74 protein-coding genes and 4 pseudogenes (1 of these 78 only partly in view) are annotated in these 115,343 nt (G+C 61.6%); 34 read left to right on the plus strand and 44 right to left on the minus strand.

What is annotated here, in order from left to right; genetic code table 11:
- Nucleotides 1-22: 22 nt before the first annotated feature.
- Together AC07VO_RS10265 and AC07VO_RS10270 are read right to left on the minus strand one after the other, a co-directional pair.
- The gene (locus AC07VO_RS10265; RefSeq protein ID WP_064618953.1) at nucleotides 23-865 is read right to left on the minus strand and encodes a PhzF family phenazine biosynthesis protein; all 843 of its coding nucleotides are present in this window, start codon (nucleotides 863-865) and stop codon (nucleotides 23-25) included.
- 23 nt (nucleotides 866-888) lie between these two features.
- Nucleotides 889-1,596 (minus strand): glutathione binding-like protein, encoded by a 708-nt coding sequence (locus AC07VO_RS10270; RefSeq protein WP_086945077.1) that lies wholly within the window; start codon nucleotides 1,594-1,596, stop codon nucleotides 889-891.
- Nucleotides 1,597-1,903: 307 nt separating this feature from the next.
- On the opposite strand from AC07VO_RS10270, the gene AC07VO_RS10275 reads away from it, so the two are divergent.
- Nucleotides 1,904-2,578 carry a histidine phosphatase family protein gene (locus AC07VO_RS10275; protein WP_086945078.1) on the plus strand — a complete coding sequence of 225 codons (675 nt, stop codon included), beginning with the start codon at nucleotides 1,904-1,906 and terminating at the stop codon, nucleotides 2,576-2,578.
- Nucleotides 2,579-2,641: 63 nt separating this feature from the next.
- Here AC07VO_RS10275 and mnmH read toward each other — a convergent pair whose 3' ends face one another.
- Entirely contained in the window at nucleotides 2,642-3,745 is a 1,104-nt protein-coding gene (gene mnmH / locus AC07VO_RS10280; RefSeq protein WP_064618962.1) for a tRNA 2-selenouridine(34) synthase MnmH, read from the minus strand.
- A complete protein-coding gene (gene selD / locus AC07VO_RS10285) occupies nucleotides 3,745-4,779 on the minus strand; it encodes a selenide, water dikinase SelD (RefSeq protein WP_018925384.1) in 1,035 nt (344 codons plus the stop codon). Before selD ends, mnmH begins: the two co-directional genes overlap by 1 nt.
- A gap of 308 nt (nucleotides 4,780-5,087) precedes the next feature.
- Between selD and AC07VO_RS10290 the strand changes: the two genes are divergently transcribed.
- Nucleotides 5,088-6,044, plus strand: coding sequence for a nucleoside-specific channel-forming protein Tsx (locus AC07VO_RS10290; RefSeq protein WP_086945079.1), 957 nt, complete (start codon nucleotides 5,088-5,090; stop codon nucleotides 6,042-6,044).
- A gap of 24 nt (nucleotides 6,045-6,068) precedes the next feature.
- A complete protein-coding gene (locus tag AC07VO_RS10295) occupies nucleotides 6,069-7,103 on the plus strand; it encodes a purine-nucleoside phosphorylase (protein ID WP_086945080.1) in 1,035 nt (344 codons plus the stop codon).
- Nucleotides 7,104-7,196: 93 nt separating this feature from the next.
- Here AC07VO_RS10295 and AC07VO_RS10300 read toward each other — a convergent pair.
- A pseudogene (locus AC07VO_RS10300) lies at nucleotides 7,197-7,931 on the minus strand (quinone oxidoreductase family protein); the annotation flags it as partial.
- A 2-nt stretch (nucleotides 7,932-7,933) separates the two neighbouring features.
- Between AC07VO_RS10300 and AC07VO_RS10305 the strand changes: the two are divergent.
- Nucleotides 7,934-8,146 (plus strand): annotated as a pseudogene (locus AC07VO_RS10305) (alcohol dehydrogenase catalytic domain-containing protein); the annotation flags it as partial.
- Between the two features lie 7 nt (nucleotides 8,147-8,153).
- On the opposite strand, the pseudogene AC07VO_RS10310 reads toward AC07VO_RS10305, so the two are convergent.
- Nucleotides 8,154-8,927, minus strand: a pseudogene (locus tag AC07VO_RS10310) (AraC family transcriptional regulator); the annotation flags it as partial.
- A gap of 145 nt (nucleotides 8,928-9,072) precedes the next feature.
- Here AC07VO_RS10310 and AC07VO_RS10315 point away from each other — a divergent pair.
- The gene (locus AC07VO_RS10315) at nucleotides 9,073-9,300 is read left to right on the plus strand and encodes a DUF6555 family protein (protein ID WP_086945082.1); all 228 of its coding nucleotides are present in this window, start codon (nucleotides 9,073-9,075) and stop codon (nucleotides 9,298-9,300) included.
- Nucleotides 9,301-9,372: 72 nt separating this feature from the next.
- Here the strand turns inward: AC07VO_RS10315 and AC07VO_RS10320 are convergent, their stop codons facing one another.
- The 7 genes from AC07VO_RS10320 to AC07VO_RS10350 all read right to left on the minus strand — a co-directional run bounded on the left by AC07VO_RS10320 (nucleotide 9,373) and on the right by AC07VO_RS10350 (nucleotide 15,619).
- Nucleotides 9,373-9,531, minus strand: a complete 159-nt coding sequence (locus AC07VO_RS10320) for a metallothionein (protein ID WP_086945083.1) — start codon at nucleotides 9,529-9,531, stop codon at nucleotides 9,373-9,375.
- 208 nt (nucleotides 9,532-9,739) lie between these two features.
- Nucleotides 9,740-11,422 carry a methyl-accepting chemotaxis protein CtpM gene (gene ctpM, locus AC07VO_RS10325; protein WP_064618971.1) on the minus strand — a complete coding sequence of 561 codons (1,683 nt, stop codon included), beginning with the start codon at nucleotides 11,420-11,422 and terminating at the stop codon, nucleotides 9,740-9,742.
- Between the two features lie 91 nt (nucleotides 11,423-11,513).
- On the minus strand, nucleotides 11,514-12,830 hold the full coding sequence (locus AC07VO_RS10330; protein WP_173861189.1) for a Na+/H+ antiporter family protein: 1,317 nt from the start codon (nucleotides 12,828-12,830) through the stop codon (nucleotides 11,514-11,516).
- Nucleotides 12,831-13,023: 193 nt separating this feature from the next.
- Entirely contained in the window at nucleotides 13,024-14,337 is a 1,314-nt protein-coding gene (locus AC07VO_RS10335; protein WP_019579967.1) for a sensor histidine kinase, read from the minus strand.
- Nucleotides 14,334-15,002, minus strand: coding sequence for a response regulator transcription factor (locus AC07VO_RS10340; RefSeq protein ID WP_018925374.1), 669 nt, complete (start codon nucleotides 15,000-15,002; stop codon nucleotides 14,334-14,336). Before AC07VO_RS10340 ends, AC07VO_RS10335 begins: the two co-directional genes overlap by 4 nt.
- 3 nt (nucleotides 15,003-15,005) lie before the next feature.
- Nucleotides 15,006-15,311 carry a PepSY domain-containing protein gene (locus AC07VO_RS10345; protein ID WP_018925373.1) on the minus strand — a complete coding sequence of 102 codons (306 nt, stop codon included), beginning with the start codon at nucleotides 15,309-15,311 and terminating at the stop codon, nucleotides 15,006-15,008.
- Nucleotides 15,311-15,619: a PepSY domain-containing protein gene (locus AC07VO_RS10350; RefSeq protein WP_018925372.1), complete on the minus strand. Its 309-nt coding sequence runs from the start codon at nucleotides 15,617-15,619 to the stop codon at nucleotides 15,311-15,313. Before AC07VO_RS10350 ends, AC07VO_RS10345 begins: the two co-directional genes overlap by 1 nt.
- 279 nt (nucleotides 15,620-15,898) lie before the next feature.
- On the opposite strand from AC07VO_RS10350, the gene AC07VO_RS10355 reads away from it, so the two are divergent.
- The 5 genes from AC07VO_RS10355 (at nucleotide 15,899) to codA (ending at nucleotide 21,203) form a co-directional block, all read left to right on the plus strand.
- Nucleotides 15,899-16,978: a patatin-like phospholipase domain-containing protein gene (locus AC07VO_RS10355; RefSeq protein ID WP_086945086.1), complete on the plus strand. Its 1,080-nt coding sequence runs from the start codon at nucleotides 15,899-15,901 to the stop codon at nucleotides 16,976-16,978.
- Nucleotides 16,979-17,063: 85 nt separating this feature from the next.
- Nucleotides 17,064-17,420: a 6-carboxytetrahydropterin synthase QueD gene (gene queD / locus AC07VO_RS10360; RefSeq protein WP_007933061.1), complete on the plus strand. Its 357-nt coding sequence runs from the start codon at nucleotides 17,064-17,066 to the stop codon at nucleotides 17,418-17,420.
- 112 nt (nucleotides 17,421-17,532) lie between these two features.
- Nucleotides 17,533-18,363: an alpha/beta fold hydrolase gene (locus tag AC07VO_RS10365; RefSeq protein WP_086945087.1), complete on the plus strand. Its 831-nt coding sequence runs from the start codon at nucleotides 17,533-17,535 to the stop codon at nucleotides 18,361-18,363.
- 310 nt (nucleotides 18,364-18,673) lie between these two features.
- Complete coding sequence (codB, locus tag AC07VO_RS10370; protein WP_018925369.1) at nucleotides 18,674-19,945, plus strand: cytosine permease; 1,272 nt, start codon at nucleotides 18,674-18,676, stop codon at nucleotides 19,943-19,945.
- Between the two features lie 13 nt (nucleotides 19,946-19,958).
- Complete coding sequence (codA, locus tag AC07VO_RS10375) at nucleotides 19,959-21,203, plus strand: cytosine deaminase (RefSeq protein ID WP_018925368.1); 1,245 nt, start codon at nucleotides 19,959-19,961, stop codon at nucleotides 21,201-21,203.
- A gap of 57 nt (nucleotides 21,204-21,260) precedes the next feature.
- Here codA and AC07VO_RS10380 read toward each other — a convergent pair whose 3' ends face one another.
- The gene (locus tag AC07VO_RS10380) at nucleotides 21,261-22,253 is read right to left on the minus strand and encodes a diaminopimelate epimerase (protein ID WP_086945088.1); all 993 of its coding nucleotides are present in this window, start codon (nucleotides 22,251-22,253) and stop codon (nucleotides 21,261-21,263) included.
- Nucleotides 22,254-22,421: 168 nt separating this feature from the next.
- Here AC07VO_RS10380 and AC07VO_RS10385 point away from each other — a divergent pair, with 168 nt between their 5' ends.
- Complete coding sequence (locus tag AC07VO_RS10385; protein WP_018925366.1) at nucleotides 22,422-23,573, plus strand: MFS transporter; 1,152 nt, start codon at nucleotides 22,422-22,424, stop codon at nucleotides 23,571-23,573.
- Nucleotides 23,574-23,698: 125 nt separating this feature from the next.
- Complete coding sequence (locus tag AC07VO_RS10390) at nucleotides 23,699-25,225, plus strand: trypsin-like serine peptidase (protein WP_086945089.1); 1,527 nt, start codon at nucleotides 23,699-23,701, stop codon at nucleotides 25,223-25,225.
- Between the two features lie 60 nt (nucleotides 25,226-25,285).
- Here AC07VO_RS10390 and AC07VO_RS10395 read toward each other — a convergent pair whose 3' ends face one another.
- The 3 genes from AC07VO_RS10395 to AC07VO_RS10405 form a co-directional block, all read right to left on the minus strand.
- Entirely contained in the window at nucleotides 25,286-27,709 is a 2,424-nt protein-coding gene (locus AC07VO_RS10395; protein ID WP_086945090.1) for a TonB-dependent siderophore receptor, read from the minus strand.
- Between the two features lie 97 nt (nucleotides 27,710-27,806).
- Nucleotides 27,807-28,781 carry a FecR family protein gene (locus tag AC07VO_RS10400; protein ID WP_086945091.1) on the minus strand — a complete coding sequence of 325 codons (975 nt, stop codon included), beginning with the start codon at nucleotides 28,779-28,781 and terminating at the stop codon, nucleotides 27,807-27,809.
- Nucleotides 28,778-29,278, minus strand: coding sequence for a sigma-70 family RNA polymerase sigma factor (locus tag AC07VO_RS10405; protein WP_064619006.1), 501 nt, complete (start codon nucleotides 29,276-29,278; stop codon nucleotides 28,778-28,780). The genes AC07VO_RS10400 and AC07VO_RS10405 overlap by 4 nt, the downstream gene beginning before the upstream one ends.
- Nucleotides 29,279-29,449: 171 nt before the next feature.
- Between AC07VO_RS10405 and AC07VO_RS10410 the strand changes: the two genes are divergently transcribed.
- Both AC07VO_RS10410 and AC07VO_RS10415 read left to right on the plus strand, forming a co-directional pair.
- Nucleotides 29,450-30,577: an HlyD family secretion protein gene (locus AC07VO_RS10410; protein WP_086945092.1), complete on the plus strand. Its 1,128-nt coding sequence runs from the start codon at nucleotides 29,450-29,452 to the stop codon at nucleotides 30,575-30,577.
- Nucleotides 30,574-32,166 (plus strand): DHA2 family efflux MFS transporter permease subunit, encoded by a 1,593-nt coding sequence (locus AC07VO_RS10415; protein WP_064619011.1) that lies wholly within the window; start codon nucleotides 30,574-30,576, stop codon nucleotides 32,164-32,166. Before AC07VO_RS10410 ends, AC07VO_RS10415 begins: the two co-directional genes overlap by 4 nt.
- Before the next feature lie 9 nt (nucleotides 32,167-32,175).
- Here AC07VO_RS10415 and AC07VO_RS10420 read toward each other — a convergent pair whose 3' ends face one another.
- The 3 genes from AC07VO_RS10420 to AC07VO_RS10430 all read right to left on the minus strand — a co-directional run bounded on the left by AC07VO_RS10420 (nucleotide 32,176) and on the right by AC07VO_RS10430 (nucleotide 35,233).
- Nucleotides 32,176-32,616 carry a carboxymuconolactone decarboxylase family protein gene (locus tag AC07VO_RS10420; protein WP_018925362.1) on the minus strand — a complete coding sequence of 147 codons (441 nt, stop codon included), beginning with the start codon at nucleotides 32,614-32,616 and terminating at the stop codon, nucleotides 32,176-32,178.
- 165 nt (nucleotides 32,617-32,781) lie between these two features.
- Nucleotides 32,782-34,230 carry a mechanosensitive ion channel family protein gene (locus tag AC07VO_RS10425; protein ID WP_064619013.1) on the minus strand — a complete coding sequence of 483 codons (1,449 nt, stop codon included), beginning with the start codon at nucleotides 34,228-34,230 and terminating at the stop codon, nucleotides 32,782-32,784.
- 136 nt (nucleotides 34,231-34,366) lie between these two features.
- On the minus strand, nucleotides 34,367-35,233 hold the full coding sequence (locus AC07VO_RS10430; RefSeq protein ID WP_086945093.1) for a pirin family protein: 867 nt from the start codon (nucleotides 35,231-35,233) through the stop codon (nucleotides 34,367-34,369).
- Nucleotides 35,234-35,476: 243 nt separating this feature from the next.
- On the opposite strand from AC07VO_RS10430, the gene dkgB reads away from it, so the two are divergent.
- On the plus strand, nucleotides 35,477-36,280 hold the full coding sequence (gene dkgB, locus AC07VO_RS10435) for a 2,5-didehydrogluconate reductase DkgB (RefSeq protein ID WP_086945094.1): 804 nt from the start codon (nucleotides 35,477-35,479) through the stop codon (nucleotides 36,278-36,280).
- Between the two features lie 3 nt (nucleotides 36,281-36,283).
- Here dkgB and AC07VO_RS10440 read toward each other — a convergent pair whose 3' ends face one another.
- The 6 genes from AC07VO_RS10440 to AC07VO_RS10465 form a co-directional block, all read right to left on the minus strand.
- Nucleotides 36,284-39,526, minus strand: coding sequence for an ATP-binding protein (locus AC07VO_RS10440; RefSeq protein ID WP_495007514.1), 3,243 nt, complete (start codon nucleotides 39,524-39,526; stop codon nucleotides 36,284-36,286).
- On the minus strand, nucleotides 39,527-40,147 hold the full coding sequence (locus AC07VO_RS10445) for a response regulator transcription factor (protein WP_064619022.1): 621 nt from the start codon (nucleotides 40,145-40,147) through the stop codon (nucleotides 39,527-39,529).
- A gap of 142 nt (nucleotides 40,148-40,289) precedes the next feature.
- On the minus strand, nucleotides 40,290-40,667 hold the full coding sequence (locus AC07VO_RS10450) for a chemotaxis protein CheY (protein ID WP_086945096.1): 378 nt from the start codon (nucleotides 40,665-40,667) through the stop codon (nucleotides 40,290-40,292).
- Between the two features lie 173 nt (nucleotides 40,668-40,840).
- A complete protein-coding gene (mgtA, locus tag AC07VO_RS10455) occupies nucleotides 40,841-43,558 on the minus strand; it encodes a magnesium-translocating P-type ATPase (protein ID WP_086945097.1) in 2,718 nt (905 codons plus the stop codon).
- Nucleotides 43,559-43,989: 431 nt separating this feature from the next.
- Nucleotides 43,990-45,327 carry a lysine N(6)-hydroxylase/L-ornithine N(5)-oxygenase family protein gene (locus AC07VO_RS10460; RefSeq protein ID WP_086945098.1) on the minus strand — a complete coding sequence of 446 codons (1,338 nt, stop codon included), beginning with the start codon at nucleotides 45,325-45,327 and terminating at the stop codon, nucleotides 43,990-43,992.
- Between the two features lie 131 nt (nucleotides 45,328-45,458).
- Nucleotides 45,459-45,941, minus strand: coding sequence for a sigma-70 family RNA polymerase sigma factor (locus tag AC07VO_RS10465; protein ID WP_018925353.1), 483 nt, complete (start codon nucleotides 45,939-45,941; stop codon nucleotides 45,459-45,461).
- A 333-nt stretch (nucleotides 45,942-46,274) separates the two neighbouring features.
- Here AC07VO_RS10465 and AC07VO_RS10470 point away from each other — a divergent pair, with 333 nt between their 5' ends.
- Genes AC07VO_RS10470 through AC07VO_RS10480 form a run of 3 tightly spaced genes read left to right on the plus strand, consistent with a single transcriptional unit; the run spans nucleotide 46,275 to nucleotide 50,823 of the window.
- Nucleotides 46,275-47,447: an efflux RND transporter periplasmic adaptor subunit gene (locus AC07VO_RS10470; RefSeq protein WP_086945099.1), complete on the plus strand. Its 1,173-nt coding sequence runs from the start codon at nucleotides 46,275-46,277 to the stop codon at nucleotides 47,445-47,447.
- Nucleotides 47,448-49,421, plus strand: coding sequence for a MacB family efflux pump subunit (locus tag AC07VO_RS10475; protein ID WP_086945100.1), 1,974 nt, complete (start codon nucleotides 47,448-47,450; stop codon nucleotides 49,419-49,421). It abuts the gene before it with no gap.
- A 7-nt stretch (nucleotides 49,422-49,428) separates the two neighbouring features.
- Nucleotides 49,429-50,823 (plus strand): efflux transporter outer membrane subunit, encoded by a 1,395-nt coding sequence (locus AC07VO_RS10480; RefSeq protein ID WP_064619037.1) that lies wholly within the window; start codon nucleotides 49,429-49,431, stop codon nucleotides 50,821-50,823.
- Nucleotides 50,824-50,889: 66 nt separating this feature from the next.
- On the opposite strand, the gene pvdP is transcribed toward AC07VO_RS10480, so the two are convergent.
- Nucleotides 50,890-52,518, minus strand: a complete 1,629-nt coding sequence (pvdP, locus tag AC07VO_RS10485) for a pyoverdine maturation tyrosinase PvdP (protein ID WP_086945102.1) — start codon at nucleotides 52,516-52,518, stop codon at nucleotides 50,890-50,892.
- Between the two features lie 326 nt (nucleotides 52,519-52,844).
- Here pvdP and pvdM point away from each other — a divergent pair, with 326 nt between their 5' ends.
- The 5 genes from pvdM (at nucleotide 52,845) to AC07VO_RS10510 (ending at nucleotide 62,605) form a co-directional block, all read left to right on the plus strand.
- Nucleotides 52,845-54,215: a pyoverdine-tailoring dipeptidase-like protein PvdM gene (pvdM, locus tag AC07VO_RS10490; protein ID WP_064619043.1), complete on the plus strand. Its 1,371-nt coding sequence runs from the start codon at nucleotides 52,845-52,847 to the stop codon at nucleotides 54,213-54,215.
- Nucleotides 54,212-55,492 (plus strand): pyoverdine-tailoring periplasmic protein PvdN, encoded by a 1,281-nt coding sequence (gene pvdN, locus AC07VO_RS10495; protein ID WP_064619045.1) that lies wholly within the window; start codon nucleotides 54,212-54,214, stop codon nucleotides 55,490-55,492. Before pvdM ends, pvdN begins: the two co-directional genes overlap by 4 nt.
- 230 nt (nucleotides 55,493-55,722) lie before the next feature.
- Complete coding sequence (gene pvdO, locus AC07VO_RS10500) at nucleotides 55,723-56,610, plus strand: dihydropyoverdine dehydrogenase (RefSeq protein ID WP_086945103.1); 888 nt, start codon at nucleotides 55,723-55,725, stop codon at nucleotides 56,608-56,610.
- A 131-nt stretch (nucleotides 56,611-56,741) separates the two neighbouring features.
- A complete protein-coding gene (locus tag AC07VO_RS10505; protein WP_086945104.1) occupies nucleotides 56,742-58,400 on the plus strand; it encodes a cyclic peptide export ABC transporter in 1,659 nt (552 codons plus the stop codon).
- Nucleotides 58,401-58,429: 29 nt separating this feature from the next.
- Complete coding sequence (locus tag AC07VO_RS10510) at nucleotides 58,430-62,605, plus strand: non-ribosomal peptide synthetase (protein WP_086945105.1); 4,176 nt, start codon at nucleotides 58,430-58,432, stop codon at nucleotides 62,603-62,605.
- Nucleotides 62,606-62,873: 268 nt separating this feature from the next.
- Here AC07VO_RS10510 and AC07VO_RS10515 read toward each other — a convergent pair whose 3' ends face one another.
- The 5 genes from AC07VO_RS10515 to AC07VO_RS10535 form a co-directional block, all read right to left on the minus strand.
- Nucleotides 62,874-65,354 (minus strand): TonB-dependent siderophore receptor, encoded by a 2,481-nt coding sequence (locus AC07VO_RS10515; RefSeq protein ID WP_086945106.1) that lies wholly within the window; start codon nucleotides 65,352-65,354, stop codon nucleotides 62,874-62,876.
- 343 nt (nucleotides 65,355-65,697) lie between these two features.
- Nucleotides 65,698-68,931, minus strand: a complete 3,234-nt coding sequence (locus AC07VO_RS10520; protein WP_457326787.1) for a non-ribosomal peptide synthetase — start codon at nucleotides 68,929-68,931, stop codon at nucleotides 65,698-65,700.
- Nucleotides 68,928-82,454, minus strand: a complete 13,527-nt coding sequence (locus AC07VO_RS10525) for a non-ribosomal peptide synthetase (RefSeq protein ID WP_086945108.1) — start codon at nucleotides 82,452-82,454, stop codon at nucleotides 68,928-68,930. Before AC07VO_RS10525 ends, AC07VO_RS10520 begins: the two co-directional genes overlap by 4 nt.
- On the minus strand, nucleotides 82,454-94,825 hold the full coding sequence (locus tag AC07VO_RS10530; RefSeq protein WP_086945109.1) for a non-ribosomal peptide synthetase: 12,372 nt from the start codon (nucleotides 94,823-94,825) through the stop codon (nucleotides 82,454-82,456). The genes AC07VO_RS10525 and AC07VO_RS10530 overlap by 1 nt, the downstream gene beginning before the upstream one ends.
- A gap of 319 nt (nucleotides 94,826-95,144) precedes the next feature.
- Nucleotides 95,145-95,882, minus strand: coding sequence for a thioesterase II family protein (locus AC07VO_RS10535; RefSeq protein WP_086945110.1), 738 nt, complete (start codon nucleotides 95,880-95,882; stop codon nucleotides 95,145-95,147).
- Nucleotides 95,883-96,040: 158 nt separating this feature from the next.
- On the opposite strand from AC07VO_RS10535, the gene AC07VO_RS10540 reads away from it, so the two are divergent.
- Nucleotides 96,041-97,174, plus strand: coding sequence for a cupin-like domain-containing protein (locus AC07VO_RS10540; RefSeq protein ID WP_018925338.1), 1,134 nt, complete (start codon nucleotides 96,041-96,043; stop codon nucleotides 97,172-97,174).
- Between the two features lie 20 nt (nucleotides 97,175-97,194).
- Here the strand turns inward: AC07VO_RS10540 and AC07VO_RS10545 are convergent, their stop codons facing one another.
- Complete coding sequence (locus AC07VO_RS10545; RefSeq protein WP_018925337.1) at nucleotides 97,195-98,367, minus strand: MFS transporter; 1,173 nt, start codon at nucleotides 98,365-98,367, stop codon at nucleotides 97,195-97,197.
- Between the two features lie 162 nt (nucleotides 98,368-98,529).
- Between AC07VO_RS10545 and AC07VO_RS10550 the strand changes: the two genes are divergently transcribed.
- On the plus strand, nucleotides 98,530-100,353 hold the full coding sequence (locus AC07VO_RS10550; RefSeq protein ID WP_086945111.1) for a glycoside hydrolase family 15 protein: 1,824 nt from the start codon (nucleotides 98,530-98,532) through the stop codon (nucleotides 100,351-100,353).
- 99 nt (nucleotides 100,354-100,452) lie between these two features.
- Here AC07VO_RS10550 and AC07VO_RS10555 read toward each other — a convergent pair whose 3' ends face one another.
- A complete protein-coding gene (locus AC07VO_RS10555) occupies nucleotides 100,453-100,827 on the minus strand; it encodes a DUF6124 family protein (RefSeq protein WP_086945112.1) in 375 nt (124 codons plus the stop codon).
- Between the two features lie 687 nt (nucleotides 100,828-101,514).
- Here AC07VO_RS10555 and AC07VO_RS10560 point away from each other — a divergent pair.
- Nucleotides 101,515-101,904 carry a hypothetical protein gene (locus AC07VO_RS10560; RefSeq protein ID WP_086945113.1) on the plus strand — a complete coding sequence of 130 codons (390 nt, stop codon included), beginning with the start codon at nucleotides 101,515-101,517 and terminating at the stop codon, nucleotides 101,902-101,904.
- 59 nt (nucleotides 101,905-101,963) lie between these two features.
- Nucleotides 101,964-102,854 (plus strand): alpha/beta fold hydrolase, encoded by an 891-nt coding sequence (locus tag AC07VO_RS10565; protein WP_086945114.1) that lies wholly within the window; start codon nucleotides 101,964-101,966, stop codon nucleotides 102,852-102,854.
- Here AC07VO_RS10565 and AC07VO_RS10570 read toward each other — a convergent pair.
- A complete protein-coding gene (locus tag AC07VO_RS10570; RefSeq protein ID WP_086945115.1) occupies nucleotides 102,823-103,815 on the minus strand; it encodes a GlxA family transcriptional regulator in 993 nt (330 codons plus the stop codon). The genes AC07VO_RS10565 and AC07VO_RS10570 overlap by 32 nt on opposite strands.
- Before the next feature lie 90 nt (nucleotides 103,816-103,905).
- Between AC07VO_RS10570 and inhA the strand changes: the two genes are divergently transcribed.
- A complete protein-coding gene (inhA, locus tag AC07VO_RS10575; protein WP_064619088.1) occupies nucleotides 103,906-104,592 on the plus strand; it encodes an isonitrile hydratase in 687 nt (228 codons plus the stop codon).
- A 37-nt stretch (nucleotides 104,593-104,629) separates the two neighbouring features.
- Here the strand turns inward: inhA and AC07VO_RS10580 are convergent, their stop codons facing one another.
- Nucleotides 104,630-104,959 carry an antibiotic biosynthesis monooxygenase gene (locus AC07VO_RS10580; RefSeq protein WP_086945116.1) on the minus strand — a complete coding sequence of 110 codons (330 nt, stop codon included), beginning with the start codon at nucleotides 104,957-104,959 and terminating at the stop codon, nucleotides 104,630-104,632.
- Between the two features lie 26 nt (nucleotides 104,960-104,985).
- Nucleotides 104,986-105,615 (minus strand): LysE family translocator, encoded by a 630-nt coding sequence (locus AC07VO_RS10585; protein ID WP_018925330.1) that lies wholly within the window; start codon nucleotides 105,613-105,615, stop codon nucleotides 104,986-104,988.
- A gap of 89 nt (nucleotides 105,616-105,704) precedes the next feature.
- Between AC07VO_RS10585 and AC07VO_RS10590 the strand changes: the two genes are divergently transcribed.
- Nucleotides 105,705-107,030 (plus strand): aminotransferase-like domain-containing protein, encoded by a 1,326-nt coding sequence (locus AC07VO_RS10590; protein ID WP_086945117.1) that lies wholly within the window; start codon nucleotides 105,705-105,707, stop codon nucleotides 107,028-107,030.
- Nucleotides 107,031-107,603: 573 nt separating this feature from the next.
- Here the strand turns inward: AC07VO_RS10590 and AC07VO_RS10595 are convergent.
- A complete protein-coding gene (locus tag AC07VO_RS10595) occupies nucleotides 107,604-108,092 on the minus strand; it encodes an SRPBCC family protein (protein WP_018925328.1) in 489 nt (162 codons plus the stop codon).
- A gap of 198 nt (nucleotides 108,093-108,290) precedes the next feature.
- Between AC07VO_RS10595 and AC07VO_RS10600 the strand changes: the two genes are divergently transcribed.
- The 3 genes from AC07VO_RS10600 to AC07VO_RS10610 all read left to right on the plus strand — a co-directional run bounded on the left by AC07VO_RS10600 (nucleotide 108,291) and on the right by AC07VO_RS10610 (nucleotide 110,278).
- A complete protein-coding gene (locus tag AC07VO_RS10600) occupies nucleotides 108,291-109,211 on the plus strand; it encodes an ADP-ribosylglycohydrolase family protein (RefSeq protein WP_086945118.1) in 921 nt (306 codons plus the stop codon).
- 59 nt (nucleotides 109,212-109,270) lie between these two features.
- Nucleotides 109,271-109,672, plus strand: coding sequence for a lysozyme inhibitor LprI family protein (locus AC07VO_RS10605; RefSeq protein ID WP_018925326.1), 402 nt, complete (start codon nucleotides 109,271-109,273; stop codon nucleotides 109,670-109,672).
- A gap of 249 nt (nucleotides 109,673-109,921) precedes the next feature.
- The gene (locus AC07VO_RS10610; protein WP_018925325.1) at nucleotides 109,922-110,278 is read left to right on the plus strand and encodes a hypothetical protein; all 357 of its coding nucleotides are present in this window, start codon (nucleotides 109,922-109,924) and stop codon (nucleotides 110,276-110,278) included.
- 48 nt (nucleotides 110,279-110,326) lie between these two features.
- Here the strand turns inward: AC07VO_RS10610 and AC07VO_RS10615 are convergent, their stop codons facing one another.
- The 5 genes and pseudogenes from AC07VO_RS10615 to AC07VO_RS10635 all read right to left on the minus strand — a co-directional run bounded on the left by AC07VO_RS10615 (nucleotide 110,327) and on the right by AC07VO_RS10635 (nucleotide 113,812).
- On the minus strand, nucleotides 110,327-110,581 hold the full coding sequence (locus AC07VO_RS10615; protein ID WP_018925324.1) for a DUF1652 domain-containing protein: 255 nt from the start codon (nucleotides 110,579-110,581) through the stop codon (nucleotides 110,327-110,329).
- Between the two features lie 383 nt (nucleotides 110,582-110,964).
- Nucleotides 110,965-111,177: pseudogene (locus tag AC07VO_RS10620) on the minus strand (sigma-54-dependent Fis family transcriptional regulator); the annotation flags it as partial.
- Between the two features lie 11 nt (nucleotides 111,178-111,188).
- Nucleotides 111,189-111,926 (minus strand): S-methyl-5'-thioinosine phosphorylase, encoded by a 738-nt coding sequence (locus AC07VO_RS10625; RefSeq protein WP_019579918.1) that lies wholly within the window; start codon nucleotides 111,924-111,926, stop codon nucleotides 111,189-111,191.
- Between the two features lie 12 nt (nucleotides 111,927-111,938).
- Complete coding sequence (nagZ, locus tag AC07VO_RS10630) at nucleotides 111,939-112,949, minus strand: beta-N-acetylhexosaminidase (protein WP_019579917.1); 1,011 nt, start codon at nucleotides 112,947-112,949, stop codon at nucleotides 111,939-111,941.
- 155 nt (nucleotides 112,950-113,104) lie between these two features.
- Entirely contained in the window at nucleotides 113,105-113,812 is a 708-nt protein-coding gene (locus tag AC07VO_RS10635; RefSeq protein WP_018925321.1) for a TetR/AcrR family transcriptional regulator, read from the minus strand.
- A 230-nt stretch (nucleotides 113,813-114,042) separates the two neighbouring features.
- Here AC07VO_RS10635 and lexA point away from each other — a divergent pair, with 230 nt between their 5' ends.
- Together lexA and sulA are read left to right on the plus strand one after the other, a co-directional pair.
- The gene (gene lexA / locus AC07VO_RS10640) at nucleotides 114,043-114,651 is read left to right on the plus strand and encodes a transcriptional repressor LexA (RefSeq protein WP_026286346.1); all 609 of its coding nucleotides are present in this window, start codon (nucleotides 114,043-114,045) and stop codon (nucleotides 114,649-114,651) included.
- Nucleotides 114,652-114,661: 10 nt separating this feature from the next.
- The gene (gene sulA, locus AC07VO_RS10645) at nucleotides 114,662-115,135 is read left to right on the plus strand and encodes an SOS-induced cell division inhibitor SulA (RefSeq protein ID WP_018925320.1); all 474 of its coding nucleotides are present in this window, start codon (nucleotides 114,662-114,664) and stop codon (nucleotides 115,133-115,135) included.
- Nucleotides 115,136-115,229: 94 nt separating this feature from the next.
- Here sulA and AC07VO_RS10650 read toward each other — a convergent pair whose 3' ends face one another.
- Nucleotides 115,230-115,343, minus strand: partial view of a hypothetical protein gene (locus AC07VO_RS10650; protein WP_007933173.1) — the end only. Its footprint extends 120 nt past the window's final position; only the last 114 of its 234 coding nucleotides appear in the window; its start codon lies off the right edge, out of view; its stop codon occupies nucleotides 115,230-115,232.

Here is a 115,343-nt window from a genome sequence, read left to right on the forward strand (position 1 = left end):
GAATACCGCCTGCTCTCACAGGTTAGATCGTCAGCGTTCCGGCAATGCACGTCACGACAGCACCACCAATCCAAATCTCATCTCCCACCTGCTCCACCCGAATCCGCCCGGCGCGGCCCATGGTCAGGCCCTGACTGACGACATAAGATGCCGGGGCCAGCCCTTCGCTGAGCAACCATTGAGCGATTCCGGCGTTCAGGCTGCCGGTGGCCGGGTCTTCCGGCATGCCGTCGCCGGAGATGAATGCACGCACTTCGAACTGCGCCTCAGCACCATCGCGCTCGGGGTGCCATGGCGCGATGACACCGACGGCGAGGCCGAGCATCTGTGCATGATCCGGCTGCAAGTCCAGAATCTGCTGGCGGTCCTCGACCATCACCGCCAGCCAACCGGCACCGTTGTCGACCCATTGCGTGCGCACAATCGCTCCCGGCGCCAATCCGAGGCCCAGCCGTACACGCTCGACCAGCCCGGCGTCCACCGGGCCGGACCTGAGCAACGGTGGCGCGAGAAACGCCAGCTCCGCCCCCTGCCGACGCACTCGCACCAACCCGGCACCGCATTCCTGAATGATCTCCTCGCCTTTGGGCACCCCACCGGCCTCGAGCCAGGCATGGCAGGTGCCCAGCGTCGGATGACCGGCGAACGGCAACTCTTGCAGGGTGGTGAAGATGCGTACCCGATAGTCGGCCCGGGGGTCTCGAGGTTCGAGCACGAAAGTGGTTTCGCTGAGGTTGGTCCAGTTCGCGAACGCCGCCATGCGTTCATCGCTGAGCTTGTCTGCGCCGAACACCACCGCCAGCGCGTTGCCCTTGAGCACGACGTGGCTGAAGACATCTACTTGCTTGAAATCGAATGAGCTCATTGCCTGCCTTGGTGATGAGGGATTCAAAGGGATTGCTTGGGGATTTCCAGCCCACGAATCACCGCCGGCCTTGCCAGGAAACGCTCCAGCACGCGAGTGACATTGGGGAAATTCTGTATGCCGACCAGATCACCGGCCTCGTAGAAGCCGATCAGGTTACGCACCCACGGAAAAGTCGCGATGTCGGCAATGGTGTAGCGCTCGCCCATGATCCAGTCGCGCCCTTGCAGACGGCCATCGAGGACCTTGAGCAAGCGCTTGCTTTCGTCGACGTAACGATCACGGGGACGCTTGTCTTCGTAGTCCTTGCCGGCGAATTTGTTGAAAAAGCCGAGCTGGCCGAACATCGGCCCGATACCGCCCATCTGAAACATCAGCCACTGAAGGGTCTCGTAACGCGCTGCCGACTCCTGGGCCAGCAGTTGCCCGCTCTTGTCGGCGAGGTAAATCAGAATCGCCCCGGACTCGAACAGCGCCAGCGGTTGGTCGCCCGGGCCGTGGGGGTCGAGGATCGCCGGAATCTTGTTGTTGGGGTTCAGCGACAGAAACTCAGGGGACAGCTGATCCTGGGTGTCGAAGCTCACACGATGCGGCTCGTAGGGCAGCCCGATCTCTTCGAGCATGATCGAAACCTTGACGCCATTGGGCGTTGGCAAGGAATAGAGCTGGATCCACTCCGGGTACTGGGCCGGCCATTTTCGAGTGATGGGGAATGCAGACAAATCGGTCATCGGGAGCTTCCACGGGAAAGTCGGAGTGAAGATCATAAGGGGGACGGGGCTAACATGTGTACTGTGCCCATCAATCCGAAACATCCTGTCGATAACCTTCCCCCCAATCCGTTCAAGGTTGCCGCTAAAGTGCCAGGCACCTGGCCCGGATCGAAGCTCGAATCGAACCAAAAGGGCTTCAGCGGACTCTGAGCATTGCCCTGTTAGAAATGGACCGGGTCAACGACATGGCAAACACCCTATGCTAGGCACTTGAGGTGTCAAGGTTTGTCGGCCTTAACCAAATGCGCTGAAGATTACCTATTCGATGATGAATCCTTTGAAACTCACCAACCGCTTCAAACATCGCGCTTATATCTTCCTGCCCGCTCTGTTGGCGGCCAGCGCGTTGTTTTTGTCACTGGAGTCCAGTGTAAGCCGCGCCCAACCGGTGGACGGTACACAGACGCTGGTGTTTTTGCGTCACGCGGAAAAACCGGCCGGCGGCCTGGGTCAGCTCAATTGTCAGGGACTGAACCGCGCCATCGACCTGGCCACCTTGCTGCCGGAAAAATTCGGCAAGGCCAACTACGTGTTTGCCGCCAACCCGACGCGCAATGTAGAGGAAGGCGAACTGGATAATTCCTACAGTTACATTCGCCCCCTGATGACCATCAGCCCCAGCGCGATCAAGCTCGGCTTGCCGGTGAACATCGAATTTTCGGCCAACGACACCAGCGACCTGGCCGATGAACTGCTTCGCGACAAGTATCACAACTCGATCATCTATACCGCCTGGTCTCATGGCTACCTGCCCGAGCTGATCAACAAGGTCGCCGGGGAAGCCGTCGGCTCAGAACAGCGCATCACCGATGACTGGGCATCCAGCGACTATGACTCGCTGTACGTGCTCACGCTGACCTGGCACAACGGCAAGGCCAGCCTGCAGAGCCACCTCTATAAGCAAGGGCTCAATAACGGCCCGGAGACTTGTCCGACGTAAGCGGTCGGGCACCTGCCAGGCCTCATCGCGAGCAGGCTCGCGAAGGGGCCAGTAAAAACAACATCACCCCCGCTGCTTACCCCGCTCCCGCAAATATTCGAGAACCGCCCCCCGATCCCCGACAAACTCGATCCGCGCCCCCTTCTTCTCCCGCTGAAACACATACATCGGGTCGTAATACTCACACAGCAACCCTTCGATCCAGCCCCGGTGCAAATCCACCGCGCCGCTATTGGCCTGTTCCGCCAGCGCATCCTCCATCAAGGTCAGCATCCGCCGATGACGTTCGCCGCCCAGGCGTTTCTGGACATTGTTCAGGCTCGCCAACATCCGCTCGGAAAACAGCGCGAAGCCTTCATCGCCATACACCTCGGTGAACTCGGCGCATAAATCCACCACGTAATCGCGCAGGATCCGCTCGACGCGCCCTTCCAGGCTGTCTTCCAGCCAGACCATCGGAAACTGCTGCATGCCCTGATACAGCGGCAACGGCAGCGCACAACTGCCGATCGCGCGGCTCTCGTCTTCGAGCACAAACTGCTCGATACCGCTGGCACGCTTTTTCAGCACGTCCACGGCCAGGCGGTTTTCAAAGTCGATGTTGGAGGGTTGGCCGGTGGCGCGTTTGCCGAAGCTGGAGCCGCGATGATGGGCATGACCTTCAAGGTCCAGCGCGTTGCTCAATTGCGTGAGCACCTCGGTCTTGCCGGTGCCGGTCATGCCGCCCAGCAAAACGAAATCGCACTGGGCAACGGCCTGGTCGAGCGTGTCGAGCAAGAAGGTGCGCATGGCCTTGTAGCCGCCACCGACCCGCGGATAGTCGATGCCCGCTTCGTCCTTGAGCCACTGCTGGGTGATCTGCGAACGCAGCCCACCGCGAAAACAATACAAATAACCATCCGGATGCGCCCGGGCAAAATCGGCCCAGGCCTGGATACGCTCGGCCTTGGTCGCGCCGGCCACCAATTGATGCCCCAGCGTGATGGCTGCTTGCTGACCGTGTTGCTTGTAGCAAGTGCCGACCCGTTGCCGCTCGTGGTCATTCATCAGCGGCAGGTTGACCACACCAGGGAATGAGCCCTTGAGGAATTCGATCGGCGCGCGCACATCCATCATCGGCCGGTCGTTGAGGAAGATGTCGCGGTAATCGGTGAAGTCTCTGGACATCAAACCACCTCAACCGCGTGGGTCTGTCGCTCAACCAGTTCGCCGATCGGCTGAAGGGCCAGCCCAAGTTCGGCCGCCACCGCCAGGAACGCTGCGTCGCCTTCGGGCTTGACCGCAATCAGCAAACCGCCGCTGGTCTGCGGGTCGCAGAGCACGCGTTTGTGCAACTCCTGGAGCCGACCGACCTTGCTGGCGTAGCTGTCGAAATTGCGCAGTGTGCCGCCGGGCACGCAGCCCTGATCGAGGTAATACTCGACGCCCGGCAGGCGCGGCACACGGTCATAGCCGATGCGGGCGGTCACGTTGCTGCCGTCGGCCATTTCCACCAGATGCCCGAGCAGGCCGAAACCGGTGACGTCAGTCATTGCGGTCACGCCATCGAGCTTGCCAAAACGGCTTCCGGGTTTGTTCAGGGTGCACATCCAGTCGCGGGCCAGGCCGATGTCGGCATTGCGCAACTTGCCCTTTTTCTCGGCGGTGGTGAGGATGCCGATGCCCAAGGGTTTGGTGAGATAGAGCAGGCATCCGGCGGTGGCAGTGTCGTTGCGCTTCATGTGGCGCTTTTCCACCAGTCCGGTCACGGCCAGGCCGAAGATCGGCTCAGGTGCGTCGATGGAATGGCCGCCGGCCAGGGGGATTCCCGCTTCATCGCAGACCGACCGCCCGCCGCGAATCACTTCCCGGGCAATCTCCGGCGCCAGCACATTGACCGGCCAGCCGAGGATCGCAATCGCCATCAACGGATCGCCGCCCATGGCGTAAATGTCGCTGATGGCGTTGGTGGCGGCGATACGGCCGAAATCGAACGGATCGTCGACGATCGGCATAAAGAAGTCAGTGGTCGACACCACGCCGCGCTCTTCATCGATGGCATACACCGCCGCGTCATCGCGCGAGGCGTTGCCAACCCAGAGTTTCGGGTCCAGGTTCTGCGCCCCGCTGCCGGCCAGAATCACCTCCAGCACCTGGGGCGAAATCTTGCAGCCGCAACCTGCGCCGTGGCTGTATTGGGTCAGACGTATCGGCTCGCTCATGGGATGCACCTTGTGAAGTCAATGGCGAGGATTCTACAGCAACCCCATTTGGCAGAAGCCGCGTAAGAACGATCTTTGTGCAGCGAAACTCACTTTGGTGCATTCAGCTCCCCCGCCTTTCCCCCGCCCCTCGAAATCCTTGACCAAAAGGACAGCAAAACCGCCAATTCCTCCGGCTTTTCAGCGCATTGCGAAAATTGGTATAGCTTATGCAAACGTTTGCGAGCCGCCGATACCGGCCTGTTCGCCACTTAAACCGCACAAGCCCGCACCACCGGGGCTTCGATCCGCACGAAAAGGGACTTTTAATGCATTGCACCCCCAGTCGCGTGACTTGCTCGCGCACGTTTGCTGTTTCCTTGCTGTTGGCCAGCGTTACAGGACTACTCAGCAGCTCCGCGCTGGCCCAACCGGCCACCACCGAAGAGTCCGCCCAGGGCGAAGCCCTCAGTCCTGAAGCCAACCCACCAAAAAAAGGCGCGTACCTGTCGGACTGGTTCAATCAGGACCTGACCGTCATCGGCAGCAAGGACATCAGTTTCGGCCCGCAACCGGCCGACGACATCTACTTGGAATACGAGTACTTCGGCCGCAAGGGGCCGTTCGAGTTGTACGGCTACATCGACATTCCGAAGATCTTCGACATCGGCAACAGCCATGACAAAGGCGTATGGGACCACGGCTCGCCAGTGTTCATGGAGCACGAACCGCGGATTTCCATCGACTACCTCTCCGGCCGCAGCCTGGCCGTCGGGCCGTTCAAGGAATGGTACGTGGCGTTCGACTGGATCTACGACCACGGCAGCAACCGCGCCAACCGCGCCAACACGCTGTACAGCGGCCTCGGCACCGACATCGACACCCATTCGCGGGTCAACCTGTCGGCCAACTTCTACGGTCGCTACCAGTGGGAAAACTACGGCGCCAGTAACGAGTATTCGTGGGACGGCTACCGTGCCCAGCTCAAATACATCGTGCCCATCAGCAGTTTCAGCAACGGCGCTTCGTTGACCTACATCGGTTTCACCAACTTCGACTTCGGCTCCGATCTGCACAAGGACAACCCGGCCCGCACCGCCAATGCCACCGTGGCCACCAACGTGTTGCTCTACGCCTTCACCCACTTGCGTTTCACCCTGGTCGGCCGTTACTTCCACAACGGCGGCAACTGGGAGGACGGCAGTGAGTTGAATTTCGGCGACGGCGACTTCCGCGCCCGTTCCAACGGCTGGGGTTACTACGCCGGTGTCGGCTATCAGTTTTAAGGCTCATTTGAATCAGGAGGTTTTATGAAAGCAATGACGCGTCTTTCCCTGTCTGTCGGTTTTGCGGCAAGCACCCTGCTCTCTTCCTCTGCCTGGGCGGTAGAAGCGCCGATCCAGCCGAAAGTGATGCTGATCACCATGTTCGCTCCCGAGGCGCAGAACTGGATCGATCGCCTGGAACTCAAGCAGGAAGTGCGAGTACCGGGCCTCTCCGCCGAGTACCCGAACATTCGCTGCAACATCGAACAGGTATGCCTGATGGTCACCGGCATGGGCCAGACCAATGCGGCGGCCTCAACCCTGGCCCTGGCGCTGTCGCCAAAATTCGACCTGCGCAAAAGTTACTTCCTGATCGCCGGGATTGCCGGCATCAGCCCGAAACACGGGACCATCGGCACCACCGCGTGGGCGCACTACCTGGTGGAGTTCGGCACCCAGTGGGAACTGGACTCCCGGGACGCGCCGAAAGACTGGCCGACCGGTTACCTGGGCATCAACACCAAAGGCCCGAACGAAAAACCACCGCTGGATTACAAGACCGAAGTCTTCGAACTCAACCCAAAGCTGCAGGCCAAGGCCTTCGCCCTGAGCCACAAGGTCGAGCTGAGCGAGAGCAAGGAGTCGGCGGCGTGGCGCTTGAAGTATCCGTCGGCCCCGGCCAATCAGCCGCCGGTGGTGACGCAGTGCGACACGCTGGCGGGCAATACCTGGTTTTCCGGGACGCGCTTGAGTGAGCGGGCGGAAGTCTGGACAAAATTGCTGACCAACAACGAAGGTGTCTACTGCACCACTCAGCAGGAAGACAACTCCACCTACGAGGCACTGTTGCGGGCCAGTCGCGAAGGTCTGGTGGATGTCCGCCGTTTGGCGGTGGTACGCGCCGGTTCCGACTTCGACCGGCCCGCGCCGGGCCAGAGCGAGGTGGATAACCTGCTCAAATACGCCGATCAGGGCGGGTTTGTGCCGGCACTGGAGAACCTGTACCGCACGGGGAATCCGTTGGTGCAGGAGATTTTAAAGAATTGGTCGGCTTGGGAGAAAGGCGTGCCTGAGGTTTGAGTTCGGCTTGAGGACGCTTTCGCGGGCAAGCCTCGCTCCTACGGTTCGAAATCGACACCAACCTGTAGGAGCGAGGCTTGCCCGCGAAGCTCTTTACGGCAACAAAATCACCTTGTCGCCACTGCCCTGATTCACCTCGGCATACCGTTCCAGCCCCTCGGCCAACGGCGATTCAACTAGCCCTTCCGGCAACGGCAACAGGCCCTGATCGAAAAAGCTTCCGAACTGTTCGAGCATCGCCGCACACGCCTGAACCCCGTACAGCAACGAATTGATCCCTACCACCGAACCGCCCTTGCGATACAGCGCCAGGGCCGGCAATTGCACATGCCCATCCGCCGGCGCGGCGATGATTGCGATGCGACCGAACGCGGCCAGCGCCGGGACCGAGGCCGGTAGCCAGAAACCGGTGGTGTCGAAGATCACGTCGGCACCGCCGGCATACACGGCGTTGACCTGTGCGCCCAGGTCCTCAGGCTTATCCAGTTGCAGCGTCTGATAACCCTGAGCCTGCAAATCCTTGACCTGCTCCGGCCGCCGCGCCGCCGCCAGCACTTGGGCGCCCCGGACTTTGGCCAGCGCCAATGCTGCGCTGCCCACCGCCCCGCCGCCGATCACCAACAACCGCGTTCCGGTCGTGACAAGACTGCGCTCCAGCGCATCCCACGCCGTGGTGTACGGCACACCGAGGCTGGCAGCCTGGGCAAAGCTCAGATGCGTCGGCTTCAGCGCCACGCCATTGGCCGGCAGTTTGACGAATTGCGCGTGGGAACCGTCGGCAAAGAAGCCCAGCTCCCGGCCGGTGCCCCAGACTTCCTGGCCGATCAGCACTGCAATTCGACAAAACCGGCGACCTCTCGGCCCTGCGCTACGTTGAGGTGCCCACCCCCGTTCCCGGCGCTGACGAAGTGCTGGTCCAGATCAAGGCGGCGGGCCTCAATCCCAGCGATGTGAAAAACGTACTGGGGCGCTTTCCCTACACCACATTGCCGCGGATTCCCGGGCGTGATTTCGCCGGTATCGTCGTCGAAGGCCCGCAGGCGCGCCGCCCCGTTGCTGGCTCACGCAAAACTGCGAAGGCGCGACACCCAGTTCCCGGCGGAACATGTCGCTGAAGCTGCTCGGCGAATAACCCAGTTCCCGGGCTATCGCACTGACCGGTACGCCCTGAATCAATTCGGCCGCCGCGGTCGCCAGTTGCACCTGCCGCCGCCATTCGGCGAAGCCCATGCCCAAACCGTCCTTGAACAACCGCGCCAGGGTACGCACGCTGGCACCGGCATTTTCGGCGTGCTGCTCGAAGGGAATGTCCAGCGACGGTGAGGCCATGACCGCCTGGCACAGGTTCATCAGCCGCCGGTCGGAATCGTCCGGTAGCGGTATTTTCAGCAATGAGCGCCGGGCGCGCTTGAGCTCCAGCAAGGCCAGGCCGACCAGCGCGTCGTAGTAATCCGGGGCACCGTCGTCGCCCTGCTCCACCAACCCGACGATCAGTTCGCGCAGCAAGCCGCCGACTTCAATCACTTGCACACTGTCGTCCAGTGTCGCCGCCAATGACGGCCGCAGGTAGATGTTGCGCATCTGCAAGTCAGAGACCACGCGAATCCCGTGCGGCACACCCGGCGGCAGCCAGACCGCCCGTTGCGGCGGCACCACCAGTGCTTCATTGGGCGTCTCGACCCACATCACGCCGCTCATCGCGTACAGCAACTGGCCCCACGCATGTTCGTGAGGCTCGATATACAACCCACGTGGGTAAGTACGCGCCAGCGGTTGCACGGGCACATCGGTATCGCTTAAATCAGGGGGGGCGGCCTTGGCCATAGGCTAGGATCATTAGGGGACGGAAAGGCTCCATGGTAGCGAGGCGTGCGACGTGTCGCCAGTCGCTGTAACCGACTGACAATCCGACGGAATTTTTCGCGCGCCTCACGATCCTTCTATAACAACAGGGAGGAATACAGGCTTTATGAACAACGCAAAGCTTTTCGTCATTGAATACACACTTCATGGCAAGCCCAAGTCTTTCATCATCCGCCAGGACAAAATGGACAACGCAGAAGCCTGGCACTGGGCCAGTTGCGATGCCGGCGTAGGCCGGATCCCTCGTTTTGGCCGTGAGCGGGTGCAAAAGACCAGCAAACCTGTGGCGGAAAAATTCGGCGTCGAGAACGTGACCTGGCGGCCGACGAGTTGAACGTTGAACGGGAGGGTGAATATTCGAACTGAAAGTGGAGCCGCAGCGGCTCCACTTTTTTTGGATGAGCGGTCAGTGCTTAGCGCACTTGCAGCCTTTGGTGGAACATTCTTCGCCGTGTTCGTGATGTTTGGCGCAGCCTTCGCAGCAATAGTGCTTGCCGTGACGCACGATGGGGTGATCGCCCAGTTTGCAGGAGCATTTCGGGCAGTCGCAGGTACCGTCGTTCATGAGTCTGACTCCATGGTTAGGGTCGTCCGGGTGCCGCGGGTGCGCGGCACCTGAAGCAAATGACCGCCCGTTGCGGAAACCGGTTCAAACAGATGCCTGGACGGAGTTTGCTTACTATTGAGGGTAGTCGCGATGTGGCTCCCCCGTAGCAGCAGCCTCGCGGGCTCGGCAGCTGCTGCAGATCGCAAAACGCTCTCAGCGACATCAATCAAATACGGAATTGCCCGACCAATTGCCCCAGGCGCTGACCGAGATCGGCCAGGCTGCGCGAGGTTTGCGCACCGCGCTGGGTCTCGTCGGCGACGCTGTCTACCGCCACGGCGATCTGGTGCACGCTGCGGTTGATCTCTTCGGCCACGGCGGTTTGCTCTTCGGCGGCGCTGGCAATCTGCGCGTTCATCGAGTTGATGGTGCCGATCAACTGGGCCATGGCGTCCAGCGACGCCCCGGCCTCGTTGGCCTGGGCCGACGTGCCGTCGCCGGCCTCGCTGGAGCGGCGCATGGACTCGACCGCCGATTGGGTGCCGGCCTGCAAGCGGTCGATCATGCCCTGGATTTCCTGGGTGCTGATTTGCGTGCGACTGGCCAGCGCCCGCACTTCGTCGGCGACCACCGCAAAACCACGTCCGGCCTCACCGGCGCGGGCCGCTTCAATGGCGGCGTTGAGCGCCAGCAGGTTGGTCTGCTCGGCAATCGAACGGATCACCCCGAGCACGCTGACAATCGACGACACGTCTTTCTGCAGGCTGTCGAGGGACACGCCGCTGCTGCGAATGTCGTTCACCAGTGCATGAATCTTCACGATGCTGCCGGCCACCACGCGCTTGGCGGCCTGGCCTTCTTCGTCGGTCTGCTGGGCAGCGACCGCGGCGTTTTGCGCGCTCTTGGCCACTTCCTGGGCCGCCGCCGACATTTGGTTGATCGCCGTGGCCACCTGATCGGTCTCGTGACGCTGGCGCTCCATGGCCTGATCCGAGCGTTGGGCCTGATCGGAAACCTGATTCACCAGCCCGGTCAGTTGCGAGGTCATTTCGGTGATCTGCCGCACCAGGCTGTGGATCTTGTCGACGAAACGGTTGAACGAGCCGGCCAGTTCGCCGAGTTCATCCTGGCTGGTGATGGTCAGGCGCCGGGTCAGGTCGCCCTCGCCCGCCGCGATGTCGTCGAGGTTGGCTTTCATCAGGTTCAGCGGACGCAGAATGGTATTGGCCAGCAGCATCCCGGCCGCGGCGATCACCAACAGCACCAGCACGGCAATCCCGACAATGCTCAGCACCACGCCTTGCATGCGTTCCTGGACCTTGATCTCGACCAGCGCCACTTGCGCTTCAATGCCGTCGAGGTTGACCGAGGTGCCGACCGCCATGTCCCACTTCGACAGATATTCGGTGTAGCCGAGCTTGGGCACCTGTACTTGGGTATTACCAGGCAGTGGCGAGCTGTATTGCAGGTAGTGGGTCCCGTCCTTGGCGACTTTCACCAGGTCGCGGTTAACGTAGATGCCGTTCGGGTCGCGGTTGTCCTTGAAGCTCTGGCCCACGCCTTCGGGGCTGTTGGCCTTGAACAGGCGCACGGTGTTGGAGTCGTAGCCGAAGAAGTAGCCGTCCTTGCCGTAGGTGATACTCGACAGCAACTTGATCACCTGCGCCCGCGCCGCGTCATCGCCGGGAGCGGCCGCGTCGTAGAGCGGTTTGATCGCGGTCATGGCCACGGCAACGTAGCTTTGCAGGGTTGCCTTGGCATCGCTGAGCAGGCGCTGACGGGTTTCCTCGACTTCCTTGCGGGCCTGTTCCTGCAGAATGAACAGCGTGGTCAGGCTGATGACCAGCGCAAAGAGCAACACCGGGAGGACGGCAAGGGACAGGACTTTGGCCTTCAGGCTCATGCGCATGACGTTCACTCTTTTGATTTTATTGGCGTGGTTAAAGGCTATAACGGCACGCCAGATCAAAAGTTGAACGCGGTCCCACAAGGTAGAGTGGTTACAGAACCATCGCCGCCACCCAACCGAACGCCAGCAACGGCAGGTTGTAGTGCAGGAAGGTCGGGACCACGGTGTCCCAGATGTGGTGATGCTGGCCGTCGATGTTCAGACCGGAGGTCGGGCCCAGGGTCGAGTCCGACGCCGGTGAACCGGCATCGCCCAGCGCGCCGGCCGTGCCGACGATGCACACGATGGCGATCGGGCTGAAGCCCAGTTGCACGCACAACGGCACGAAAATCGCCGCCAGAATCGGTACGGTGGAAAACGACGAGCCGATGCCCATGGTCACCAACAGGCCCACCAGCAGCATCAACAGCGCCCCGATGCCTTTGCTGTGGTCGATCCACGAGGCCGAGGACTCCACCAGTGTCTGCACATGACCGGTGGCTTTCATCACTTCAGCAAAACCGGATGCGGCGATCATGATGAAGCCGATCATCGCCATCATCTTCATGCCTTCGGTGAACAGGTCGTCGGTTTCACGCCACTTGACGATGCCCGACGCCGAAAAGATCAGAAAGCCCACCAGCGCCCCGATAATCATCGAGTCCAGCAACAGCTGAATAATGAACGCCACGATAATCGCCAGACCGGCGACCATCAGGCTCAAGGGGTTGTACTGCACCGCGACCTGTTCGACTTGCTCGATCTTTTCCAGGTCGTAAACGCGCTTCTTGCGGTAGCTGATGAAGGCTGCCGCGAGGCCAAACACCATGCCCAGCGCCGGAATGCCCATGGCATGGGTGACGTTGATGCCACTGATGTCCACCCCGCTACGGGCGACGTTGGCCAACAGGATTTCATTGAGGAAGATGTTGCCGAAGCCCACCGGCAGGAACATGTACGGCGTGATCAGCCCGAAGGTCATCACGCAGGCGATCAACCGCCGGTCCAGTTGCAGTTTGGTCAGCACATATAAAAGAGGCGGCACCAGCAACGGGATAAACGCGATATGAATCGGCAAAATGTTCTGCGAGGCGATGGCCACCACCCAGAGCAGGCCGATCAGCAGCCATTTGACATTGCCGCCGCCGTTGGTGTGCTGGCGATCGACCATGGCCAGGGCTTTGTCCGCCAGGGCGTGGGCCAGGCCGGACTTGGCGATGGCCACGGCGAACGCGCCGAGCAAGGCGTAGGACAACGCCACTGTCGCCCCGCCGCCGAGGCCGCTGTTGAAGGCTTTGAGGGTCGCATCGATCCCCAGGCCACCGGTCAAACCACCGACCAGCGCGCCCACAATCAGCGCGATTACCACATGCACGCGGGACAGGCTGAGTATCAGCATGATGCCGACCGCGGCAATTACTGCATTAATCATCGTTACCTCAAGGCAAGCGGAAAGAGTCCGTCCGGCAGTGCGCACAAGCGCCGCCAGCGGATTGAAGAGAGGGTTTTATTAGAGGGCGCGCACTGTGCCGCAGCATCGTCCCCTTGTCAAAGCGAACGGCTATTGCCGATATTTAACGGATTGCGCTCCCACAGGGTTATGGGTTGGCTTCCGCTCTGTGTCAGCGTTTGGGCAGTTCGATCATCACTTTCAACCCGCCCCACTCGCTTTCCTCCAGCCTCAACACCCCGCCCCACGTGTCGACGATGTCGCGCACGATGCCCAATCCCAATCCATGCCCATCGGTCTGTTCATCAAGCCGTGTACCGCGGCTGAACACCTGGTCACGCTGGTCTTCGGGAATCCCCGGCCCATCGTCTTCCACGCTCAACTGAAAACTTTCAGCCGTTTCAACCACGCTTAACCGAACCTCGGCATCCGCCCATTTGCAGGCGTTGTCCAGCAGGTTGCCCAGCAACTCCAGCAGATCTTCGCGATCCCACGGCAGTTGCAAACCGGCCGGTGCGCGGTAGCTCAGGTCGAGGTGTTCACCGTGAATCATGCTCAGCGTGGCCAGTAACCCCGGCAGCTCGGCATCGCAATCAAACAACGCACCCGGCAGCGCATCGCCGGACAACCGGGCGCGGTTGAGTTCGCGATTGAGTCGTTGCTGGACCTGCTCCAGTTGCGCTTGAATCACCTTGCGCAGCTGCGGGTGCGCATCGAGCTTCTCGCTGGAAGCCAGGCTCAACAACACCGCCAACGGGGTTTTCAACGCATGCCCCAAGTTGCCCAAGGCATTGCGCGAGCGCTTGAGGCTGTCTTCGGTGTGGGCCAGCAAATGGTTGATCTGCGCCACCAGCGGTTCCAGCTCCACCGGCACGGCTTCGTCGAGTTGCGAACGCTGGCCCTGCTGCAACTGGGCGATTTGCTCGCGGGCCTTTTCCAGCGGGCGCAAGGCGCGGCGCACGGTGATCCGTTGCAACAGCAAAATCAGCAACAGCCCCGCCAGCCCCAACCCGAGACCGACTTGTTGCATGCGACAGAAACTCTCGCGCACCGGCGTGTAGTCCTGAGCGACGCTGATGGAAATCGCCTGGCCCAGCCGCCGGTAGTCCGAACGCAGCACCAGCAACTGCTGCCCTTCCGGCCCCAGTTGCAGGTTGCTGTTCAGGCCCGGGTGTTCGAGCCGCGGCAGGTCCTGATCCCATAACGAGCGGGAGCGCCAATGGCTGTCGGCAAAGTCGATACGAAAATAGTGCCCGGAAAACGGGCGCTGATAGGCCGGCGACAGATGGCGCTCATCCAGCTGCAACCCCTGCGGGCCACGCACCAGCGCCACCAGCAGGTTTTCACTGTCGTTGCGCAACCCGGCTTCGAGGTAGCGCTGCAAACCCATTTCGAACAGCCACAGGCTGGTTTGCGCCAGCACCAGGCCGACGATCACCATCACGCTGATCAGGCCCAGGCTCAAGCGACGCTGGATCGACCTCACTGGGCTTGCCCGCCGAACAGGTAACCCTGACCGCGACGGGTTTCGATCACGCTGCGGCCGAGCTTGCGGCGCAGGTGATTGACGTGGACTTCTAGCACGTTGGAGTCGCGCTCGGTTTCACCGTCGTAGAGGTGTTCGGCGAGGTGGCTTTTGGAAAGGATCTGTTCGGGGTGCAGCATGAAATAGCGCAGCAGGCGAAATTCGGCGGCGGTGAGCTGGATGTCGGCGCCGTCGCGGGTCACGCACTGGCGACCTTCATCCAGGTGCAGCCCGGCGGCCTTGAGTGTCGGCTGATTGGCCTGGCCGTGGGAGCGGCGCAACAAGGCCTGAATGCGCAGGTGCAGTTCTTCCGGGTGGAAGGGTTTGCTCAGGTAATCGTCGGCGCCGGCCTTGAGGCCTTCGATCCGCTCGGCCCAGGAACCGCGTGCGGTGAGAATCAGCACCGGCGTGGCCAGGCCACCGGCCCGCCACTGCGCCAGCACCTCAAGCCCCGGCAAACCCGGCAGGCCGAGGTCGAGGATGATCAGGTCATAAGGCTCGCTGCTGCCCTGGTACACCGCATCGCGGCCGTCGGCCAGCCAGTCCACGGCGTAGCCTTGCCGATTGAGGCCGGCCATCAATTCGTCGGCCAGCGGCACGTGGTCTTCCACCAGGAGCAAACGCATCGATCAATCTTCCTTGTCTTTCAGCACGTGGCCGGTGGTGGCATCGACGTCCAGCTCGCGCACCACGCCTTCGGCGGTCAGCAGCTCGACTTCATAAACATAGACGTCGTGTTTTTCTTCAAGCTCGGCTTCCAGCAACTTGGCCCCGGGATAGCGGTCCAGCGCTTGCTGCAAGAGCTGCTCCAGCGGCAGGATCACGCCCTGTTGGCGCAGGCGCAGGGCTTCGTCCTGATCCAGGTCGCGGGCCACGGCCACCGAGCAAAAAGCCAGAAGCACCAGCGCCATGCTTGAAAATGAAAGCACCTTCATTACGTATCCTGATGATCCCTGAGAACCTGCCCGCTGACCGCATCCAATTCCATATCCCACTCAATGCCTTGCGGGTCGCGCAGTTCCATCTGGTATTTGTACTTGCCGTACTCTTCTGCAAGCTCGGTGCCGGTGATGGTCGAGCCGGGGTGTTTGGCCAGAGCGGTGGCGTTGAGCTTCTCGAAAGACACAATGGTACCAGCGTCGTGCAGTCTCAGGGTTTCGTCGGGGCCCAGGTCGCGGGCATGAGCGAGGCTGGCGGTCAGGCAGATGAGGGACGCGGTGAACAGGGCAGTCAGGATTTTCATGGGGTGGCTCCGTATTTTCTTATGTGTTGCCGACGGCGCGACCTTAGCGATTCGAACTTAACTGAAACTGAATTGCCATCATTGGGAATAGCTTACGCATAAGCCGGAGCTGCCGAAGGCTCGGGCCGCGATCGGACGATCTTTTGATTTGGATTTTTTGCGTGCATGACGCAGCCAAAGATCAAAGCATCGCAGCCTTCGGCAGCCCCTGCATTGATCGGGGACAATCGCAGCCCAAGAGGTGCTTATAATCCCTGCTTGCCAGACATCGAGACCGGTATGACCGCTATCCACATCAAGTTCCCTTCCCTGACCCTCAAGGCCGGCCCGCGCGCTCTGGCGCGCATCCGTGCCAACGGCTTGAACGCTGCCGATGTGGGCACGTTGCCGGGCGCCGCCGGTGGCCCGAAAGCGCTGGGGATTCAGGGTCTGGACCTGGCGCTGTTTGGCGAATGGCTGCCGGCGGCGCCCCGGGAGCGTTCGCTGATCGGCGCCTCGGTGGGTTCCTGGCGGTTCGCCAGCGCCTGCCTGCCGGATGCCGCCGAAGGCATCCGCCGCCTCGGTCATCTGTACACCGAGCAGAACTTCGCCAAAGGCGTGACCATGGCGCAGATCAGCCAGAGCTCCCGACGCATGCTCGATGACTTGCTCGACGGCCGCGATGCTTCGATTCTGGATAACGCCCACTACCGCCTGAACATCATGGTGGTCAAAAGCCACGGCCTGTTGGCGGGCGATCATCGCGGCCGGTTGGGGCTGGGCCTGTCGTCGGTGATCGCCGACAACCTGCGCGGTCGCGCACGGCTGTCGCGGCATTTCGAGCGGCTGATCATCCACGACCCGCGCCTGACGCCACCGGTCAACACGCTGAACGACTTCCCGTCGCGCTTCATCTCACTGAATGCCGGCAACCTGCGCCAGGCCCTGCTGGCCTCGGGTTCGATCCCGATGGTCATGCAAGGCGTGCGCGACTTGCCGGGGGCCGGCGCGGGGACGTTCCGTGATGGTGGTCTGCTGGACTATCACCTCGACCTGCCCTACAGCGGCAACGACATCGTGCTGTATCCGCATTTCACCGACCGGGTGATCCCCGGCTGGTTCGACAAGACGCTGCCATGGCGCCGCGCCTGCCCTGAGCGCTTGCAGGATGTTCTGCTGCTGGCACCGTCGAAGGAATACCTGGCACGCCTGCCCTACGGCAAGCTGCCGGACCGTAACGACTTCAAGCGCTTCATGGGCGATGCCCCGAGCCGACAGAAGTATTGGCGCGCAACGATGGATGAAAGCCGTCGCCTGGGCGATGAATTCCTTGAACTGACCGCCAACGGTCGCCTCGGCGAGCGCTTGCTGACCCTTTAGTCAGTGTTTTGCCCGGAGCTCTGGTAAACTCGCCACCTGCCCACATCGCCGCGGCGATCGCCACCTGAAAGAGCTGAACATCACTGTGGAAATATTCAAAGAGTTTACCTTCGAATCCGCCCATCGCCTGCCCCACGTACCGGACGGCCACAAGTGCGGCCGCCTTCACGGTCATTCGTTCAAAGTGGCGATTCACCTGAGCGGCGACCTCGATCCGCACACCGGCTGGATCCGCGATTTCTCGGAAATCAAAGAGATCTTCAAGCCGCTCTACGAGCGCCTCGATCACAATTACCTGAACGACATTCCCGGCCTGGAAAACCCGACCAGCGAAGTGCTGGCCAAGTGGATCTGGAATGAGTTGAAGCCGTTGTTGCCGGAACTCAGCGCGATCCGCATCCACGAAACCTGCACCAGCGGTTGCATCTATCGCGGCGAGTAAACGTAAATCCCACAAGGAGAATGCGTTTCGTCAGTGATATGAAAAACAGCCTTCAATGGCTGTTTTTTTATGCCTATGCTTTTGGGCTCGCACACGCCAAGAGGACGCACCCATGACTGACTGGCCGCTGGCTCAGACCTATCGCTTCAACGGGCACTCCGTTCGCTACGCCGTGCGTGGCGACGGCCCGCCGCTGGTGTTCGTGCATGGCACGCCCTTCTCTTCTCATGTGTGGCACCGGATCGCGCCGCACTTCATCACCTCGCACCGGGTGTATTACTTCGATTTGCTGGGTTACGGGCAGTCCGCACAGCCAGACGGCGATGTGTCGCTGGGCGTACAGAACCAACTGTTGGCGCAATTGCTGGAGCACTGGGGCCTGGAACGGCCAGACGTGGTAGCCCACGATTTCGGCGGCGCCACTGTGTTGCGCGCGCATCTGCTCAATGGCAAGGATTACCGCAGCCTGACGCTGATTGACCCGGTGGCGCTGTCGCCCTGGGGTTCGCCGTTCGTGCAGCATGTGCGTCAGCATGAAGCGGCGTTCAGCGGGCTGCCTGATTACATTCAACGGGCGATTGTGCCGACCTATATTCGTGGCGCGATCAAGCGCGAGATTTCCGATCAGGAGCTGGCGCCTTACGTGCAGCCCTGGCTGGGTGATCCGGGGCAAGCGGCGTTCTATCGGCAGATCGCGCAGATGGATGAGCGTTATACCCGCGAGATCGAAACGCTGTACCCGACGATTCGCTGCCCGGTGCAGATTCTCTGGGGGGAAGACGATCAGTGGATTCCCATTGAACGCGGGCGGGCGTTGCATCAGATGATTGCGGGGTCGCAGTTTCATCCCGTTGCGAATGCCGGGCATCTGGTGCAGGAGGATGCACCGGAGGCGATCATGGCGGCGATATTGCGGTTTTTGCCGTTGGCACAGAACGCCTGAGCGACGGAGACCCTGTGGCGAGGGGGCTTGTCGGAACGCCGCATCGCCCCGTTGGGTCGCGAAGCGGCCCCAAAATCTCTGAGATACCAAAGATCTTGTGAGCGCTACGCACTCAAACGGGGGCAAGCCCCCTCGCCACAGGACGTTGTGACTACCTGATTGCTGCGTTCCAATTTGAACCACTGCCGCACTGCTTTCGTGCCCCTCTTCAGGCTAAATCCGCCGGCTCGGCTATAAAGAACAACACCCTCGCGCCATTGGCACGAGCACTGCAACACCCTCGCGTCCTCCATCCAGCAAGGAATGCCACATGACGCAGAACGATCCGGGCAACGATTACCCTTTAAGCGAAGTCCCGATGCATGCCCGCAAGGGGCTCGCCTCCACGGCCATGGTGCTGCTGGGTTTTACCTTCTTCACGGCGACCATGTTTGCCGGCGGCAAGCTCGGGGTGGCGTTCAGTTTCAGCGAGATGCTGGCGGTGATCATCGCCGGCAATCTGCTGTTGGGAATCTACGCAGCCGGGCTTGGCTACATCGCCTTCAAAAGCGGCCTCAATTCGGTGTTGATGGGCCGTTTCTGCTTCGGCGAAGTGGGCAGCAAGCTCAGCGACCTGATCCTCGGCTTCACCCAGATCGGCTGGTACGCCTGGGGCACCGCGACCGCAGCCGTCGTACTCGGCAAATATTTCGAACTGAATGAAAGCACCGTACTGGGGCTGATGGTGCTGTTCGGCCTGGGCTTTTGCGCCACGGCGTACATCGGCTATCGCGGGCTGGAGATTCTGTCGTACATCGCCGTACCCGCCATGATGTTGCTGCTGATGCTGTCGATGTGGGTCGCGACGGTGAAGGTCGGCGGGCTCGAGGGTTTGCTCGCCGTGGTGCCGACGGCAACACTGGACTGGTCGACCGCGATTACCCTGGTGTTCGGCACCTTCGTCAGTGGCGCGACCCAGGCGACCAACTGGACACGTTTCTCCCGTTCGGCGCGAGTCGCGGTGCTGGCGAGCCTGATCGGCTTTTTCATCGGCAACGGCCTGATGGTGTTGATCGGTGCCTATGGCGCGATCGTCTATCAGCAACCGGACGTAGTCGAAGTGCTGTTGCTGCAAGGCTTCGCCATGGCCGCGATGGCGATGTTGCTGCTCAACATCTGGAGCACCCAGGACAACACGATCTACAACTTCGCCGTCGCCGGCTGCAATCTGTTGCGCACCGGCCGGCGCAAAACCGTGACCCTGGCCGGCGCGGTGATCGGCACGCTGCTGGCGCTGCTGGGCATGTACGACATGCTGGTGCCTTACCTGATTCTGCTGGGCACGGTGATTCCGCCGATTGGCGGGGTGATCATGGCGGACTTTTTCTTCCGTTACCGTGGGCAATATCCACGCCTGGCCGATGCCCGGTTGCCGGCGTTCAACTGGCCTGGCCTGAGCGCTTATGCGGTCGGCACCGTCGCAGCATTCAGCTCGCCGTGGATCGCGCCGCTGGTAGGGATTGCCACTGCCGCGCTAACGTATGTGTTATTGACCGGCGTACTGGGTGCCCGTACCGCCGAAGCACCACTACAAGATCTCTAAAAGGACTCGCCTGATGCATATCATCAACGCCCGCCTGCGCAACCAAGAAGGCCTGCATGAGTTGCACCTGGAAAACGGCCTGATTCACAGCATCGCCCGGCAAACCGAAGCCCCGTCACTGGGGCCGGATGACCTGGACGCCGGCGGTAATCTGGTGGTGCCGCCCTTCGTCGAACCGCACATTCACCTCGATGCCACCCTGACTGCCGGCGAACCGCGCTGGAACATGAGCGGTACGCTGTTCGAAGGTATCGAGTGCTGGGGCGAGCGCAAGGCCACCATCACTCAGGAAGACACCAAGACCCGCGCCAAAAAAACCATCCAGACCCTCGCCGCCCACGGCATTCAGCACGTGCGCACCCACGTCGATGTCACCGACCCGGAACTGATCGCGCTCAAGGCGATGCTCGAAGTCCGCGAGGAAAGCCACCACCTGATCGACTTGCAAATCGTCGCGTTCCCCCAGGAAGGCATCGAGTCGTACCGCAACGGGCGCGAGCTGATGGAAGAAGCGATCCGCCTGGGCGCCGATGTGGTCGGCGGCATTCCGCATTTCGAATACACCCGGGACCAGGGCGTGAGCTCGGTGAAGTTCCTGATGGACCTGGCCGAACGCACGGGGTGTCTGGTGGACGTGCATTGCGACGAAACCGACGACCCGCACTCGCGCTTCCTTGAAGTGCTGGCCGAAGAGGCCCGCAGCCGCGACATGGGTTCGCGCGTCACCGCCAGCCACACCACGGCGATGGGCTCCTACGACAACGCTTACTGCGCGAAACTGTTTCGCTTGCTCGGGCACTCGGGGATCAGTTTTGTTTCTTGCCCCACCGAAAGCATTCACCTGCAAGGCCGCTTCGACAACTTCCCGAAACGCCGTGGCGTGACTCGCGTGAATGAGTTGCTCGAAGCGGGGATGAACGTGTGTTTCGGTCAGGACTCGATCGTCGACCCGTGGTATCCGCTGGGCAATGGCAACATCCTGCGGGTGCTCGAGGCCGGTTTGCACATCTGCCACATGCTCGGTTATCGCAATTTGCAGAGTGCGCTGGACCTGGTCACGGACAACAGTGCCAAGGCGATGAACCTGGGCGATCGCTATGGTCTGGAACGGGGCCGGCCGGCGAATCTGCTGATCCTGTCGGCGGACAGCGATTACGAAGTGATCCGCAGCCAGGGTCTGCCGCTGTATTCGATTCGCGGGGGCAAGGTGTTGATGAAGCGACAGATGCCGGTGGTTGAGTGGGCGGATCGGCTCTGAATCTTCGCTGACCATTCGGGCGTCATCGCGAGCAGGCTCGCGATGACGGTCTCAAAATCACCCCATCAACCGCGCCGTCCCAAACAACCTGACCCGACTCAATTCGCCCTCCCGTTCTTCCAGCAGAATCGGCGCCGTGCCGCCGGGCATGACCACTTGCACTTCCCCCGCCGCCACCCAACCCACTCGCCACGCCGCGCACGCCACCGCACTGGCGCTGGTACCCGACGACGCGGTCGGCCCTTCGCCACGCTCGAACACCCGCGCAACGATTCGCCCTTCGGATTCAAGCATCGCCCATTGCAGGTTCACCCCGGCCGCACACGGCTGCCCCGCCCCGGTCGGCGTGGCGTAAGCGATGCGGGTCAACCCTCCAGACAACTCCGGCTCGCGCATTTGTGCGTTGCTCGGCAACGCATCGGCGCCTGTCACTAACGTCACACAATGGGGGTTACCGATGCGCACGAACTGGCTGCGGTTCCAGGCTGGGTCGAGCGTCGACAATGGCCGCACGTGACTGACATCACGCCCGTCCAACACGACGGCTTCGACCCCTTGCGCACCCACCGCTTCAGGCCCGAACGAAGGCTGCCCCAAGTCCAGCCAGAACCCTTGCACGCCATCGATTTCGGCGGGTTTCACCGAAGTCGCCACTGGCGAGAGCGCATCGCACTTGTCGTGATGAACCCTGAGCAGGCAAGCCTCCTCCCTCGGTATCAGCCCTTGTTCACTCAGGGCCTGGGAAAAAATCGTCAGGCCATTGCCACTGCGCTCGGCCAGGCTGCCGTCGGTGTTGACGATCAGCAGGTCAAACGGCGGCGAAGATTGAAACGGCCCCACCAGCAAGCCATCGCAACGATGCGCCTTGCTGCCGGGCGGTTGTGTCCCGGGAGCCCAGCCGCAGAATGCCTCGATAGCCGACAACGCCCAGGCCTCACGGGTTTGCGCCGCCTGGCTGGCCTGTTCAGGCAGCTCGATACCGCTATCGCGCAGGGCGTCAGGCGCCACCACCGCGTAGATATTGCCTCGAGCATCGTACATCCGCGTCATGGCGCCCCCCCTATGAACAATTGATGCGTCGACAATATCGCGAAACAACGGCTGGCTGTGCAAGGATGTCACTCTGCGTGACTGCTGCCCCCGCCTGAACGTGGTGATCGAACCCTTTGCGGTTGTTCACTGTCCTTTGGGACGCGACGTTTTTTGCCAAGGATCGATATGACCAACCTCAACACCCAAGCCACCTTCGTCCCCGGACGTCTGGAACAGATGTCCACGCGCATCGCCTTCTTCATCGCCGGTTTCGGCATCGCGGCCTGGGCGCCGCTGGTGCCTTACGCCAAGGCGCGGGCCGGGCTGGATGAAGGCACCCTCGGGCTGTTGCTGTTGTGTCTGGGGGTGGGTTCGATTCTGGCGATGCCCATGGCCGGGATTCTGGCGACGCGTTTCGGCTGCCGTCGGGTGTTGAGCGGCGGCACCTTGTTGATCTGCGCGGCGCTGCCACTGTTGGCGACGGTATCCTCGATTCCGGCGTTGATCGCGGCATTGTTCATGTTCGGCGCCGGCCTGGGCACGGTGGATTCGACGGTGAACCTGCAAGCGGTGATCGTCGAGCGGGCCAGCGGCAAGACCATGATGTCGGGTTTTCATGGGCTGTTCAGCCTCGGCGGGATCGTCGGCGCGGCGGGTGTCAGCGGCCTGCTCGGTCTGGGTTTTTCGCCGCTGGGGGCGATGTGCGTGGTGATCGTGGTGCTGGTGCTGGCATTGCTTAAAGCCGCGCCGCACCTGTTGCCTTACGGCAGTGAAAGCTCCGGCCCGGCATTTGCCGTGCCCCATGGCATCGTGCTGTTTATCGGCGGGATGTGCTTCATCGTGTTCCTGGCTGAAGGCGCGGCACTCGACTGGAGCGCGGTGTTCCTGGCGCAGGAACGCGGGATCGACACCGCGTATGCCGGGCTGGGTTATGCGGCATTTGCGCTGACCATGACCGCCGGGCGATTGACCGGTGACGCGATTGTCCGGCACCTGGGCGCCACGCGGGTGATTCTGTTCGGCGGACTGATGGCTGCGGCAGGATTGTTTCTGGCGACCTTCGCACCGGGATGGCAAGCCGCGCTGCTCGGTTATGCGCTGCTCGGTGCCGGTTGTTCGAACATCGTGCCAGTGCTGTACACCGCCGTGGGCAAGCAGACGGTGATGCCGCAAAGCATCGCGGTGCCGGCCATCACGACCCTGGGTTATGCCGGGATTCTGGCGGGACCGGCGGTGATCGGTTTTGTGGCTCATGGCAGCAGCCTGAGCTTCGCGTTCGGTCTAATGGGGGGCCTGCTGGTGGCGGTGGCGATTGGAGGGAAAGTGCTGAAGGTCTAATGCTCAGCAGCACGAAAAACGACAGGAGGTCGTATTTTTCGCCGCTTTACTATCAGTTCTGACAGTAGACACGTTTTGGCTGCGCATCGACCATGAGTTGAATATCCCAGGCGGGTGAGCTCCTCATGAACACGTTCAACCTCAAGGTTCTGCTGGTTTTGTTGCTGCTGATGGGCGCGAACGGTTGCAGCAAATCGCCGCTTGCCCAACATGACTGGGGCGAAGGTATTGAAAATTTCGCACCGGCACGTCTCTTGTCCAATGCCGACGGGCGATACAACCATTGGCAGTCCATCGCCAGGGTCAAGGTTGATGAAGGCCGGATCTGCAGCGGCAGCCTGATCGATACCCGTGGAGCAAACGATGATCGCAGCGGCCCAGCGTATGTGCTCACCTCAGGTCATTGTGCAAAAGGTAATGTCGGTCGATTTATCGTGAACGAGCCTGCGTCCGGACAGGCTACCTTCAATTTTTTCCGGGACACGACGCCACAACAAAAAAACTATCCCATCACCAGAATCGCCTGGAGCACCCTGCGTGGCCAGGACATTGCGCTGCTGGTACTCGATCGCACCCTCGGCCAAGTGATGAACGATGGCATCCAGCCCTTGAAAGTTGCGAGCCATGCCCTGACCGAAGGCACCGATACGCTGGTGGTTGGCGCCGCTGTCGATGATTTTATCCAGCGTTCGGCATGTCCGCAGGAACACCGCGCAGGAATTCTCGAAGCCGGGTGGATTTGGGTGGATCAAATCAGCAATCGATGCCTGGGGGTCATCAATGGAATCTCTGGCTCTCCACTTCTGAATCGCTACACCAACGAAATCGTCGCGGTGATTGGCACCACCACGCGCGACAGCGGGCGATCGCGATGCAGTATCAGCGCACCTTGCGAAGTCATCGAAGGCATGCCCAATAAAGCGCAAGACACCAATTACTCGACGCCCGCCAATGGCCTGGATACCTGTTTTAGAGGGGGGCGCTTCGTTGGGGACCGCGAGCCCTGTGTACTGGGGCCCGTGTCGGAATTCGGCTCGAAGTATGGCGATCACTTCCTCAAACAGCCCCGAGATGAACAAGGGAACTACCTGCCGTTGTTGTGGGAGCATCGTTTTTCGAGCAACCAACCCTTCTTTCGCTTCAAGTACACGCGCACTGCCGAAAATTGTGCGGATATCAGGGATTACAGTGAGGTGCGTACCACTGACTCAGGCGGCGAGAGCGAGTTACGCTATGAACTGCGCCAAGGACCAGGGCTGTATTTCTTGTGCGTGATGGGGCAAAACCATCAGGCGGGACCACCCGGAAAATGGGATGCGCGAAACGCCAGGATTTTTTGGCGGTGGGTATTGGCAGAACCCGCTCAAATGGCGCCAGTATTCAACATCACGAATAGAGGAGAGGGCGTCTATTCTGTAGCGCCTTCTCAGGTCACGCCCGATCTGGATGTAGCAGGGCATCAATACAAGATCGGTACATCGGCCACGATTGATTGCCAACAAGCTGAGGGATATAAGCAGGTCAGGCCGCCACTGCTGGATTTTGAAGTGGACACGAGCGACGGCGAGAAAAAAATCTGCCTCAAGACCGTGGACATGGCAGGCAATCCTTCGCCTGTCATCGACTTCCGACTGCCAGATGCCGCCCCGTAAGCCTGTGTCGACACCTATCAGAAGCTGATCGGCAACCCGGAATTGCCGACCAGTCACTCATCAGAATCCGACGCTGGCCTGCACAAAGAACGTGCGTGGCGCACCGACGTACATCCCCGAGTTGTTGTCGCTGGAACGGGTGAAATACTGCTTGTCGAAGATGTTTTTCACCCCGGCGCCGACTTTCAGGTTCGACAACTGCGAACCGAAGTCATAACCACCGCGCACGTTCCAGGTCACGTAACCCGGAATGTCACCGTACTGCCCGTCTGCGGAACCTTCGGTGATGTAGTTGCCGCTGAAGCTGCCATCGGCATTCACTCCGGTCCCCGGTGAACGCTGCCTGGACTGGGCAAAGGCATCGAGGTTGTAGGTCCAGCGGTTGATGTCGTAACGCAGCCCGGCGGTGGCCACCTGACGCGAGTAGAACGGCAGATCACGGCCCTTGAAGCCCGGGATCTCGCCTTCATACGTGGCGCGGGTGTAGGTGAAACCGGCGTTGGCGGTCAGGCCATCGAGCATCGGGTTGAGCGCCGACAGGTCGTAATGCACCGACGCTTCAAGGCCCTGGTGCTTGGTCGCGCCGAGGTTGGTCCAACCCACGTCGTTGCTGATGTATTGCAGTTCGTCATCGAAGTCGATGTAGAACAGCGTCACTTCCCCGCCCCACACGTCATCGTTGTAGCGCGTACCGAGCTCGTAGGTCTTGGCTTTTTCCGGGCTCAAGCCATTGGCGGTGTTGTCACCCGAACCACCCTGGCCGAGCTGGAAATATTGCAGGCTGCCGAACGAGGTTTCGTAGTTGGCGAACAGCTTCCAGGCCTCGGACAGGTGATACATCACGCTCAGGGCCGGCAGCGGCTCGTTGCTGTCGATGCTGCGGCGTTTTTCCTGCACCGGTTTGCCGGCGGTGTCGAGCACCGGCCTGTCGTGCCATTCGGTGCTGATGCTTTCAAAACGGATGCCGGGGGTCACGGTCCAGTTGCCGACGTCGATCTTGTCATCGATGTAAACGGCGTGGGCCTCGGTGCCACCGGTGCGGTCCTGGAACACATGGCCATCGGACGTTTTGCTGACCACCGGCTGATTGTTCACCAGCGCCAGACGGCTCGACTCTTCGTGCATGCCTTCTTTCAGGTAGCGATAACCGACGCTGGCTTCCTGCGTGGTCGGGCCCAGGTCGAACACATGGGACACCCGCGGTTCGATGCCGAAGGTGTAGTACGTGCGCGGGTAGGAGTTGAGGGTTTTCTGGTCACGCGCGGCGATGGTGCTGCCACGGAAGCTGTCGGAATAGTAGGTCAGCACTTCGGCTTGGGTCCGGTCGTCGATCTGCCGCGCCCATTTGAACGACACGTCCTTGCGGCGGCCGCTGAAATTGTCGTGGTCGCGGTCGGACTGGAACGGATCGGCGTCGTACTGCTTCTGCGTCAGGCCACCGGGCATGTCGGCGCTGGCGTCGTAGTAATGGAAATTGAGGCTGAAATCGTCCTGATCGGTGGGCGCCCAGTGAGTCTTGAGGATCACGTCGTCGATGTCATTGCCGTTGTTGCTTTTGCGATAACCGTTGCCGTTCACCCCGGAATACAACAGCGCCACGCCCATGCCGTTTTCGGCGGTGCCGCCGAGAAACGCGGTGTCGATGTGTTTCCAGCCACCGCGCTGGGTGGTTTCCATGGTGGTGCCGATTTCACCGGTGGCTTTCTCCGGGATCGCGCGGGTGACGAAGTTGATCACGCCACCGACGTTCTGCGGCCCGTAACGCACGGAACCGGCGCCGCGCACCACGTCGATGCTGTCGAGGTTGCCGGAGGAAATCGGCGCCATCGACAGCTGTGGCTGGCCGTAAGGGGCGAAGGCAGCCGGCACACCGTCGATCAGTACGGTGGAGCGTGGCGACAGGCGCGAAGTCAGGCCGCGCACACCGACGTTCAGGGAGATGTCGCTGCCGCCAGTGCCGTTGGCGTCCTGCACTTGCACGCCGGGAACACGCCGCAATACGTCGCCGACATTCATGGCGCCCTGCTCGACCATCGCTTCACGGCGAATAACCGTGCGCGCGCCGGGATGGTTTTGCACCACGGCGGCATCGGCGTCACCGAGCCAGTCACCCACCACCTTGATGTCGGTCACGCCCAGTTCCAGCGGGCCATTTGAGGCGGAAGTCGGTGCCGGCATCAGCGTGACCGAACCCTCATCGATCTGGTATTGCAGACCGCTGCCTTGCAGCAATTGGCGCAAGGCCTGTTCCGGCGAGAGGTTGCCATCGACTGCCGGTGCCTGTTTGCCAGCCACCAGTTCCGGGCTGAAAAAAACCTGCAACGAGGTTTGCTGGCCCAGCTGACTCAAGGCCTGGCCCAGTGGCTGAGCCTGAATATGAATGGCGTCGGCGGCGAATGCCTGAGGCAGCGCCGAGCTGACCGACAGGGCGAGCGCGAGGGGCAGCCAGGATGATTTGTTATTTTTAGCGGTGGTTTTCTTCACGTCAAACGTTGTCCTGTGGATCGCAAGAGTGCGTGTCTGTTAATGCAAACCAGTTGCAGTTGGACAAGAAGACGAAGAACTCGAAAAAAACCTGAATCTATCGGGAGATTATTTCCTGGCTGCCGTCATCGAGGGTGCGGATGGCCACCGGCAGAATGCTCGGCAAGGCCTTGAGCAGCGCATCGGTGTTGTCGGATTTGAACACGCTGGTCAGGCGCAGGTTGCCCACGTTGGCGCTGCCGACTGTCAGCGGTTTCTCCCGATAACGCGACACTTCTTCGGCCACTTCGCTGAGGCTGGCGTTGTTGAACACCAGTTTGCCGCTGCGCCATGCGGTCAGTTCCGCAGGGTTGACCATATAGGCGGTGGCCACCTTGCCCTGGGCATTGATGCGAGTGCCGAAGCCGGCGGTGAGGCTGACGAAATCATCGCCACCCCCTTGAACCCTGACCGTGCCCTGCTCCACCGCGACCCGGGTTTCGGCGCTGTCGCGGCGCACATCGAACCGGGTGCCGGTGACCGTGACCCTGCCGCTGCCCGCCTCGACCACGAACGGTCGACTGCTGTCGTGCTCGACGCTGAACATCGCCTCGCCTTGCGTCAACTCGATGCCGCGACGGTCCTTTTCATAGCGCACCTGCACCCGGCTGCGGCTGTTCAGATCAATCACCGAACCGTCCGGCAACGCCACATGACGACGCTCGCCAAGGGCCGTGGAATATTCAGCCGTGTAGGTCGCCGGAGGGTTCAAGCCGCTGAACAGCCCCAGGCCGAGCGCCACCGCCAACACGCTGGCGGCCACCGCGTAACGCACCAGCGGACGACGTTTACTGCGCACCGCCGGGGTTTCACACAAGGCGTGCAGACGCTTGGCCGGCAATCGATCGGCCGCCACCCACAGGTTCTGGAGTATCTGATATTCGTTGCGATGCTGAGGGTGTTCGTCCAGCCAGCTCTCGAAGCGGCGCTGCTCTTCGGCGCTGGCGGCAGGTTCCTGCAAACGCACAAACCACCGCGCCGCGTCGTCGCGAACCGTTGTTTGCCCGCACGCACAATCACGAGTATCCATCATGGCTGTGCCCCGTCCAGACGATCACGCAGATGCCGCAGGGTGCGGATCATATACTTTTCCACCATGTTCCTGGACAGCCCCAGGCGCTCGGCGATTTCGGCCTGGGTCAGGCCTTCGATCTTCTGCCAGACGAACACCTTGCGGCAGTTGAGCGGCAACTCGGTGAGCGCCCGCTCGATGGAATCCGCCAACTGGATCGCGTGCATGAAATGCTCCGGGTCGCCGGACGACGACACACTGTGATCGATCGCCTCCGACTCCATGGCGCCCCGCCGATCCTCACGCCGATAACCGTCCACCGCGATGTTGCGCGCGGTCTGGTGCAAATACGCCCGAGGTTGCTGCACCGCCGCCGAATCGGACTCGAGCACCCGCACGAAGGTGTCATGGGCCAGGTCCTCGGCCTGCTGACGATTTCTCAGACGACGGGTCCAGGTGCCGATCAACTCTTCATAATGCTCGAAAAAGCCAGGTCTGCGGGGCAGCTTGGGGGTCATTGCGGCGTGCTGTAGGGATGAAGTGCAAATAGTAATGCTTCCTATTAACCGGAAGCAATGGATTCCACTTGGGAGCACCAGACGACCGGTAGCCAAAACCCGTTGCCACAAAATATTACCTACGTCATATTATACCCATAATAACGCCTCGTTTCCCACAGGTATTTCTCCATGACCAGCATGCCCAGCCTTGAACCCGACCTTGCCGTCGCAGCGACCCCACCCAAGCCTCCCCTGCTGAAACGGCTGGTGCTGCTGACGGCAGCCATCGCAGCCCTGGTGTTCATCGGGCTGTACGCGAACCATTGGTGGACTGCCGGGCGCTTCATCGAAGAAACCGACGATGCCTACATTGGTGGCGACGTCACGGTGATCGGCCCGAAAGTCGCCGGCTATATCGAAGAAGTGCTGGTGACCGACAACCAGAGGGTCAAGGCCGGCGATGTGCTGATCCGGATCGACGCCCGTGACTATCGCGCCAACCTGGCCAAGGCTGAAGGCGCGGTGGCCGCTGAAGAAGCATTGCTCGCCAACCTCGACGCCACCGAACAACTGCAACACGCGGTGATCGGCCAGGCCCGCGCCGGCATCGATGCCGCGGGCGCCGAAACCGCGCGCTCGCGGGACGACAATGCCCGCTACAAACGCCTGGTGGGCAGCAATGCCGTCTCGGTGGAAAGCGCGCAACGTGCCGACGCCACCTTCAAGACGGCCCAGGCGCAAAGTGCCCGGGCCCAGGCCGAACTGCTGGCCGCGCAACGCCAGTTGAACGTGATCGAAACCCAGAAACAACAAGCCCGTGCCGCATTGGTACAGGCGCGGGCCGAGCGTGATCTGGCGCAGTTGAACGTCGGCTACACCGAGTTGAAAGCCCCCGTCGACGGCGTGATCGGCAATCGTCGGGCGCGGGTCGGCGCTTACGCCCAGGCCGGTTCGCAACTGTTGTCGTTGGTGCCGGCCAGCGGATTGTGGGTCGATGCCAATTTCAAGGAGGATCAGCTAGCGCGGATGACGCCGGGCCAACGTGTGATCGTACATGCCGACGTGCTCAAGGGGCGAGAGTTCCACGGGCATCTGGACAGCCTGGCGCCGGCCAGCGGGTCGCAGTTCAGCGTGCTGCCACCGGAAAACGCCACCGGTAACTTCACCAAAATCGTCCAGCGGGTGCCGGTGCGGATCCTGCTCGACCCGGCGGATGGCGTACTCGGTCATCTGCGTCCAGGCCTGTCGGTGACGGCCGAAGTGGACACCCGCGCCGAGCCTGAAGCGCAAACCCCAACCGTGGCCAGCGCGCCATGAGCCGCGCCCTCGTCGCCCCTGCGCAACCGTTCAACGCCGCCAACATGGCGACGGCGACCAAGGTGTTCGCCTTCGCCACGATGTGCATCGGCATGTTCATTGCGCTGCTGGATATCCAGATCGTCTCGGCGTCGCTGCGTGACATCGGCGGCGGGCTCTCGGCGGGCACCGACGAAACCGCCTGGGTGCAGACCAGTTACCTGATCGCCGAAATCATCGTGATTCCGCTGTCGGGCTGGTTGTCCCGGGTGTTCTCGACCCGTTGGCTGTTCTGCGCCTCGGCGATTGGCTTCACCCTGGCCAGCCTGCTCTGCGGTGTGGCCTGGAACATCCAGAGCATGATCGCCTTCCGCGCCCTGCAAGGGTTTCTCGGTGGCTCGATGATTCCGCTGGTGTTCACCACCGCCTTCTTTTTCTTCACCGGCAAGCAACGGGTGATCGCCGCCGCAACCATCGGCGCAGTGGCCTCGCTGGCGCCGACGCTGGGGCCGGTCATCGGTGGCTGGATCACTGACATTTCGTCCTGGCACTGGCTGTTCTACATCAACCTGGTGCCGGGGATTTTCGTCGCGGTGGCAGTGCCGATGCTGGTGAAAATCGACCAGCCGGAATTGTCGCTGCTCAAAGGCGCCGACTACCTGAGCATGCTGTTCATGGCGGTGTTTCTCGGTTGCCTGGAATACACCCTCGAAGAAGGCCCGCGCTGGAACTGGTTCAGCGACAGCACGATTCTGACCACTGCGTGGATCAGCGGCCTGGCCGGATTGGCCTTCATCGGTCGAACCTTGTACGTGGCCAACCCGATCGTCGATCTGCGCGCCTTGAAAGACCGCAACTTCGCCCTCGGTTGTTTCTTTTCGTTCGTCACCGGGATCGGCTTGTTCGCGACGATTTACCTGACGCCGCTGTTTCTCGGCCGGGTACGCGGCTACAGCGCGCTGGACATTGGCCTGGCAGTGTTTTCCACCGGGGTGTTCCAGATTATGGCGATTCCGCTGTACGCCTTTCTGGCCAATCGCATCGACCTGCGCTGGATCATGATGACCGGCCTTGGGCTGTTCGCCCTGTCGATGTGGGACTTCAGCCCGATCACCCACGACTGGGGCGCCAGGGAATTGATACTGCCGCAAGCCTTGCGCGGGATCGCGCAACAACTGGCGGTGCCGCCGGCGGTGACCCTGACCCTTGGCGGGTTGGCACCGTCGCGGCTCAAACATGCTTCGGGGTTATTTAACCTGATGCGTAACCTTGGCGGCGCGATGGGGATCGCCGCGTGCGCGACCATCCTCAATGACCGCACCAACCTGCACTTCACCCGGTTGGCGGAGAACCTCAACAGCACCAACGAAGCACTCAATCAGTGGCTGTCCCAGGTCGGCCATAACTTCGCCGCCCTCGGCCAGAGTGGTGACATCGGCGTCACCGCCAGCCTGCGTCAGCTGTGGCTGCTGACGTATCGCGAAGCGCAGACGCAAACCTACGGCGACGCGTTCCTGATGATCATGGTCTGCTTCATTCTCGCCACGGCGATGGTGCCCCTGATGCGCAAGGTACAACCACCAGCCGCGCCGAGTGCCGATGCTCATTGAGTCTGATTGTTACTCCTGAGGCATCTTGCGGAAACCCACAGCCAGGCGGTTCCAGCTGTTGATGGTGGAAATCGCCACCGTCAGGTCGACCATTTCCTTGGGGCTGAACTCGGCGCTGAGCAGCGCATAGTCTTCGTCCGGCGCGTGGGTCAGGCTCACTTGGGTCATGGACTCGGTCCAGGCCAGTGCGGCGCGCTCGCGATTGGTGAAAAACGGTGCCTCGCGCCAGGCGGTCACGGCGAACAGCCGGCGTGGCGTTTCCCCGTCCTTCATGGCATCGGCAGTGTGCATGTCGATGCAGAAGGCGCAGCCGTTGATCTGCGAGGCGCGCAGCTTGACCAGTTCGATCAGCGACTTTTCCAGGGGCAGTTTCGAGACAGCGGTTTCCAGGGCCATCATGGCTTTGAAGGCGTCTGGGGAGGCAGTGTAGAAATCGATACGGGTTTGCATGGCGAGCTCCAATCACAATGGGTGTTGGCGCTACGTTAATGCGGACCTGAGGTTGAACAAATAGCCAATTATTGGGAAGTTGAGGATGCCAATAGACCAGAAGAATTTCAGTGACAGTGCCGACGCCGACGCCTGCTCGCGAAGGCGCCGGAACAGGCAACCAACCTATTGGTGACTACGATTGCGCAACCACTGCAAAAACCCTTTTTTCTCCACCACCTTGGGTGTTTCCTGACTCAGCGCCTGAGCCTTGTTCAAGCGGAAATCCAGCAACGTCTTCATCGCTTCACCGATGTCATGCCGCGCATCCAGGCACGGTTGGAGGTATTCCCTTTCAATCCGGTACAAGCTGCAGGTCGTCTTGGCTTTAAAGTCCGCCGGCATCGCCATATCGGACAAAATCCCGCCCTCGCCGATCACCTCTCCCGGCCCCATGCGCCCGCTTTCGATCTTGACCCCGCCGCGGCTCAGCTCCACCGACACGACGCCGGATTCAATGATGAACAGATGATCGCTGACCTCCCCCGCTGGCAGGATCATTTCTCCGGCGCGGAAGGTTTGCAGCTTCATGTTCTGGCTGAAGGTTTCTTTCTCTTCCTGACGCAGGGTCGAGAAGATGTTCGAGCTGTCCAACAACGCCCGTTGCCGTGACAAGGCCGCAGGAGCGTTGGGCTCGACGTTCGACAACAGGATGACGCCGGATGCCTGCAAGTGCCGGAACGCCAGGTCGAACAGCAGATTGCGCACCATGCGTTTCTGATCCATGGAGACCACGAAGCCGCTGATTTCATACTCCACGCCGGTGCTGCCGGAGCTTTTCAACGCCACGCACGGTGCCGGTTTGTCCAACAGAAAGCGGCACCCCTGCATGGCCCGCTCCAGGGCATCGATCACCGTTTGCGGACGCGCGTGGGGGCTCACTTGCAAACTGATCGAGACGCCGAAAATATCACTGGGCCGGCTGAAATTGATGATCTTGGCCTTGGCCGCCAGGGAGTTGGGGATCACCGCCATGCTGCCTTGGGAGGTTTGCAGGCGTGTAGCGCGCCAATCGATGTCGGTGACCCGACCTTCGGTGCCATCGATGGAGATCCAGTCACCCAGTTGATAGGGTTTGGTGGTGTTCAGGACGATCCCGGAAAACACGTCGCTGAGGGTACTTTGCAAGGCCAGGCCGACGACGATCGCCAACGCGCCGGATGTCGCCAGCACGCCCTTGACCGGCAATTCGAGCACGTACGCCAGGGCAGCAATGACCGCGATCAGGAAAATCACCGCGCCGAGCAGGTCCTGCAACAAGCGCCCGGTGTGCCCGACCCGTTGCATCATCACCGCGCCGAGCAATACTGTCAGGGTGCGCGCTGCGTATAGCCACCAGCCAATCTGCAAACCGGTTGCCGCCAGGTGCAACGGCACATTGTCGGCCCAGGGCGCCGGCGCCATGGGGTTCAAGCCTTCGTTGAACAGCAGCACGCTGAACAACGCGAAAATCACCACCCGCGCGGCCAGTTTCCAGTTGCTGCTACTGGCCGTGATCAAACGCCACAACACCAGATCTATCAGGATCAGGATCAGCGCGCTAAGCAACGGGTGATTGGTGAGCAGTGACAGCATCAAGCGACTCCAACAATGGCCAATGGCGTGAAGATCTCACAGATTGTAGGAGCTGGCGAAGCCTGCGATCTGCAAAACACCACAAAACCAATGTGGGAGATACCAGGTTGCAGAGCAACCCACTACTGCGTCGTATTCAACCGCTCATCCGGCCGAACCGGCCCGACTGGAAGTCGCTGAAGGCCTGATGAATTTCCTGCTCGGTGTTCATTACAAACGGGCCGTGGCCGACGATGGGCTCGTCGATCGGCTCGCCGCTGAGCAGCAGCACGACTGCATCGTTGTCGGCTTCGAGGCTGAGCTGATCACCGTTGCGTTCGAACAACGCCAACTGCCCGTCACGCACCAGTTCCTGACCATTGACCTGAACCGTACCGCGCAGCACCACCAGTGCGGTGTTGCGTCCTTCATGCAGATCCAGGGTCAGCAACTTGCCGGCGTTCAAGCGCACATCCCACACGTCGATCGGCGTGAAGGTGCGCGCCGGGCCTTTGTGGCCGTCGAACTCACCGGCGATCAAGCGCAGGCTGCCGGCATTGTCTTTCAGCGGGATACGCGCAATGTCGCCGTCGAGAATCGTCTGGTAACCGGGCTCGGCCATCTTGTCCCTGGCCGGCAAGTTGACCCACAGCTGCACCATTTCCAGGGTGCCGCCGGTTTTGGCGAAACCTTCGGAGTGAAACTCCTCATGAATGATCCCCGAGGCTGCGGTCATCCATTGCACATCGCCGGGGCCGATCTTGCCGCCGCTGCCGGTGGAGTCACGGTGTTCCAGCTCGCCCTTGTAGACGATCGTCACGGTTTCGAACCCGCGGTGCGGATGCTGACCCACGCCACGACGCTCGGTGGTCGGAGTGAATTCGGCGGGACCTGCGTGATCCAGCAGCAGGAACGGGCTGATGTGTTTGCCCAGGTTGTCGTAGGAAAACAGCGTGCGAACCGGAAAACCGTCGCCGACCCAATGAGGTCGTGGACTGGTGTAGATACCGATGATGTTTTTCATCTTGGCCTCTGAATCTGTTGTGTGACGCGATGGATAAAGCTTAAAACCATGACCTTTGGCGCACTAGACTGCAAAAATCAGCCTCATCGTTCTATCTGGAGAACGATGGAGGAAGATTTTTTGATCTTCCAACAACCCATTCATGACTTGCGGTAAACAGTGCTTTGCCAAACCAGCGGTTTTTCTCAAGGGTGCAGCCGGGGATACTCCCGCCCATTCCCACTGCAACCCCTGGAGTCTTTGATGTCTATTCCCGCATTCGGCCTTGGTACGTTTCGCCTGCAAGGCCAAGTGGTCATCGATTCGGTAAGCACCGGTCTTGAGCTGGGTTACCGGGTCATCGACACCGCGCAAATCTACGAAAACGAAGCCGAGGTCGGCCAGGCCATCGCCGCCAGCGGCATTGCCCGTGAAGAGTTGTTCATCACCAGCAAAATCTGGGTCGCCAACTTTGCCAAAGACCGGTTGATCGACAGCCTCAAAGAGAGCCTGGATAAGCTGCAAACCGACTATCTGGACCTGACCCTGATCCACTGGCCGTCACCGGAAGATCAGGTGCCGGTCGAAGAGTTCATGGGGGCGCTGCTCGAGGCCAAACGACTGGGCCTGACCCGTCGGATCGGCGTGTCCAACTTCACGGTCGACCTGATGAAGCAAGCCATCGCTGCGGTCGGCGCCGAGAACATCGCCACCAACCAGATCGAACTGCACCCGTACCTGCAAAACCGCAAGGTCGTCGAGTTCGCGCAAAGCCAGGGCATCCAGATCACCTCTTACATGACCCTGGCCTACGGCGAAGTGCTGAAAGATCCGCTCATCCAGCAGATCGCCGATCGCCTGCAGGCGACACCGGCCCAAGTCACCCTGGCCTGGGCCATGCAACTGGGGTACGCGGTGATCCCCTCTTCCACCAAACGCACCAACCTGCAAAGCAACCTGCGCGCCTGCGCCCTGACCCTGAGCGACGCCGACATGGCGCTGATCGCGGGCCTGGATCGCGGCCAGCGACTGACCAGCCCCAACGGCATTGCACCACAGTGGGATTGAGTTTCAGCCCTGACTTAAATCTTGGCTCAAGTGTTGATCCAGCGATGACATCGCGTGCTGCAATTGATCGACGGCTTCGTCGAGTAGCATCGTGTTCCCCTCATCGATGACACGCTCCAGTTGCTCGCAATGCTCGATCAGCCGCTGCGCCCGAACCATGCGCGCACCGCCCTTGATGCGGTGCGCCAGGTCGCGCAGCACACAGTGATTGCCATTGGCGTGCGCCTGGAGCAGATCATCCCGATCCACCCGGTTGGTCACCGTCAGTTCGCGCACCAGACGATCAATCAACGTGCGGTCCGCACCGACGTATTGCTCCAGGCCACTGAGGTCAATCTCCGGCGTCAAGGGCTCTGCGACAGGTTCTGGCGTCTGGTTCAAAAACCTGGAGGCCAACCAAGTGTTCAGATCCGCCAGCAGGATCGGTTTGAACAGGCAGTCGTCCATGCCCGCCTCCAGGCATCGGGCCTTCTCCTCGGGCTGCGCATTGGCGGTACAGCCCAGAATCAATGTAGGTGGCAATCCCTTGGCACACTCTTCATCGCGGATTGCACCCGCCAGTTCATAACCGCTGAGCCTGGGCATATTGCAATCGGTAACCACCAGATCGAACTCATGTTTGCGCCACAGCTTAAGCGCCCGTGCGCCCTCTTCGGCCTCCAGAACATGATGCCCAAGGTGGCTCAGTTGCCGTGAAAGCAACAGTCGATTAGGCGGGTGATCGTCAACCACCAGAATCGTCAGTGGCCGCGTTGGCGCCTGCAATCCGCTCTCCACGGCCTCAATGGAAGGCAACGACGGCAATGCGATCAGCTCAAGATTGATGTCGACCTGCGTGCCTTGTCCAAGGACGCTGTCGAGTTGCAACCGCCCGCCCATCATTTCGCACAGCGTGCGGCTGATCACCAACCCCAGGCCAGAGCCGCTTCGGGCTGACTGTCGGCCGTTATCGGCCTGGATGAACGGGCTGAACAACCGTTGTCGGTCGACGGTGCTGATGCCTATGCCGGTGTCTTCAATCTGCACGCTGACCGCCAGATGTCCTGACATGACGGCCGCCACTCGCAGCGTCAGGCTCACTTCACCCTCATGGGTGAACTTGATGGCGTTGCTCAGCAGATTGGACAGCACCTGTTTGAAGCGTGTGGGATCGATCAACACATCACAGTCACTGTGTTCGTCCAGATCGATTCGCCACGCCAGCGCTTTCTGCCGTGCCAAGCCTTCGAAAACCCGACACACCGACTCCACCAGCCCCCGCAGATTGGCGCGCTCAGGGGTCAGGGATAAATGCCCTGACTCGATACGCGCGATATCCAGAATGTCGCCGATCAGCGCCAGCAATTGTTGTGCGGCACTGGACGCCACCTCAATGGCGCTACGGTCGGTGACGCCCTCGTCCGCACGCTTCAAGGCCAGTTCGAGCATGCCGATCAGGGCGTACAACGGTGTGCGTAGCTCGTGACTCATGGTCGCCAGAAAAGTGGTTTTGGCGCCATTGGCATCCTCCGCCTCAGCCTTGGCGTCCTGCAATTGCCGCAACCATTGCTGGCGCTGGCGGATCTGCCGACGCTGCCAGGCGATCCAGCCCAAGGCGAGCAACAGCAAGGCTCCCGCCACGGCAAACGCTTGAACAATGCCTTGGCGATGACGCAACCAATAGCTGTCATCCACCACCACGTCATTGCTCCAGCGGGCCACCAGATCGTCCATCTCCTGGGGCGAGATGCTCAGCAATGCCTTGTTCAGAATCGAGTGCAGCTCCAGCGCATCACTTCCGGTCGCCAGAGCGATGCGTGCCGGTTCATCGCCCACGGTACTGCTGATGCGCAGACGCCCGCTGTAATACCGGGCAATCAGGTAGCGGGTCATGAACAACGAACTGAGCGCGGCATCGGCTTCCCCCTTCATGACCATTTCCAGGCCTTGGGCCGGGCTTTGCACATCCAGCATCCGCACCTGCGGTGCCCTGGCAAGAATGAATGCGCGCATGGGATGACTGTGATAAATCGCCAGGCGTTTGCCGGCCAGATCGTCCAGCGTTCTCGGGCTGCCGGGGGTGACTGCACTGACCAGCGTGTATGGATTGGTGACGTAAGGGCTGGTAAAACGCAGCCCGGCCACACCTTCAGTCGTGGGGATGAGCGCCGGCAATATGTCGATCTCGCCAGCCTTGAGTCGCTGGATCTGCTCGTCCAGGGATTGGCCCCGCTGCACGTCAAAGTTCAAACCGCTACGCTGGCTGATCAGCGTCAACAATTGCGCGGTCAACCCGCTGAATCGCCTTTCGGCGTCATAGAAAGTCAAAGGCGCAAAGTCCCCGACCACTCCGACCCTCACCGTCGGATGCTGATCCCGCCAGTGCTGTTCACTGGCGCTCAGACTCACCCGCTGCAGACCCAGTCGATTGGCGCGGCCGGCACTCCATCGTTGCTCGATGGCAGAGCGTTGCTCCATCGGGATCGCCGCCGGTGCCTGGTCGACGATGTTTTTCAGGCGCGTATTGTCCCGCACCAATGCGAAACCGAACGGGTTGGCGTCAAGGCCGGATGGCCCCATCAACTGAACGTTATTGTGGTAGTTGTTGTTGATCAGGTAATTGGCACTGATAAGGTCCCCGAGATACACATCAGCCTGCCTGTATGCCACGGCTCCGAGTGCATCGAGCGCCGATGGGTAACGTTGCAGATCAGCCTTGGGATAGAAGGCTTTGACGGTCTGCTCCGGCAGATAGTCGGCGACCATGGCAATGCGTTTACCCGCCAGATCCTCGGGCATGCGCTCGTCCAGTCTGGTGACCAGCATCGGCTGATCTTCGGCATAGGCGCTGGTTCGATTCAGTTCGGGATCGGCGGCCTCGAAGCTGTTGGAGGTTCCCAGCAGATCCAGGTCTTTGCGTTTGAGTGCCTCCATCGCCGACTCGCGTGTGCCGTAGCGCAGCACCTCGACGTTGACGTGCAGCAGTTGCGCAAGCAGCTCGACGTAATCGGCGGTAATGCCCTCCAGCTCATCGTGATTGCGCGTCAATTCGAAGGGCGGGTAGTCCGGCCCCGTTACTCCGACGCGCAACACCCGTTTGCTGACCAGCCAATTGCGGTCATCCATGCCCAGCTGGACGGCATAGCCATCCACCGTGGAGCGCCCCAGCAGGCGCAATGACTTAGGCTCGTCGGCTACCGCGACCAGGGCCTGCGATGCAAGACATAGGATCAACACCCACAGGAAGATGCGCACGGTCGGGTTCATTCAGATCAGATGATTGCGCTTGGCGAAATCGCGCAGGTGTACCGCAGCGTTCACGCCCAGTTTTTCGATCAAGCGGGTCTTGTAGGTGCTGACGGTTTTGTGACTCAGGTGCGTAAGCTCGGCGATGGCCTTGTTACTCATACCCTGGGCCAAATACCGCAGGATTGTCAGTTCGCGGTTGGAAAGTTTATCGATCATCTCTTTTTCGCTGCGTTGCCGGGGGTCCTGCGATCCCGCAGGCAACCGCGCGAAAAAGGTGTAACCGGCCATGACGGCGTGCACGGCTTTTTGCAATTGTTGCAAGGAGCGGGTCTTGGCGACATAAGCCATGGCCCGGGCGCGCATGCAACGCTCTTGAAAAAAAAGCGGATCCAGGGAAGTGAAAACCAGTACCAGACATAGCCAACCATTGGCCCTGATCCGGTCCAGCAGCTCCAGCCCATCGCCACCGGGCATAACCAGATCCAGTATCACCAGATCGACTGCATGCTCACGAAGTATCGATAAGGCCTCGCCAACACTGGACGCCTCAAAAATGAGTTTGAAGCCTTCCCGCTCGAGTACAAGTGTGACTGCGGCACGTACCACCGGATGATCGTCCACAATCAGCGCTTTCTTCATGGCAATTCCTTTGCAAAAACTCAACGATTGCCCGCCGGTAACCACCGGGATAGACGCAGCGGCTGCGCAATGACTTTTGCACGGAAAGCAGGAGAAATGTACCTATCAGAAATGATAGTACCGACGAACGGTAACCCTGAACTCAACCCATCCGTTGTCGACTCCGCTCCTGATCCAGTGGCGATGCAGCTTCACACGCAGGCGGATCGATGAGCTCCATCAGCCGTCGAATGGCGGCTAAATCCGGCAGCGCCGCGTGGTCTTCGTAGATCAAGGCGTGGTGAACCTGGCGGTTATCGCGCAAGAACCCGGACAGATCCAATGCCCCTGCCGCCAGAGAGGCATTGATGATCACCAGGTCGAACGGCTCGCATCCGTACTCGACCAGATTCAGCATGTCGGCAAGACTTTGCACCGGCGCCACTCGGTAATAACCGAGCTGGTTGAACAACCGCTCGGTTTTCATCCGGTAAAAATGCTGTTGGTCGGCGATCAGGATGCGCAAGGCTTTGTTGATCATCACGGGCCTCAGGTCGATGGCTGATGAGTGAGGCGGCAAGGCTACGGAAGACCCGAGAAGCGTTCTGTAGGACCTTTCCTAAAAATCGAGGGTTCTGTCCGACTTAAAGATCAAAAGATCGCGGCCTTCGTAGGAGCTGACGCAGCTTGCGACAGCTCCTACTTTTGGCAGCCTTACTGCCAGCCAAACCGCCGAATATAGAAGCCTTTCACCGCCTGGGTCAGTGCCATGTACGCCAGCAGAATCACCGGCAGGAACACGAAATACAGCGACGGCAGCGCCTGCAGTTTGAAGTAATGCGCCAGCGGCCCCATCGGCAGGAAAATCCCCACGGCCATGATGATGCCCGTCATCACCAGCAGCGGCATGGCGGCGCGGCTTTGCAGGAACGGCACCTTCGGCGTGCGGATCATGTGCACGATCAGCGTCTGGGTCAGCAGCCCGACCACGAACCAGCCGGACTGGAACAGGGTCTGGTGGTCCGGGGTGTTGGCATCGAACACGTACCACATCAAGGCAAAGGTGCTGATGTCGAAGATCGAACTGATCGGGCCGAAAAACAGCATGAAGCGTCCGACGTCCGCTGGCTGCCAGCGTTGGGGCTGTTTCAGCATGTCTTCATCGACGTTATCGAACGGGATGGCGATCTGCGAAATGTCGTAGAGCAGGTTCTGCACCAGCAGGTGCATCGGCAGCATGGGCAGGAACGGAATGAACGCACTGGCCACCAGCACCGAGAACACGTTGCCGAAGTTCGAGCTGGCGGTCATTTTGATGTACTTGAGCATGTTGGCGAAGGTCCGCCGCCCTTCCAGCACGCCCTCCTCCAGCACCATCAGGCTCTTTTCCAGAAGGATGATGTCCGCCGCTTCCTTGGCGATGTCCACCGCGCTGTCCACCGAAATGCCGATGTCGGCAGTGCGCAGGGCCGGCGCATCGTTGATGCCGTCGCCCATGAAGCCGACCACGTGACCGTTGCCCTTGAGCAGGCGGACGATGCGTTCCTTGTGCGACGGCGTGAGTTTGGCGAAGACGTTGGTGGTCTCCACCGCCACCGCCAGCTCGGCGTCGCTCATGCGTTCGATGTCGTTGCCCATCAGCAGGCCTTGCTGTTCCAGCCCGACTTCACGGCAGATTTTCGCGGTCACCAGTTCGTTGTCGCCGGTCAGCACTTTCACCGCCACACCGTGTGCGGCCAGGGCCTTGAGTGCCGGCGCGGTGCTTTCCTTCGGTGGATCGAGGAAAGCCACATAACCGATCAGCGTCAGCGCCTGTTCATCGGCCAAGCTGTAAGTGTCGCGGCCCTCGATCATCGGCCGCGCCGCCACCGCCACCACCCGCAGGCCTTCGGCATTGAAGGTGGCGGTGACCTGGCGAATCCGTGCCAGCAATTCATCGCTCAGCGCCTCGTCGGCATCGCCGTGGCGCACCCGGGTGCACACCGCCAGCACTTCTTCCACCGCGCCTTTGCAGATCAGCAGATGCGGCTGATCACGCTCGGCCACCACCACCGACATGCGCCGACGGGTGAAGTCGAACGGAATCTCGTCGACCTTGCGAAACGCCGTGCCGACTTTCAGTTCACGGTGGATCTCCACGTGCTCCAGCACGGCCACGTCCAGCAGGTTTTTCAGGCCGGTCTGGTAGTAGCTGTTGAGGTAGGCCATTTCCAACACGTCATCGGAATCGTTGCCCCAGACATCGACGTTGCGCGCGAGGAAGATTTTGTCCTGGGTCAGCGTGCCGGTCTTGTCGGTGCAGAGCACGTCCATGGCGCCGAAGTTCTGGATCGCATCGAGGCGTTTGACGATGACTTTTTTGCGCGACAGGAACACCGCGCCTTTTGCCAGGGTCGAGGTGACAATCATCGGCAACATTTCCGGGGTCAGGCCCACGGCGATCGACAGCGCGAACAGCAACGCTTCGGTCCAGTCACCCTTGGTGAAACCGTTGATGAACAACACCAGCGGCGCCATGACGAACATGAAGCGGATCAGCAACCAGCTGACCTTGTTGACTCCGGTCTGAAACGAAGTCGGCGCACGATCGGTGGCACCGACCCGCTGCGCCAGCGCGCCGAAATAGGTGTTGTTGCCAGTGGTGAGAATCAGCGCCATGGCCGTGCCGGACACCACGTTGGTGCCCATGAACAGGATGTTGTCGAGGTCCAGCGGGTTGTGGGTGTGGTTGTCCTGCTGACGTGGGAATTTTTCCACCGGCATCGATTCACCGGTCATCGCGGCCTGGCTGACGAACAGGTCCTTGGCGTTGAGCACTCGGCAATCGGCAGGAATCATGTCACCGGCCGAGAGCACGATCAGGTCACCCGGCACCAGTTGCTTGATCGGCAATTCGAGGCGTTGCGCACCGTTGTTCGCCACCTCCCGACGCATCACCGTGGCGGTGTTGCTGACCATCGCCTTGAGCGCGTCGGCGGCCTGGTTGGATTTGGTTTCCTGCCAGAAACGCAGCAAGGTCGAGAGCACCACCATCGAGAAAATCACGATGGCGGCTTTCATGTCTTCGGTTAGCCAGGAGATCACCGCCAGCAAGGTCAGCAGCAGGTTGAACGGGTTTTTGTAGCAGTGCCACAGGTGCGTCCACCACGGCAGCGGTTGCTCGTGCTCGACTTCATTGAGGCCATATTGCTCGCGCAGGGCATCGGCTTCGGCTTCACTCAGGCCGTCGGTGTGGCTGCCGAGGTTATCCAGCAATTGACCGGTGCCGCTGTTGGCGGCGGCGACCAGGGTTTGCGCGAGCGTCGGCGGGACTTCACGGCTGACCGTGGTGTCGGTGAAGCTTTCCAGCAGCGCCAGTCGACGGAAGTGCCGGGCGATGTGACGGTTTCGCAGGAATCCGGCGAAGAATTCTTTCAGCCAGGTCAGGTTCATGGCAGTGCCCCCCAGGGTCAGCCGGGAAACCGTCGAGCAGGCGTGTCGAGGCGCTGCGATGACGACACGGGGTCGAACATCACACGCTGTTCAGCGTCGATGAGAGGACGTCGGGAGTCGGGCCAAAACCGGCCACGATCGGGATGCCGCTGCTCGCTTTACGGCGAGACAACGGCAGAAAAAGGCTGCGCGTTATCTTGCCGGGAAAATGCCGGTTACCGAGACCGGCCGACAACTGTCACTCGAACAAGTACCCACTGTGGGTCTCCGCTAATTGATGAAAACGCGTGAAGCTTACGCCGCGATATCTAGAGAGTAAACGCTGCGCAGGGGTGTTGCAGGGGGAATCTCGGGGTTCTTCAGGAAGGGTTCAGGTTGATCGCAAACCTGTGGCGAGGGGGCGTTCCGACAAGCCCCCTCGCCACAAAATCTTAGCTGGCAGTAGCCAACAACAAGTCCCTGACCGACCGGCCATGCCCGCGGGATTTGCCATGGTCATACAACGAGCCGGCAATTTCATCGGCGCGGATCGGCAGGATCGACAGCAAGGTGTCGCTCAAGCCGTGGCTGGCCTGGCAGAAACCCTGCATGTAGATGCCGGCCTTGCAACGCTCGTCGGTGATCAGCCTGTAATTGCGATCGACTTCGAAATCGCCCAGGTATTGTTCCAGCGGCGCCAACAGTTTGCGGTGCATCTGCCGCTCGTAACCGGTGGCCAGCACCACGGCGTCGTAGCGGTGAACCGTGACTTCGCCGGTGGCGTTGTTGCGCATCGCCAGCTCGATACCGCGCTCGGTCGCGGTGGCTTTTTCGACGGTAGTCAGGGTGCGGAACGCATGGCGCGCAACGCCCGAGACTTTCTGCCGGTAGAAGATCCCGTAGATGCGTTCGATCAGGTCGATGTCCACCACCGAATAGTTGGTGTTGTGGTACTCGTTGACCAGACGCTCGCGTTCACTGCTGGCCTGCTGGAACACCAGGTCGGTGAACTCCGGCGAGAACACTTCGTTGACGAAGGGGCTGTCATCGGCCGGTTTCAAGGCCGAGCCGCGCAGGATCATGTCCACCTGCACCGACGGGAAGCTGTCGTTGAGGTCGATGAAGGCCTCCGCCGCGCTCTGCCCGCCGCCGATGATCGCGATGTTCATCGGTTGGTTGTTCACGCACGGTTGCCTGGCCATGCGCTCCAGATACTGGGAATGGTGGAACACCCGACCGTCATCCTTCAGTGCCTTGAACGCTTCGGGAATCCGCGGTGTACCGCCGGCGCTGACCACCACCGAACGGGTGGTACGCACATGCTGCAAACCCTGGGTATCACGCGAGATCACTCGCAACGCCTCGACCTGCTGGTTATGCAGCACCGGCTCGATGGTCAGCACTTCCTCGCCGTAGCGACTCTGCCCGGTGAATTGCCCAGCGACCCAGCGCAGGTAGTCGTTGTACTCCATGCGGCACGGATAGAAGGTGCCGAGGTTGATGAAGTCCACCAGACGACCATGGTGCTTGAGGTAGTTGACGAAGGAATACGGGCTGGTCGGGTTGCGCAGCGTCACCAGGTCCTTGAGAAAAGAAATCTGCAGTTCGCTCTGGGTGACCAGGGTGTTGCCGTGCCAGCGGTAGTCCGCCTGCTTGTCGAGAAACAGCACATCCAGCTCGCCCTGGCTCGGCCCGCGCTCTTGCAGGGCGATGGCCAGGGCCAGGTTCGAAGGGCCGAAACCAACGCCGATCAGGTCGTGAACGATGGGCGATGCAATTGCCTGTGTCATTTCCAGTGTCCTCTGGATAAACCCCGCAGCTGCGGGGATAAAGCCTGGGTGACCTGACCGGCCTTTGGCGGCAGCAGATCGTCTGTTGAATAGGAACGAGGACCATGAAAAAAAATTTAACAAGGACTGATTTAAGCGACGTCCCACTGGCGCATGCGCACCCGGCAATGCTTCATGGCATTGACGATGTGTTTTTCCACCAGCGCCTTGGAAATCCCCAGGTGCTCGGCGATTTGCGGGTGTGACAGGCCTTCGATCTTGCGCAGCAGAAAGCTCTCGCGACACAGCCGTGGCAATTCCGCCAGCGCGCGCTGGAGCATGTCCAGGCGCTGACCGTGATCGAGGCTGTTGTGGGGCGAAGGGATGAAGTAGCGTTCTTCGCTGTCGAGCACATCCAGAGACTCGACCTGACGCAAGGCATTGCGTCGATGGTCATCGATCACCAGGTTGAGCGCGGTGCGATAAAGGAACGCCCGGGGTTGCTCGATCGGCGTGTCGCTGGAACGCTCCAGTACCCGCAGATACGCGTCATGCACCACATCTTCGGCCACCTGGCGGTTGCCTAGCCTGGCGTTCAGGAAACACACCAGCTCGCGATAGTAGTTTTCCAACATGACTCCCGGCCGCACGGGGTGCGGTTTCTATCCTTGAACCAGATCTGCCACCGCCCAAGTAGGCAATGGCACGATGATGGCGATTTCGAGTGTGTAATTTATAGTAATTCTCATATAGATTTAAAGCGCTGTTTCTATTTGCCTGCTAAATAGTGCTGTCCTATACCTTTGACTTTGTCTGTCACTCAAAGCCTCAACGCTTAAATTCCCCGCCCCTTCCCTCGTTTACAGGACAGCTCCCCGTGTCTGTCGGCCCACCGACAGCGTTCAGCTGTCGCCAGGTTTTGCGCGCAAGTTGAATGACGGGCCGAATCCTTTTGGCCGGAACCCTGCATGAAACGTCCCCGTCACACCCGACGCGCCCTGCTTGTTGCCCTTTGTCTGATCCCCGTTATCGCCATCGCGGCCTGGCAGGTTTTGCCTGCGGGTCGTGACCGGTTCGCCACGGTCCAGGTCGCGCGCGGCGACATTGAAAGCAGCGTCACGGCATTGGGAACCCTGCAACCGAGGCGGTATGTCGATGTCGGCGCCCAGGCCTCCGGGCAGATCCACAAGATCCATGTGGAGGTCGGTGACGTGGTCAAGGAAGGCCAGTTGCTGGTGGAAATCGATCCCTCCACCCAACAGGCCAAACTCGACGCCGGGCGTTTTTCCATCGACAACCTCAAGGCGCAGCTGCAGGAGCAGCGGGCACAGCACGACCTGGCCCGGCAGAAATATCAGCGTCAACAGCACCTCGCCGCCGGCGGCGCGACACGGGACGAAGACGTGCAAACGGCCCAGGCCGAACTGCGCACCACTCAGGCGCGCATCGACATGTTCGAGGCGCAGATCCGCCAGGCCCAGGCCAACCTGCGCAGCGATCAGGCCGAACTCGGCTATACGCGCATTTACGCACCGATGAGCGGAACGGTCGTGGCCCTCGATGCCCGCGAAGGCCAGACCCTCAACGCCCAGCAACAAACGCCGCTGATCCTGCGCATCGCCAAACTGTCGCCGATGACGGTCTGGGCCGAGGTCTCGGAGGCTGACATCGGTCACGTCAGACCCGGCATGAGCGCCTGGTTCACCACGCTCAGCGGCGGTAACCGGCGTTGGAGCAGCACGGTGCGGCAGATTTTGCCGATACCGCCCAAACCGCTGGATCAGACCAGCCAGGGCGGCGGCAATCCGGCCAGTTCCAGTAAAAGCGGGACGGCTCGCGTGGTGCTGTACACGGTGCTGCTGGACGTCGACAACGCCGACAACGCGCTGATGGCGGAAATGACCGCCCAAGTGTTCTTCGTTTCCAACCAGGCAAAAAACGTCCTTACCGCGCCGGTCGCCGCCTTGCAGGGCGGCCCGCAGGCCGACAGTCAAACGGCTCGGGTGGTCGCCCAGAACGGCAGCATCGAGCAACGGACTGTGCGCACCGGCATCAGCGACCGCCTGAAGGTGCAGATCCTCGACGGACTGGCCGAAGGCGATCACCTGTTGATCGGCCCTGCCGACGGCAGTGGAGGTTGAATGCAAACGCCTCTGATCGACCTGCAGGACATTCGTAAATCCTACGGTGGCGGCGACGCGCCTGAAGTTCATGTGTTGCGCGGCATCGACCTGTCGATCCACGCCGGGGAGTTCGTGGCGATCGTCGGTGCTTCCGGCTCCGGCAAATCGACGCTGATGAACATCCTCGGCTGCCTCGACCGGCCAACGTCCGGCGAGTATCGGTTCGCCGGCGAAAATGTCGCGGCACTCGACAGCGATGAGCTGGCCTGGCTGCGCCGCGAGGCATTCGGTTTCGTGTTTCAGGGGTATCACCTGATTCCGTCCGGTTCGGCCCAGGAAAACGTCGAGATGCCGGCGATCTACGCCGGCACCCCAGCGGCCGAACGCCACGCCCGCGCCGCCGCCCTGCTCGACCGTCTCGGCCTGGCAGCACGCACCGGCAACCGTCCGCACCAGCTCTCCGGCGGCCAGCAGCAACGGGTGTCCATCGCTCGCGCATTAATGAATGGCGGCCACATCATCCTCGCCGACGAACCCACCGGCGCCCTCGACAGCCACAGCGGCGCCGAGGTCATGGCGCTGCTCGACGAACTGGCAAGCCAGGGCCATGTGGTGATCCTCATCACCCACGACCGCGACGTGGCGGCCCGGGCCAAACGCGTGATCGAGATCCGCGACGGCCTGATCATCAGCGACAGCGCCCGCGACAACCCCGCCGTGCAGGCCTCGGCCAATCCCGGTGCGCTGCAAGCGGTGGATTTGCGCAAGCGGCTGAGCGAAGGCAGCGAGGCCACCTGTGCCTGGAAAGGCGAATTGGTGGATGCGATACACGCGGCCTGGCGGGTGATGTGGATCAACCGCTTCCGCACCGCCCTGACGCTGCTGGGGATCATCATCGGCGTCGCCTCGGTGGTGGTGATGCTGGCGGTCGGCGAAGGCAGCAAGCGTCAGGTCATGGCGCAGATGGGCGCGTTCGGCTCGAACATCATTTACCTCAGCGGCTCCGCTCCCAATCCACGCACGCCGCCCGGCATCGTGACCCTGGATGACGTCGCCGCGCTGGCCAGCCTGCCGCAAGTCATGCGAATCATGCCGGTCAACGGCGCCGAAGCCGGGGTGCGCTTCGGCAACCTCGACCACCTGAGCTACGTCGGCGGCAACGACACCAACTTTCCGGCGATCTTCAACTGGCCGGTGGTCGAGGGCAGTTACTTCACCGAGGCCGATGAGCGCAACGCCGCGGCGGTCGCGGTGATCGGCCACAAGGTGCGCAGCAAACTGCTCAAGGACGTCGCCAACCCCATCGGCCAATACATCCTGATTGAAAACGTGCCCTTTCAGGTCGTCGGCGTGCTCGCGGAAAAAGGCGCCAGTTCCGGCGATTCCGACAGCGACAACCGGATTGCCGTGCCCTACTCGGCCGCCAGTGTCCGGCTGTTCGGCACCCACAACCCCGAATACGTGGCCATTGCCGCGGCCGACGCGCGCAAGGTCAAAGAGACCGAAAAGGCCATCGAGCAGTTGATGCTGCGCCTGCACGACGGCAAACACGATTTCGAACTGACCAACAACGCCGCGATGATTCAGGCCGAGGCGCGCACGCAAAATACGCTGTCGCTGATGCTCGGTTCGATTGCGGCGATCTCGCTGCTGGTGGGCGGCATCGGCGTGATGAACATCATGCTCATGACCGTGCGCGAACGGACCCGGGAGATCGGTATCCGCATGGCCACCGGCGCTCGTCAGCGCGACATATTGCGCCAGTTCCTCACTGAAGCCGTGATGCTCTCGGTGGTCGGCGGGATCGCCGGCATCGCCCTGGCGCTGATCGTCGGCGGCGTATTGGTGCTCAGCAAAGTCGCGGTGGCCTTTTCCCTGGCGGCCGTCATCGGCGCCTTCGCCTGCGCACTGATCACCGGCGTTGTCTTCGGCTTCATGCCGGCCCGCAAAGCTGCCCGACTCGACCCGGTCACGGCCCTTACCAGTGAATGATCGATCTATGAAACCGCAACTGAGCCTGTTGACCCTTTGCCTGTTACTCGGCGCCTGCAGCCACCCGGCTGCGCGCCCGGACAGCGGCATTCAACCACCGCCGGCCTGGCAATCACCACACGATGAAAGTGCCTCCCGGACGAGTCGACAATGGTGGACGCAGTTCGGCAGCCCGCAGCTTGATCGCCTGATCGAACAGGCCCGCGTCGGCAGTTATGACCTCGCCGCCGCCATCGCTCGGGTGCATCAGGCCCGGGCCGACACAGTGATTGCCGGCGGCTCGCAGCTGCCGGAGATCAAGGCCGGCATGAACGCCAACCGCCAAAAACTGTTGCGCGGCAACGGCTACAGCCAACTTGATGCCGACAGCAGCAATAAGGCCGTGGACTACTTTGACGCCAACCTCAGCGCCAGTTACGAAATCGACTTCTGGGGCGGCAAACGTGCGTCCCGGGACAGTGCGCAATTCGGGCTGCGCGCCAGCGAGTTCGATCAGGCCACGGTTGAATTGACCTTGCTCAGCGGCGTGGCCAGCAGCTACGCGCAAGCCTTGTCGCTGGATGAACAAAGTCGCATTGCCGAGCTGAACCTGGCCAATGCACAGAACGTTTTGAAACTGGTGCAGACCCGTTTCGACTCAGGCTCGGCCACCGCGCTGGAACTGGCCCAACAAAAAAGCCTGGTGGCGGCGCAACAACGGCAACTGCCGCTGATTCGCCAGCAAGCCGAGGACGCCCGGATCAACCTCGCCGCCCTGCTGGGCCGACCGGTTCAGCAACTTCCGCCCAGCCACGAATCCTTCGATCAACTGCAATGGCCTGCCATCGATGCCGGATTGCCCAGCGAACTGCTCAGCCGCCGCCCGGACATCGCCCGCGCCGAAGCGCAACTGGCCGCCGCCCAGGCCAACGTCACGGTCGCACGCGCAGCCATGTTGCCCGCCGTGACCCTCAGCGCCGACATCGGCTCGGGCGCCAACACGGCCAGCGACATTCTGCGCAGCCCGTTCTACAACCTCACCGCCGGGCTGGTCGCACCGATCTTCAACAACGGCCGCCTCGGTGCCGAGCGCGACAAGGCCACGGCCCGCCAACAAGAACTGCTGGAAGCCTACCGAGGCGCGATCATCAATGCGTTTGCCGACGTCGAAAAAGCCCTCAACAGCATTCGCGGCCTGGATGAACAGCGGCAGTGGCAACGCGAAGAACTGAACCAGGCCCAGGCCGCGTTCAACATTGCGCAAAGCCGCTATCAGGCTGGCGCCGAGGATTGGCTGACGGTGCTGGAAACGCAGCGCACGCTGTATGCGGCGCAGGACTCGAATGTGCAACTGCGGTTGTCGCGGTTGCAGGCGAGCATTGCGTTGTACAAGGCGTTGGGTGGGGGGTGGCAGGTGCTTTGATCGAGGTTATCCGTCACCAAAAACTGTGTGGCGAGGGAGCTTGCTCCCTTGCCACAAGTGCCTGGCTTACGAACTCAGCGGCTTGACCTTCAGATTCCGCGCATACCACGGCCGCTGCGGCACCCGCCGGAACAGCCCCGCGAGTTTCTTTTCATCCGTACCGAAGGTAATGCGCAGCGCCAGCTTCATGGTTTCCGGGTCCATTTCCACCGACTTGCCGACCTGCAATCCCGGCGTAGTGCTGCAACCGTGGGTGCTCGGGCCGAGCCACGGATCATCGACTTCAACCCAGCGCCCCGGGGCGAACCAAGGCACGCCATTGACCTCAAGCCGACTGAGCTCCCCCGGATGGAAACGCTCGTGGGCGCGGAACCAGTCTTCCAGGCGATCGTCGATCCAGCCATGGAAGTGCCAGAACACCGGGTTCACGTGGGATGAAAACGGGTCACCGAGGAAGTCGTTTTCCGGCGCATACCAGCGCGCGGCAAAGTCCGCCGGATCCCGGGCAAAAGGCACCGGCTGACCGTTGGAGGGATCCCGTGGCACCGAGGCCCAGCGCATGTGCAGCCAGTCGTGCAGCCCCAGTTCCACCTCCGAACCGAACTGCCCCAGGGTCAGCTTCGACAGGTAACGCGGGTCGCGGTAACGGGACTCCCATACCTGAAAATTGCTGTGGTAGGTCTCGGCAGTCTTGATGTCGCTGACCCACTGGGTGTACTCGGTGTCTTCGGCGGCCAGCCAGGTGGGCGGCAGCGCCGTGCCATCGTGATTGTCGAAATAGCGGGCGAAGCCCCGACGGTCGCGTTCAAGCTCCGGCTGCGGCATCGGGAAGCTCGACCAGGACGGCAGGTCCTGCATCGAACGCGCCGTGCCGAGCATGTGCCGGTGCATGAAGAAAAAGTCGACCCCCGAGCCATTACGGTCTTTGCGCGGCCCCCGGGCATCGCGCTCATTGCCTCGCGGGCCCGGCTGCCAGCCGATGCCGCGCAAGGCGTCCTGTTGGTCCTTGGAGAGTTTGTGCCATTTGTCCCGCGAGGCGTGCCAGAGCTGGTGGAACAAACGGTGCTCGGGGGAAATCAGCCACGCCAGCAACGGCGGATTCAACCCCACACGCTCACGGGCTTCGGGAAACAGCCGTTTGCGCGCGACAAAGCGATTGTCCAGTTCCAGCAAACCGAGCGGGCGATCCAGGCGCAGGATCCGCCCGCTGAGGGTGCCACTGCCGGCATTGCCGAAATCGGCCCAGACCTCATCGAACGTGACCGCCAGCTCATAAGCCGGCGCGCCGTTGGCCGATTGCCGATCGATCAGGCGCCAGTACAGCTGGCTGGCGTCAGGCGACACCAGGTCGCCGATCACCCGATAACGCGGCTCGGCTTCACCGCGTAACTGCTGCGCGGTATCGAGGCAGCCACGCAGGCCACGGCCGCGCTGAGCGATGTCGAGAAACAGCTCCAGCCCGTGCTGCGGTAAACCGTCGAGGCCCGCTTGCGAACCTTCGAAGCGGATATCCCAGATGCCTCGCAGCGAGTTGGCCAACTGCTGACCCGCGGTGTCCGCGAGGTCGACCGTCGCCTCGCCGGGGGTAATCGTCGGGTCCGGCTTCGTCCATTCGCGATGCCCATAATAAGCCGCAGGCACGGCAGCGCCAGTCAGCGCCAGGCCTGCCATGAACCATCGTCGAGAAATCGTCATTGCCCTACCTGTGTCAGCCATGAAGCAGGCTTTATCCAAGCTAGAACGTTTGTTGTGCGGGGAAATTTAAGCGTGCCAAACACATTCCCCTGTGGCGAGGGAGCTTGCTCCCGCTCGGCTGCAAAGCAGTCGTAAATCCGGCGCATGCGGTGTGCCTGGCAGAACGAGGTTGCAGGTTTCAGGACTGCTTCGCAGTCCAACGGGAGCAAGCTCCCTCGCCACAGGTATCTCGCTATCTCCTAATTTTTTCTGCCAGCCACTCGTTCCTCCCAGATAGCAAAGGCCCCTGCGCCTGCACCGGGGCGGCGAACCTGACAGAGATGGCAATGACAAAACCACGTTCGAAAAAGGCTCTTTACATCGGCCTGCCGCTGGCCCTGGCGATCAGCGCCGGCGCGGGCTTCGCAGTCTGGTATTACGGATTCACGGACACCCCCGGTTACCCGATCAAGGTCATGCAACAGGCCGACGAGTTGCACGAGCGCATGCTCTCCTTCGACAGCCACATCAGCCTGATGCAGAACTTCGGCACCCAGGGCAACGAAGCCGATAAGGACGGAACGGGGCAGTTCGACCTGGTCAAGGCCAACCGCGGACGCCTGTCCGGTGCGGCCCTGACGATTTTCGGCTGGCCGGAACTGTGGAATGGCGCCAACGCGCCGCACAAGCCCACCGCCGGTTTTGTCGAAGAGGCACGCAACCAGCAGGAGATCCGCTACAAGATTATTTCCGGGATGGTCCGTGATTTTCCCAATCAGGTCGCCATTGCCTACACCCCCGACGATTTCCGTCGCTTGCACGGCGAAGGCAAGTTCGCGATTTTCATCAGCATGCTCAATGCCTACCCGCTGGGCCACGACCTGAACCTGCTGGACCTGTGGACGGCACGCGGCATGCGCATGTTCGGCTTCAGCTACATCGGCAATAACGACTGGGCCGACTCTTCGCGTCCCTTGCCGTTTTTCAACGATTCGCCGGATGCCCTCGACGGCCTCTCGGACCTGGGCAAGCAAGCGGTGCATCGTTTGAATGATCTGGGCGTGATCATCGACGTATCGCAAATGTCGACCAAGGCCCTGGAGCAAGTCGCGCAATTGAGCCGCACACCGATGGTCGCTTCGCACTCGGCGCCACGGGCGATGGTCGATATCCCGCGCAATCTCAGCGACAAGGAAATGCAGCTGATCAAGAACAGCGGCGGCGTGGTGCAGGTGGTCGGTTTCTCCCAATACCTGCGCCCGCTGACCCAGACCACCCAGGACAAACTCAACGAACTGCGCAAAGCGTTCGACCTGCCGCCCCTGCCGAACCTCGCCATGGCATTGATGCCGGGCGATCCGGTCATCGCTGCCTGGCCCGAGAAAAAATTCGGCCAGTACGCCAGCCGTCTCTACGCGATTCTCGAAGAAGAACCCAAAGCCAGCCTCAAGGACCTCGGGGACGCCATCGATTACACGGTGCGCAAAATCGGCATTGACCATGTCGGCATCAGCTCCGACTTCAACGAAGGGGGCGGCGTCAAAGGCTGGGAAAACGTCGGTGACATTCGCAATGTCACGGCAGAACTGATCTCGCGCGGCTACTCCGAAGCAGACATCGCCAAGCTCTGGGGCGGCAACTTCCTGCGGGTCTGGGATCAGGTGCAGAAAGCCGCCAAGCCGGCGCTGATTTCACAACAAGGCACGAGCACACCATGAGCGATCGTCGCACTTTTCTGAAACAGGCCGGAATCCTCGCCGCCGGCCTGCCGTTGACTGCCGGCCTGGACAACGTCGCCAACGCCACGCCAGTGCTCTCGCCGCCCGGGGACAAATGGGCGCAACTGCGGCAGCTGTTCGACCAGGATCCGGACTACCTGCATTTCTCCAATTTCCTGATCACCTCGCACCCAAAGCCTGTGCGTGAAGCGATCGAGATGCACCGTGCCGCCCTCGATAAAAACCCCGGGTTGGCGATGGACTGGGACCTCGGCGTTATCGAGCAGCGTGAAGAAGAGGTACGTGTCTGGGCCGGTCGCTACCTGCAAGCCAATGCCAGACAGATCGCCTTGACCGGCAGCACCACCGAAGGCCTGGCGATGATTTACGGCGGCGTTCATGTACGCCCGGACCAGGAAATCCTCACCACCGCCCACGAGCATTACGCGACCCACACCATTCTCGATCTGCGCACCCAACGGGACGGTACTCGGGTGCGCAAGATCAGGTTGTTCAAGGATCCGCAGACGGTGTCCAAAGCGGAGATCCTGGCCTCGATCGAGCAGAACATCAAACCCGAAACCCGTGTACTCGGCATGACCTGGGTGCATTCCGGCAGTGGCGTGAAACTGCCGATCGCCGACATCGGCGCGCTGGTGGACAAGCACAACCGCAATCGCGCCGATCAGGACCGCATTATTTACCTGGTCGACGGCGTGCACGGCTTTGGTGTCGAGGACTTGAGTTTTCCCGCCATGAACTGCGACTTCTTCATCGCCGGCACCCATAAATGGATGTTCGGTCCCCGTGGCACCGGCATCGTTTGCAGCCGCAGTGAAGAGGTCAAATACGTCACGCCGATCATCCCGACCTTCTCCGAAGCCACGGCGTTCTCCACCACCATGACACCGGGCGGCTACCACTCGTTCGAGCACCGCTGGGCGCTGAACGAAGCCTTCAAGCTGCATTTGCAATGGGGCAAGGCCGATGTTCAGGCGCGTATCCATGCCCTGAACAGCCATATGAAAAAACGCCTGCAAGCGCACCCGCAGATCGAACTGGTCACGCCCGTGAGTCCCGAGCTGTCATCCGGTTTCAGCTTCTTTCGGGTCAAGGGCAAAAGCAGCGACAAGATCGCCGCCTGGCTGATGCAAAACCGCGTGATCGCCGATGCCGTGGAGCGCGACGTGGGCCCGGTGATCCGCACGGCGCCGGGGCTGCTCAACACCGAAGCTGAAGTCGACCGCTTCATCGCGTTGCTCGGCAAACAGCTCTGATCGCCAGCCCCATGGTTAATGTCGTAATGCGATCTGTAGCAGCTGGCGAAGCCTGCGTTCGGCTGCGAAGCAGTCGTAAAACCAGAGATTGCGGTGTGTCTGGCAGACCGCGTCAGTCGGATTCACGACTGCTTCGCAGCCGAACGCAGGCTTCGCCAGCTGCTACGGAGATTTGCGTCGCGGCGGAAGTTGCCTCCCAGATTCCCTTTAACTTTTTATCGAGAGCAATGATGAACAGTGAGCTGCGTAGCTTTCCCCTGATGACGCTCCCCGCACTGGCCTTCGCCGCCGTGGTTGCAGGCCTGCTGCCGGGTGCCGCTCAGGCCGCCGCCCCCGCCCCGCCCGGCAAAGTGTTCAAGGACTGCAAGCACTGCCCGGAGATGGTCGTGCTGCCTACCGGGACCTTCACCATGGGCACTCCGGACAATGAGGTGGGCCGCGAGCCCGATGAAGGTCCGTTGCACCCGGTGACCTTCGCCAAACCGCTGGCCATCAGCCGCTTTCAGGTGCTGGCCGGCGAGTGGGACGCGTACCTGCGCGACAGCGGTTACCTCATGCCCGACGGCGACACCCGGCCGGGCCGCGAGTGCAAGGCTGGCGTGCCGCGCTATGAACGCACGGCCAGGCATCCGGCGGTGTGCATGAACTTCCCCGAGGTCAATGCCTATGTGGCCTGGCTCTCGAAGAAGACCGGCAAGCACTATCGACTGGTCAGCGAATCGCTGCGTGAGTATGCCGCTCGCGCGGGCAGCAGCGGCCCGTTCCCCTTCCCGTTCGATGAAGGCAAGGAATACAGCATCGCCAAACACGCCAACACCTACGGCGCCGCCGATGGCTACAACTTCACCTCACCGGCGGGCAGTTTCCCGGCCAACGCCTTCGGCGTGTACGACATGCACGGCAACGTCTATGAGTGGACCGCCGATTGCTACAACGACAACTACGTCGGCGCACCGAGCGATGGCAGCGCCTGGTTGACCGGCGAATGCACCGCCCGGCGCATTCGCGGCAATGACTGGGGTGAAGCACCGGTGTTCTCGCGTTCGGGCAACCGTAATGCCACCTACCCCGACACCCGTGGCGACTGGCTCGGTTTTCGCGTCGCGCGGGATCTTTGAGGCTCCCACCTCCTGTCGCATGACCTGCAACAAACCCGTGCGCGGCTAAATCGCCGCCCACGGGTTTCGTCTTTTAAGCAGCCAAACTCTTGAACCTTTGCCCTTTAGCGGCACTTGAAGCGGAAACTTCCATGACCTCAAAATCCCGCGGAGCCTTCAGTGAAGTCCTCGGCCTGCTCAGGCCTTTCCGGGTCATCGTTGTGGTGTCGATCATGCTCGGCATGCTCGGTGGCCTCAGCATCACCGCGTTACTGGCGACCATCAATGACGCGCTGAACGCCGCCGACACCCCGTCGACCCGGGTGTTGGCAACGTTTATCGGCCTGTGCGCGGTGGCGTTGCTGACGTCGATCCTGTCGGACATCGGCACCAACCATGTCGGGCAACACATCATTGCCGGGCTGCGTAAATCCCTGGGGGAAAAAGTCCTGTTGGCACCGATCGAACAGATCGAGCGCTTCCGCAGTTATCGACTGATTCCGGTGCTGACCCATGACGTCGACACCGTCAGTGATTTCGCCTTTTCCTTCGCGCCGCTGGCCATTGCGTTCACCGTCACCCTCGGCTGCCTGAGCTACCTGGCCTACCTGTCGTTGCCGATGTTTGCCTTGCTGCTGGTGGCCCTGGTGATCGGCACCGCGCTGCAATACGTGGCCCGGACCAAGGGCATCAAGGGTTTCCAGGCGGCTCGCGAAGCCGAGGACGAACTGCAAAAGCACTACAGCGCGATTGCCGCCGGCGCCAAGGAACTGCGCATCCATCGTCCGCGCCGCCAACGCATGTTCAGCCAGCGCATCGAAGGCACCGCTGACTTCATCTGCAACACGCACATCCGCGCGGTCAACACCTTCGTGGTGGCCAAGACCCTTGGCTCGATGCTGTTTTTCGTGGTGATCGGCCTGGCGCTGGCCCTGCAATCGCTGTGGCTGGGCACCGATAAAGCGGTGCTCAGCGGGTTCGTGCTGGTGCTGTTGTACATGAAAGGCCCGATGGAATACCTGGTCACCACCCTGCCGGTGGTCAGCCGCGCCAACATTGCGTTCAAGCGCATTGCCGACCTGGCGGAGCAGTTTTCCTCGCCGGAACCGCACCTGCTGCTCAGTGACAAAGACGCGCCGAAACCGGTGGTCGAACACCTTGAAATGCGCGACGTGCATTTCGCCTTCCCGGCGGTGGACGGCAGCAAGCCCTTCGCCCTCGGGCCGGTCAACCTGTCCATCGCCCAGGGCGAGATCGTGTTTATCGTCGGCGAGAATGGCGGCGGCAAGACCACGCTGATCAAGTTGCTGCTGGGGCTGTATGCGCCCCAGGGCGGGGAAATCATCCTTAACGGTAAGCCGGTGCTGGCGCATAACCGCGACGACTATCGCCAGTTGTTCACCACGATTTTCGCCGACTACTACCTGTTCGACGAATTGGTACAAGGCGAGCAGAACGTTCCCGAAGACGCCAACCGTTACCTGGAACGCCTGGAAATCTCGCACAAGGTCTGCATCCGCGATGGCGCCTTCAACACCACCGACCTGTCCACCGGCCAGCGCAAACGCCTGGCCCTGTTGAACGCCTGGCTGGAAGAACGCCCGGTGCTGGTGTTCGACGAGTGGGCGGCCGACCAGGACCCGGCCTTCCGGCGCATCTTCTACACCGAGCTGTTGCCGGAACTCAAATACCTGGGCAAGACCATCATCGTCATTTCCCACGACGACCGTTACTTCGATGTCGCCGACCAATTGGTGCGAATGGAAGGCGGCAAGCTCGTCGCACAAAAGAAACCGTTGGCGACCGCCTGAACGATCCACCGCCGACTACGAGAGCCCCGATGAACGATTTGATCGATGATGATGTACTGGCGCTGTTGCTGGCCGATGCCGGTGATCAACCCCAAGGGATAACCGCCCGCGTCAACCAGCGCCCGGCGCCGCTGTCTTTCGCCCAGCAGCGGCTGTGGGTTCTCCAACAACTGTCACCGGACAACGCCGCCTACAACCTGCCCCGTGTCATGCGCATCACCGGCCCCCTGGCGCCCCGGAGGCTGGAAACAGCCCTGAACAAGGTGCTTGAGCGTCACGATATTTTGCGCAGTGCCTTCGTCGAAATCGATGGTTGCGCCATGCAGGTGGTCGATGCGCAGGCAACACTGGTGCTCGGCCATGAAGACCTGTCGGGCCTGTCGGACGAAGCCCGCGCCAACCGGATCGCGCTACGTATCGAGGCCCAGGCCGGCACGCCGTTCGATCTGCGCCAGGCGCCGCTGATGCGGGCGACACTGCTGCAGATTTCGGTCGACGAGCATCTGTTGCTGATGAACATGCACCACATCGTTTCCGATGCCTGGTCCAATGCCATTCTGATGCAAGACCTGACACGGGCCTTTGCCCAGGCCGGCAGCAGCGATACATCACCCTTGCCACGCCCGGCCATCCAGTACGCCGACTACGCCGCCTGGCAGCGCGGCGAATACCTGCACAGTGCAATCTGCGCCAGCAGCGCCGAATACTGGCAAGAGTATCTGGGGCAAACATTGCCGGCCCTCGATCTGCCGGTGGACTTCCCACGAAATGCCCGGCACAGCCACCCCGCCGGGCAGTATGACTTCAGTGTGCCCGCCCCCCTCGCGCAAGCCCTGAACCGCTTCTGCCAGCAGCAAAAACTGACGCCTTTCGTCGTGGCCCTCGGGGCCTGGCAATTGTTATTGAGCCGCTACAGTGGCCAATACGACTTTACCGTCGGCGTACCCAACGCCACCCGCAATCGCAGCGAAACCCAGAACCTGGTCGGCTTTTTCGTCAGCGCCCAGGTGTACCGGGCGCGCATTGATCCGCTGCTGTCCTGCGCAGACTTTCTCCAGCGGCTGCGGCGCGAATCGCTGGCGGCGCTGGACCATGGCGATTACCCGTTGGAATTGAGTTTCGACGCATTGCAATTGCACGCCAGCGAACACGCCAATCCGCTGTTCCAGGTGCTGTTCAACTGGCGCACCGAAGCCGGGCAACCGGACCGGATCGACCTGGACGGGCTGGCGCTGGAGTTCCTCGGCGCGGGTCCCGGCCAGGCCAAATTCGATCTGTCCCTGGACGTCGGCTATTCGCTCGAGGGCATCCACGCGAGTCTCGAATACAGCCAGGACCTCTACGCCCCTGCCACCCTCGAACGCCTGGCCCGGCACTGGCTGAACCTGCTCCATGCACTCACGGAAGATCCGCTGCGTGCGCTCGGCGAATTGCCGTTGCTGGCAAGCGACGAACGCCAGGTTCAGTTGCAGCAGTGGAATCCGCCCGCGTCGGCGATGCCTGAGGACGGCGTGCATCAATTGTTCGAACGCCAGGCGCTGGCAACCCCCGACTCGGTGGCCCTGATCTTCAACGACCTTGAGCTCAGTTATGCGCAGCTCAACCATGCGGCCAACGGCCTGGCCCACACCCTGATTGAATGCGGGGTCGGCCCCGAGGTGCTGGTGGGCATTGCCGTGGAGCGTTCGGCGCAGATGATTGTCAGCCTGCTGGCGGTGCTCAAGGCCGGCGGCGCCTATGTCCCGCTGGACCCCGATTATCCGCAGGAACGCCTGGCCTGGATGATCGAAGACAGTGGCCTGAGCGTGTTGCTGAGCCAGCGTTCGCTGCTTGATCGGCTGCCATCGATGCCCGGCGTCCAGCGACGCTGCGTCGACGACATCGATGTCCGGGGGACGCTGCCCGCACTTGACCCGCCCTGCCGCACCACCGGCCAAAACCTCGCCTATGTGATGTTCACGTCCGGCTCTACCGGTCGCCCCAAAGGGGTCGGCATCACCCAGGCGGCGTTGACCCGTCACGCCCAGGTGGCGCTGGAGTTTCTCGGCCTGAGCGCACAGGACCGGTCCCTGCAGTTCGCCACGTTCAACTTCGATGCCTTTGTCGAGCAGCTTTACCCGGCGTTGATCTGCGGCGCCTCGGTGGTGCTGCGCGGGCCGGATATCTGGGACAGTGAAACCTGGTACCGCGAACTGCTCGACAAACAGTTCAGCGTCAGCGACCTGACCACCACCTACTGGAACATGCTGGCCAAGGACTTCGCCGCTGCCGGTCAGCGCGACTACGGTGCACTGCGGCAAGTGATCGTCGGTGGCGAAGCGATGCCACCGGAGGGCGTTGCGGCCTGGGGCAAGGCCGGGCTCGGGCACGTGAAGCTGCTGAACACCTACGGGCCGACGGAAACGACAGTCAGCGCCACGGTGCTTGATTGCAGCGACTACGTGACAGGGCATATCGCCCTGCCCAAAAGCATGCCGATCGGCCAGCCTCTGGCCGGACGGGCGATTTACCTGCTCGATGCCGGCGGCCAGCCAGTGCCAGTAGGTGTCGTCGGTGAACTGATGATTGCCGGCGACCTGCTCGCACGCGGCTACTTCAAGCGACCTGAGCTCACGGCCGAGCGCTTCATCCCCGACCCGTTCGATGTTCAGGGCGGCGGTCGTCTCTACCGCACCGGCGATCTGGCGCGCTATCGCGCCGACGGTGTGATCGAGTATGCAGGCCGGCTGGATCACCAGGTGAAGATTCGCGGCTTCCGCATCGAACTCGGGGAAATCGAGTCATGCCTGCTGCGATCGCCGCAGGTCCGCGAGGCGTTGGTGGTTGCCCGGGAAGGCGCGGTGGGTTTGCAACTGGTCGGCTATGTCGTGGCCCAAAGCGACTCGCTGAGCGAACAGCAACAACTCGACCTGCGCGAAACCCTCAAGGCTGAGCTCAAGGCCAATCTGCCGGACTACATGGTGCCCAGCCATCTGCTGGTACTGGCCGCCATGCCGTTGAGCCCCAACGGCAAGCTCGACCGCAAGGCCCTGCCGCAGCCCGACCTCAGCCAGACGCAGCGCCACTTCATTGCTCCCGAAACGCCCCTGGAAAAGGCGCTCGCCGAACTCTGGCAAGAAGCATTGCAGGTCGAGCGTGTCAGCCTGGACGACAACTTTTTCGAACTCGGTGGCCACTCGATTCTGGCCATTCAATTCATCTCGACCCTAAACGCGCGCCTGGGCATCAAACTGGCGCTGCAACACATGCTGGCTCACCCCAATGTCCAGGCACTGGCCAGATTCATCGCCCTGGAGCATCAGCAGCATGTGCAATGCGTGGTCGAACTCAACGCCTCGACAGCGTCGGCGCCGCCGCTGTTCTGCCTGCACCCCAGCGGCGGTATCGTGTTCTGTTATCAGCCGCTGGCGAAAAAACTCAGTGCCCATGCCCGGACCTTCGGCGTGATGCACAAGGGCTTTGCCGACAAAGACTCGAACGCTCAGACATGGGCCGAGATGATTGCCGACTACAGCGCACAGATCGTCGAGAAGCAGCCACACGGCCCTTACCGATTGATGGGCTGGTCATTGGGGGGCGCGATTGCCATGGACGTCGCCGCCCACCTGGAGCGCCAGGGCAAGGAAGTGACCTTCCTCGGCCTCGTCGACAGCACATTGCCCGAACATGCCTTGCCCGCCGACCTGCCGCGCAAGCCTCTGGAAGAAGACAACCCGAACCACCTCAGCGCGGAAAACGAACTGCTGGCAGCACTCGAAGTCTTCAACCTGATGTTCGCGCATCTGGAACCGGCGGCGGCGAGCTTCATCGCCCGGAACCCGACGGCCGACCTCAAGACCTTCTATCGCTGGGCCAGCGAACAGACGGCCACCGGCGAGCAAGAGATGATCGCGACCCTGGAAGGCATCAAGCAGGAAGTCATGAACGCCCAGGCCTATGCGATTCACGATCGCCTGGTGGACGCGTTCAATGCCTTCTCGCTGCCGCTGCTCAAGGTCAAGGCCAGTTGCTGGTGGTCGCTGTCGCATAAAACCCTGGAGCAAGTGCTGTATTCGGAACAACTGCTCAGGGCCCACAACGTGACAGGCCAATTGCACACCTCGATCCACTCACCACTGCCGCACCGCAGCATGATCTACACCGAGTCGCTACTGGAGTCGTTTACCGAAGTGTTCCTCGGCAGCGCGGGCGAGTCATGTAGCTGACCGAGCGACGGCAAAAAAAACGCAGAAGCCATGGCTTCTGCGTTTTTGTTTGTACTTCCGGCAATACCGTAGCAGCTGCCGAGCAGCGCGAGGCTGCGAAGCAGTCGTAAAATCAGGCACTGCAGTCTGTCAGATACACCGTGCATTTAGGGTCTACGACTGCTGCGCAGCCGAACGCAGCCTCGCGCTGCTCGGCAGCTGCTACAAGATTAGCCCGCGCCCCTGGTAAAAGGGCGCGGGCCGGGACATTGACGCTAGTGCAAAGGACTCAGAACTGCGGTGTGTATTTCACGCTGAACATCACGTTGCGTGGATCACCGTAGTTGTTGTTGCCGTTGATCTGGTTGTAGGCCGCTGCGAAGTAGGTCTTGTCAAACAGGTTGTTGGCATTCATCGCCAGCTCGATTTCCGGGGTGAGCTGGTAACCGACGCGGGCATTCCACACGGTGTAACCCGGAACGTTGACGGAGTGGTCGAAACCTATCGTGTGGGTTTGTGCGGTAAAGCCCAGGCCTGTACTCACACGGCTCCAGTCGCCGCTCAACTGATAATTGCCCCACACACGCAGCATGTGTTTAGGCGTCCACCAGCTGAAGATTTTGCCTTCGTTGTCAGGGTCGTCGAGGTATTTGGTGGTGTTGTAGGTGTAGCCGGCAAACAGTTGCAGATTGTCGATCACTTCGCCGCTGATTTCGGCGTCCAGACCCTGGCTGCGCACTTTGCCCGATGCCGTCGAGCAGAACCAACCGTCGCAGGTTTGCGCACCCTGCGTATCGAGAACGGCACGGTTTTCCTGGTCGTAACGGAACAGGGCCACGGAGGTATTGATCCGGCCATCCATCAACTCGCCCTTGAGACCAATCTCGTAGTTACTGCCGATAATCGGTTTGAGTACCGCGCCGGCGGTATCGCGTTCGGTCTGCGGTGTATATACGTCGGTGTAACTGGCGTAGACCGCCCATTCGCGGCTCAGGTCATAGACGATACCGGCATAGGGCGTGACTTCTCCGGTTTCAGTGGCGGTGCTTTTTGGATCTTCTGTAATGCCGCTCGCGGTCTGGGTCGAAGACTTGTAATTGTAGTCGTACCAACTGACCCGCGAGCCGAGCACCAGGGTCAGGTCTTCAACAGGCTTGACCCTCCAGCTGCCGTACAGGCCTTTCTGCCGGATGTCGTATTGGCTGGGAGTCCCACGGCCACCGGGGCTATTGATCAAGCCTTCGTAGCTGATCTCCGGACGGTTGTGATCAATGTCGAAGATGTTGTCGGAGCTGTCATTGAAGGTTCGGGCGTATTTGTCGTCCGAGGTGTATTTGGAATAGTTGCCGCCCACCATGATTTCCTGCGGCATGGACAAGGCTTCGAACTTGCCGGTGAGGTTCATGTCCAGCGCGACTTTGGTGGAGTCCATGTCCGTCACGAAGTCAGCGTATTGCACGCCACTGCCATCGGGATTGATGCCATCGCCGGTGGATTGCACCCGCTGGTTCTTCGCCTTGTTGGTTTCCGTCATGCGCACGGCGCCGATCTTGAAGGCCCAGTCGTCGTTGAAACGATGTTCCAGATCGGTGTAGAGCGTGGTGACGTCGATATCCGAATGGTTCCACTTCGCCCCGGTGTACGTGCTGCGCGGCAGGTCGATGGGTTTACTGTCGGAGTAACGCGGGAAGCCGCGGACATTCGCGCGCGATTCGCCGTCGGACTGGCTGACCGCCACGCCCACGGTGGTGGCTTCGCTCAGATCGAAGTCCAGCGCGCCGTACAGCGAGGTGGTCTTGTACCATTCGGAATCAACGAATGTGTGGGTGTCGTCCTGGTCGGCCACGAAACGTCCACGAATGGTGCCGTTCTGGTTCAACGGCCCGCCCGCGTCCAGTTGCAGACCGTAGTGATCCCAGGAGCCAGCCTTGCCGGTCAGGGTCACGGTCGGTGTGGCCTGACCGCGCTTGCGCACCAGGTTGACCGCGCCACCCGGGCTGCCGGTGCCTTGCAGCAAGCCCGACGCACCACGCAGCACTTCCATGCGGTCGAAGAAAATCAAGTCCTGCGTGGCCCAGTTGCCCAGCGCGTAAGTGTTGCGCGGGATCGGCACACCGTCGTACTGCCAGTCATCGATCTGGAAACCGCGCGAAGAGAGGATCAAACCTCTGCCGACGCCTTGGGCACCGACCAGTCCGGTGGTCTTGTTGGCGGCGTCCTTGAGATCGACGATATCCTGATCATCCATTTGCTTGCGGGTCATCACCGTGACCGACTGCGGGATTTCCTTGAGGGTGTGGGTGCCCTTGCCGATGGTCACGGCATTCGAGGTGTAGGAATTCGAACCTTCGGTGGTCGCGCCCACCTGGTGCGCGTTGATGGTGGTGGCGCCCAGTTCCAGACCCTCGGTCGAACTGCCGCGTACCAGCATCAGCGTGTTGCCTTCAAAGCTGTAGTGCACGCCCGTGCCCTTGAGCAATTGGGCAATCGCCGCTTCGCTGCTCAACTTGCCGCTGACGCGTGTGCTGCGCAGGCCGGTCATATCATCGGCGCTGTAGATCACCTGCTGATTGGTCTGCGTGCCAAACGCCTGCAACGCCTGGGGCAAAGGCTGGGCAGGAATGTCGAGGGTGAAGTCTTCCGCGTGGACCTGCGCGCTGAGCGGCAGCAGGCAAGCCATGCCCAGGCCGGCCAACGAGCGACGCGAGCGCAGGGTTCGGGCAATGACCAAAGCCTTGAACAGAGGTTTCAACTCATGAATTGCTGACATCGTGCTCTCTATTTTTTAGTTGAAATGGATAGGATCCATGGGCAACCGAGTGCCCTGCCGCTGCCTGGACCTGTGAACCACCTGGATCGGCTGCCTCTCGGGCAACGTGTCGCAAGTTGATGACCGGCCCCTCCCCGGGCTCGATCGTTTGTCCGGGCAGCGGTAAAAATGTGTACGGCTGGGAAAACCTGAGCCCAGTGGCTACCCTGCCCGGCTCGATTTATCTGCTTACGTAGGTAAGACGCAGCACCACGCAAAAACCGGAATGAGTTTATTTATCATTTGCGCAAAAACTTAAAAAAAAGGCCGACGCGTTGGGCGTCGGCCTTTTTTTTCTGCTACTTCAACCGTTTTGTGCAGCCTTGGCGTTTTGCAGGTGCCGGGCTTTTTCGGTGAGCAACGCTTTTTCTTCGGGGCTCATGTTGTCCAGACGCAACCGCGCCTGGGCGATTTTCTCCAACTGACCCGGACTGCTTTCCCGGGAGCGCAACGCCGCCGCCAGCCCCGCCACGGTCGGATGGTCAAACACCACGCCCGGCTGGATTTCGCACTGCAACAACTTGCGAATGCCGGCCACCAGTTTGATCACCAGCAAGGAATGGCCCCCAGCGGCGAAAAAGTCCCGGTCGATGCCCAGACGCTCAACCCCCAGTAACTGCGCCATGCGCGTCACCAGCAATTGCTCAAGAGCATCGCGGGGTTGCATGCCTTCATCGTCAGCCGAGGTGGACGCGAGTTGTTGCAAGGCCTTGCGGTCAACCTTGCCGTTGGCCAGTCGCGGGAAGCTGTCGATCAACTGCAAGTGCTGCGGCAGCATCACACTGGGCAGACGCAGCGCCAGTTCGTCGCGAACGGCATCGAGCAAAGTCGCCGAAGGCGCCTGATGCGGCACGATGAACGCGAGCATCCCGTCTTGCGCGGACGGCCCCGGCAACACCAGTGCTTGCGCGACCTGCGGCACACGCAGTAACTCGGCTTCGATCTCTGCCAGTTCGATACGGAAACCCCGTACCTTGATTTGCTGATCGCGCCGACCGTGCAACGCAATCGCCAGATCCGGGCGATAGCGGGCCAGGTCGCCGGTGCGGTACAGGCGCTCCTGCGGATTGAACGGGCTCTGGATGAACACTTGCGAATCGGCCTCGACATTCACGTAGCCGCGACACAACTGCGCGCCGCCGAGGTACAACTCGCCCAGCACACCGACCGGCGCCAGTTGCCGGTTATCGTCGAGTACAAACACCTGATTGTTGCCCAACACCCGGGACAGAACGCCGGCGTCAGGCACCGCCGCCTCCAGATCCAGCGGATGAACCAGCACGCCGACCGTGGCCTCGGTCGGGCCGTAGTGATTGAACACCCGGCAATCACTGCGCAAACCGGCGATCCGTTGCACCAATGCCTGGGCAATCGGCTCGCCACCCAGCACCAGCGTGCGCGGCAGTTGCGCGCGTTCGCTGTCGAGCAGCGCGGCCAGGTGCGACGGAACGATCTTCAGGCAATCGATGGCTTGCCGTTGCAGGAAGTCGGCAAACAAATTGCCGTCCTGCATTTGCTCATCGCTGGCCACATGCAGTGCGGCGCCGTTGAACAAGGCGCCGAACAGCGCCGTGTTGCCCAGGTCCGCCGCCACCGTGGAGGTGAAGCCGAACTGCTGGCATTGATCCAGCCCCAGGGCCTGGCTGACGTGAGCGGTGTAATTAAGTAATTGCCTATGCTCGATGACCACGCCTTTCGGCATACCGGTGGAGCCGGAGGTGAACAGCACATACGCCGCCTGATCGCCCTGTGTATCGTGGGTGATGGCCGACGTGCTCGCCGGGGCCGATTGCAGCACACGATCCACGGTCGCCAGAGGCAACGGATAATCGTGCCATTGCGCGATGTGCCCGGCGTCGACCAGCAGCAACGCAGCGCCGGCCTGTTCCAGCATCAAGGCTTGACGGGCTTGCGGCCATTGCGGGTCCAGCGGCAGGTACGCGGCGCCGATGCGCCACGCCGCGAGCATGGCGATCACCAGCTCCGCCGAGCGTGGCAAGGCCAGCGCGACGATAGCCCCCGGCGCCATGCCCTGGGCTTTTAATGCCTGGGCCAACACCTCGACCTTCGTCTGCAACTGCCCGTAACTCAGGCGTCGATCGCCGTCAGTCAAGGCGATGGCTTGCGGCGTGGTCCGGGCCCAGTCGGCAATGCGCTGCGGCAAGAACCGGCTATCGACCCGTGCTCGCGCTGGCGGGTTTATCGACAGCAAGCGCTGTTGTTCGGCGGCTCCCAACACGTTCAGTTGACCGAGTTCGGCGTGAAGATTGGCAACGATGTTTTCGAGCAATACGCGCAGCTGCTCCAGCAACCCTTCCATCGCCTGAACCGAGTAACGGGACGGGGTGTAATGCAGGTGGAACCCGTGGGCGCTGCCCGCCTCGTCCGTTTCCAGTTCAAGCATTAATTCAAACCGTGCTTCGCGCACCGCCAAACGCGGAGTCCATTGCAGATCAGCGGACGTCGCGGCTTGCATGGCCCGGCACACGGCAAAACCATAGGCCGGGCGAGCCGCCGTCGGCGCCAGTTCAGGCGACCAGTATTCCTGCCACGTACGGTGCTCATCCAGGCGCGCCGCCAACTCCGCCACCCAAGTGCTGAATGCTGCATTCGCCGTCAGTGACAGGTTCAGCGGCAGGGTTTTCTCGAACACGCCCACGGCATTACTGAAGTATTGGTAATCTTCGCGACTGTCATGCCGCACCCCGACCAGCACCTGTTGATGCCCGCTGAGCCGACCCAGCAACAGCCACCAGGCCGCTTGCAGCACCACACTCGGCGATTGCTCCAACGCCCCGACCACTTGCTGCAAACCGCTGCGCAGTGCCGGATCGAGCGTGAGCGCCAGCGATTCAGTGGCCGACGACAATCCAGGATTCCCGTTGCGATAGGCCAGCCACGGAGTACTCAAATCGGGATCGGCGCCTTGCAGGTGTTCCTGCCAGTAAGTACGTGCGCCGGCCGCGTCTTCGTCGAGCACCACTTCACTGCGCCATTCCAGGTACTGGGTGAATTCACCGGTCTCTTCGTCGTCCGCCGCCGACTGTTGCCCATAGGCCCGCACCAATTGCTGATACAGCAACCGCACGCCGCTTTGATCGAGGCTGTGCCGGGCCAGGCCCAAGACCAATTTCCATTGATCATCGGCCAGGCGATAGAGCACCGCTTGCGCGCCTTCGGATTCACCGACGACAAAAGCACGTTCCGCCCATTCGCTGAGCTGAGCCTGAATACCGGCCGGGGTATCGACCCGCGCCTGCACGCTCAGCGGGAAGCGCTCCGCCCCCCCGACGAACTGTCGGACACCATGGAATCCCGGCGCCTTGCCCAGCCGCGCAATCAGCATCGGCTGTTGCGCCAGCAAGCGATCCAGTGCGTTTTGCACCCGCTGCGGATCGAGGGCGCCGCTGATCTCGACCTCCAGGAAATGCAGCGCATCACCACAGGCCGGGGCCTTGGGCAACTGCTCCAGCCACCGTTGCTGTTCAGGCGTCAAGGCGTAACCCAGGTCCTGCTGGTCCATCGATACCTCGTTCATGCTCCGGTTTCCTCGGTGTTCATTTCGCGTTCAAGGGCGCTGCGGTCGAACATATCGCCCATGGCCACGACAATCTTGCGCGGGCCTTCGAACGGATCACGGGCATGGGCCACCAGCATGTTGTCGAGCAGGATGGCGTCGCCTTTTTGCCAGTCGAAACGCACCGCGCATTCTTCGTACAAGTCACCGATGCGTTGCATCACTTCGTCTTCGATCGGCGTGCCGTCGCCGTAGAACACGTGGCGCGGCAAGCGGTCCAGGCCGAACATCGACAACAGGTCTTCCCGCACGTCCGGCTCCAGCCAATAGATGTGATGCAGTTGCACCTGGTTGAAGAACGATTTGGCGCCGGTCACCGGGTGACGAATGATGGCCGGCCCTGGGGTGCGGGTTTGCAATTCGTTGTTGTCGAGCCAGCGCCATTCGATGCCACCGGCCCGGCAACGGGCCTCCACCTCAGCACGGTCTTCAGTCTTGAAGAAATGCTGCCAGGACACGTCGAGGTTGTCGGTGAAGGTGCGCACGTAAAGCAGGCCTTTTTCCTCGAACTTGTCCCGCAGGTCCGCCGGCAGTTTTTCGTACATCAACCGGCAATCCACCACTGGAGTCGCACCGCCAATGGACGCGGCTTGCTCGCAATAGAACATCTGCTTGCGCGGCCAGCGATCCTGATGGGAGCTCTCGTTATGGAACAGGATCATCTTGCGTTCCGGGTACGGCGTGGAGCGGTAGGTGTTCTTGCCGCCCTCTTTCTTCGGCAGATCGCCGTACTGGCCGTAAAGCCCTGGCTGGATCGCTTCGGCAAACGCCTCGAAGCCTTGAATGCCATCCAGTTCGAAACCACGGAACAGAATCCCGGCATGCCTGGCGAGTTTTTCTTCGATCAGCGGCCGGTTGTTGTTGATCCACTCGATCAAGTCCAGGTGCGGCTCGTTCGGTTCCAGCAGCAGCGGGAACGGCTGTGGCGCGGCGATCAGCGATTCGCGTATTGGCGCCGGTCGGGCCTTGGCCGCCGGGGCGGCGCCACGCTTGAGGAACTTACCGAGTTTGTCGGCCTTGGGTCCGGGGACGGCAGGCTTGGCGGCCACCGCTAAATTGTCGACTGGCATGCTGATAGCTCCCAATTGAATGTCCTGATCAGCGACGATCTGTTCCAACAGGGCTATCCAGGCCTTCACCAGGTGCTGGATGCGCTCGTGTCCGAACAAGGTTGTGGCGAATTGCCAATTACCCAGCAATTGCCCTGCTTCATCGTCAACGAACAACGCCATGTCGAATTTAGAATGGGTCTCCAGCGCCGGCAGCGATTCCACGCTCAAACCGCCGATGGCCTGGGTGCGTCCCGGCAGGTTGTTCATCACGAACAACACTTGCACCAGCGGGTTCATGCCCTTGTGCCGCGGCACGTCCGAGGCGTCGACGATCATGTCGAACGGCAGGTCCTGATGCTCCAGGGCACTGAGCAGGGATTCCTGGGTCTGGCCCAGGAATCGGGCGAACGGCGTGGTGGCGTCGAACTGCGAACGCAACGGCAAGACGTTGACGAAGAAGCCGATCAACCGTTCAAGCTCCGGCTGTTCACGCCCGGCCACGTCGGCGCCGACCAACACATCCGCAACGCCGCTGATCTGGTGCAACAACACCTGGAACGAGGCCAGCAGCGTGCTGTACAGCGTGACGCCCGCGTCCATCGACAACTGGCGCAAGGCCGTGCTGAGTGGCGTGGTGAGCTGGAACTGCACCGAGTCACCCGCATAGGACGGTGTCAAGCCACGGGGGTTGTCCGATGGCAACTTCAGATGCCCGTCATAGCCCGCGAGCCGCGCTTTCCAGTACTCGGCCTGGCGCGCCAGCACGCCTTGCTGTTCCAGTTCCTGCTGCCACAGCGCGAAGTCGGAATACTGCACCTCCAGCGCCGGCAACGGGGTCAGGTCACCGGCCTTGGTGCGGTGGTAAATCTGCACCAGTTCGTTGACCAGCAAGCCCATCGACCAACCATCGGAAATGATGTGGTGCATCGCATAAAGCATCACATGCTCGGTCGGCCCCAGGTGCAGGATCCGTCCACGCAACAGCGGTGCGTGTTCCATATCAATCGGGGTGCGCGCGTTTTCCAGTGCTGCTTGCGCCACCCATTCTTCCTGGGCACTGCGGGACAGAGCGGACAAATCGATCACCGGGAAATCCAGTTCAACCTGCTCGGCGATCACGGCAATCGGGTCACCTTCATCGTCCTGGGTATACGCGGTACGCAGCACTTCATGGCGGCGCACCACCTCGGCGAAACTGCTGATCAGCCGTTCCACCGACAACTCACCACGCAAACGCGAGGCCATCGGCATGCCATAGGCCGCGGTGCCGCCGGACAATTGCTCGGCGATCCACAAGCGACGCTGCACCAGCGACAACGGTGCGCTGTGCCGGGTGCCATGGGCCTTGAGCACCACACCGTGGCCGTTCGGCTCAGGTGTGCCCTGCTGCCGCGCGATCCACGCCGCGAGGTCCTTGAGTCGCGGATGGCCGAACAGGTCGCGCAGGCTCAACGTACAGGCCGTGAGTTTGCGCAGGCGCGAGACCGCTTGCGTGGCGAGCAGGGAATGCCCGCCCAGTTCGAAAAAGTGATCGTCGCGGCCGACCTGTTGCAGTTCCAGCACGTCCTGCCAGACCGTAGCGATCTGCTGTTCCAGTGCACCTTCAGGCGCGACATAGTCCAACGCCGCCAGATTGGCATCGACGCCCGGCAAGGCCTTGCGATCGATCTTGCCATTCGGGCTCAGGGGCAGGCCTTCGAGGAACAGCACATGGGCCGGAACCATGTAATCCGGCAGGCTGGCCTTCAAGCGTGCCTTGATGTCACCGCGCAACGCCGCCAGCGTGGATGAATCGGCGCTGGCTTGCGCCGGATCGTCGAACACCACGTACGCCACCAATTGCTGACCGATGGCGCCCGGTTGCGCCACCACCAGTGCCTGACGCACCGCAGGAACCCGCAGCAGATGGGTTTCTATTTCACCGAGCTCGATGCGCAATCCACGAATCTTCACTTGATGATCGACCCGCCCGACGTACTCAATCACGCCGTCGGCGCGATAACGCGCGAGGTCGCCGGTACGGTACACGCGGCCACCACCCAGTGGATCGAACGGGTCGGGAATGAAGCGCTCGGCGGTCAATTCCGGGCGCTGGAAGTAGCCCCGTGCGAGCAGCTCACCGCCAATCACCAATTCCCCGACCACACCGACCGGCGCCGGTTGGCCCTGGGTGTCGAGCACATGAATCGCCCGGCCGCCCAACGCCCGGCCAATCGGCATGGTCACCGGCAACGGGTCGCGGCCGGACACGTAGTCGCTGCAATCGAACAGCGTGGCGCTGACCGTGGCTTCGGTCGGGCCGTAGGTGTTCAGCAGGCGCACATGGCCCAGCCCGGCCTGGCCCCAGGCGGCAACACCTTCCGGCGGCATGGCTTCGCCACCGACGATCACCTGGCGCAACGCACCATAGTCACGATAACCCGCCGCCGCGAGGTCCTTGGCCAACATATTCCAGTAGGCAGTGGTCAGGTCGCTGACGCTGAACTGCTTGTCGCGCAATTCGCGATACCAGGTCTCGCTGTCCCAGATATCCGGCCCGCGCAGCACCACCGAGGCACCGCAAATCAGTGCCGGGTAAAGCTGCTCGACAAAGGCATCGAAGTTGAACGTGGCAAATTGCAGCGAGCGGTCCTGCGGCGTGAGGCCGAGGAAATCCAGGGCCACCCGGGCATGACGGGTCAGCGCCGATTGAGTGATGCCAACGCCTTTCGGGCGCCCGGTGGAGCCCGAGGTGAACATCACATACGCCAGGTTTTGCGGGCCGCTGCGCTGCGGCAGATTGTCGGTCCGGGTCGGGTAATCCAGTTGATCCAGGCTCAGGACGGTCACACCCGCAGCTTCTGGCAACTTCGGCACGAGGTGGCTTTGGGTCAACAGCACACGCAGACCACTGTCCTCGATCATCGCGCCCAGTCGCTCGGCCGGGTACTCCGGGTCCAGCGGCACGTAGGCGCCACCGGCCTTGAGCACCGCCAGCAGGCTAATGATCATCTGCGTCGAACGCTCGACCGCAATGCCCACCAGCACTTCGGGGCCGACGCCGTGTTGCAGCAGCACGCGGGCCAATTGGTTGGCCTGGGCATTGAGCTGGGCATAACTCAGGCGTTGCTCGTCGAAAATCAACGCCAGCGCGTGCGGCGTGCGTTCGGCTTGCCGTTCAAACAAACGCTGCACGCACACGTCATCGACCGGCAGCGCCAGCGGCTCGCGCACAGCGGTCGAGACCAGGGCCAGATCGCCCACGGCACTGGCGGCAGGTGCCTCGACCATCTGCAACAGCAGGTGCGCGAGATGCCCGGCCAGTTGTTCAATCGCGGCGTCATCGAACTGCTGACGATCGAAACTCAGTTGAAACGACAACTCAGCGCCGAGGTTTACCGACAGGGTCAACGGGTAATTGGTTTGCTCGAAGTTACCCACTTCGCCGAAGCGCAGATCTTGCGGTGCGCCCTGTTGCAGGGCTTCGGAGATCGGGTAGTTCTCGAACACCAGAATGTTGTCGAACAGGGCTTCGCCGCCCTGCCCGGCCCAACGCTGGATGTCGAACAGCGCGGTGTGTTCTTGCTCACGCAAGGCCAGGTTCTGCGCCTGCACCTGTTGCAACCACTGCGCCAACGGCTGTTCGGCCCGTGGGCTGGCGACCACCGGCAAGGTGTTGATGAACAGGCCGATCTGCTGTTCGACCCCGGCCAATTGCGCCGGACGTCCGGACACCGTGGCACCGAAGCTGACTGTGTCCAGCCCGGTATAGCGTTGCAACAGCAGCAACCAGGCGGCTTGCACCAGGGTGTTGAGGGTGACTTTCTGTTCCCGTGCAAACGTGTTGAGCCCGGCGGTCTGCGCCAGGTCCAGGGTCAGGAAATGCTCGCCCTGGGCGGCGTTGGCCGCTTCGCTGCCGGTCCACACCAGCGCTTTGGCCAACCGGGTCGGCTCATCGAACCCGGCCAACTGGCCTTTCCAGAAACCTTCGGTGACCTGCGCGTCCTGTTGCGTCAGCCATTCGATGTAGTCGCGATAACGCCCCGCCGTGTTCGCCGGCACCTGGCCGCTGTAGCGTTGCAGCACTTCCCCGAGCAGCTGCGAATTGCTCCAGCCGTCCATCAAGATGTGATGGCTGGTGTAGATCAGGTGAAAACGCGCGGTGTCGAGACGCACCACCGTCAGGTTCAGCAACGGTGCGGCGGCAAGGTCAAAACCCTGCTGGCGCTGTGCGGCCGCCAGTTCGCTGAGCGCCAGGGCCACATCGCTGTGGTCGCGCCAGTCATGGAAGGTGAACGGCACGGCCAGTTGCTTGTGAATCACCTGCAACGGACGCTTGAACTCGCCGTCCCAGACAAAACTACTGCGCAGCACATCGTGCGCATCCATTGCCGCTTGCCAGGCCTCGCGGAAACGCTCGACGTTCAAGCCTTCGACATCCACGCACAGCTGATTGATGTAATCGCCGGCCTGCTGCTCGTAGAGGGTGTGGAACAGCATGCCTTGCTGCATCGGTGACAGCGGGTAAATGTCTTCGACCTGGCGTGGCGTCACGGGCAATGAATCAAGCTGGCGTTGCGTCAACCCGGCCAGCGGGAAGTCCGACGGTGTCAGGCCCTGATGCCGAGCCTCACAGCAGTGCTCGATCAACAGCCCCAGTTCCCGCGCATAAGCCTGCGCCAATCGCTCGATGGTCGACGGATCGAACATCTGCCCGCTGAACGTCCAGCCAATACTCAATTCGCCGCCATACACCCGGCCATTGAGGGTCAGCCAGTTGTCCAGCGGTGCCAGCGGACTTTGCTCCGCGCCCGCCGATTCGCTGGCCGGGGTGAACAGTGCGCCCGCCTCGTCGCCGAACCCGGCATCGAACTGGCCGAGGTAGTTGAAGGTAATGCGCGGCACGGGCAAGGCTTGCAGCATTTGCCGGGTACTGTCGTTGCCCAGGTAGCGCAGCGCGCCAAAGCCCAGGCCTTTATCGGGGATCGCCCGCAGTTGCTCCTTGATCGTCTTGATCGAGTCTTGCGGCGTGCTCGCCGGGGTCAGCCGAACCGGGAACAGACTGGTGAACCAACCCACGCTGCGGCTCAAATCGAGTTCGTCGAACAGCGCCTCGCGACCGTGGCCTTCGAGCTGGATCAGGGTCGAGGCTTCACCCGTCCAGTCCGCAATCACCCGCGCCAGCGCCGTCAGCAACAGGTCGTTGACCTGCGTGCGATAGGCCGCCGGCGCCTCCTGCAACAGCTGGCGAGTCTGCTGTTTGTCCAGACGGGTCTGCACATGCAAGGCGTGGCGATTGTGCAACTCGCCCTGGGGTCGATCGCAGGGCAAGTCATTGCGTGAACCCTGCAACTGCTCTTGCCAGAACCTCAGCTGAGCCTGCATCGCCGGGCTGTCGGCATGTTGTTGCAAGCGTCGCGCCCAGGCCTGGGTGGCGCTGGTCTTGGCCGGCAATGTGAGCGTTTGGCCCGCCTGCAACTGCTCGCAGGCCTGTTGCAGGTCTTCGAGCAGAATCCGCCAGGACACGCCGTCGACCACCAGGTGATGGATCACCAGCAACAGTCGCTGACTGCCATCGGCCATGTTCGCCAGCACCGCGCGCAGCAGATTACCGTTCGCCAGTTCGAGGCTGCGCTGTGCCTGTTCGCCCAACTGTTCGAGTGCCGCCGCATCAGCAACGTCGGCGGTCCACAGCAGCGGCGACTGTTGCCAGAGCGCCTGTTGCTCGGCCAGGGAGCGATGCTGCGCGGTCCATTTATTACCCTGACGGGTGAAGGCCAGACGCAACGCGTCGTGATGGCTGACCAGCGCCTGCAACGCCCGCTCCAGGTGTTCGGCGTGCAGTGGTTTGGCGGACTTGAGCAGCACCGACTGGTTCCAGTGGTGCGGCTCGGCCATCTCGCGTTCAAAGAACAACTGCTGGAATGGCAGCAACGGCGTATCGCCAGTGACCGGGCCCTGGTCGATGCGCAAGTCGCTGTCGCCGACCTTCGCCACCGCCGCGAGGCTTTGCACGTTCTGGTGCAGGAACAGGTCTTTGGGGCTGAAATGAATCCCCGCCTGACGCGCCCGGCTGACTACCTGGATCGAGATGATCGAATCGCCGCCCAGCTCGAAGAAGTTGTCGCTGATTCCCACCTGCGACCGACCCAGCACGCTTTGCCAGATCTCCACCAGCGCTTGTTCCATAGCGCTGGTCGGGGCGGTGTAAGCCTTGCTGCTGGCCGTGGTGTCGGCCTTGGGCAACGCCTTGCGTTCCAGTTTGCCGTTGGGGCTGACCGGCATTTTTTCCAGCCACAGCCAATGCTGCGGGACCATGTAGTCCGGCAATGTCTGGCTCAGGTGTTCCTTGAGACTGCGCTGCAAGGCGTTGCGAGTTTCATCGTCGGCGTGCAGCAACGCGTCACGGGCCGGCACCACATACGCCACCAGCAGCGTGCCGTCCTGGGCGATGACCACGGTTTCACGGACTTCGGCGTGTTCGGCCAGGCGCGCTTCGATCTCGCCCAATTCGATGCGCAGGCCACGGATTTTCACCTGATGGTCCATGCGCCCGGCGTATTCGATCACCCCGTCGGCGCGATAACGCGCCAGGTCGCCGGTGCGGTACAGACGCTGGCCGTCACCGAACGGGCTGGTCGCGAAGCGATCCGCCGTGAGCGATGGACGACGGTGATAACCCCGGGCCAGGCCTTCGCCGCCCAGGTACAACTCACCAATCACGCCCACCGGCACCGGCGACAACTCGTGATCGAGAATGTAAGTGCCCAGGTTGGCGATCGGCTGGCCGATCGGCACGCTGTCGCGCCCTTCGTCGACGCACGTCCAGTGCGTGACGTCGATGGCCGCTTCGGTCGGGCCGTAGAGGTTGTACAGCCCGGCATTCGGCAGCTTGGCAAACACTTGCTGCTGCGCGTCCACTGGCAGGGCTTCGCCGCTGCAGACAATCCGGGTCAGGCTGCGGCACTGGCCCACCGCAGGGTCTTGCAGGAACGCCTGCAACATCGACGGTACGAAGTGCAGCGTGGTGATGCGTTGCGCGGTGATCAGTTCGATCAACTGCGCCGGATCACGATGAATACCCGGCGCGGCCACCACCAGGGTCGAACCGGTCAGCAGCGGCCAGAAGAACTCCCAGACCGACACGTCGAAACTGAACGGGGTCTTTTGCAGCACGCTGTCCGTGGCGTCGAGCCGATAGGCCTGTTGCATCCAGCACAGACGATTGATCAGTGCCGAATGACGGTTGCCCGCGCCTTTGGGTTTGCCGGTGGAGCCCGAGGTGTAGATCACATAGGCAAGGTTTTCCCCGTCGAGATCAACGCCAGGGTTGGCATCGCTGCGGCCTTCCAGCCAGTCGCCGTCCTGATCCAGCACCAGGCTGCGAATGCCGGCCGGAATCGGCAATTGCTCAAGCAAATGGCTCTGGGTCAGCAGCAACTGGATGCCGCTGTCTTCAAACATGTAGGCCAAACGTTCCTGTGGGTATTCCGGGTCCAACGGCAAATAGGCACCGCCCGCCTTGAGAATCGCCAGCAGGCCCACGACCATTTCCACCGACCGCTCGACCGCGATGCCCACCAGCACATCCGGGCCGACGCCCTGCTCGATCAGCACGTGAGCCAGTTGGTTGGCGCGGCCATTGAGTTCGGCGTAGCTCAAGCGTTGCTCGGCAAACACCAGCGCACACGCCTGCGGGGTTTTACCGACCTGCTCTTCGATCAGCGCCTGCACGCTGCGATGCAACGGGTAGTCGACAGCGGTGGCGTTCCAACCGGCGACCGTCAATTGCCGCTCGCGGTCATCGAGCAACGCCAATTGCCCGACCGGACGGTGGATGTCCTCGACCAGGCCCTGCAACAGATTCAGCCAGTGCCGGCCCATGCGCTCGATGGTCGATGGCTCGAACAAATCAGTGGCGTAGGTCAGTGACGCGTGCAGGCCTTGCGGGTTATCACTGGTGTCCAGGGTCAGGTCGAACTGCGCGGTGCGGTGTTCCCAACTGAGGTTTGCCAGCTCGATGCCCGGCAACGATTCGGCCAGCGTTGAGGCCGCTTCGCTGCGATGGTTGAACATCGCCTGGAACAGCGGGCTATGGCTCAGGTTGCGTTGCGGTTGCAGCGCATCGACCAGTTGCTCGAACGGCAGGTCCTGATGCATCTGCGCCGCCATGGCCGTCTGCTTCACCTGTTGCAGCAATTGCGCGCCCGTCAGCTGGCCGTCGAACTCGGCGCGCAGCACCTGGGTGTTGACGAAGAAACCGATCAGACGCTCGGTTTCCAGCCGATTACGGTTGGCAATCGGCACGCCGACGCGGATATCGACCTGGCCGCTGTAGCGATGCAGCAAGGTCTGGAACGAGCCGAGCAACAGCATGAACAGCGTGACGTTTTCCCGTCGGGCCAAGGCCTTCAGGGCATTGCTCAGGGATTCGTCGAGGGCAATCGGCAGACGCGCGCCACGAAAACTTTGCTGCGCCGGGCGCGGATGATCCAGTGGCAGCTCCAGCAGCTCCAGCAGCGGCTGTTCGCTGCCGAGTTTTTCGCGCCAGTAGGCCAACTGCCGATCCCGTTCGCCGGCGGCCATCCATTGACGCTGCCACACCGCGTAGTCGGCGTACTGCACCGGCAATGGCGGCAGTGCGGCCGGCCGGCCCTGGCTGAGCGCCGCATACAGGGCCATCAAATCATCGGTCATCACCTGCAACGACCAGGCATCGGAGACGATGTGGTGTAGGGTCAGAATCAGCACGTGATCCTGCTCGCCCACCTGCAGCAGAACGAAGCGCACCAACGAGCCGTCGAGCACATCGAACGGGCGTTGCGTCTCCTGTTCGACGAAGGCCTTGATGCTCGCTTCATCGCTGGCAGCCAGACGTTGCTCGACAAAACTGATGCGGCCTTGCGGGCGGATCACCTGCCAGGTGCGGCCATCTTCCTCGACGAACGCTGTGCGCAAACTTTCGTGGCGCTCCACCAGCGCCTCAAAGCTGCGTTGCAGGGCGTTTTTGTCCAGCGCGCCGCGCATCCGCAGCGCGGTCGGGATGTTGTAGGCGGCGCTGTCGGGGTCCATTTTCCACAGGAACCATTGGCGCTCCTGGGCAAAGGACAGTGCCAGCGGTTGGTCTCGGTCGACCCGGGTCATCGGCGGTGACTGTTCGCCCGGCTCGGCGCCCAGCGCCTGGACGAAATCCTCCAGGGTGCTGTGCTCGAACAGGCTGCGCAACGGCACCTGAATGCCCAGCACCCGACGCACCCGCGACACCACTTGGGTCACCAGCAGGGAGTGCCCGCCCAGCTCGAAGAAGTTGTCGGTCAGGCCCACGCGGTCCAGCTTCAGTACGTCCTGCCAGATGGCGGCGACTTGCTGTTGCCGCTCGCTCTGTGGGGCGACATAACGCGCCTGTAACTGGCTCGCGTCCACCGCTGGCAACGCCTTGCGATTGAGTTTGCCGTTAGGTGTCAGCGGTAGGTTGGCGAGGAACAGCAGATGCGCCGGGACCATGAATTCCGGCAGGCATTCCTTGAGCCGCGCCTTGAGTTCATCGCGCAGACGCAGTTGCTCGTCGGCGGCATCGAGGTCCAGTTGCGGCGCGACCACATAGGCCACCAGTTGCTGGCTGCCCAGGGCTTCCTGCGCCAGCACCGCCACTTCACGGACTGCTGGCTGCTCCAGCAAACGCGCCTCGATTTCACCCAGTTCGATGCGGAAACCGCGGATCTTCACTTGATGGTCGATACGCCCCATGTATTCGAGCACGCCGTCATGACGATGGCGTGCCAGATCGCCGGTACGGTACAGCCGCGCGCCGTTGCCGAACGGGTCGGGCAGGAAGCGCTCGGCGGTCATTGCCGCTCGGTCGTGATACCCACGGGCCAGGCCGTCGCCGCCGATCAGCAGTTCGCCAATCGAGCCCGCCGGGTTCGGTGCCAGGTCATCACCCAAAATGTACAGCGTGGTGTTGGCAATCGGTTTGCCCAGGTACGGCTGGCGCTGCTCGCGGGTCAGCTGCCAGGCCGCCGACCAGATGGTGGTTTCGGTCGGGCCATAAAGGTTCCAGACCTGCCCCGCCAGACCGAGCATGCGTTGGGCCAGGTCATCGGCCAGCGCTTCGCCACCGCAGAGGAATTTACAACCCTGGAGGGTGGGCGCCTGTTCATGGTCGAGCAACATGCGCCAGGTCGACGGCGTGGCTTGCACCACCGTGACTTGCTGTTGCCGGATCATCTCCAGCAGCGCTTGCGGATCCTGGGCGGTGTGCTTGTCCACCAACACCACACCGGCACCGCTGAGCAGCGGGCCGTAGATTTCCAGGCCGAAAATATCGAACGAGAACGTGGTCAGCGACAGCATGCGGTCCTGGGCCTCGATGCCCGGCGCCTTGACCATGCTCACCACGAAGTTCACCAGCGCCTGATGGCGCACCATCACCCCTTTGGGCTTGCCGGTGGAGCCGGAGGTGTAAATCGCATACGCCAGGTGTTCACCGCTGAGCGCTACCTGCGGATCGGCCTCGCTGTAACCGCGAGCGTGCTCGCCTTGCGGGTCGAGCAACAGGGTCTGCACGCCGGCCGGAATCGGCAATTGCCCGATCAAATGCGCCTGGGTCAGCAGCAGTTGCAAGCCACTGTCTTCGATCATGTGCGCCAGACGGTCTTCAGGGTATTGCGGGTCCAGCGGCACGTAGGCACCGCCCGCCTTGAGAATCGCCAACAGCCCGATCAGCATTTCCAGGCTGCGGTCGATGGCGATACCGACCAACTGATCCGGGCCGACGCCCCGTTCGATCAGCCGATGGGCCAACTGGTTGGCCTGGCGATTGAGTTGTGCATAACTCAGGGATTGCCCGTCGAACACCAACGCCGTGGCCTCTGGCGTGCGCATCGCCTGGGCTTCGATCAATTGATGAATGCAACGGTCAGTCGGGTATTCGGCGGCGCTGCGGTTCCAGTCGACCAGCACCTGCTGTTGTTCGGTTTCGTCGAGCAGACCTAGTTCGCCTACACGCTGCTGCGGATCGGCAACGATGCTGCCCAACAGGTTTTGCCAATGCCGTGCCAGACGCTCGATGGTCGCGCCGTCAAACAGGTCGGTGGCATAGGTCAGCTGTGCGCCGAGGCCCTCGGGGCCGTCGAAGGTTTCCAGGGTCAGGTCGAATTGCGCGGTGCGCGAGGGCTGATGCAAGTGGCGGATCGTCAGCGCCGACTCGCCCGTGCCCTGGCGGCTTTGGCTGGCGCCGGTGCTCTGGTGGTTGTACATGACCTGGAACAGCGGGCTGTAGCTCAGGCTGCGTTCCGGCTGCAAGGCCTCGACCAATTGCTCGAAAGGCAGGTCCTGATGCGCCTGGGCGGCCATCGCGGTCTGTTTGACCTGGGCCAGCAGCGTGCTGAACGTGGCCTGAGCGTCGAACTCGGTCTTGAGCACCTGGGTGTTGACGAAGAAGCCGATCAGCCGCTCGGTCTCGACCCGGTTGCGATTAGCGGTGGGCACGCCGACGCGAATCTCGGCCTGGCCACTGTAGCGATGCAACAAGGTCTGGAACGACGCCAGCAACAGCATGAACAGGGTGACATTTTCACTTTTGGCCAAGGCCCTCAGGCGCTCACCCAGTGTCGGCGGCAATGCCAGTTCATGACGAGCACCACGCAGGCTCTGCACCGCCGGACGCGGGTAATCGGTGGGCAACTCCAGCACCGGATGTTCGCTGCCCAAGTGCGCCTGCCAATACTCCAGCTGCCGCTCGCGCTCCCCGGCTTCCATCCAGTGCCGTTGCCAGATGCCATAGTCGGCGTACTGGATCGACAGCGCCGGCAAAGCGAGTTCCTGGCCCTGGCGGTAAGCGCCGTACAGTTGCAGCAGTTCATCGACCATGACCCGCATCGACGCGCCATCCGAGGCGATGTGGTGCTGGGTCAGGGTCAGCACGTGCGCCTGCGCACCAAGGCGCAGCAGGCTGACGCGCAACAGCGGCCCGTTGACCAAGTCGAACGGCTGCCCGGCCTGTTCGGCGACGAACGCTTGAATCTGCGCTTCTGGCGACAGGGCATCGGGGCGTTCATCCAGTTCATGCACGGCGACGGTCAGGTTCATGTGCGGATGAATCACTTGCACCGCTTGCTCATCCTGCTGCCGGAACGTGGTGCGCAGGCTTTGATGACGGGCAATCAGCGCGTTGAAACCCCGCTCGAGTGCCGCGATGTCGAGTTCGCCCTGCAACTGCATGGCACTGGGGATGTTGTAGGCGGCGCTGTCGGGGTCCATCTGCCAGAGAAACCACTGGCGTTCCTGGGCAAAGGACAGCGGCACCGGATCGAACTGCGACTGGGTTTCGGGAATCGGCAGGTTCGCCGGCGAAACACCCTCCTCGAGCATCTTCTGCAGATAGACCCTGCGCTTGTCGAGCGGCAAAGTAATGAAGCGCCGGGCGATCTTCAAAGCGACATTGGTATCCATCAAGCTTCCTCCATTTCATCAAGCAGGGCGTCCAGCTTGCTCAGTTTCAACGTATCGACCTGCTCACCTGCGGTTGCCAGACGGCTGACGAAATCCGTGAGTACGGGGTGTTGAAAAATCAGTTGTGGGGTCAGTTTCAGGCCCAGTTCCAGTTGCAGGCGTGAAACCACATTGACGGCCAGCAACGAGTGGCCGCCCAGTTCGAAAAAGTGATCCAGCAGGCCGACACGTTCGACTTGCAGTACGTGCTGCCAGATCGCCGCGACCTGCTGCTCGCGCTCGCTCTGCGGGGCGACATAACGCCCCTGCAAATGACCGCCCTCCACCGTCGGCAACGCCTTGCGGTCGAGTTTGCCGTTGGGCGTCAGCGGCAATTGTTCGAGGAACAGCAGGTGCGCCGGGACCATGAATTCCGGCAAAGACTCCCTGAGCCGTGCCTTGAGTTCATCGCGCAGGGACTGCTGATCATCGAGCTCCAGTGGTGAAGCGACCACGTAGGCCACCAGTTGCTGATTGCCCAGGGTTTCCTGCGCCAGCACCGCCACTTCGCGAACCGCTGGCTGCTCCAGCAGGCGCGCTTCGATTTCACCCAGTTCAATGCGGAAGCCGCGGATCTTCACTTGATGATCGATTCGGCCTCGGTACTCGAGCACACCATCGGCCTGATAGCGGGTCAGGTCACCGGTGCGATACAGACGCTCGCCGTTGCTGGCAAACGGGTTCGGCACGTACTTCTCGGCGGTCATGCCCGGCCGGCCCAGGTAACCCCGGGTGATACCGGCACCGGCCAGGTACAACTCGGCCGATACGCCCTGCGGCACCGGGTGCAGATCGGCATCGAGCAAATAGCTGGCGGTGTGTTTGAGCGGGCGACCAATGTTGGCGCTGCCGCCCGACTGGCGGCGAGTCCAGGTGGAATAGGTGGTGTCTTCCGACGGGCCATAAAGATCGTAGACATGCTCAACGGTCGGCTGCCCATAAAGCGCGTCGACCAGCGACTGCTTCAACGGCTCACCGGCGAGGTTGATGATGCGCACGCTCGGCGGGATCTGCCCGGCACTGTGCAGCGCATTGATCGCCGACGGTACGGTGTTGATCAGGCGAACCTGATCGCGGGCCGGCAATTGCGGTAACTCCAGCGCGTTGCGGGCGATGATCAGCGAGCCGCCGTTGGCCAGGGTGACAAACAGCTCCCACACCGACAGGTCGAAACACACCGAGGTCGAGGCCAGCACACCCTGAATGTCGTCGCGGCTGTACACCGATTGCGACCAGTCGATCAGCGCCAGCACGTTGCGATGGGCGATGGCCACGCCTTTGGGCTTGCCGGTGGAGCCGGAGGTGTAGATCACATAAGCGAGGTTATCCGGCGTGACGCGAGTGACCGGAGCGCTGCTTGGGTAAGCGGCCAGCCATGGCTCGGCGCTGTCCATCAACAACACTTGTGTCTCGGCAGCGATGCTCAATGTTGCCGCAACAGCCTGCTCGGTCAGCAGCACCAACGCGCGGCTGTCGTCGAGCATGTAGGCCACGCGGTCGGCCGGATAATCCGGGTCCAACGGCACATAGGCGCCGCCGGCCTTGAGCACCGCCAGCAGCGCCACCAGCAGACTGTCGGAACGCTGCATCGCCACGCCGACCCGCACTTCCGGACCCACGCCCAACTCGATCAGCTTGTGGGCCAGACGGTTGGCCCGGGCGTCGAGCTCGGCGTAAGTCAGTTGCTTGGCCGCGAAGGTCACCGCCAGCGCATCCGGTTGGGCGGCGACTTGACGGTCGATCAATTGATGGACGCACAGATCATCGGCGAAACCTTCGTCAGCAGGGTTCCAATCCAGCAACACTTGCTGCTGTTCGCTCTCATCCAACAGCACCAGCTCGCCGAGGCAGCGTTCACCTGCGTCGATCATCTGGCTCAACAGGTGCTGCAAATGAACCGCCAGTCGCGTCACTGTCGCTGGAGCAAAACTGCCGCGTTGATAGCTGAAGTGCAGCGACAGTTGCGTGTCGAGGCTCACCAGCAGGGTCAGCGGATAGTTGGTTTGCTCCTGACTGGCCACCGGACCAAAACGCAGCCCTTGCGGGGCGCCCTGCTCCAGGGCCTGGGCAATCGGGTAGTTCTCGAACACCAGAATGTTGTCGAACAGCGCTTCACCGCCCTGCCCGGCCCAGCGCTGGATATCGAACAGCGCGGTGTGTTCGAACTCGCGCAAGGCCAGGTTTTGCGCCTGCACCGCTTGCAGCCAACCAGTAAGCGATTGCTCGGCCCGTGGGCTGGCGATCACCGGCAAGGTGTTGATGAACAGCCCGATCTGCTGCTCGACACCCGGCAAGTCCGCCGGACGACCAGCGACCGTCGCGCCGAAGGCCACGGTGTTCTTACCGGTGTAGCGTTGCAACAGCAGCAACCAGGCCGCCTGCACCAGCGTGTTGACCGTGACTTTCGCGGCCCGGGCGAACTCGCCCAGACGCAGGGTTTGATCGGCCTCCAGCACCTGGAAGTGATCGCCGTAACCTTGGGTTTCGGTAGACGCTTGCGGCATTGCGACGGTCTGGGCCAGGCGCGTCGGCTCTTCCAGCGCCAGCAGCGCCGGGGTCCAGAACGCTTCACTGGCAGCCGCGTCCTGGCGTTGCAACCAGGCGATGTAATCGCGGTAACGTCCGCTGTGAGCGGCGTTGAACTGGCCGCTGTAACGCTGCAGCACTTCGCCGAGCAACTGCGAGTTGCTCCAGCCGTCCATCAGGATGTGATGGTTGGTGTAGATCAGGTGATGACGGTGGTCGTCGATGCGCGCAATCACCAACCGCAACAAGGTCGGTGCGCTCAAGTTGAGGGCCTGGCGCTCCGTGTCGGCAAGCGTCTGCAAGGCCTGATCGCGCTGCGGATGGGCGCGTAAATCATGCAGGCTGTAAGGCATCTGCGCGTATTTGCTGACCACCTGCACCGGGTTTTCCAGTTCGCCCTGCCAGACAAAGCGCGTGCGCAGAATGTCGTGGGACTCCACCGCCGCTTGCCAGGCCTGATGGAAACGCTCGGGGTCGAGCCCGTCGACGTCCAGGCGAATCTGGTTGATGTAATCGCCGGTGGTTTCCTGGTACACGGCATGGAACAACATGCCCTGCTGCATCGGCGACAACGGATACAGGTCTTCGATCGACTGCGGCGCCAGCGGCAAACCGTCCAGTTGGGCCTGGCTCAAGCGCGCCAGCGGGAAGTCCGACGGAGTAACGCCGTGCTGCCCGGCCCGGCAGCAATGGGCGATCAGCGCTTGCAGTTCCTGGGCGTAATCGTCGGCCAGCGCCTGAATGGTCGACTCATTGAACCGTTCGCGGCTGAAGGTCCAGCCCAGGTTCAGTTCACCGCCATACACCTGACCATTGAGGGCCAACTGGTTGGCCAATGGCGCACGAGCATCCAGTTCATCACCGGCCGCGTCACTGCACGGAACGAACAAGGCGCCGTCGGCTTCGGTGAAGCTGCCGTCGAACTGGCCCAGGTAATTGAAGGTCAGGCACGGCACCGGCAATTGGCTGAGGATTTGACGTGCAGCGTCGTCACCCAGATGGGCCAGCGCACCAAAACCGAGACCCTTGTTCGGGATCGCGCGCAGCTGTTCCTTGATCTGTTTCAGCGAGCCACCGAGGTCAGCGACCGGCGTCAGTTTGGCCGGGTACAGGCTGGTGAACCAGCCGACGGTGCGGGTCAGGTCAACGCCGTCGAACAGCTCTTCACGGCCATGACCTTCGAGCTGGATCAACGCGCTGTCGGTCCCGGTCCAGCGCACCATGACGCGGGCCAGAGCGGTCAGCAGCAGGTCGTTGACCTGCGTGCGATACGCCGCCGGGGCGTCTTGCAGCAGTTGCCGGGTCATTTCCTTGTTCAGTTGCGTGCGCACCGTCAGTGCATGCTTGTTCTGTTGCCCGCCCTCGGGATTGTCCTCCGGCAACGCCACGTCGGCGCCGTGTAACTGCTGTTGCCACCAGGCCAGTTCGCTGCGCAGTTCAGCACTGCGGGCGTAGGTTTGCAGGTGCTCGGCCCAGACCTTGGCCGCACTGGTTTTGGCCGGCAATTGCAGGGGCTCGCCGCTCAACAGCTGACGGTAAGCGGTTTGCAGATCGTCAAACAGAATCCGCCACGACACGCCGTCCACCACCAGATGGTGGATCGCCAGCAACAGGCGCTGAGTGCCGTCATCGAGGTTCGCCAGCACCGCGCGCAGCAGCGGCCCGTGTTGCAGGTTCAAGCTGCGTTGCGCCTCATTGGCCACCGCTTCCAGTGCCGTGGCGTCGGCGACGTCAACCGCCCAGAGCAACGCCTCGGTCTGGCTGCCCGGCGCACGGTATTGCGCCTGCCAGCCCTCGGCCTGTTCGACGAAACTCAAGCGCAAGCCATCGTGGTGAGTAACCAGCGCACCAAACGCCTGCTCAAGCAGATTGGCATTCAGTATTTGCGTCGGCTTGAGCATCACCGCCTGGTTCCAGTGCTGACGCTCGGGGATGGTCTGTTCGAAGAACGCCTGCTGCACCGGCAATAACACCAGATCGCCTGTGACCGGCCCCTGATCGATGACCTGAGCCTGCTCACCCAACCGCGCCACCGTGGCCAGTGCCTGGATGGTCTGGTGCTGGAACAGGTCTTTTGGCGTGAAGCGGATGCCGGCCTGACGGGCGCGGCTGACCACTTGGATCGAGATGATCGAATCGCCGCCCAGTTCGAAGAAGTTGTCGCTCAAACCGACCTGATCGAGTTTCAGCACGTCCTGCCAGATCGTCGCCAGTTGCTGCTCCAGTACGCTTTGCGGCGCCACATAGGCTTGCTGCAATTGACTGACGTCCGGCTTGGGCAGGTTCTTGCGGTCGAGTTTGCCGTTCGGGGTCAGCGGCAGATGCTCAAGCAGCAGCAAATACGCCGGGACCATGTGCGCCGGCAGCGCGACTTTAAGTTGCTCGCGCAGGCTGTCAGCGAAATCGGCCCGTTCGGCATTGAACGCATCGGCGACCACATAAGCCACCAGGCGCTTGCCGCTGCCGGCGGTGCCTTCCTGGGCAACCACCACGGCTTCGCGCACACCTTCGAGGGCTTGCAGGCGCGCTTCGATTTCCCCCAGTTCGATGCGGAAACCGCGAATTTTCACCTGGTTGTCGATGCGATCCAGGTAATCGAACGTGCCATCGGCACGCTGCCGCACCAGGTCGCCGGTGCGGTACAGCAGGCCACCGACCGCGCTGAACGGATCGGCGACAAAGCGTTCCGCCGTCAGGCCGGGACGGTTCAGGTAACCCCGGGCCAGGCCGGTGCCGCCCAGGTACAGCTCACCGGCCATGCCTTGGGGCAGCAGGTTCAGGTCGGCGTCCAGCACGTAAGCGCTGCGGTCGCCGATGCGACTGCCGATCGGCGCGTAGGCCGCGCCGCACTGCACGTCGCGCCCGGCCTTCCAGATCAGCGGCGTGACCACGGTTTCGGTCGGGCCGTAGCCGTTGATGATGTAGTCCGGATCGAGCGCACGCTTGACCCGTTCGAAACTGGCGTTGGGCACGGCATCGCCGCCGAAGCAGTAGATCCGCACCTTCGGCGGGTGGCCTTCACGCTCGGCGTGTTCGGCCAGTTGTTGCAGGTAGACCGGCGGGAACGCCACCACCGTCACGCAGTGTTCGCGCATGGCGTTGTAGGTCTGTTCCGGGGTCCACAGGCTGTCGTCGCGAATCAGCAGCGAGGCACCGTGGGTCAGGCTGGTCAGCCAACGCTCGTGGGCGCCGTCGAAGGCGAAGGACATGAAGTGGAATTCGCAGTCGCTGTCACGCATTTCATAGCGTTCGCCAATGGCCTGGCAATGCATCGCCAGCGGGCCATGGGCGACGCTCACGCCTTTGGGGTTACCGGTGGAGCCGGAGGTGTAAATGACGTAAGCGAGGTTCTGCGGATCGAGCGGCACCTTGGGCGCGGTAAGGGATTGGCTGCGCAGATCGAGACGGTCGAGCTCCAGCACCGGGATCGCATCATCCACCGGCAACTGCGCAGAAACCGACGAATCGGTGATCAACAACGCCAGCCCCGAATCCTCGATCAGATAGGCCAGGCGTTCGCGCGGGTAGCTGGTGTCCAGCGGCACGTAGGCACCGCCGGCCTTGAGCACCGCCAGCAGCGCGACAATCACCCCTTCGCTGCGCGGCAAGGCCACGCCGACCCGGCTTTCCGGGCCGACACCCCGCGCGATCAGGGCGTGGGCCAACTGATTAGCGCGTTGGTCGATGTCGCCATAGCTGAACCGCTGACCGGCGAAAATCACCGCTGTGCGCTCGGGGCGTTGGGCGGCGAGTTCGGCGATGCGTTGGTGCACGGCGACATTCACCGGGTACGGCTGCGGCTGGTTATCGGCCTGTTGCTGCGCCCGTTCGGCGGCGCTGGCCAGGGCAATTTCACCAAGATTGCGTTCGGCCGACTCGGCGAACTGCTCCAGCAGTTGCAGCAGGTGCGCACAGATGCGTTCGATCGCGGACGTTGAGAAATGCGCCCGGTCGAAGCTGTAATGCAGGGCCAGGGTCTGGCCCAATGTCACGGCGACGCTCAACGGATAATGGGTTTGCTCAAGGTTGGCGACGTCGCCGAACACCACGCCTTGCTCCGCGCCCTGTTGCAGCGCCTGGGCAATCGGGTAGTTCTCGAACACCAGAATGTTGTCGAACAGCGCTTCGCCGCCCTGCCCGGCCCAGCGTTGAATGTCCGCCAGCGGCGTGTGCTCGAACTCGCGCAGGCTGAGGTTTTGCGCCTGTACCGCTTGCAACCAGTGGCCGACGCTTTGGTCCGGACGCGGCGTGCCGATCACCGGCAAGGTATTGATGAACAAGCCGACCGCTTGCTCGATGCCGGGCAAGTCTGCCGGACGCCCGGCCACCGTGGCGCCGAACGCCACGGTTTCATGTCCGGTGTAGCGTTGCAGCAACAGCAGCCACGCGGCTTGCACCAAGGTGTTGAGGGTGACTTTCTGTTGCCGGGCAAAAGTTTCAAGGTGTTGGGTGCGACTGATGTCCAGGGTCTGGAAATGATCGCCGTGCCCACTCAGGGTTTCATTGCCGGACAGCACCCGCGCCAGTCGGGTCGGCTCTTGCAAGGAGGCCAATGGCTCGCGCCAGAAGTCCTGGCTCAGTTGCGCATCCTGACGCTGCAACCAAGCGATGTAATCGCGATAGCGCCCGCCGGTGGCCATCGGTACGCGACCGCTGTAACGCTGCAAGACTTCGCCGAGCAACTGCGAGTTGCTCCAGCCGTCCATCAGGATGTGGTGATGGGTGTAAATCAGCTGCCAGCGATCGGCTGCGGTGTGCACCAGCACCAGTCGTAGCAACGGCGCCTGACTCAGGTCGAATCCTTGTTGGCGCTCGGCATTGGCCAGTTCATTCAAGGCCTGAAGCTGATCGTCACGCTCACGCCAGTCGAGCACTGTGAACGGCAACTGCACCTGCTTGTGGACGATCTGCACCGGTTGTTCCAGTTCGCCTTGCCAGACAAAACCTGTGCGCAAGATGTCCTGTGCATCGACCGTGGCCTGCCAAGCGGCGCGGAAACGCTCCGGCTCGAGGCCTTGCACCTCCACCCGCAGCTGATTGATGTATTCACCCGCCGCCTGCTCGTACAGGGTATGGAACAACAGCCCCTGCTGCATCGGCGACAGCGGATAGAGGTCGTCGAGTTGGCCGACGGCCACCGGCAATGCATCGAGTTGTGCCTGGGTGATGCGCGCCAGCGGGAAGTCCGATGGCGTGGCCTGTGGAGCATCGAGGGTGCAGCAATGCTCGATCAATGCGTTGAGTTCGACAGCGTATTGATCAACCAGCTGCTGGATGGTCGTGGTGTCGAACATCTCGCGGCTGAAGGCCCAGCTCATCGACAGCTCGCCGCCGTACACCTGGCCTTCGACCGTCAGCCAGTTGGCCAACGGCGCCGACGGATCCTGGGCCACACCGCTGCCTTCGCTGGACGGCACAAACAACGCCGCTTCGTCGAACTGACGGTCGAACTGCCCCAGGTAGTTGAAGGTGATGCGCGGTTGCGGCATGGCTGCCAGTGCGGCGCCAACCTGCGAGTCGCCCAGATAGCGCAGCACGCCGTAGCCCAGTCCTTTGTCCGGCACCGCGCGCAGTTGCTCCTTGACCGTTTTGATCGATGCGCCGAGGTCGCCGACCGGGCTCAGGTTGACCGGGAACAGACTGGTGAACCAGCCGACAGTGCGGGTCAAATCGATATCGTCGAACAGGTCTTCACGGCCGTGGCCTTCGAGCTGGATCAACGTGCTGCCCTGCCCGCTCCAGCGGCACACGGCCCGCACCAGCGCGGTCAGCAGCAAATCATTGACCTGAGTGCGATAAGCCGCCGGCGCCTGTTGCAGCAGTTTGCGGGTTTGTTCGGCATCGAAGGTCAGTTCGACTTTCTGCTCGAAACGGTTTTGCAGTGCACCGTCTGGGCGGTCGCACGGCAAGTCGGTTTGCGGCGCATCGCGCAGTTGCGCCTGCCAATAATCGACACTGTTGTGGAACGTTGGCAGGTGGCTTTGCAGACGCGCCACCCAGCGCTGGTATGAACTGGTTTTCGCCGCCGTTGTCAGCGTCGAGCCGTCGCGTGCCTGACGATAGAACTGCTGCAGATCTTCGAGCAATACCCGCCACGACACACCGTCCACCGCCAAGTGGTGAATCACCAGCAGCAGCCGCTGAGTGCCATCGGCCATCTGCACCGACAACGCTCGCAGCAACGGGCCGTTGCCCAGATCAAGACTGCGCTGGGCTTCGTCGCACAATGCATTCAGCTCTTCGAGCGATTGCGCCGAGCGTTGCCACAACACCGACTCAACAGACGCTGCGTCATAGGCCTGCTGCCAACCGGCGTCGGTCTGTTGATAACGCAGACGCAACCCATCGTGATGCTGGAGCAACTGCGCCAACGCCTGATCCAGCGCCCCGGCATCCAGCGCTTCGCGCGGCACCAGCACCAGCGACTGGTTCCAGTGATGACGCTCAGGGATGGCTTGCTCGAAGAACCAGTGCTGCACCGGCGCCAAGGCCACCGCGCCAACAGCCGGACCTTGATCGATCAGGTTCTGTTCGCCGCTGCGGGCCACTTGCGCCAGGCCGCGGATAGTCTGGTGCTGGAACAAGTCTTTGGGGCTCAACAGGATGCCCGCCTGGCGCGCGCGGCTGACCACTTGCATCGACACAATGGAGTCGCCGCCCAGCTCGAAGAAATTGTCTTCCAGGCCGACGTTGTCGATGGCCAGGATGTCTTGCCAGATCGCCGCCAGCGACTTTTCCAGCGCCGTGTGCGGCGCCACGTGTTCACGTTGTTGCTGGGAGCCGTCGACCGCAGGCAAGGCCTTGCGGTCGAGCTTGCCGTTGGGGGTCAACGGCAATTGTTCGAGGAACAGCAGATACGCCGGGACCATGTAGTCCGGCAAATGTCGGCGCAGCGCGGCTTTCAGGGCTTCGCGCAGGCTCGCTTGAGCATCGGCATCGTCCGCCAACACCGCGGCATCGGTCGGCACGATGTAGGCGACCAGTTGCTGACCGCTGGCGCCATCCTGGGCCAGCACCGCCAGTTCGCGGACCACGTCCTGCTGCAACAGGCGCGCTTCGATCTCACCCAGCTCGATGCGGAAACCACGAACCTTGACCTGATGGTCGATGCGACCGACGTATTGCAACGCGCCATCGACCTGATAACGGGTCAGGTCACCGGTGCGATACAGACGCTCGCCGTTGCTGGCAAACGGGTTCGGCACGTACTTCTCGGCGGTCATGCCCGGTCGCGCCAAGTAACCCCGGGTGATGCCCGCGCCGGCCAGGTACAGCTCAGCCGATACGCCCTGCGGCACCGGTTGCAGATCGGCGTCGAGCAAATAGCTGGCGGTGTGTTTGAGCGGGCGACCAATGTTCGCCGTGCCACCCGCTTCGCGACGGGTCCAGGTGGAATAGGTGGTGTCTTCCGACGGGCCATAAAGATCGTAGACATGCTCAACGGTCGGCTGCCCATAAAGCGCGTCGACCAGCGACTGCTTCAGCGGCTCACCGGCGAGGTTGATGATGCGCACGCTCGGCGGGATCTGCCCGGCACTGTGCAGCGCATTGATCGCCGACGGTACGGTGTTGATCAGGCGCACCTGATCGCGGGCCGGCAGTTGCGGCAACTCCAGGGCGTTGCGGGCGATGATCAGCGAGCCGCCGTTGGCCAGGGTGACAAACAACTCCCACACCGACAGGTCGAAACACACCGAAGTCGAGGCCAGTACCCCCTGAATATCGTCGCGGCTGTACACCGATTGCGACCAGTCGATCAGCGCCAGCACGTTGCGATGGGTGATGGCCACGCCTTTGGGCTTGCCGGTGGAGCCGGAGGTGTAGATCACATAAGCGAGGTTATCCGGCGTGACGCGAGTGACCGGAGCGCTGCTTGGGTAAGCGGCCAGCCATGGCTCGGCGCTGTCCATCAACAACACTTGTGTCTCGGCAGCGATGCTCAATGTTGCCGCAACGGCCTGCTCGGTCAGCAGCACCAATGCACGGCTGTCTTCGAGCATGTAGGCCACGCGGTCGGCCGGGTAATCCGGGTCCAGCGGCACGTAGGCGCCGCCGGCCTTGAGCACCGCCAGCAGAGCTACCAGCAGGCTGTCGGAACGCTGCATCGCCACGCCGACCCGCACTTCCGGACCCACGCCCAACTCGATCAGCTTGTGGGCGAGTTGGTTGGCGCGGCTGTCGAGTTCGGCGTAAGTCAGTTGTTTGGCCGCGAAGGTCGCCGCCAGCGCATCCGGTTGGGCGGCGACCTGGCGGTCGATCAATTGATGGATGCACAGATCATCGGCGAAACCTTCGTCAGCGCGATTCCAGTCATGGACGATGCGTTGGTATTCCTCGGCTTCAAGCAACGGCAAATCGCTGATGCGCTGCTGGCTGTCGTTGACCATGCCGTGCAGCAAATGGGTCCAGTGCCGCGCCATGCGCTCGATGGTCGGCGCATCGAACAGGTCATTGGCGTAGGTCAGCGCGGCGTGCAGTGTGCCGGCCTTTTCATAGGTGTCCAGGGTCAGGTCGAACTGGGTGGTGCGCCCTTCCCATTCGATCACGCCCAGCTCCAGGCCTGAGGCGGTGGTCACCGTGGAAATGTCCGCCACCTGCGGCTGATGGTTGTACATCACCTGGAACAACGGCGTGTGGCTGAGGCTGCGTTCCAGCTTCAATGCTTCCACCAGCCGCTCGAATGGCAAGTCCTGATGGGCCTGGGCGCCGAGGGCGGTTTCCTTGATGTCACTGAGCAAATCCGCCACGCGGGTCTGGCCGTCGAGCCGGGTGCGCAGCACTTGGGTGTTGACGAAGAAACCGATCAGGCCTTCGATTTCGCCGCGATTGCGGTTGGCGATCGGCACGCCGACGCGGATGTCGGTCTGCCCGGTGTAACGGTGCAGCAACGCGTTGAACGCACCAAGCAACAGCATGAACAAGGTGATGTTGTGCTTCTGCGCGGTGGCTCGCAGTTGCTCGGCCAATGGGCCGTCGACGCCGAACTCATAACGCGTGCCGCGATAGCTGGGCATCGCCGGGCGCGGGTGATCGGTGGGCAGCTCCAGCACCGGATGCTCGAAGCCCAATTGGGCTTGCCAGTATTCCAGCTGCCGCGCCTGCTCGCCGGCCTCCAGCCAGCGGCGTTGCCACAAGGCGTAGTCGCTGTATTGAATCGGCAACGGCGCGAGCTGCGGTTGCGCGCCGGCATCATGGGCGTCGTAGCAGCGGATGAACTCGTCGATCAACACGTTCATCGACCAGCCATCAGAAACGATGTGGTGCAGGGTCAGCAGCAGCACGTGCTCCTGCTCGGCGAGCTTGAGCAGCTTGACCCGCAGCAGCGGCCCGACGGCCAAATCGAACGGCAGCAACGATTGCTGCTGGGCGGCCTCGGCCACGGCCTGTTCGCGCTCAAGGGTTGGCAGCGCGCTGAAATCAATTTGCTCGATCACCAACGGCGCACTGGCAGGTGCCTGTTGCAGGGACTCGTCGGCCTGGCGCTGGAACACCGTGCGCAGGGTTTCATGACGCGCCACCAGGCTGGCGAACGCTTGCTCCAGGGCCGGCAGGTTCAGTTGCCCAGTCAGGCGCACTGCGCCCGGCAAGTTGTAGGCGCCGCTGTGCGGGTCCAGTTGCCAGAGAAACCACATGCGCTGCTGGGCGTAGGACAGCGCTTGCCGGTCCTCGGACTCGACCCCTTGCGGAATCGGAAAACGGGCGAAGTCCACGCCCTCCTTGTGCAAGGCCGCAAGGAACATCTGGCGCTTTTCCAGGGGCAACCCGATAAACCGGCGAGCAAGTTTCAAGGAGTCTTCAGCATTCATTTCTTAGCATCCGGATCAGTAGGCAGGAAGCACAAAGGCACGTCGTCCCTATGAAACGAATGCAGACCGGAAAAATTAGCGTTTGAGAACAAGTATCAGGAAGGGAGGTCGAAGCGGCTGGAATCGGCGGTGCGGCGAAGAAATGACGGCCGAACACAGACCTGTGGCGAGGGAGCTTGCTCCCGCTCGGCTGCGCAGCAATCGTAAACCGGCGAATGTGGTATTCCTGACACAGCGAGGTCGCAGGTTTTAGGGTTGCTTTGCAACCAAGCGGGAGCAAGCTCCCTCGCCACAGAGATCACCAAACTGAAGCATCGTGTTAACCGACAGCCGCCAAGGCATGCCGCCGATGGTGAACCTCCAGCTGATCCTTGATCACCCGCAGCACCTTGGCTTCGTGCTCATGAATGAAGAAGTGCCCACCGGCCAGCATGTCCACCGAAAAGCTGCCGAGGGTTTCCCTGCTCCAGCCGATCAACTGTTCGGTGGTGGCCTTGTCGGCCTTACCACCCAGCACATGCACCGGGCACTTGAGCAATGGCCGCTGCACCGGCTGAAAACGCCCACACAATAGAAAATCCGCACGCAGAATCGGCAGTGTCAGGCTCATCAGCTCTTCATTGGCCAGCACCGCTTCGCTGGTGCCATTGAGCGTGCGTAGCTGCTCGATCAACTGCGCATCGGTTTTGGGCTCGGCAAAGCCGCGATCGTAGTCGGCGCGCATCGTTGGCGCCGCCGTCCCCGAGGCAAACAGCGCCACCGGTTCCGGACAACCCAGCGCACGAAAGGCGTGGGCCAGCTCACACGCGAGCAAGGCGCCCAGGCTATGGCCAAACAGCGCATAGGGCGCCTTGAGCGTCGAACGCAACTCCCTGGCCAATTGCATCGCCAGCGCGCGCATGTCGGTGTGCAGCGGTTCGCCAAACCGTGCGCCCCGCCCCGGCAGCTCCACCGGTTGCAACTGCAGCCACTGCGGCAACTTGCGTCGCCAACGGCTGTAGACCATGGCACTGGCGCCAGAATACGGCAGGCACAGCAGGGTCAGCTTGGTCACCACGTTTACCTCAAAAAGTCGTCTGTATGGGAAGACGACCCGCCAGCAGCGCAAATTAGTCAGCGTCGGTTAAATCTCCGCTGCAGGTGCTCGTTTCTCTTCAAACCAGAATCAGTTCAAACCAAAACCAGCTCAGACCAAAACCAACAAGAGGCGTCGCCGTGGACCTGCAGACCATCCTGGGCAAACTGTTCGCCAATGCCGGTGCCGTCGGCATCGAAGGGGTTTTTCAATTCGTGTTCGGCCCGCATCAGGCGTACTGGTCCGAGGTCAAGGCCAGCAGCCGCACCGAAGCCGGCCGTCATGCCAGCCCCGACGTGACCATCGAAGTCGCGGAACAGGACTTTCTCGGGATCATGGGCGGCATGGCCAATGTCGAGGAACTGTTCGCCAGCGGCCGCTTGAAAATCGGCGGCAACATGGGCCTGGCGACGATGCTGCCGCAGATCATCGATCACGCCCGCCATGGTGGCGGCGTGGTGGAAAAGGTCGACATGAACAAGCGCTACCCGACCCCGCCGCGTTTCAGCGAAAAGGTCTCCGCCAGCCTGTCGCCCCAACGCTCGGTGGAGCGTCGGCCACGTCGCGAACTGTCAGTGCTGGAGTTCGAAACGCGCTACCTGCCCCACGGGATTCCGCTGGTGATCAGCGATGCCCTGCAAGACTGGCCCCTGTTCAAGCTCAGCCGCGAAGAATCGCTGGTGCATTTCGCCGAACTGCAAGGCATCACCCGCCACGGCGATTACGTGAAGAAAACCTTCTCCACGGAGCGGGATTTCCGCTCCACCTCCATGGCCGAGTTCATCGCTTCGCTGGACACCCCGGCAGTGAAAAGCGCCGATGGCGAACCTCCGGCGTACATGGGCAACAACATCCTGCCGGCGCAGTTGATGGAGCAGATCAAGTACCCGCCCTATTTCGATCAAGCGCTGTTCATCCCGCCCCGCATCTGGATCGGCCCCAAGGGCACGCTGACACCGCTGCACCGCGACGACACCGACAACCTGTTCGCTCAGGTCTGGGGCCAGAAAACCTTCACCCTCGCCGCGCCCCATCACCGTGAAGCCCTCGGCACCTGGTCGACAGCCCCGCAGGGCGGGCTCGACGGTTGTGATTTCAACCCGGATGCGCCGGATTACCAGCGTTTCCCCGGCGCGCAAGACGTGACGTTTCTGCGAGTAACCCTGGAGGCCGGCGACCTGCTGTTTCTGCCCGAAGGCTGGTTCCATCAGGTGGAATCGGTCTCGACATCGTTGTCGGTGAATTTCTGGGTGAATTCGGGAAGAGGCTGGTAATCCCTTACGGGAGCAGCGGGCTATTTCAAATGACGGAAACTCTGCACCGCCGCCCCCAACACCACGGCACCCGCGGCAATCGACACCCAGAACCCGCTGCGCGCCCCGAACGCATCCACCAGCCAGCCGGAACTGGCCGCGCCGATCGCCACGCCGATGCTCAAACCGGTGACCAGCCAGGTCAGGCCTTCGGTGAGTTTGGCCGGCGGCACGATGCGCTCCACCAGCGCCATCGCCACAATCAGGGTCGGAGCGAAGAACAGCCCGGCAACGAACACCGCCAGCGACAAGCCGACAATATTCGCCGCCAGCAGCAACGGCAACGTGGTCACCGCCGTCGCTACCCCGCCATAGAGAAACAGTAACGGCAGCGGCAGTTTCGAGCGCAGCGCGCCGAACGCCAACCCGGCCAGGCATGAACCGATGGCATACACCGACAGCACAATGCTCGCGGCCGCCGGTTGCCCCTGCTGCGCGGCGAAGGCAACGCTGACCACATCCACCACACCGACAATAGTGCCCATGGCAACCATCAACAGCATCAACAACTGGATCTCGCTCGAGCGGATGATCGAACCCTGATGGTGTTCTTCATGGGGATGCACTGGCGGCTCGGTGCCGCGCTGCAACACAAGCGCCGTGACCCCGATCGCCAGCATCAGCAACGCCGCCAACGGCCCCGCCTCGGGGAACGCCACCACGCACAACCCCACCGACAGCGGCGGCCCGACGATAAAACACACCTCATCCAGCACCGACTCCAGCGCATAGGCGGTTTGCAACTCAGGGCGACCGCGATACAACTCGGTCCAGCGTGCCCGCACCATCGCCGACATGCTCGGCATGCAACCGGCCAGCGCGGCAAACGCAAACAACGTCCAGTGCGGCGCCTGCAAGCGGGTGCAGAGCAACAGCATCAACAGCGCCCCGCCGCCGACCAGCGCCGACAGCGGCAAGATCCGGCCTTGCCCAAAACGGTCCACCAGCCGCGAAACCTGCGGCGCACAAAACGCCGTGGCCAGGGCAAAAGTCGCCGCGACGGAGCCCGCCAGGCCGTAACCGCCCTGGAGCTGCGAGAGCATGGTGATCAGGCCGATGCCGGTCATGGAAATCGGCATGCGCGCGATCATCCCGGCCAGCACAAAGGCACGGGCGCCTGGGGCGTGGAACAGCTCGCGGTAGGGGTTTGCCATGGGATCGGGCCTCAACAAGGGCCTGCAACTTGCCACAGCGTCGGTCTGCGGGAAAGCGTCGAATTGTAGGTTGAGTGTGAACGCCGGTTCGGCGCCAAATGAACTCTCTGTGGCTTTAACCAGTCAGCTGGTTAGGCCCTCGATTCCCGGAGTTCTGCGGCAATGGCTGATCCTTCCGAACGACAAAGCGCGATCGACGCCCACGGCATCATTGGCGACATGCGCAGCGCGGCGCTGGTCAACGACAAGGGCAGCGTGGACTTTTTCTGCTGGCCGGAATTCGACAGCCCGTCGATCTTCTGCGCGCTGCTGGACAGCCCCGAAGCCGGCATCTTCCAATTGGCTCCGGACCTGCCCGACGCCCGCCGCGAGCAGATTTACCTGCCCGACACCAACGTCTTGCAAACCCGCTGGCTCAGCGATCATGCGGTGGTCGAAGTCACCGACCTGCTGCCCATCGGCGACAGCGAGGATGATTTGCCGATGTTGATGCGCCGGGTGCGCGTGGTCAGCGGTCGGGCGACGATTCAGATGTTGTGCAACCTGCGTCATGACTATGCGCGGGCTCACACCAAGGCGCGGGCGCGCGGCCGCAGTGTGTATTTCGAGGCCACCGGTCAGCCGCCCATGCAGCTGTGTGCGGATCAGCCCTTGCGCGTCGAGGGCAACGCAGCGATTGCCGAATTCACCCTCGAACAGGGCCAGAGCGCCGAGTTTTTGCTCGGCGGCGTTGACGATCCGCGCTTCAAGGAAGGCGCCGCCGATCTGTGCCTGGAGCGCACCCTGAAGTTTTGGCGCAACTGGATCGGCCAGTCCAATTACCGCGGGCGCTGGCGGGAAATGGTCAATCGCTCGGCCCTGGCGCTGAAGCTGCTGACCTCGCGCAAACACGGCGCCATCCTCGCCGCCGCCACCTTCGGCCTGCCGGAAACACCTGGCGGCACACGCAACTGGGACTACCGCTACACCTGGATCCGCGACGCCTCGTTCACCGTCTACGCCTTCATGCGCCTGGGCTTCGTCGAGGAAGCCAACGCCTACATGCGCTGGCTGCGCGGCAGGGTCAGTGATTGCCGGGGTAAACCGATGAAACTCAATATTCTCTACGCCATCGATGGCCGCCAGGAACTGCCGGAAACCGAACTTTCGCACCTGTCCGGCCATGGCGGCGCGACGCCGGTGCGCATCGGCAATCAGGCCTACGAACAAATCCAGCTCGACATCTTCGGCGAGCTGATGGACGCGGTGTACCTGGTCAACAAGTACGGTGAGGCGATCTCCCACGAAGGCTGGAAACACACCGTGGAAGTGGTCGATCAGGTCTGCGAAACCTGGCAGCAAAAGGACGTTGGCATCTGGGAAATGCGCGGCGAGCAGCATCATTTCCTGCACTCGCGACTGATGTGCTGGGTAGCGCTGGATCGGGCCATCCGGCTGGCCTCCAAACGCTCGCTGCCCGCCCCGTTCGCCCGTTGGGACCAGACCCGTCAAGCGATCTACGCCGACATCTGGAGCAACTTCTGGAACGAAGAACGCGGGCATTTCGTCCAGCACATCGGCGGCACCGGCCTCGACGGCTCGATGCTGCTGATGCCGCTGGTGCGCTTCGTCAGCGCCAAGGATCCGCGCTGGATCGCGACCCTCGAAGCCATCGAAAAACACCTGGTGCGCGCGGGCATGGTCTACCGCTACCGCAACGACGACAGCCAGATCGACGGCCTGCCCGGCACCGAAGGCGCCTTCGCTGCCTGCTCGTTCTGGTACGTCGAATGCCTGGCCCGCGCCGGCCAGGTAGAAAAGGCGCAGCTGGAGTTCGAGCAATTGCTGCGGTACGCCAACCCGTTGGGGCTGTACGCCGAAGAGCTGGACAGCCACGCGCGGCACTTGGGCAACACACCACAAGCACTGACGCACCTGGCGCTGATCAGCGCGGCGAGCTTTCTGGATCGGAAGTTGAGTGGGGAGAAGAACTTCTGGCAGCCTTGAGACTGAGGTGACTGCTTCGCGGGCAAGCCTCGCTCCTACACGGAACCGGGTTCAATTCGAGTCCAATGTGGGAGCGAGCTTGCTCGCGATGACGAGGGATCAGCTGTGTGGCGCAGGCTTCGGTACGTCGACGTTATCCAGCACCCGATTCACTGCCAGCTCGGCCAGCATGATGACTTGCTGAATCGCCAGGAGCGTATGCCGCTGTGGGGCGTCGACATAAGCGGCAATGTCGCTGGTCATGACGCTGGCTGAGGCCAGTGATTCGCAGACATGGGCCAGCAGACTTTCGTTATCCATATCCGGCGCAACTAGAAACATCCTGCTTGGCTTACGACCTTCGGTTTTTTTCGGGGTGGGTTTGAGGTAGTGGTCGAGCGCGCGTTCGGCGGCGTCGTGGAGTTTTTTCGAATCGAGGGATTCATAGGGCGAAACGTCGTCGGTTTCTGGGGGATTCGGTGTGGCTTTGAACATGGTGACACTCCAAATGAGAAGTTGAGCTGCCACTGATCGCTGCGACGCGATGGAGGGAGGCAGCTGTACGCGGGGTCGCAGACCGAGTCATTTGGAAACCCGGCATACCCGAAGGTATCCCGCGCACAGCCACCATAAGACCAAACGACACACTCCGAAGGAGCGTTGGTTGGGCGGCGGCGATTATGCACCAAATGAACTGAACGGACTGCGACGCCCGGTCGCTGAATTTGCAACGACCCCCAAAGCCTATCGGCTCCCTTTCCTAACCAACAACCGCCAAAACTCGTCAGAAATATCCACTTTTACGACACTTTTTGTAGGATCAAGACCTACCCGCGATGAACTTAAACACACTCTGCCTGGCAGGACTGACCTCCTGTGGCGAGGGAGCTTGCTCCCGTTGGGGCGCGCAGCGGCCCTGAAATCTGCAACCACATTCCTCCAGAAGCACCGTATTTACTGGCTTAGCGACTGCTGCGCAGCCGAACGGGGGCAAGCCCCTTCGCCACAGGATTGCGTAGGCCAATCGCCTACATTCACTAAACAAACCAGCCCAATCAACACCTGGTAACTGATTCCTACATCCGGAAATACCTTGTTGCCAGCACCTACATCCATCCCTACCATCCACGCTCAACGGGCACAGCGGAGCTGTCCAACAAAACCCGAATTCAAGGAACCAGAATGACCCAGCGCATCCATCGCAGCATCAACGTCCCACTCCGATCAGGCCTGAACCGGACTGAATTGTGGGAAGGCCCCGACAAAGGCTTGATCAAATGCTGGGAGATCGGCCGTCAGCGCGCCGCCCGCTTCCCCGACCTCGCCCACCAATGCCTCACCGGCGAACTCCCGGTGCTGGGTTGGAAAGGTGGCGTCAGCCGCAGCCTGAAGAAACTCGAAAAATACGGATCCCTCAAATACCTCGCCCAATGGCAAGGGTTACGCGGGGAAGATCTGGATATTGATCTGAGCGCAGAACGGGCGTTGACCTGTTCCAGGACCAAAATGGTCGTGACATTTACGCCGGATCGGTCGAAGTATTTCAACCAGGTAGCGGACGTGGAAGCCTGAGAAGCAAGGCCTCAGGTCGATCTGAATCAGCCGTTGATAGACAGCCCATGGAGCATCGAATGCAGATCCAACATGTCCTGACGCCAAACCTCGATATTGCCTGCGAAACACACGGCCCCAGCACCGGTGACCCAGTCATCCTTCTGCACGGCTTCCCCTACTCCCCCCGCGCCTACGACGACATCGCTCCAGCCCTCGCCGCAAAGGGCTACCGTGTGATCGTTCCGTACCTGCGCGGCTACGGCCCGACCCGTTTCAACTCCCCCGCCACCCTGCGCTCTGGCCAGCAGGCCGCCCTCGCCCAGGATTTGCTGGACCTGATGGACGCCCTCGCCATCAAACAAGCCGCGCTGTGCGGTTACGACTGGGGCGGTCGGGCGGCGTGCATTGTCGCGGCGCTAAGGCCGGAGCGGGTGCGCTGCCTGGTGACCGGGGACGGTTACAACCTGCAGAACATTCCCCGCTCCAGCCAGCCTCTGGATCCGCAGACTGAACATCGTCTCTGGTATCAGTATTACTTCCACACCCCGCGCGGCGTGGAAGGCTTGACCCAAAACCGCCGGGCCCTGTGCGAACTGCTCTGGCGCCTGTGGTCACCGACCTGGGCGCAAAATGCCGAACGATATCCCTTGAGCGCGCCAGCCTTCGATAATCCGGATTTCGTCGACGTAGTAATTCACTCGTACCGGCACCGGTTCATGTATGCGCCCGGCGACCCGACGCTGGAATGGATGGAAGAAGCGCTGACCCGACAACCGGCAATCAGCGTGCCGACAATTTCCCTGTGCGGTGCCGATGACGGTGTGGGGCCCGCGCCTGAAGTCGATGAAGACGCCGGGCATTTTACCGGCCCTTACGAACGCCGAGTGTTGGCGGGCGTCGGGCATGACATTCCCGAGGAAGCGCCCGAGGCGACGCTCAAGGCAATACTGGATCTGCTGAAGGGCTGACGGAAAACCGCTCGCGATAAGCCTGCGGTGTCACGCTCATGGCCCGCAGAAAACTGCGGCGCAGGGTCTCTTCGCTACCAAACCCGCATTGCATCGCGACCCGTTTGATCGGTACGCCGGTGTCGCTGAGCAGTCGTCGCGCGGTCTCGACCCGAATCAGTTCTATGGCCCGCGCCGGGGTCTGGCCGGTGTCGGTGCGGTAGTGACGGACGAAGCTGCGCTCGCTCATCCCGGCCTGCAAGGCCAAGGTCGGGATGCCAAGGTCCTTGGTGAGGTTTTCGCTGATCCAGGCGTGAAGCTCGTCGAATCGGTTGCCTTCTTTCTGCAAAGACAGGGTCACGCTGAACTGCGACTGGCCCCCCGGACGCTTGAGAAACACCACCAGTTGCCGGGCGACTTCGAGGGCCATGGTTCGGCCGAGGTCTTGTTCGACCATGGCCAGCGCCAGGTCAATGCCCGCGGTAACCCCGGCCGAGGTCCAGACCGGACCGTCGTTGATGAAGATCGGGTTGTGTTCGACCTGCAGTTTGGGATGCTGCTGCGCCAATTGCTCGCAGCGGGTCCAGTGCGTCACCACCCGTCGACCATCAAGCCAGCCGCTGGCCGCCAGCAAAAACGCCCCGGTACACACTGACGACACCCGCCGGCAATCTCGCGCATGCTCACGCACCCACCCCACCAGCGACGCGTCCTGCGCCGCCGCGTAAACGCCCCAGCCACCGGCAATGATCAAGGTGTCGCTGCCCCGATTCGGCAGCGGTTCTGCCAACAGTGCCAACCCCGCCGACGACATCACCGCCCCGCCACCGCTGGCAATCACTGACGGCGCATAGGGCGGCGGCAGACCTTGCTGGCGGGCAATGTCATTGGCCGAGGCAAACACCTGCAACGGCCCGGTGACATCGAGCACTTGCACGTTGGCGAAGGCCAGCACATGAATGGTTTTCGGGTGGTTTGGCATGATTGGCGTAATTCGTGGGGTTATTGGCGTATTCGCCAAATCCTACGAGCCTACAGTGAAGCCGTCCACCCCAATCAGGAGAAAAACGCCATGACGTTGCAGATCGGTTTACTGTTGTTTCCACAGGTTCAACAACTGGACCTGACCGGCCCATATGACGTGCTGGCCTCGCTGCCGGACGTGAAGGTGCATCTGATCTGGAAAGACCTGGTGCCCGTCACCGCGAGTACCGGGCTGGTGTTGAAACCGACCATCACCTTCGACGATTGCCCGCCGCTGGATGTGATCTGCATTCCCGGAGGTGGCGGCGTCGGCCCATTGATGGAGGATGAACAAACCCTGGCCTTCATCAAGACTCAGGCCGCCACGGCGCGGTATGTCACCTCGGTCTGCACCGGTGCCCTGGTGCTTGGCGCGGCAGGGCTGCTCAAGGGCAAGCGCGCCACCACGCACTGGGCGTATCACGAGTTGCTCGGGCTGTTGGGGGCGATCCCGGTGAAGGATCGGGTGGTGCGCGACGGCAATCTGCTGACCGGTGGCGGGATCACCGCGGGAATCGATTTTGCCCTGACCCTGGCCGCTGAATTGTTCGATAAGGACACCGCGCAACTGGTGCAATTGCAGCTGGAATACGCCCCGGCACCGCCGTTTGCTTCGGGCAGCCCCGAGACAGCGCCAGCCGGCGTACTGGAGGAAGCCCGTAAACGTGCTGCCGGGTCGTTGAAATTACGTACGGAAATCACCGAACGTGCAGCGGCGAAACTCGACCTCCAGTGAAAGAGATGGCCGCGGGGGGCTATCCCCCCGCAGCCAGTCACTCACGCCGGCCATTCGGCACAAACAGCTCGAACGAGTCATCGCCATAAGCCCGCTCCACTTTAGCGATCACCACTTGATAACCCGCATACCACTTGCGGTACTGGCGCTTGGCCTCCAGGTGCCTGGGGTGGCTGGCGAATTCCCGGATAGAGGTTTCGTCCTGCCAGTAGTAACTGGCGTTGACCAGTTCGCCATCGGCCGAGCACCAGGACTGGGTACCGACGAACCCTTCGATGCTGATCGCGGCTTCGTCGATCAACGTGCTCAACAGGTTGAACTCCTCGTCTCGTTGCCCGGGTTTGTAGATAAACGATGCGATGTACATGCAGAGGTTCCTTTTCAGTGAATGAGTCAGGCCGGACGTGTCATCAGGGCCAGCCTGACGGCGAGCAACAGCAATACCGCGGCCAGCCCCAATGACTGCCATGTGGCGAATGTCGACGTGCTGGAAATACGCCGGCTGACCGTGCTGCCGAAAACCCCGAGCAGGGTGTGAAACACGCCACTGACCAGGGTCAGCACCATGCCCAGCAGCACCAGCTGTACGGCAATCGAGCCTCGTTGCGCGTTAACGAATTGCGGCAGGAACACCATGAAAAACAGCAAGGCCTTGGGGTTCAGCAGGCTGTTGAGCATCGCCCGGATCAGCAGGGTCTTGAGCGGCACCTGCGCAACATCCGACGTGCCGCTGGCCGATGGCTTTTGCAACGCCTTGAACGCCAGCCACAGCAGATACAGAACGCCGGCATAACGGATCAGGTCGAAGGCCGGTGGCCAACTGGCAACCAGTGCCGTAACCCCCATCGCGGTCAGCGCCGTCAGGATCAGATCGGCCAGACCAATGCCCAATCCCGACGCCACACCGCCGCGCCAGCCATAACTGGCACCATGGCTGATTACGAAGGCCATGTTCGGCCCGGGTGACAGCAGCAACAGCATCACCGCGCCGACGAAAATCGATAAGGTCGCAGGGTCAATCACAGCGAAGTCTCCGTCCTGGAAAGCCTGTAGATTAGAGCGCCAATCTGATACAAACAAAAAATTGATCCAGATACAAAGAGCGCTCACCCATGACCCGTATTCGCTACAAACGCCTGGTGGATCAGTTCGCCGGGAAGATTCGCAGCGGTGAACTGCCACCCGCCACGCAATTGCCGACCATTCGCGCGTTGATGCAGAGCGAACGGATCGCCCTGGCCACGGCTTTGCGGGTCTATCACGAGTTGGAGGCGATCGGCCTGGTGGTCGGCGAGACCGGTCGTGGCACCTTTGTGCGCGACACGTCCTTGCCTCGCGGACTGGGGTTGGAACAGCAACCACTGGGCATCGGCACGGTGGACCTGACCTTCAATTACCCGTCGGTACCCGGTCAGGACGAGTTATTGCGCGAGGGTTTGCGAGCGATTGCCGCCTCCGGGGATATCGATGCGCTATTGCATTCCGCGCCTCAGGGCGGGCGGCCGCATGAACGGCAGACGGCGGCCCGGCATTTACGCAATCGGGACATTCGGGTGGGGGGCGATCAGGTTCTGATCGTCAACGGCGCCCAGCAAGGTCTTGCCGTGACGCTGATGGCACTGCTCAAGCCGGGAGATATTCTGGCCCTCGACGCCCTCACCTACCCCGGCCTGAAAACCTTGGCCCAGGCCCATCGGCTGGACCTCGAAGCCCTCCCGCAAATCGCCGGGCACACCGACCTCGACGCCCTGGAAGCGCTGTGCAAGCGGCGCCCCGTGCGGGCGCTCTACAGCATGCCGACGATGCACAATCCGTTGGGGACGGTGATGTCCATCGCCGACCGTGAACGCCTGGTGCAATTGGCCGAGCGATACGACTTTCTGATCATCGAAGACGGCGCCTATGCCTTCCTCGCAGAACCGGCACCCAAACCGCTGTTTACCCTGGCCCCGCAGCGCACGCTGTACATCAGCGGCCTGTCGAAAAGCGTTGCCTCGGGCCTGCGCATCGGTTTCATCGTTGCACCGAAAGCGATGATGCCGGCGCTGGAGCAAGCCATCCGAGTGTCGACATGGAGCACCCCGTCGCTGACCGTCGCGCTGGCCTGCCGCTGGATCGATAGCGGCGAAGTCGACAACCTCGAAGAGCAAAAACGCCTGGACGCCCGGCAGCGACAGGACCTGGCTCGGCAAATCCTGAAAAACTGCGAACTGGTGGCGCATCCCGCTTCCTACTACCTCTGGCTCAGATTGCCCGAAGGCTTGCGGGCCGAAACGGTGGTTGCCGAGCTGGAACGAAAAGGCGTGCAGGTGACCAGCGCCGCACCCTTTGCCACGACCACTCATGTGCCTCCTGCACTGCGGGTGGCCATGGGATCGATCAGCCTCGACGTGTTGAAGCGCGCCCTGGAGACTCTGCATGAAGTCGTGGACATCTGACGGACTTTTCTGACACCCATAAAAAAACCCGCCTAAGCGGGTTTCTCAAGACCATTGCGACATCCTGTCGGCAGCCATCCTGGCGTATGGTCGATCATCCGTGATCCTGAACACGTCCTGTGTTCAGTTGATGGATCCAGATTAAACACATTGGCGAAGCTTCAAAAGACGACATAACAGCGGCTGCGTGTAAGCCATTGACCATTCAGCACCTGAAAGCAGCCCCTGTAGCAGCTGCCGAAGGCTGCGTTCGGCAGCTGCTACTAGTACGGGTACAGGTACGGGCGATCGGTCGCAGTTTCCTGCAGACGAAAAAAAACCCGCCGAAGCGGGTTTTCCCAAGACCATATCGACTCCCTGTCGGCAGCAATCCTTGCTTATGGTCGATCATCCGTGACCCTGAGCACTTCCTGTGCTTCAGTTGATGGGGCTAGATTACGCTTCGGATCCAATCCGCAATAGACGATATAGCTACTACCGCGTGTAAGACATTCGCTATAGCCACCCTTCCGAAAACCCTTGGACGTATCAACCATCATGGGCCGAAGCCGCGAATTTCGCGGCTTGCAGCCATCAACTTCCCTGACGCTCGTGGGCCTTGGTGTTTTCTGCCAGAAACTGTTCGATGTTGTTCATCTGCTCATCCCAGCCACGGCTGTCCATGCGGAAAGCCTTGAGCCTGCGCGACTGGGGAACGTGATCGAAACCGGACTCGACGACCGTCAACAGCGTGCCTTCGTCCATGTCCTGGAGTTCGAATTTCACCAGCGTGGTGGGCTCCTGAGAGTAATCGACTTCCGGCTCCACCGCATACGGGTGCCAGCGAAACGAAAACACCCGCTCCGGCTCGACCCGCTCCACCAGTACATTCCACAACAAGTGCTCATAACCAGGATACGTAATCTGCCCCTGGGTCCACTCGCCGGCGACAAAGCGCTTGCCTTCGAGTGCCACGCCGAACCATTGTCCGAACATTTCGGCATTGGCCAGCATGCGCCAGACCCGCGAGCGCGGCGCCTTGAGCAGGATCTTCCTTTCGATGCGATCTGATGCTGGGTTCATAAGTCACCTCCTGTATTGAACAGTAGGCCCGTAAAGACCAGAAGACCAACCTAAAAGTTGTATCAAACGGCTGATGCAATCAACCGTACCTGAAATATTCGGCCTCGATTTTGGCCATAAGTTCTGGTTTGAAAGGCACAGTCAACGGATTGAAACTGCTAACGTTTGCAACGACGTGCAACCTTACAAGGAAGATTCATGCAGCCTTCACTCACGGAGCGTTATCGCGCAACCCTGTTTGGGCTTGCTTGCGCAGATGCTATCGGCACCAGTGTCGAATTCCAGCCACGCGGCTCGTTCGAGCCCCTGACCGATATGGTTGGCGGCGGCCCGTTCAATCTGAAGCCGGGGCAATGGACCGATGACACATCCATGGCACTTTGCCTGGCTGAAAGTCTGCTGAACAAAAAAGGTTTTGATGCGGCTGACCAGATGGGCCGTTACCTCAACTGGTGGCAATGGGGTTACCAGAGTTCGACCGGCGAATGCTTCGACATTGGCATGACCGTACGTGATGCGCTGGTTCGTTATCAGAAAACCGGTCAGCCATTCGCAGGCTCCTCCGATCCCGACACGGCGGGCAACGGTTCGCTGATGCGGCTGGCGCCGGTAGTCTTGTACTACTTTCCCGACCGCGACCGGATCAGGACGTTTTCCGTAGACAGTTCGCGTACTACCCATGCCGCGCCGGAGGCACTTGAATGCTGTCAGTTGCTTGCCGAACTGCTCCGCAAGGCATTGCTAGGCGCCACCAAGCCGGATTTGCAGCGCCTGCCAGAGACAATATTCCTGGAACCAAAAGTCATGGCCATCGCCCGAGGCGACTACCTCGACAAGTCCAAAGACGATATCCGGGGCAGCGGCTACTGCGTTGCATCACTGGAAGCGGCCTTGTGGTGCTTTCACCACACTGACAGTTTTGCAGCCGCCATCCTCGAAGCCGCGAACCTGGGTGACGACGCCGATACCACTGCCGCCATCGTCGGTCAGTTGGCCGGGGCTCACTATGGTGCGCAGGCCATCCCTGAAGGCTGGCTGGCGAAGTTGCACAGGCGCGCTGACATCCAGGTTTGTGCGGACCAGTTACTCGCGGCTTCAGGCGCCCTTTCTACAAGCTGAAGCCTGCGTCTTCGCTACACTGCAACCTCCTCTTTTCAATTGTCACAGCGAGAATTCCCATGCACCCACGCTTGCTCCTGGCACTGACGCCGCTGCTGTTCACCCCTCTTGCGCATGCCGTCGACTGCGACAACGCCACCGACCAGACGACGATGAATCAGTGCGCAGCGCAGCAGAACAAGGCCGCCGACAAGGAGCTGAATGCGCTTTACCAGCAGATCACCACGCGATTGAAGGACAGCCCTGACGCCAAGAAGCTGTTGGTCGGTGCCCAGCGCTCATGGATTGCGTTTCGCGATGCCGAGTGCAAGTTCTCGGCGTCCGGAGTGGAGGGAGGCAGTGTTTACCCGCTGATCTATAGCAACTGCACCACGGCGCTGACCAAGGCGCGGGTCGAAGCCTTCAAGACTTACTTGAAGTGCAAGGAAGGGGATTTGAGTTGCCCGGTGCCTGAGGCTTGATGCTGCGGCGTTCTTGATGCCGCCGCGTGCCAGCTTAACGATCACTATAAAAATCAATCAGTTACTTGAAATAACTGGCTTATGGGCGCGTCTGAACGAGATCGCCCGCGTCTAATATCGCGATATCTGTTGCAGTGTGAGACAAGCATAGAGGCCCCCGGCCGGAACACTTCATCGCCCGGCGATTGACGATGCTGCAGTGCAGGCGCGAAATGTGGGTTCACCGATTGCCAGTCAGAGGGTAAGAACATGGCAAGCATAACGGTCCTGGCGGGGGACTTTCTGCAGGGTGATGGAGAGTACACAGACGGCGTTTTCACGCTCAGGACGTCGCTTCACCCGTGGCCCGGCATCACCCTCCCGCTCTCATTGTTCAAGAGTGTAGAAGTGGCCAACGAGGATTCGATCAACAACATCAAGGATGTCATCGGCTTCGGCGTGGCGGGGGCCATGTTGCTGGGGCCTATCGGCGCAATTGCCGGCTTCATGTTGGCTGGCAAGGAAACCGAGGTAACCTTTCTGGCCACACTCAAGGATGGAAGAAGGTTGCTGGCGGCTGTAGACAACGACACGTTCGATGAGATTTCCCGAAAAATCCCGTCCTGACATGACAGACGCACGCCGCACCATCGACAGGTGCGGCGTGACATCGGTTCAGCTGTAGAACGTCGGGTGAACGCCTTTGTGAGCCTCGATTTCCAACCGCATATCAGCCACCAGCGATGCAATTGCATGGGGACTGTCCAGTGTCCATACCGGTACGTGAGTGGCCACCAGATCCACTTTGCCGGTCATGCAATCGCAGACCCGAATCGTCAGGAACTGGTCTGCCTCCATGCTACAGGTGCACACGGCGGGCAGAAAACTTTGCTCGATGATGTTTTGGATTTCCAGGGGTGATAGGAACATCGCTACCTCCCTCACGCCAGATGGATGCCGGGCAAATGCTCCGTCATTTCACCCTTTAGCCTGAAAATTCTAATCCTCATTAGCGGGTGTCTCAAGGCTGTGACAGGTTGCTCGTCGTCTCATCGGGCTGTCGCGATTTGCGACACCTCCAAGCGAGTCGCCCGCCCCCTCGCATCACTCAAAACCCCGCTGTCACTGAGCTATCAGCCCCTTCCCGACACTTGGCACAGCCATTGCCAAACAGTGAGCAAGCCCCCGTTTTCACGCACAACAAGAGGTCTTGCCATGCCCCTCCCTTATCTGCTTCCCGCCACCTCGGCGTTCATCCAGCGCGCACCGCGCATGCTCATTGGCGGTGACTGGGTCGAGGCCGCCCGACGGCCAGACCATGCCCCTGCGCCAAGGGTGATGTCTTGCAGGCCGCTGCCCTTGAGACGGTCGGCGCGACCTTCGACGGCGAGGATGGTGGCGTCGGAATTGGCGAGGATGATCAGCCCTTCCTTGCCTTGGCGATCGGCCAGATAGTCGATGGCCGGCATCGCCGCATCGATCAACAACCGATTGCTAGCCAGCAGCCCGTCGAGACTGGCGCTCGAGAGTGTCGAGCTTAGCCTTTCAATACCCGCGCCAGCGTCGACTTCACTTTGCCCATGCCATCATGCAGTGCCTGTTCAATCTCGGCCATGGTAATGACCGCCGTCGATTTGCCCGCCGCGGGGTTCACCACCAGCGCCAGACAGGCATAGTCCAGTTCCAGTTCACGCGCCAATGCAGCTTCCGGCATACCGGTCATGCCGACGATGTCGCAACCGTCACGTTCCAGCCTCGCGATTTCAGCAACTGTTTCCAGACGTGGCCCTTGAGTGCAGGCGTACACGCCATGGCTGCTATAGCCGACGCCTTCAGCCGCCAACGCCGCGATTAATCGCTGACGCAGGGGTTCGCTGTAGGGATAGCTGAAGTCGATGTGTGTAACGTGTTCCAGGTCATCGGCGAAATAGGTGTGTTCGCGACCGCTGGTGTAGTCGATCAATTGATGCGGCACGCAGAAATGCCCGGTGCCCATCGCGGCATGAATCCCGCCCACGGCGTTGACCGCGAGAATCGCTTCAGCTCCGGCTTGCTTCAAGGCCCACAGATTGGCGCGGTAGTTCACCTGATGCGGCGGGAAGCGGTGTGGGTGGCCGTGACGTGCGAGAAACAGCACTTCCTTGCCGGCGTACTCACCGATCTGCACCTCGGCCGAAGGCGCACCGTAAGGGGTGTCCACCGCCAATGACTGACGAATGCTCAAGCCTTCGAGTTGAGTCAGGCCGGTGCCACCGATAATCGCGTAAACCGTCATAACGAAAAGTCCTTAATCAATCAATTGAGCTTCTTTGAGCGCGCCGACGGCCGTCAGCCAGCGCGGGTCTTGACGGTATTCGGTGCTGGCGTACGCCTGCCCACGCATCCGCGCGATACGCGCCGAAGGCTTGACCTTCAACCGCTGGGCGGCACTCAAAGCCAACTCGGCAGCCGCACGGTCGTTGCACACCAGGCCCATGTCGCAACCGGCGGTCAATGCCGCTTCGATGCGACTGGCGGCATCGCCCACCACGTGCGCACCGGCCATCGACAGGTCGTCACTGAAGATCACGCCATCAAACTGCAGCTCGCCGCGCAGGATGTCCTGCAACCAGCGACGGGAGAAGCCGGCAGGCTGGGAATCGACTTGTGGATAAATAACGTGGGCCGGCATGACGGCGGCCAATTGCTTGCTCAATCGCGCGAATGGCACCAGGTCGTTGGCGCGGATCTCTTCGAGGCTGCGCTCGTCGTTGGGAATCGCAACGTGGGAATCGGCCTCGGCCCAGCCATGACCGGGGAAATGCTTGCCGGTGGCAGCCATCCCGGCGCTGTTCATGCCGCGGATGAATGCACCGGCGAGCAAGGCTGCGCGCTCGGGATCACCTTCGAACGAACGGGTACCGACCACCGCACTGCGCTGGTAATCCAGATCCAGCACCGGGGCGAAGCTCAGGTCGAGACCGACCGCGAGCACTTCGGTCGCCATGATCCAGCCGCACTGTTCGGCCAGGTATTCGGCATTCGGGTTGTCGGCGATGGCGCGCATGGCGGGCAGTCGCACGAAGCCCTGACGCAGCCGTTGAACCCGACCGCCCTCCTGGTCGACCGCCAGCAGCAGATCGGGACGAATGGCGCGGATCGCGGCGCTCAATTCGCGCACCTGACGCGGGTGTTCGATGTTGCGGGCAAAAATGATCAGGCCGCCCACTTCGGGCTGGCGCAACAATTGGCGATCTTCAGACGTCAGCCAGGTACCGGCGACGTCCACCATCAACGAGCCTTGCAGGCCAGCAGTCATGGAAATTCCTTGAATACGATAAACCCGGCTCGCACGAATTCGCCGCCATGGGCTGAGCCCGGCAGGTCGGCGATATCAATGAGGGGGTTCAAAACGAGAGTCGGCATGGGCGCCTAGCTTAGCGGATGTCCGCCACCGCGCCCACCCGTGTGCGGTTAAACCTTGGCGGCTACCGGAGTCGATTTACTGCGCGGACGCAATTGCGCGGCGGCCATGGCGGTGTCGGTGACGCCGGTTTCGGCACGCATGCCCGCAGCCAGGAATGGCACCATCAGACGCATCACTTGCTCGATGGAAGTGTTGACGCCGAAATCGGTCTCGGCAATCGCACGCAAGGCCTTGATCCCCGACATGCTGAATGCCGCTGCACCGAGCATGAAGTGCACGCGCCAGAACAGTTCGATCGGAGGAATGCGTGGCGCGGCTTCGTTGACCAGCAGCATGTAGCGGCGGAAAACCTTGCCGTACATGTCTTCCAGATAACGACGCAAGTGCCCTTGGCTCTGACTGAAAGCCAGCCCCAGCAAACGCATGAAGATGGACAGGTCGTTGCCGCTGCGTGGTTGCACCACCAAGGCTTGCTCGACGAGGATCTCCAGCAATTCTTCGAGGGTCGGTTTGTTCTCGGGTTTGGCCTGACGGCGCTCCAGCTCTTTATCGAGACTGAGGCAGAACGGCCCGAGAAAACGCGAGAAGACCGCTTGAATCAGCGCCTTCTTCGATCCGAAGTGATAGTTCACCGCCGCCAGATTGACACCGGCCTTGCTGGTGATCAGACGCAACGAGGTTTCAGCGAAACCTTTTTCCGCGAACAATTGCTCGGCAGCATCGAGAATGCGTTCAACGGTTTCCGACTGGGCCATGGCTACTCCGCCTGACAAACACTTGTTTGAAACATACGTTTCAGCCCAGGCCTTGTCAAGTCTGGCGGGTTCGTTTTGGGAATGGTCGGTCAGCTATTTAACCATACAACACTGGCGCTTCAATCGGCGAGCTGAATGACCGTCCAGCGGCCGGCAAAAAAAGGGGCATTGCCAAGACCGGTTCACTGTATATAATCCCAGTCACTGTATAAAAAGACAGAGCGATCAATATGCTAAAGCTGACGCCACGCCAAGCAGAGATTCTGGCCTTCATCAAACGCTGCCTCGAAGACAACGGCTACCCGCCAACCCGCGCGGAAATCGCTCAGGAACTGGGCTTCAAGTCGCCCAACGCGGCGGAAGAACACCTCAAGGCACTGGCCCGCAAGGGCGCAATCGAGATGACCCCGGGCGCCTCCCGTGGCATTCGCATCCCCGGCTTCGAAGCCAAGGCCGACGATTCTACCCTGCCGATCATCGGCCGAGTGGCAGCAGGCGCTCCGATCCTCGCCCAGCAGCACATCGAAGAATCCTGCAACATCAACCCTTCGTTCTTCCACCCTCGCGCTGACTATCTGTTGCGGGTTCATGGCATGAGCATGAAGGACGTCGGCATTTTCGACGGAGACCTACTGGCCGTCCATACCACCCGCGAAGCCCGTAACGGTCAGATCGTGGTGGCGCGGATTGGCGACGAAGTGACCGTCAAGCGCTTCAAGCGCGACGGCAGCAAAGTCTGGCTGATTGCCGAAAACCCTGAATTTGCCCCTATCGAAGTCAACCTGAAAGATCAGGAACTGGTGATCGAAGGCTTGAGCGTCGGCGTGATTCGCCGCTAAAGGAGGCTTTATGCAGTTCCCACACACTTCACAGCAAGCCCAACTGCCGTTGTTCGAGGCATTCATGGCGCAGCCGCTGGCGCCGATCCTGAAAGAAGTGGTCGAGTCGCCCTGGAGCGCCGAGCCCGAAGTCTTCAGCGAGCTGTCATTGCGTGGCGCGGCCGGGAACTGCCTGAACCTTCTGGCACCAATCCTCAGGGAGCTGAGCCAGGATCAGGACGCTCGCTGGCTGACGCTGATCGCCCCGCCCGCCAGCCTGACCCAGGCCTGGCTGCGAGACGCCGGCCTGAACCGTGAACGCATTCTGCTGCTGCAACCACGCGGCACACAGAGCGCTCAGCAGCTGACCTGTGAAGCTTTGCGACTTGGCCGCAGCCATACGGTCGTCAGCTGGCTAAACCCGTTGAGCACATCGTCGCGGCAACAGCTGATCAGCGCCGCCCGTACCGGGGATGCGCAAAGTCTGAATATTCGGCTGGGTTAACTGACAAAACAGTGTTTGCACTGAACAGCGCGGGGCTTCTCCAAGGATAGAGAAGCCGGTCTGTAGAGGTATCCGCAAAATCCGACGGGCGGGATCAATGAAGAACTCGTGGCCCCTCTTCCTTATCAAATTCGCCTTCAACCAGGCGTCCTGCCATCTGAACACCGACGCTCAACATCGCCTTGGCGACTTCCACGTGCTGGCCTTG

It is taken from the genome of Pseudomonas sp. GW821-FHT03E01, from assembly GCF_059420765.1.

Excerpts from the sequence above, each read along its gene's own strand:
- AC07VO_RS10560 (WP_086945113.1), top strand. The coding sequence starts at position 101,515 with ATGACCCAGCGCATCCATCGCAGCATCAACGTCCCACTCCGATCAGGC.
- selD (WP_018925384.1), bottom strand. The coding sequence starts at position 4,779 with ATGAGCGAGCCGATACGTCTGACCCAATACAGCCACGGCGCAGGTTGC.
- inhA (WP_064619088.1), top strand. The coding sequence starts at position 103,906 with ATGACGTTGCAGATCGGTTTACTGTTGTTTCCACAGGTTCAACAACTG.
- ctpM (WP_064618971.1), bottom strand. The coding sequence starts at position 11,422 with ATGCGCATGAGCCTGAAGGCCAAAGTCCTGTCCCTTGCCGTCCTCCCG.
- AC07VO_RS10275 (WP_086945078.1), top strand. The coding sequence starts at position 1,904 with ATGATGAATCCTTTGAAACTCACCAACCGCTTCAAACATCGCGCTTAT.
- AC07VO_RS10420 (WP_018925362.1), bottom strand. The coding sequence starts at position 32,616 with ATGCAAACCCGTATCGATTTCTACACTGCCTCCCCAGACGCCTTCAAA.
- AC07VO_RS10430 (WP_086945093.1), bottom strand. The coding sequence starts at position 35,233 with ATGAAAAACATCATCGGTATCTACACCAGTCCACGACCTCATTGGGTC.
- AC07VO_RS10295 (WP_086945080.1), top strand. The coding sequence starts at position 6,069 with ATGAAAGCAATGACGCGTCTTTCCCTGTCTGTCGGTTTTGCGGCAAGC.
- AC07VO_RS10390 (WP_086945089.1), top strand. The coding sequence starts at position 23,699 with ATGAACACGTTCAACCTCAAGGTTCTGCTGGTTTTGTTGCTGCTGATG.
- AC07VO_RS10345 (WP_018925373.1), bottom strand. The coding sequence starts at position 15,311 with ATGAAGGTGCTTTCATTTTCAAGCATGGCGCTGGTGCTTCTGGCTTTT.
- codB (WP_018925369.1), top strand. The coding sequence starts at position 18,674 with ATGACGCAGAACGATCCGGGCAACGATTACCCTTTAAGCGAAGTCCCG.
- sulA (WP_018925320.1), top strand. The coding sequence starts at position 114,662 with ATGCAGTTCCCACACACTTCACAGCAAGCCCAACTGCCGTTGTTCGAG.
- AC07VO_RS10510 (WP_086945105.1), top strand. The coding sequence starts at position 58,430 with ATGAACGATTTGATCGATGATGATGTACTGGCGCTGTTGCTGGCCGAT.
- AC07VO_RS10515 (WP_086945106.1), bottom strand. The coding sequence starts at position 65,354 with ATGTCAGCAATTCATGAGTTGAAACCTCTGTTCAAGGCTTTGGTCATT.
- AC07VO_RS10355 (WP_086945086.1), top strand. The coding sequence starts at position 15,899 with ATGACCGCTATCCACATCAAGTTCCCTTCCCTGACCCTCAAGGCCGGC.
- AC07VO_RS10440 (WP_495007514.1), bottom strand. The coding sequence starts at position 39,526 with ATGAACCCGACCGTGCGCATCTTCCTGTGGGTGTTGATCCTATGTCTT.
- mnmH (WP_064618962.1), bottom strand. The coding sequence starts at position 3,745 with ATGTCCAGAGACTTCACCGATTACCGCGACATCTTCCTCAACGACCGG.
- AC07VO_RS10570 (WP_086945115.1), bottom strand. The coding sequence starts at position 103,815 with ATGCCAAACCACCCGAAAACCATTCATGTGCTGGCCTTCGCCAACGTG.
- AC07VO_RS10400 (WP_086945091.1), bottom strand. The coding sequence starts at position 28,781 with ATGATGGATACTCGTGATTGTGCGTGCGGGCAAACAACGGTTCGCGAC.
- AC07VO_RS10545 (WP_018925337.1), bottom strand. The coding sequence starts at position 98,367 with ATGGCAAACCCCTACCGCGAGCTGTTCCACGCCCCAGGCGCCCGTGCC.
- AC07VO_RS10530 (WP_086945109.1), bottom strand. The coding sequence starts at position 94,825 with ATGAATGCTGAAGACTCCTTGAAACTTGCTCGCCGGTTTATCGGGTTG.
- AC07VO_RS10365 (WP_086945087.1), top strand. The coding sequence starts at position 17,533 with ATGACTGACTGGCCGCTGGCTCAGACCTATCGCTTCAACGGGCACTCC.
- AC07VO_RS10445 (WP_064619022.1), bottom strand. The coding sequence starts at position 40,147 with ATGAAGAAAGCGCTGATTGTGGACGATCATCCGGTGGTACGTGCCGCA.
- AC07VO_RS10555 (WP_086945112.1), bottom strand. The coding sequence starts at position 100,827 with ATGTTCAAAGCCACACCGAATCCCCCAGAAACCGACGACGTTTCGCCC.
- AC07VO_RS10460 (WP_086945098.1), bottom strand. The coding sequence starts at position 45,327 with ATGACACAGGCAATTGCATCGCCCATCGTTCACGACCTGATCGGCGTT.
- AC07VO_RS10520 (WP_457326787.1), bottom strand. The coding sequence starts at position 68,931 with ATGAACGAGGTATCGATGGACCAGCAGGACCTGGGTTACGCCTTGACG.
- AC07VO_RS10320 (WP_086945083.1), bottom strand. The coding sequence starts at position 9,531 with ATGAACGACGGTACCTGCGACTGCCCGAAATGCTCCTGCAAACTGGGC.
- pvdN (WP_064619045.1), top strand. The coding sequence starts at position 54,212 with ATGAGCGATCGTCGCACTTTTCTGAAACAGGCCGGAATCCTCGCCGCC.
- AC07VO_RS10450 (WP_086945096.1), bottom strand. The coding sequence starts at position 40,667 with ATGATCAACAAAGCCTTGCGCATCCTGATCGCCGACCAACAGCATTTT.
- pvdP (WP_086945102.1), bottom strand. The coding sequence starts at position 52,518 with ATGACGATTTCTCGACGATGGTTCATGGCAGGCCTGGCGCTGACTGGC.
- AC07VO_RS10410 (WP_086945092.1), top strand. The coding sequence starts at position 29,450 with ATGACCAGCATGCCCAGCCTTGAACCCGACCTTGCCGTCGCAGCGACC.
- AC07VO_RS10505 (WP_086945104.1), top strand. The coding sequence starts at position 56,742 with ATGACCTCAAAATCCCGCGGAGCCTTCAGTGAAGTCCTCGGCCTGCTC.
- AC07VO_RS10625 (WP_019579918.1), bottom strand. The coding sequence starts at position 111,926 with ATGACGGTTTACGCGATTATCGGTGGCACCGGCCTGACTCAACTCGAA.
- dkgB (WP_086945094.1), top strand. The coding sequence starts at position 35,477 with ATGTCTATTCCCGCATTCGGCCTTGGTACGTTTCGCCTGCAAGGCCAA.
- AC07VO_RS10565 (WP_086945114.1), top strand. The coding sequence starts at position 101,964 with ATGCAGATCCAACATGTCCTGACGCCAAACCTCGATATTGCCTGCGAA.
- AC07VO_RS10580 (WP_086945116.1), bottom strand. The coding sequence starts at position 104,959 with ATGTACATCGCATCGTTTATCTACAAACCCGGGCAACGAGACGAGGAG.
- AC07VO_RS10290 (WP_086945079.1), top strand. The coding sequence starts at position 5,088 with ATGCATTGCACCCCCAGTCGCGTGACTTGCTCGCGCACGTTTGCTGTT.
- AC07VO_RS10550 (WP_086945111.1), top strand. The coding sequence starts at position 98,530 with ATGGCTGATCCTTCCGAACGACAAAGCGCGATCGACGCCCACGGCATC.
- AC07VO_RS10600 (WP_086945118.1), top strand. The coding sequence starts at position 108,291 with ATGCAGCCTTCACTCACGGAGCGTTATCGCGCAACCCTGTTTGGGCTT.
- AC07VO_RS10605 (WP_018925326.1), top strand. The coding sequence starts at position 109,271 with ATGCACCCACGCTTGCTCCTGGCACTGACGCCGCTGCTGTTCACCCCT.
- mgtA (WP_086945097.1), bottom strand. The coding sequence starts at position 43,558 with ATGAACCTGACCTGGCTGAAAGAATTCTTCGCCGGATTCCTGCGAAAC.
- AC07VO_RS10470 (WP_086945099.1), top strand. The coding sequence starts at position 46,275 with ATGAAACGTCCCCGTCACACCCGACGCGCCCTGCTTGTTGCCCTTTGT.
- AC07VO_RS10380 (WP_086945088.1), bottom strand. The coding sequence starts at position 22,253 with ATGACGCGGATGTACGATGCTCGAGGCAATATCTACGCGGTGGTGGCG.
- AC07VO_RS10340 (WP_018925374.1), bottom strand. The coding sequence starts at position 15,002 with ATGCGTTTGCTCCTGGTGGAAGACCACGTGCCGCTGGCCGACGAATTG.
- AC07VO_RS10610 (WP_018925325.1), top strand. The coding sequence starts at position 109,922 with ATGGCAAGCATAACGGTCCTGGCGGGGGACTTTCTGCAGGGTGATGGA.
- AC07VO_RS10350 (WP_018925372.1), bottom strand. The coding sequence starts at position 15,619 with ATGAAAATCCTGACTGCCCTGTTCACCGCGTCCCTCATCTGCCTGACC.
- AC07VO_RS10475 (WP_086945100.1), top strand. The coding sequence starts at position 47,448 with ATGCAAACGCCTCTGATCGACCTGCAGGACATTCGTAAATCCTACGGT.
- pvdO (WP_086945103.1), top strand. The coding sequence starts at position 55,723 with ATGAACAGTGAGCTGCGTAGCTTTCCCCTGATGACGCTCCCCGCACTG.
- codA (WP_018925368.1), top strand. The coding sequence starts at position 19,959 with ATGCATATCATCAACGCCCGCCTGCGCAACCAAGAAGGCCTGCATGAG.
- AC07VO_RS10595 (WP_018925328.1), bottom strand. The coding sequence starts at position 108,092 with ATGAACCCAGCATCAGATCGCATCGAAAGGAAGATCCTGCTCAAGGCG.
- AC07VO_RS10590 (WP_086945117.1), top strand. The coding sequence starts at position 105,705 with ATGACCCGTATTCGCTACAAACGCCTGGTGGATCAGTTCGCCGGGAAG.
- AC07VO_RS10270 (WP_086945077.1), bottom strand. The coding sequence starts at position 1,596 with ATGACCGATTTGTCTGCATTCCCCATCACTCGAAAATGGCCGGCCCAG.
- AC07VO_RS10615 (WP_018925324.1), bottom strand. The coding sequence starts at position 110,581 with ATGTTCCTATCACCCCTGGAAATCCAAAACATCATCGAGCAAAGTTTT.
- nagZ (WP_019579917.1), bottom strand. The coding sequence starts at position 112,949 with ATGACTGCTGGCCTGCAAGGCTCGTTGATGGTGGACGTCGCCGGTACC.
- lexA (WP_026286346.1), top strand. The coding sequence starts at position 114,043 with ATGCTAAAGCTGACGCCACGCCAAGCAGAGATTCTGGCCTTCATCAAA.
- AC07VO_RS10635 (WP_018925321.1), bottom strand. The coding sequence starts at position 113,812 with ATGGCCCAGTCGGAAACCGTTGAACGCATTCTCGATGCTGCCGAGCAA.
- AC07VO_RS10465 (WP_018925353.1), bottom strand. The coding sequence starts at position 45,941 with ATGTTGGAAAACTACTATCGCGAGCTGGTGTGTTTCCTGAACGCCAGG.
- AC07VO_RS10425 (WP_064619013.1), bottom strand. The coding sequence starts at position 34,230 with ATGCTGTCACTGCTCACCAATCACCCGTTGCTTAGCGCGCTGATCCTG.
- AC07VO_RS10385 (WP_018925366.1), top strand. The coding sequence starts at position 22,422 with ATGACCAACCTCAACACCCAAGCCACCTTCGTCCCCGGACGTCTGGAA.
- AC07VO_RS10405 (WP_064619006.1), bottom strand. The coding sequence starts at position 29,278 with ATGACCCCCAAGCTGCCCCGCAGACCTGGCTTTTTCGAGCATTATGAA.
- AC07VO_RS10480 (WP_064619037.1), top strand. The coding sequence starts at position 49,429 with ATGAAACCGCAACTGAGCCTGTTGACCCTTTGCCTGTTACTCGGCGCC.
- AC07VO_RS10265 (WP_064618953.1), bottom strand. The coding sequence starts at position 865 with ATGAGCTCATTCGATTTCAAGCAAGTAGATGTCTTCAGCCACGTCGTG.
- AC07VO_RS10315 (WP_086945082.1), top strand. The coding sequence starts at position 9,073 with ATGAACAACGCAAAGCTTTTCGTCATTGAATACACACTTCATGGCAAG.
- AC07VO_RS10525 (WP_086945108.1), bottom strand. The coding sequence starts at position 82,454 with ATGGATACCAATGTCGCTTTGAAGATCGCCCGGCGCTTCATTACTTTG.
- pvdM (WP_064619043.1), top strand. The coding sequence starts at position 52,845 with ATGACAAAACCACGTTCGAAAAAGGCTCTTTACATCGGCCTGCCGCTG.
- AC07VO_RS10415 (WP_064619011.1), top strand. The coding sequence starts at position 30,574 with ATGAGCCGCGCCCTCGTCGCCCCTGCGCAACCGTTCAACGCCGCCAAC.